At 63.7% G+C, this 113,101-nt stretch carries 107 protein-coding genes, 1 tRNA gene and 1 pseudogene (2 of these 109 running past the window's edge); 70 read left to right on the top strand and 39 right to left on the bottom strand.

Going from position 1 to position 113,101, the window contains the following annotated elements:
- From DFR52_RS05130 to DFR52_RS05025, 22 genes are all read left to right on the top strand, one after another.
- On the top strand, window positions 1–389 hold the 3' portion of the coding sequence (locus DFR52_RS05130; RefSeq protein WP_110030783.1) for an NADH-quinone oxidoreductase subunit C. 214 nt of this gene lie to the left of the window's left edge; 389 of the gene's 603 nt are visible here — the last part of the coding sequence; its start codon lies beyond the left edge, outside the window; it ends in the stop codon at window positions 387–389.
- Window positions 390–398: 9 nt separating this feature from the next.
- Window positions 399–1,589, top strand: a complete 1,191-nt coding sequence (locus tag DFR52_RS05125; RefSeq protein WP_110030782.1) for an NADH-quinone oxidoreductase subunit D — start codon at window positions 399–401, stop codon at window positions 1,587–1,589.
- Window positions 1,586–1,828 carry a hypothetical protein gene (locus DFR52_RS05120; RefSeq protein ID WP_110030781.1) on the top strand — a complete coding sequence of 81 codons (243 nt, stop codon included), beginning with the start codon at window positions 1,586–1,588 and terminating at the stop codon, window positions 1,826–1,828. The genes DFR52_RS05125 and DFR52_RS05120 overlap by 4 nt, the downstream gene beginning before the upstream one ends.
- 27 nt (window positions 1,829–1,855) lie before the next feature.
- Window positions 1,856–3,058 carry an NADH-quinone oxidoreductase subunit E gene (locus DFR52_RS05115; RefSeq protein ID WP_110030780.1) on the top strand — a complete coding sequence of 401 codons (1,203 nt, stop codon included), beginning with the start codon at window positions 1,856–1,858 and terminating at the stop codon, window positions 3,056–3,058.
- A gap of 9 nt (window positions 3,059–3,067) precedes the next feature.
- Window positions 3,068–3,322, top strand: coding sequence for a hypothetical protein (locus tag DFR52_RS05110; RefSeq protein WP_110030779.1), 255 nt, complete (start codon window positions 3,068–3,070; stop codon window positions 3,320–3,322).
- A 3-nt stretch (window positions 3,323–3,325) separates the two neighbouring features.
- Window positions 3,326–4,633, top strand: coding sequence for an NADH-quinone oxidoreductase subunit NuoF (gene nuoF / locus DFR52_RS05105; RefSeq protein WP_110030778.1), 1,308 nt, complete (start codon window positions 3,326–3,328; stop codon window positions 4,631–4,633).
- 76 nt (window positions 4,634–4,709) lie between these two features.
- A complete protein-coding gene (locus tag DFR52_RS05100) occupies window positions 4,710–5,555 on the top strand; it encodes an NADH-quinone oxidoreductase subunit E (protein WP_110030777.1) in 846 nt (281 codons plus the stop codon).
- An 82-nt stretch (window positions 5,556–5,637) separates the two neighbouring features.
- Complete coding sequence (gene nuoG, locus DFR52_RS05095; RefSeq protein WP_110030776.1) at window positions 5,638–7,722, top strand: NADH-quinone oxidoreductase subunit NuoG; 2,085 nt, start codon at window positions 5,638–5,640, stop codon at window positions 7,720–7,722.
- A gap of 17 nt (window positions 7,723–7,739) precedes the next feature.
- Complete coding sequence (nuoH, locus tag DFR52_RS05090; protein ID WP_110030775.1) at window positions 7,740–8,783, top strand: NADH-quinone oxidoreductase subunit NuoH; 1,044 nt, start codon at window positions 7,740–7,742, stop codon at window positions 8,781–8,783.
- Between the two features lie 61 nt (window positions 8,784–8,844).
- On the top strand, window positions 8,845–9,333 hold the full coding sequence (nuoI, locus tag DFR52_RS05085; protein ID WP_110030774.1) for an NADH-quinone oxidoreductase subunit NuoI: 489 nt from the start codon (window positions 8,845–8,847) through the stop codon (window positions 9,331–9,333).
- A gap of 147 nt (window positions 9,334–9,480) precedes the next feature.
- Window positions 9,481–10,095 (top strand): NADH-quinone oxidoreductase subunit J, encoded by a 615-nt coding sequence (locus DFR52_RS05080; RefSeq protein WP_110030773.1) that lies wholly within the window; start codon window positions 9,481–9,483, stop codon window positions 10,093–10,095.
- A 23-nt stretch (window positions 10,096–10,118) separates the two neighbouring features.
- Window positions 10,119–10,427, top strand: a complete 309-nt coding sequence (gene nuoK, locus DFR52_RS05075) for an NADH-quinone oxidoreductase subunit NuoK (protein WP_110030772.1) — start codon at window positions 10,119–10,121, stop codon at window positions 10,425–10,427.
- A gap of 7 nt (window positions 10,428–10,434) precedes the next feature.
- Window positions 10,435–12,423, top strand: coding sequence for an NADH-quinone oxidoreductase subunit L (gene nuoL, locus DFR52_RS05070; protein ID WP_110030771.1), 1,989 nt, complete (start codon window positions 10,435–10,437; stop codon window positions 12,421–12,423).
- Entirely contained in the window at window positions 12,423–13,931 is a 1,509-nt protein-coding gene (locus tag DFR52_RS05065) for an NADH-quinone oxidoreductase subunit M (protein ID WP_110030770.1), read from the top strand. The genes nuoL and DFR52_RS05065 overlap by 1 nt, the downstream gene beginning before the upstream one ends.
- Before the next feature lie 20 nt (window positions 13,932–13,951).
- The gene (nuoN, locus tag DFR52_RS05060) at window positions 13,952–15,394 is read left to right on the top strand and encodes an NADH-quinone oxidoreductase subunit NuoN (protein WP_110030769.1); all 1,443 of its coding nucleotides are present in this window, start codon (window positions 13,952–13,954) and stop codon (window positions 15,392–15,394) included.
- A gap of 14 nt (window positions 15,395–15,408) precedes the next feature.
- Window positions 15,409–16,161, top strand: coding sequence for a biotin--[acetyl-CoA-carboxylase] ligase (locus tag DFR52_RS05055; RefSeq protein ID WP_170132214.1), 753 nt, complete (start codon window positions 15,409–15,411; stop codon window positions 16,159–16,161).
- 19 nt (window positions 16,162–16,180) lie between these two features.
- Window positions 16,181–17,851, top strand: a complete 1,671-nt coding sequence (locus tag DFR52_RS05050) for a ribonuclease J (protein WP_110030768.1) — start codon at window positions 16,181–16,183, stop codon at window positions 17,849–17,851.
- Between the two features lie 9 nt (window positions 17,852–17,860).
- Window positions 17,861–18,268, top strand: a complete 408-nt coding sequence (mce, locus tag DFR52_RS05045) for a methylmalonyl-CoA epimerase (RefSeq protein WP_110030767.1) — start codon at window positions 17,861–17,863, stop codon at window positions 18,266–18,268.
- An 8-nt stretch (window positions 18,269–18,276) separates the two neighbouring features.
- On the top strand, window positions 18,277–18,549 hold the full coding sequence (locus tag DFR52_RS05040) for a DUF1467 family protein (protein ID WP_110030766.1): 273 nt from the start codon (window positions 18,277–18,279) through the stop codon (window positions 18,547–18,549).
- Window positions 18,550–19,335: 786 nt separating this feature from the next.
- A complete protein-coding gene (gene proS, locus DFR52_RS05035; protein ID WP_110030765.1) occupies window positions 19,336–20,679 on the top strand; it encodes a proline--tRNA ligase in 1,344 nt (447 codons plus the stop codon).
- Window positions 20,680–20,704: 25 nt separating this feature from the next.
- A complete protein-coding gene (locus DFR52_RS05030) occupies window positions 20,705–22,006 on the top strand; it encodes a lipoprotein-releasing ABC transporter permease subunit (RefSeq protein WP_110030764.1) in 1,302 nt (433 codons plus the stop codon).
- A gap of 34 nt (window positions 22,007–22,040) precedes the next feature.
- Window positions 22,041–22,700, top strand: coding sequence for an ABC transporter ATP-binding protein (locus tag DFR52_RS05025; RefSeq protein WP_245415224.1), 660 nt, complete (start codon window positions 22,041–22,043; stop codon window positions 22,698–22,700).
- 80 nt (window positions 22,701–22,780) lie between these two features.
- Here DFR52_RS05025 and DFR52_RS05020 read toward each other — a convergent pair whose 3' ends face one another.
- Window positions 22,781–23,458, bottom strand: coding sequence for an alpha/beta hydrolase (locus DFR52_RS05020; protein WP_110030762.1), 678 nt, complete (start codon window positions 23,456–23,458; stop codon window positions 22,781–22,783).
- Between the two features lie 228 nt (window positions 23,459–23,686).
- On the opposite strand from DFR52_RS05020, the gene DFR52_RS05015 reads away from it, so the two are divergent.
- The 10 genes from DFR52_RS05015 (at window position 23,687) to sufA (ending at window position 31,486) form a co-directional block, all read left to right on the top strand.
- Complete coding sequence (locus DFR52_RS05015) at window positions 23,687–24,859, top strand: cysteine desulfurase family protein (RefSeq protein WP_110030761.1); 1,173 nt, start codon at window positions 23,687–23,689, stop codon at window positions 24,857–24,859.
- Between the two features lie 144 nt (window positions 24,860–25,003).
- Window positions 25,004–26,473, top strand: a complete 1,470-nt coding sequence (gene sufB / locus DFR52_RS05010; protein ID WP_110030760.1) for a Fe-S cluster assembly protein SufB — start codon at window positions 25,004–25,006, stop codon at window positions 26,471–26,473.
- Window positions 26,473–26,679 carry a hypothetical protein gene (locus tag DFR52_RS05005; RefSeq protein WP_110030759.1) on the top strand — a complete coding sequence of 69 codons (207 nt, stop codon included), beginning with the start codon at window positions 26,473–26,475 and terminating at the stop codon, window positions 26,677–26,679. Before sufB ends, DFR52_RS05005 begins: the two co-directional genes overlap by 1 nt.
- A 39-nt stretch (window positions 26,680–26,718) precedes the next feature.
- Window positions 26,719–26,886 carry a hypothetical protein gene (locus DFR52_RS24570; protein ID WP_170132213.1) on the top strand — a complete coding sequence of 56 codons (168 nt, stop codon included), beginning with the start codon at window positions 26,719–26,721 and terminating at the stop codon, window positions 26,884–26,886.
- Between the two features lies 1 nt (window position 26,887).
- Window positions 26,888–27,322, top strand: a complete 435-nt coding sequence (locus DFR52_RS05000; protein WP_110030758.1) for a DoxX family protein — start codon at window positions 26,888–26,890, stop codon at window positions 27,320–27,322.
- On the top strand, window positions 27,315–28,070 hold the full coding sequence (gene sufC / locus DFR52_RS04995) for a Fe-S cluster assembly ATPase SufC (protein ID WP_110030757.1): 756 nt from the start codon (window positions 27,315–27,317) through the stop codon (window positions 28,068–28,070). The genes DFR52_RS05000 and sufC overlap by 8 nt, the downstream gene beginning before the upstream one ends.
- Before the next feature lie 40 nt (window positions 28,071–28,110).
- Entirely contained in the window at window positions 28,111–29,382 is a 1,272-nt protein-coding gene (sufD, locus tag DFR52_RS04990) for a Fe-S cluster assembly protein SufD (protein WP_110031141.1), read from the top strand.
- Window positions 29,375–30,619: a cysteine desulfurase gene (locus DFR52_RS04985; RefSeq protein ID WP_110030756.1), complete on the top strand. Its 1,245-nt coding sequence runs from the start codon at window positions 29,375–29,377 to the stop codon at window positions 30,617–30,619. Before sufD ends, DFR52_RS04985 begins: the two co-directional genes overlap by 8 nt.
- An 11-nt stretch (window positions 30,620–30,630) precedes the next feature.
- Window positions 30,631–31,011, top strand: coding sequence for an SUF system Fe-S cluster assembly protein (locus tag DFR52_RS04980; protein WP_110030755.1), 381 nt, complete (start codon window positions 30,631–30,633; stop codon window positions 31,009–31,011).
- 82 nt (window positions 31,012–31,093) lie between these two features.
- Window positions 31,094–31,486 carry a Fe-S cluster assembly scaffold SufA gene (gene sufA, locus DFR52_RS04975; RefSeq protein ID WP_110031140.1) on the top strand — a complete coding sequence of 131 codons (393 nt, stop codon included), beginning with the start codon at window positions 31,094–31,096 and terminating at the stop codon, window positions 31,484–31,486.
- Between the two features lie 55 nt (window positions 31,487–31,541).
- Here the strand turns inward: sufA and DFR52_RS04970 are convergent, their stop codons facing one another.
- The 4 genes and pseudogenes from DFR52_RS04970 to DFR52_RS04955 all read right to left on the bottom strand — a co-directional run bounded on the left by DFR52_RS04970 (window position 31,542) and on the right by DFR52_RS04955 (window position 36,117).
- Window positions 31,542–31,880 carry a hypothetical protein gene (locus DFR52_RS04970; RefSeq protein WP_110030754.1) on the bottom strand — a complete coding sequence of 113 codons (339 nt, stop codon included), beginning with the start codon at window positions 31,878–31,880 and terminating at the stop codon, window positions 31,542–31,544.
- Window positions 31,877–32,278 (bottom strand): annotated as a pseudogene (locus tag DFR52_RS04965) (glycosyltransferase family 25 protein); the annotation flags it as partial. The pseudogene DFR52_RS04965 and the gene DFR52_RS04970, both read right to left, overlap by 4 nt.
- A gap of 234 nt (window positions 32,279–32,512) precedes the next feature.
- Window positions 32,513–33,421 (bottom strand): glycosyltransferase family 25 protein, encoded by a 909-nt coding sequence (locus DFR52_RS04960; RefSeq protein ID WP_210205763.1) that lies wholly within the window; start codon window positions 33,419–33,421, stop codon window positions 32,513–32,515.
- Window positions 33,422–33,552: 131 nt separating this feature from the next.
- Window positions 33,553–36,117, bottom strand: coding sequence for a GcvT family protein (locus tag DFR52_RS04955; protein WP_110030751.1), 2,565 nt, complete (start codon window positions 36,115–36,117; stop codon window positions 33,553–33,555).
- A gap of 189 nt (window positions 36,118–36,306) precedes the next feature.
- Between DFR52_RS04955 and DFR52_RS04950 the strand changes: the two genes are divergently transcribed.
- The 3 genes from DFR52_RS04950 to DFR52_RS04940 all read left to right on the top strand — a co-directional run bounded on the left by DFR52_RS04950 (window position 36,307) and on the right by DFR52_RS04940 (window position 38,725).
- A complete protein-coding gene (locus DFR52_RS04950) occupies window positions 36,307–36,813 on the top strand; it encodes a DUF1993 domain-containing protein (RefSeq protein ID WP_110031139.1) in 507 nt (168 codons plus the stop codon).
- Window positions 36,814–37,285: 472 nt separating this feature from the next.
- Entirely contained in the window at window positions 37,286–38,293 is a 1,008-nt protein-coding gene (locus DFR52_RS04945; RefSeq protein WP_110030750.1) for a fatty acid desaturase, read from the top strand.
- 222 nt (window positions 38,294–38,515) lie between these two features.
- Window positions 38,516–38,725 (top strand): cold-shock protein, encoded by a 210-nt coding sequence (locus tag DFR52_RS04940; RefSeq protein WP_110030749.1) that lies wholly within the window; start codon window positions 38,516–38,518, stop codon window positions 38,723–38,725.
- A gap of 221 nt (window positions 38,726–38,946) precedes the next feature.
- Here DFR52_RS04940 and DFR52_RS04935 read toward each other — a convergent pair whose 3' ends face one another.
- Genes DFR52_RS04935 through DFR52_RS04925 form a run of 3 tightly spaced genes read right to left on the bottom strand, consistent with a single transcriptional unit; the run spans window position 38,947 to window position 41,306 of the window.
- Complete coding sequence (locus DFR52_RS04935) at window positions 38,947–40,329, bottom strand: sensor histidine kinase (RefSeq protein WP_110030748.1); 1,383 nt, start codon at window positions 40,327–40,329, stop codon at window positions 38,947–38,949.
- The gene (locus tag DFR52_RS04930; protein WP_110030747.1) at window positions 40,326–41,000 is read right to left on the bottom strand and encodes a response regulator transcription factor; all 675 of its coding nucleotides are present in this window, start codon (window positions 40,998–41,000) and stop codon (window positions 40,326–40,328) included. The genes DFR52_RS04935 and DFR52_RS04930 overlap by 4 nt, the downstream gene beginning before the upstream one ends.
- A gap of 3 nt (window positions 41,001–41,003) precedes the next feature.
- The gene (locus DFR52_RS04925) at window positions 41,004–41,306 is read right to left on the bottom strand and encodes a PepSY domain-containing protein (protein WP_110030746.1); all 303 of its coding nucleotides are present in this window, start codon (window positions 41,304–41,306) and stop codon (window positions 41,004–41,006) included.
- 130 nt (window positions 41,307–41,436) lie between these two features.
- Here DFR52_RS04925 and DFR52_RS04920 point away from each other — a divergent pair, with 130 nt between their 5' ends.
- From DFR52_RS04920 to DFR52_RS04910, 3 genes are all read left to right on the top strand, one after another.
- Window positions 41,437–41,709, top strand: a complete 273-nt coding sequence (locus DFR52_RS04920) for a PepSY domain-containing protein (RefSeq protein WP_110030745.1) — start codon at window positions 41,437–41,439, stop codon at window positions 41,707–41,709.
- Window positions 41,709–42,290 carry a cytochrome b/b6 domain-containing protein gene (locus DFR52_RS04915; RefSeq protein WP_110030744.1) on the top strand — a complete coding sequence of 194 codons (582 nt, stop codon included), beginning with the start codon at window positions 41,709–41,711 and terminating at the stop codon, window positions 42,288–42,290. Before DFR52_RS04920 ends, DFR52_RS04915 begins: the two co-directional genes overlap by 1 nt.
- 125 nt (window positions 42,291–42,415) lie before the next feature.
- Window positions 42,416–42,760 (top strand): cupin domain-containing protein, encoded by a 345-nt coding sequence (locus DFR52_RS04910; RefSeq protein ID WP_110030743.1) that lies wholly within the window; start codon window positions 42,416–42,418, stop codon window positions 42,758–42,760.
- Window positions 42,761–42,808: 48 nt separating this feature from the next.
- Here the strand turns inward: DFR52_RS04910 and DFR52_RS04905 are convergent, their stop codons facing one another.
- On the bottom strand, window positions 42,809–44,071 hold the full coding sequence (locus tag DFR52_RS04905) for a cytochrome P450 (protein ID WP_110030742.1): 1,263 nt from the start codon (window positions 44,069–44,071) through the stop codon (window positions 42,809–42,811).
- A 438-nt stretch (window positions 44,072–44,509) separates the two neighbouring features.
- Here DFR52_RS04905 and clpP point away from each other — a divergent pair, with 438 nt between their 5' ends.
- From clpP to hupB, 4 genes are all read left to right on the top strand, one after another.
- Window positions 44,510–45,145, top strand: coding sequence for an ATP-dependent Clp endopeptidase proteolytic subunit ClpP (gene clpP, locus DFR52_RS04895; RefSeq protein ID WP_110030740.1), 636 nt, complete (start codon window positions 44,510–44,512; stop codon window positions 45,143–45,145).
- 300 nt (window positions 45,146–45,445) lie between these two features.
- A complete protein-coding gene (gene clpX / locus DFR52_RS04890; RefSeq protein WP_110030739.1) occupies window positions 45,446–46,723 on the top strand; it encodes an ATP-dependent Clp protease ATP-binding subunit ClpX in 1,278 nt (425 codons plus the stop codon).
- A gap of 408 nt (window positions 46,724–47,131) precedes the next feature.
- Window positions 47,132–49,567, top strand: a complete 2,436-nt coding sequence (lon, locus tag DFR52_RS04885; RefSeq protein ID WP_110030738.1) for an endopeptidase La — start codon at window positions 47,132–47,134, stop codon at window positions 49,565–49,567.
- 184 nt (window positions 49,568–49,751) lie between these two features.
- On the top strand, window positions 49,752–50,027 hold the full coding sequence (gene hupB / locus DFR52_RS04880) for a DNA-binding protein HupB (RefSeq protein WP_110030737.1): 276 nt from the start codon (window positions 49,752–49,754) through the stop codon (window positions 50,025–50,027).
- Between the two features lie 199 nt (window positions 50,028–50,226).
- On the opposite strand, the gene DFR52_RS04875 is transcribed toward hupB, so the two are convergent.
- Both DFR52_RS04875 and DFR52_RS24160 read right to left on the bottom strand, forming a co-directional pair.
- Entirely contained in the window at window positions 50,227–51,555 is a 1,329-nt protein-coding gene (locus DFR52_RS04875; RefSeq protein WP_245415191.1) for a DUF7986 domain-containing protein, read from the bottom strand.
- Window positions 51,556–51,682: 127 nt separating this feature from the next.
- Window positions 51,683–52,228: a hypothetical protein gene (locus DFR52_RS24160; RefSeq protein WP_146215538.1), complete on the bottom strand. Its 546-nt coding sequence runs from the start codon at window positions 52,226–52,228 to the stop codon at window positions 51,683–51,685.
- A gap of 681 nt (window positions 52,229–52,909) precedes the next feature.
- Between DFR52_RS24160 and dnaE the strand changes: the two genes are divergently transcribed.
- The gene (gene dnaE, locus DFR52_RS04870) at window positions 52,910–56,482 is read left to right on the top strand and encodes a DNA polymerase III subunit alpha (protein ID WP_110030735.1); all 3,573 of its coding nucleotides are present in this window, start codon (window positions 52,910–52,912) and stop codon (window positions 56,480–56,482) included.
- Window positions 56,483–56,773: 291 nt separating this feature from the next.
- Here dnaE and DFR52_RS04865 read toward each other — a convergent pair whose 3' ends face one another.
- Window positions 56,774–58,078, bottom strand: coding sequence for a DNA polymerase IV (locus tag DFR52_RS04865; RefSeq protein WP_110030734.1), 1,305 nt, complete (start codon window positions 58,076–58,078; stop codon window positions 56,774–56,776).
- An 81-nt stretch (window positions 58,079–58,159) separates the two neighbouring features.
- Here DFR52_RS04865 and DFR52_RS04860 point away from each other — a divergent pair, with 81 nt between their 5' ends.
- Window positions 58,160–58,741, top strand: coding sequence for a GNAT family N-acetyltransferase (locus DFR52_RS04860; protein WP_245415190.1), 582 nt, complete (start codon window positions 58,160–58,162; stop codon window positions 58,739–58,741).
- Window positions 58,742–58,749: 8 nt separating this feature from the next.
- On the opposite strand, the gene DFR52_RS04855 is transcribed toward DFR52_RS04860, so the two are convergent.
- Entirely contained in the window at window positions 58,750–59,406 is a 657-nt protein-coding gene (locus tag DFR52_RS04855; RefSeq protein WP_110030732.1) for a hypothetical protein, read from the bottom strand.
- A complete protein-coding gene (locus DFR52_RS04850; protein WP_110030731.1) occupies window positions 59,403–59,672 on the bottom strand; it encodes a DUF3572 domain-containing protein in 270 nt (89 codons plus the stop codon). The genes DFR52_RS04855 and DFR52_RS04850 overlap by 4 nt, the downstream gene beginning before the upstream one ends.
- A gap of 236 nt (window positions 59,673–59,908) precedes the next feature.
- Between DFR52_RS04850 and DFR52_RS04845 the strand changes: the two genes are divergently transcribed.
- Together DFR52_RS04845 and DFR52_RS04840 are read left to right on the top strand one after the other, a co-directional pair.
- Window positions 59,909–60,280 carry a response regulator gene (locus tag DFR52_RS04845; RefSeq protein ID WP_110031138.1) on the top strand — a complete coding sequence of 124 codons (372 nt, stop codon included), beginning with the start codon at window positions 59,909–59,911 and terminating at the stop codon, window positions 60,278–60,280.
- 15 nt (window positions 60,281–60,295) lie between these two features.
- The gene (locus DFR52_RS04840) at window positions 60,296–61,669 is read left to right on the top strand and encodes a PleD family two-component system response regulator (protein WP_110030730.1); all 1,374 of its coding nucleotides are present in this window, start codon (window positions 60,296–60,298) and stop codon (window positions 61,667–61,669) included.
- Between the two features lie 401 nt (window positions 61,670–62,070).
- Here DFR52_RS04840 and rpmG read toward each other — a convergent pair whose 3' ends face one another.
- From rpmG to DFR52_RS04790, 10 genes are all read right to left on the bottom strand, one after another.
- Entirely contained in the window at window positions 62,071–62,238 is a 168-nt protein-coding gene (rpmG, locus tag DFR52_RS04835) for a 50S ribosomal protein L33 (RefSeq protein ID WP_110030729.1), read from the bottom strand.
- Between the two features lie 92 nt (window positions 62,239–62,330).
- Window positions 62,331–63,515: an MFS transporter gene (locus tag DFR52_RS04830; RefSeq protein ID WP_110030728.1), complete on the bottom strand. Its 1,185-nt coding sequence runs from the start codon at window positions 63,513–63,515 to the stop codon at window positions 62,331–62,333.
- A gap of 12 nt (window positions 63,516–63,527) precedes the next feature.
- Window positions 63,528–64,235 (bottom strand): NUDIX hydrolase, encoded by a 708-nt coding sequence (locus DFR52_RS04825; protein WP_245415189.1) that lies wholly within the window; start codon window positions 64,233–64,235, stop codon window positions 63,528–63,530.
- Window positions 64,232–64,684 carry a DUF983 domain-containing protein gene (locus tag DFR52_RS04820; RefSeq protein ID WP_425351148.1) on the bottom strand — a complete coding sequence of 151 codons (453 nt, stop codon included), beginning with the start codon at window positions 64,682–64,684 and terminating at the stop codon, window positions 64,232–64,234. The genes DFR52_RS04825 and DFR52_RS04820 overlap by 4 nt, the downstream gene beginning before the upstream one ends.
- Window positions 64,685–64,810: 126 nt before the next feature.
- The gene (gene rnr / locus DFR52_RS04815) at window positions 64,811–67,144 is read right to left on the bottom strand and encodes a ribonuclease R (protein WP_425351133.1); all 2,334 of its coding nucleotides are present in this window, start codon (window positions 67,142–67,144) and stop codon (window positions 64,811–64,813) included.
- A 3-nt stretch (window positions 67,145–67,147) separates the two neighbouring features.
- Window positions 67,148–69,853 (bottom strand): type I DNA topoisomerase, encoded by a 2,706-nt coding sequence (gene topA / locus DFR52_RS04810; protein ID WP_110030726.1) that lies wholly within the window; start codon window positions 69,851–69,853, stop codon window positions 67,148–67,150.
- Window positions 69,854–70,139: 286 nt separating this feature from the next.
- The gene (gene dprA, locus DFR52_RS04805) at window positions 70,140–71,288 is read right to left on the bottom strand and encodes a DNA-processing protein DprA (protein WP_110030725.1); all 1,149 of its coding nucleotides are present in this window, start codon (window positions 71,286–71,288) and stop codon (window positions 70,140–70,142) included.
- On the bottom strand, window positions 71,288–71,872 hold the full coding sequence (plsY, locus tag DFR52_RS04800) for a glycerol-3-phosphate 1-O-acyltransferase PlsY (RefSeq protein WP_110031135.1): 585 nt from the start codon (window positions 71,870–71,872) through the stop codon (window positions 71,288–71,290). Before plsY ends, dprA begins: the two co-directional genes overlap by 1 nt.
- Before the next feature lie 80 nt (window positions 71,873–71,952).
- On the bottom strand, window positions 71,953–73,239 hold the full coding sequence (locus tag DFR52_RS04795; protein WP_110030724.1) for a dihydroorotase: 1,287 nt from the start codon (window positions 73,237–73,239) through the stop codon (window positions 71,953–71,955).
- Window positions 73,236–74,168 (bottom strand): aspartate carbamoyltransferase catalytic subunit, encoded by a 933-nt coding sequence (locus tag DFR52_RS04790; protein ID WP_110030723.1) that lies wholly within the window; start codon window positions 74,166–74,168, stop codon window positions 73,236–73,238. Before DFR52_RS04790 ends, DFR52_RS04795 begins: the two co-directional genes overlap by 4 nt.
- A 129-nt stretch (window positions 74,169–74,297) precedes the next feature.
- On the opposite strand from DFR52_RS04790, the gene DFR52_RS04785 reads away from it, so the two are divergent.
- Window positions 74,298–75,950 (top strand): acyl-CoA dehydrogenase family protein, encoded by a 1,653-nt coding sequence (locus DFR52_RS04785; RefSeq protein ID WP_110030722.1) that lies wholly within the window; start codon window positions 74,298–74,300, stop codon window positions 75,948–75,950.
- Here the strand turns inward: DFR52_RS04785 and DFR52_RS04780 are convergent.
- Window positions 75,932–76,867, bottom strand: a complete 936-nt coding sequence (locus DFR52_RS04780) for an AEC family transporter (RefSeq protein WP_110030721.1) — start codon at window positions 76,865–76,867, stop codon at window positions 75,932–75,934. The genes DFR52_RS04785 and DFR52_RS04780 overlap by 19 nt on opposite strands.
- A gap of 158 nt (window positions 76,868–77,025) precedes the next feature.
- Here DFR52_RS04780 and DFR52_RS04775 point away from each other — a divergent pair, with 158 nt between their 5' ends.
- Window positions 77,026–77,613: a hypothetical protein gene (locus DFR52_RS04775; protein WP_110030720.1), complete on the top strand. Its 588-nt coding sequence runs from the start codon at window positions 77,026–77,028 to the stop codon at window positions 77,611–77,613.
- Window positions 77,610–77,960: a DUF6105 family protein gene (locus DFR52_RS04770; protein ID WP_110030719.1), complete on the top strand. Its 351-nt coding sequence runs from the start codon at window positions 77,610–77,612 to the stop codon at window positions 77,958–77,960. The genes DFR52_RS04775 and DFR52_RS04770 overlap by 4 nt, the downstream gene beginning before the upstream one ends.
- On the opposite strand, the gene ruvX is transcribed toward DFR52_RS04770, so the two are convergent.
- Both ruvX and DFR52_RS04760 read right to left on the bottom strand, forming a co-directional pair.
- Window positions 77,906–78,391: a Holliday junction resolvase RuvX gene (ruvX, locus tag DFR52_RS04765; RefSeq protein WP_110030718.1), complete on the bottom strand. Its 486-nt coding sequence runs from the start codon at window positions 78,389–78,391 to the stop codon at window positions 77,906–77,908. The genes DFR52_RS04770 and ruvX overlap by 55 nt on opposite strands.
- A gap of 10 nt (window positions 78,392–78,401) precedes the next feature.
- On the bottom strand, window positions 78,402–78,698 hold the full coding sequence (locus DFR52_RS04760) for an alkylphosphonate utilization protein (protein ID WP_110030717.1): 297 nt from the start codon (window positions 78,696–78,698) through the stop codon (window positions 78,402–78,404).
- A 208-nt stretch (window positions 78,699–78,906) separates the two neighbouring features.
- Between DFR52_RS04760 and DFR52_RS04755 the strand changes: the two genes are divergently transcribed.
- The 9 genes from DFR52_RS04755 to DFR52_RS04715 all read left to right on the top strand — a co-directional run bounded on the left by DFR52_RS04755 (window position 78,907) and on the right by DFR52_RS04715 (window position 87,255).
- Window positions 78,907–79,617 (top strand): metal-dependent hydrolase, encoded by a 711-nt coding sequence (locus DFR52_RS04755; RefSeq protein WP_110030716.1) that lies wholly within the window; start codon window positions 78,907–78,909, stop codon window positions 79,615–79,617.
- 115 nt (window positions 79,618–79,732) lie between these two features.
- Entirely contained in the window at window positions 79,733–80,020 is a 288-nt protein-coding gene (gene gatC / locus DFR52_RS04750; protein WP_110030715.1) for an Asp-tRNA(Asn)/Glu-tRNA(Gln) amidotransferase subunit GatC, read from the top strand.
- The gene (locus DFR52_RS24945) at window positions 80,021–80,584 is read left to right on the top strand and encodes an endonuclease domain-containing protein (RefSeq protein WP_342587883.1); all 564 of its coding nucleotides are present in this window, start codon (window positions 80,021–80,023) and stop codon (window positions 80,582–80,584) included.
- Between the two features lies 1 nt (window position 80,585).
- On the top strand, window positions 80,586–82,067 hold the full coding sequence (gene gatA, locus DFR52_RS04740) for an Asp-tRNA(Asn)/Glu-tRNA(Gln) amidotransferase subunit GatA (RefSeq protein ID WP_110030714.1): 1,482 nt from the start codon (window positions 80,586–80,588) through the stop codon (window positions 82,065–82,067).
- 184 nt (window positions 82,068–82,251) lie between these two features.
- On the top strand, window positions 82,252–83,229 hold the full coding sequence (locus DFR52_RS04735) for a YihY/virulence factor BrkB family protein (RefSeq protein ID WP_110030713.1): 978 nt from the start codon (window positions 82,252–82,254) through the stop codon (window positions 83,227–83,229).
- 140 nt (window positions 83,230–83,369) lie between these two features.
- On the top strand, window positions 83,370–84,371 hold the full coding sequence (locus DFR52_RS25030) for a TVP38/TMEM64 family protein (protein ID WP_110030712.1): 1,002 nt from the start codon (window positions 83,370–83,372) through the stop codon (window positions 84,369–84,371).
- A gap of 36 nt (window positions 84,372–84,407) precedes the next feature.
- Window positions 84,408–84,746: an MmcQ/YjbR family DNA-binding protein gene (locus DFR52_RS04725; RefSeq protein ID WP_110030711.1), complete on the top strand. Its 339-nt coding sequence runs from the start codon at window positions 84,408–84,410 to the stop codon at window positions 84,744–84,746.
- Between the two features lie 132 nt (window positions 84,747–84,878).
- Window positions 84,879–86,537 carry a vWA domain-containing protein gene (locus DFR52_RS04720; protein ID WP_158284856.1) on the top strand — a complete coding sequence of 553 codons (1,659 nt, stop codon included), beginning with the start codon at window positions 84,879–84,881 and terminating at the stop codon, window positions 86,535–86,537.
- Window positions 86,538–86,715: 178 nt separating this feature from the next.
- On the top strand, window positions 86,716–87,255 hold the full coding sequence (locus DFR52_RS04715) for a GNAT family N-acetyltransferase (protein ID WP_110030709.1): 540 nt from the start codon (window positions 86,716–86,718) through the stop codon (window positions 87,253–87,255).
- 9 nt (window positions 87,256–87,264) lie between these two features.
- On the opposite strand, the gene gpt is transcribed toward DFR52_RS04715, so the two are convergent.
- The 3 genes from gpt to DFR52_RS04700 all read right to left on the bottom strand — a co-directional run bounded on the left by gpt (window position 87,265) and on the right by DFR52_RS04700 (window position 89,663).
- Complete coding sequence (gene gpt / locus DFR52_RS04710) at window positions 87,265–87,762, bottom strand: xanthine phosphoribosyltransferase (RefSeq protein WP_110030708.1); 498 nt, start codon at window positions 87,760–87,762, stop codon at window positions 87,265–87,267.
- A gap of 210 nt (window positions 87,763–87,972) precedes the next feature.
- Window positions 87,973–88,815 carry a universal stress protein gene (locus tag DFR52_RS04705; protein WP_110030707.1) on the bottom strand — a complete coding sequence of 281 codons (843 nt, stop codon included), beginning with the start codon at window positions 88,813–88,815 and terminating at the stop codon, window positions 87,973–87,975.
- Between the two features lie 86 nt (window positions 88,816–88,901).
- Window positions 88,902–89,663 (bottom strand): competence/damage-inducible protein A, encoded by a 762-nt coding sequence (locus DFR52_RS04700; RefSeq protein ID WP_110030706.1) that lies wholly within the window; start codon window positions 89,661–89,663, stop codon window positions 88,902–88,904.
- 279 nt (window positions 89,664–89,942) lie between these two features.
- Between DFR52_RS04700 and wrbA the strand changes: the two genes are divergently transcribed.
- The 3 genes from wrbA to DFR52_RS04685 all read left to right on the top strand — a co-directional run bounded on the left by wrbA (window position 89,943) and on the right by DFR52_RS04685 (window position 92,190).
- Window positions 89,943–90,542 carry an NAD(P)H:quinone oxidoreductase type IV gene (gene wrbA, locus DFR52_RS04695; protein WP_110030705.1) on the top strand — a complete coding sequence of 200 codons (600 nt, stop codon included), beginning with the start codon at window positions 89,943–89,945 and terminating at the stop codon, window positions 90,540–90,542.
- Window positions 90,543–90,947: 405 nt separating this feature from the next.
- Window positions 90,948–91,033: transfer RNA gene (locus DFR52_RS04690), tRNA-Leu, on the top strand.
- Between the two features lie 92 nt (window positions 91,034–91,125).
- Window positions 91,126–92,190 carry a DNA cytosine methyltransferase gene (locus DFR52_RS04685; RefSeq protein ID WP_110030704.1) on the top strand — a complete coding sequence of 355 codons (1,065 nt, stop codon included), beginning with the start codon at window positions 91,126–91,128 and terminating at the stop codon, window positions 92,188–92,190.
- Between the two features lie 21 nt (window positions 92,191–92,211).
- Here the strand turns inward: DFR52_RS04685 and DFR52_RS04680 are convergent, their stop codons facing one another.
- Entirely contained in the window at window positions 92,212–94,341 is a 2,130-nt protein-coding gene (locus DFR52_RS04680) for a Z1 domain-containing protein (protein WP_110030703.1), read from the bottom strand.
- Window positions 94,342–94,948: 607 nt separating this feature from the next.
- Between DFR52_RS04680 and DFR52_RS04675 the strand changes: the two genes are divergently transcribed.
- From DFR52_RS04675 to DFR52_RS04660, 4 genes are all read left to right on the top strand, one after another.
- Window positions 94,949–95,461, top strand: coding sequence for a transposase (locus DFR52_RS04675; protein WP_245415187.1), 513 nt, complete (start codon window positions 94,949–94,951; stop codon window positions 95,459–95,461).
- A gap of 209 nt (window positions 95,462–95,670) precedes the next feature.
- On the top strand, window positions 95,671–95,892 hold the full coding sequence (locus tag DFR52_RS24670; protein WP_210205762.1) for a hypothetical protein: 222 nt from the start codon (window positions 95,671–95,673) through the stop codon (window positions 95,890–95,892).
- Between the two features lie 261 nt (window positions 95,893–96,153).
- Window positions 96,154–97,065, top strand: a complete 912-nt coding sequence (locus DFR52_RS04665) for a lysophospholipase (RefSeq protein ID WP_146215537.1) — start codon at window positions 96,154–96,156, stop codon at window positions 97,063–97,065.
- A complete protein-coding gene (locus DFR52_RS04660; protein ID WP_110030701.1) occupies window positions 97,062–98,141 on the top strand; it encodes a CHAT domain-containing protein in 1,080 nt (359 codons plus the stop codon). The genes DFR52_RS04665 and DFR52_RS04660 overlap by 4 nt, the downstream gene beginning before the upstream one ends.
- Before the next feature lie 639 nt (window positions 98,142–98,780).
- On the opposite strand, the gene DFR52_RS04655 is transcribed toward DFR52_RS04660, so the two are convergent.
- Together DFR52_RS04655 and DFR52_RS04650 are read right to left on the bottom strand one after the other, a co-directional pair.
- Complete coding sequence (locus tag DFR52_RS04655; protein ID WP_110030700.1) at window positions 98,781–100,277, bottom strand: methyl-accepting chemotaxis protein; 1,497 nt, start codon at window positions 100,275–100,277, stop codon at window positions 98,781–98,783.
- Between the two features lie 119 nt (window positions 100,278–100,396).
- Window positions 100,397–101,851, bottom strand: coding sequence for a TrkH family potassium uptake protein (locus DFR52_RS04650; RefSeq protein ID WP_110030699.1), 1,455 nt, complete (start codon window positions 101,849–101,851; stop codon window positions 100,397–100,399).
- Window positions 101,852–101,928: 77 nt separating this feature from the next.
- Between DFR52_RS04650 and ilvA the strand changes: the two genes are divergently transcribed.
- A complete protein-coding gene (gene ilvA, locus DFR52_RS04645; protein ID WP_110030698.1) occupies window positions 101,929–103,203 on the top strand; it encodes a threonine ammonia-lyase in 1,275 nt (424 codons plus the stop codon).
- Window positions 103,204–103,248: 45 nt separating this feature from the next.
- On the opposite strand, the gene DFR52_RS04640 is transcribed toward ilvA, so the two are convergent.
- From DFR52_RS04640 to DFR52_RS04630, 3 genes are all read right to left on the bottom strand, one after another.
- The gene (locus DFR52_RS04640) at window positions 103,249–104,235 is read right to left on the bottom strand and encodes an alpha/beta hydrolase (protein ID WP_110030697.1); all 987 of its coding nucleotides are present in this window, start codon (window positions 104,233–104,235) and stop codon (window positions 103,249–103,251) included.
- Between the two features lie 99 nt (window positions 104,236–104,334).
- Complete coding sequence (locus DFR52_RS04635; RefSeq protein ID WP_110030696.1) at window positions 104,335–104,649, bottom strand: PilZ domain-containing protein; 315 nt, start codon at window positions 104,647–104,649, stop codon at window positions 104,335–104,337.
- 143 nt (window positions 104,650–104,792) lie between these two features.
- The gene (locus DFR52_RS04630; protein ID WP_425351132.1) at window positions 104,793–106,790 is read right to left on the bottom strand and encodes a bifunctional 2',3'-cyclic-nucleotide 2'-phosphodiesterase/3'-nucleotidase; all 1,998 of its coding nucleotides are present in this window, start codon (window positions 106,788–106,790) and stop codon (window positions 104,793–104,795) included.
- A 227-nt stretch (window positions 106,791–107,017) separates the two neighbouring features.
- Between DFR52_RS04630 and DFR52_RS04625 the strand changes: the two genes are divergently transcribed.
- From DFR52_RS04625 to DFR52_RS04615, 3 genes are all read left to right on the top strand, one after another.
- A complete protein-coding gene (locus DFR52_RS04625) occupies window positions 107,018–107,326 on the top strand; it encodes an HlyU family transcriptional regulator (protein ID WP_110030695.1) in 309 nt (102 codons plus the stop codon).
- 144 nt (window positions 107,327–107,470) lie between these two features.
- A complete protein-coding gene (locus DFR52_RS04620) occupies window positions 107,471–108,238 on the top strand; it encodes a hypothetical protein (protein WP_146215536.1) in 768 nt (255 codons plus the stop codon).
- Between the two features lie 461 nt (window positions 108,239–108,699).
- A complete protein-coding gene (locus DFR52_RS04615; RefSeq protein ID WP_110030693.1) occupies window positions 108,700–109,962 on the top strand; it encodes an outer membrane beta-barrel protein in 1,263 nt (420 codons plus the stop codon).
- A gap of 184 nt (window positions 109,963–110,146) precedes the next feature.
- Here the strand turns inward: DFR52_RS04615 and DFR52_RS04610 are convergent, their stop codons facing one another.
- Complete coding sequence (locus DFR52_RS04610; RefSeq protein ID WP_110030692.1) at window positions 110,147–110,611, bottom strand: Lrp/AsnC family transcriptional regulator; 465 nt, start codon at window positions 110,609–110,611, stop codon at window positions 110,147–110,149.
- A 160-nt stretch (window positions 110,612–110,771) separates the two neighbouring features.
- Here DFR52_RS04610 and ald point away from each other — a divergent pair, with 160 nt between their 5' ends.
- On the top strand, window positions 110,772–111,890 hold the full coding sequence (gene ald / locus DFR52_RS04605; protein ID WP_110030691.1) for an alanine dehydrogenase: 1,119 nt from the start codon (window positions 110,772–110,774) through the stop codon (window positions 111,888–111,890).
- A 223-nt stretch (window positions 111,891–112,113) separates the two neighbouring features.
- Here the strand turns inward: ald and DFR52_RS04600 are convergent, their stop codons facing one another.
- Together DFR52_RS04600 and DFR52_RS04595 are read right to left on the bottom strand one after the other, a co-directional pair.
- Window positions 112,114–112,602 carry a DUF1203 domain-containing protein gene (locus DFR52_RS04600; protein ID WP_110030690.1) on the bottom strand — a complete coding sequence of 163 codons (489 nt, stop codon included), beginning with the start codon at window positions 112,600–112,602 and terminating at the stop codon, window positions 112,114–112,116.
- Between the two features lie 87 nt (window positions 112,603–112,689).
- Window positions 112,690–113,101, bottom strand: the 3' portion of a protein-coding gene (locus DFR52_RS04595) for a GNAT family N-acetyltransferase (RefSeq protein ID WP_110030689.1). 170 nt of this gene lie beyond the right edge of the window; the window shows 412 of its 582 coding nt (coding positions 171–582); its start codon lies off the right edge, out of view; its stop codon occupies window positions 112,690–112,692.

Genomic DNA, 113,101 nt, shown 5'->3' with positions numbered 1-113,101 from the left:
TCGACGTGGTCCATCACCTGCTGTCGCCGCGCCAGAACATGCGCATCCGCGTCAAGCTGTCGACCAGCGAGGACGAGCCGGTGCCGTCGCTGACTTCGGTCTATCCCGGCGCCGACTGGTTCGAACGCGAAGCCTACGACATGTACGGCATCCTGTTCACCGGCCATCCGGACCTGCGCCGCATCCTCACCGACTACGGTTTCGAGGGGCATCCTCTGCGCAAGGACTTTCCGCTCACCGGTTTCGTGGAGGTGCGCTATGACGACGAAGCCAAGCGGGTCATCTACGAGCCGGTCGAGCTGAAGCAGGAATTCCGCAACTTCGATTTCCTCAGTCCCTGGGAGGGCACGGATTATGTGCTGCCGGGCGACGAAAAAGCGAAGGGCTGAGGGCGCATCATGAACGAACACAATGTCCGCAACTTCAACATCAATTTCGGCCCGCAGCATCCGGCCGCACACGGCGTGTTGCGTCTTGTGCTCGAGCTTGACGGCGAACTGGTCGAGCGCGTCGATCCGCATATCGGCCTGCTGCACCGCGGCACCGAGAAGCTGATCGAGGCCAAGACCTATCTGCAGGCGATTCCCTATTTCGACCGGCTCGACTATGTCGCGCCGATGAACCAGGAGCACGCCTTCGCCATTGCGGTGGAGCGGCTGACCGGCACCGAAGTGCCCAAGCGCGGACAGCTGATCCGGGTTCTCTATTCGGAAATCGGCCGGATCCTGTCGCACCTGCTCAATGTCACCACCCAGGCCATGGACGTGGGCGCGCTGACGCCGCCGCTCTGGGGCTTCGAAGAGCGTGAAAAGCTGATGGTGTTCTACGAGCGGGCAAGCGGCGCGCGCATGCACTCGGCCTATGTGCGTCCGGGCGGAGTCCACCAGGACCTGCCGCACCAGCTGGTCGAGGACATCGGCAAGTGGTGCGACCCGTTCCTCAAGACCTGCGACGACATCGACGAGCTGCTGACCGGCAACCGCATCTTCAAGCAGCGCAATGTCGACATCGGCGTCGTCTCGCTCGAGGACGCCTTTGCCTGGGGCTTCTCCGGCGTGATGGTGCGCGGGTCGGGGGCTGCCTGGGACCTGCGCAAGTCGCAGCCCTACGAATGCTACGACGAGATGGATTTCGACATCCCGATCGGCAAGAACGGCGACTGCTACGACCGCTACCTGATCCGCATGCAGGAGATGCGCGAATCGGTGAAGATCATGCGCCAGTGCATCAACCAGCTGCTAGGCAAGGAAAAATCCGGCCCGGTGTCGTCGACCGACACCAAGATCGTGCCGCCTAAGCGCGGCGAGATGAAACGCTCAATGGAAGCGCTGATCCACCACTTCAAGCTCTACACCGAGGGTTTCCACGTGCCCGAGGGCGAGGTCTATGCCGCCGTCGAGGCGCCGAAGGGCGAGTTCGGCGTCTACCTCGTCTCCGACGGCTCCAACAAGCCCTACCGCTGCAAGATCCGGGCTCCGGGCTATGCGCATCTCCAGGCGATGGACTTCATGTGCCGCGGGCACATGCTGGCCGACGTCTCCGCGGTCCTCGGCTCGCTCGACATCGTGTTCGGGGAGGTCGACCGGTGAGACTGCCGCTACTGGCCGCCGGCCTGACGATGTCGATGGCCGGTGCCGCGCTGGCGCAGTCGGCGGTTGGCGGGACCACCAGTACGGCGAGCGTCGCCGATCTGGTGGCGGAGGGTTACGAGATCAAGGCCGCCGTGCCTAACGGCGCGAAGTATGTCGTGTTTTTGCAGAAGGATCGCAAGGCCTATGCCTGCGAGTTCGTGAACCTCACCGCGTCGCGGTGCGGTGAAATCAAGTAGACCGGTACAAAGACCAAAGAGAAGCCCATGTCCGTCCGTCGACTCGCAGATGATCAGGTCCAGCCAGCCAAATTCGCCTTCAACCGCGACTTTGCCGCCCAGGCGAAGGTATGGGTCAGCAAATATCCCAAGGGCCGCGAGCAATCGGCGGTCATTCCGCTGCTCATGCTGGCGCAGGAGCAGGATGGCTGGGTGACCAAGACGGCCATCGAGCATGTCGCCGACATGCTGCGCATGCCTTATATCCGGGCGCTGGAAGTGGCGACCTTCTACACCCAGTTCCAGCTCAAGCCCATCGGCACGCGCGCCCATATCCAGGTCTGCGGCACCACGCCCTGCATGCTGCGCGGCTCGGAGGCACTGATGGATGTGTGCCGGTCGAAGATCCATGCGGAACCGCAGCACCTCAACGAGGCGGGCACGCTGTCCTGGGAAGAGGTCGAATGCCAGGGCGCCTGCGTCAACGCGCCGATGGTGATGATCTTCAAGGATGCCTACGAGGACCTGACGCCGGAGCGGCTGGCCTACATCATCGACCGCTTCGAGGCCGGACGGCCGCAGGACATCGAGCCCGGGCCGCAGATCGACCGGGTGTTCTCGGCGCCGGCGGGCGGGCTGACATCGCTCAAGGAGGAGCCGAAGCCGGCGGCGAAGACAAAGGCCGCAGCCGGGGCGGCGGCCAAGTCGCCCGCGCCGACCCAGGCAGGCAAGCCCAAGCGGGAGGGTGAATCGGAAACACTCGGGACCTCGCGGCCGGTGACACCGACCGACCAGAAGGACGAGGCCAACGCCCAGTCCAAGACCGGAAAGGCAGCCGCTTCCCGATCGGCGGGCGCAAAGGCCCCCGCGGCGGTATCGGATCCGGCCAGGCCTGCCGCCCGCAAGCCGGCGGCTGCAGAGACGGTCGCCTCGGTGGCCGGCCCCGCAACGCCTGCAACGGCCGGGCTGTCCGACAGGAGCCGTCCCGCCGGCATCGACCGCCCTGCGGCACCCGACGACCTGAAGCTGATTTCCGGTGTCGGCCCGAAGCTCGAGGGCACGCTCAATTCGCTCGGCATCTACACCTTCAAGCAGGTGGCCGGCTGGAAGAAAGCCGAGCGCGACTGGGTCGACGGCTATCTCAATTTCAAGGGGCGCATCGACCGCGACGACTGGGTCAGGCAGGCCAAGGCGCTCGCCAAGGGCGGCCCGGAGGAATATTTCAAGGTTTTCGGCAAGAAACCTCGATAGGGAAAAGGAATGGCTGAGGTTACCAACGAACTGATCTTTGATGTCCTGAAGCAGATCCAGACGCGCATGACGCATCTGGACGACGGCCAGCAGGAAATCAAGGGCCGCATCGGCTCACTGTCCGAGCAGGTGCGGGGGCTTGCATCCTCATTGAACGCGGCCCACACGGACATTGGCAATATCTACCTCAGTCTCGACAAGCTCGACCAGCACGTGCACAGGATCGAGAAACGTCTAGAACTCGCAGACCATCCGGCGGAATAGAACATGCTAGCTGACAAAGACCGCATCTTCACCAATATCTACGGCCTTCACGACAAGTCGCTGAAGGGCGCGATGGCGCGTGGCCATTGGGATGGCACCAAGGGCATCCTGGAAAAGGGACGCGACTGGATCATCAACGAGATGAAGGCGTCCGGCCTGCGCGGCCGCGGCGGGGCAGGGTTCCCGACCGGGCTCAAATGGTCGTTCATGCCGAAGGAAAGCGACGGCCGGCCGCATTACCTCGTGATCAACGCCGATGAATCCGAGCCCGGCACCTGCAAGGACCGCGACATTCTGCGGCACGATCCGCACACGCTGATCGAGGGCTGCGTCATCGCCGGCTTCTCGATGGGCGCGCACGCGACCTACATCTATGTGCGCGGCGAATACATGCGCGAGCGCGAGGCGCTGCAGGCGGCGATCGACGAGTGCTACGACGCGGGCCTGCTCGGCAAGAACTCCAAGCTCGGCTACGACATGGACATCTATGTCCACCACGGCGCCGGCGCCTACATCTGCGGCGAGGAAACCGCGCTTCTGGAAAGCCTCGAAGGCAAGAAGGGCCAGCCGCGGCTGAAGCCGCCGTTCCCCGCCAATATGGGCCTCTACGGAGCCCCGACGACGGTCAACAACGTCGAATCGATCGCCGTGGCGCCGACCATCCTGCGCCGGGGCGGCGCGTGGTTCGCCGGCATCGGCCGACCCAACAACACGGGCACCAAGCTGTTCTGCGTCTCCGGACACGTGAAGACGCCGTGCACCGTGGAAGAGGCGATGTCGATTCCGTTCCGCGAACTCATCGAGCGTCATTGCGGCGGCATCCGCGGCGGCTGGGACAACCTGCTCGCCGTCATTCCCGGTGGCTCCTCGGTGCCGCTCGTGCCGGCAGCGCAGATCATCGACACGCCTATGGATTTCGACAGCCTGCGCGACCTCAAGTCCGGTCTCGGCACAGCGGCGGTCATCGTGATGGACAAGTCGACCGACGTGATCAAGGCGATCGCGCGGCTGTCGGCCTTCTACAAGCACGAGAGCTGCGGCCAGTGCACCCCGTGCCGCGAGGGCACGGGATGGATGTGGCGGGTGATGGAGCGCATGGTCAGGGGCAATGCCCAGAAGCGCGAAATCGACATGCTGTTCGATGTGACCAAGCAGATCGAGGGTCACACCATCTGCGCGCTGGGCGATGCAGCGGCCTGGCCGATCCAGGGCCTGATCCGGCATTTCCGTCCGGAGATGGAGGCGCGCATCGACCAGTACACACGCAATGCCGTGCAGAGCCGCAACACGGTGCTGGAAGCGGCCGAGTAAGCGGCCCGCAAAGTCGGGCCACCAGGCAGGAAACGTTGCAAGGGACCAAGAACCGCAGACGACAAAGGAGAAGCTGATGTCGATGTTTTCTTATCCCACGGAGTTGAGCGCAGAGGCAATGACGAAGCAGATGGACGCGATGAGCGGATGGATGAAGACGGCGGACACGGCAGTGCCGCCGGTTCTCGCGCATCCGGCCGCCGCGGTCGCCGCGGCCACGGCGCTGGGCTTCGGCGTTGCAGGCCACATGACCGGCATGATGCTGGGCGCCATGCGGGGCGCGATGAAGCTGCAGGCCGATGCGTTGGCCATGCAGGGCAGGCTGTTGGCGGCTTCGGAGGACCAGGCAGTGGTCAGGTCGCCGGCCGCGCCGCAAGAGACTGCCGGGCGCGACGATGTGGTGCCGATGGCGCGCGCCGCTTCGGTGATCGCCGGGACCGCAAAGCCCGTTGCAAGCGCGGCGAAGAAGATTGAGAAGGCGGCGGGCAAGGCAGCCAGGCAGGCCGCCGTCGCCGCGCCGAAGTCGGCCGCGGTGGACAAGTTGAAGTCGGACGCCGACATGGCGGCGGCGGCCTCGGTGGAGACCGCGGTCGCTGAGGTGCCGGTGGAGTTGAAGGCGCCGGCAACGGCAGGCCAGCGCGACGCCAGGCCGATGCTCGAGCCGGAAGATTTCCACCGACCGGCGGAAATGGAACGGCCGGAGACGCCCGACGACCTCAAGGCGATCTCGGGCATCGGGCCGAAGCTGGAACAGGTTCTCAATTCTCTGGGCATCTGGACCTATGCACAGGTCGCCGCCTGGAAAGAGGCGGAGATCGCCTGGCTTGACGATTACCTGCAGTTCAAGGGTCGCATCGACCGGGACGGCTGGGTGGAGCAGGCGGCGGAGTTCGCCCGCGGCTCCGGGGCCGCCAGGGACTGACTGACACACCGGCAACTGGCCGGAACTGGAAACGGCCGGGTGCAACGCCCGGCCAGGACGTACAAAGGGTAGGACTGCTCGCATGGCCAAGATCAAGGTTGACGGTAACGAGATCGAAGTGCCCGATCACTACACGCTGTTACAGGCGTGTGAGGAAGCGGGCGCGGAAGTGCCGCGCTTCTGCTTCCATGAGCGGCTGTCGGTTGCCGGCAATTGCCGGATGTGCCTGGTCGAGGTGAAGGGCGGACCGCCCAAGCCCGCCGCGTCCTGCGCCATGGGCGTGCGCGACCTGCGTCCCGGACCCAACGGCGAGACGCCGGAGGTGTTCACCAACACGCCGATGGTCAAGAAGGCGCGCGAAGGGGTGATGGAGTTCCTGCTGATCAATCATCCGCTCGACTGCCCGATCTGCGACCAGGGCGGCGAATGCGACCTGCAGGACCAGGCCATGGTCTTCGGCATGGAGAACTCGCGCTACCAGGAAAACAAGCGCGCCGTCGAGGACAAGTATATCGGTCCGCTGGTCAAGACGGTGATGAACCGCTGCATCCACTGCACGCGCTGCGTCCGCTTCACCACGGAAGTGGCAGGCATCTCCGAGCTCGGCCTGATCGGCCGCGGCGAGGATGCCGAGATCACCACCTATCTCGAACACGCCATGACGTCGGAACTGCAGGGCAATGTCATCGACCTGTGCCCGGTCGGCGCGCTGACTTCGCGGCCCTATGCCTTCCAGGCGCGGCCGTGGGAGCTCACCAAGACCGAATCCGTCGACGTCATGGACGCCTGCGGTTCCGCGATCCGCATCGACAGCCGCGGCCGAGAGGTCATGCGGATTCTGCCGCGCATCAATGAATCGATCAACGAGGAGTGGATCTCCGACAAGACCCGCTTCGTCTGGGACGGGTTGAAGACCCAGCGCCTCGACCGCCCCTATGTGCGCCGCAACGGCCGGCTTGAGGCCGCCAGTTGGCCGGAAGCCTTCACCGCAATCCGTGATGCGGTGTCCGCCGCGAGCCCGGAACGCATCGGCGCCATCGCCGGCGATCTGGCCACAGTCGAGGAAATGTTCGCGCTCAAGGCGCTGATCGCCTCGCTGGGGTCGCGGAACATCGACTGCCGCCAGGATGGCGCCGCGCTCGACCCGGCGCTCGGCCGGGCCAGCTATATCTTCAATCCGACCATCGAGGGCATCGAGGACGCCGACGCGATCCTGATCATCGGCTCCAATCCGCGCCGGGAGGCCGCGATTCTCAACGCCCGCATCCGCAAGCGCTGGCGGATGGACGATGCGCTGCCGATCGGCGTCATCGGCGAGGCCGCCGATCTGCGCTATCCCTACGAGCATCTTGGCGCTGGCCCGGACAGCCTCAAGGAAGTGGTCGAAGGCTCGAGCAAGTTCATGACCAGGTTCAAGCGTGCCAAGCGACCGCTGATCCTTGTCGGCCAGGGCGCGCTGACCCGCGCCGACGGCGCCGGCATACTGGCCATGGCCGCAAGGCTTGCCGAGCAGGTCAAGGCGGTGCGCTCCGACTGGAACGGCTTCGCCGTGCTGCACACGGCCGCGGCTCGCGTGGGCGGCCTTGACCTCGGGCTGGTTCCGGGTGAGGGCGGGATCGACGCGCGGGCCATGCTGACCGGCACCGACGTGCTGTTCCTCCTGGGCGCGGACGAGATGGACCTTTCGAGGAAGACCGCCGGCTTCACCGTCTACATCGGAACGCATGGCGACCAGGGCGCCCATCACGCCGACGTCATTCTGCCGGGCGCCACCTATGCCGAGAAGTCCGGCATCTACGTCAACACCGAGGGTCGGGTACAGATGGGCTACCGTGCCGGCTTCGCGCCGGGCGGGGCCCGCGAGGACTGGGCGATTCTGAGGGCGCTGTCGGATGTGCTTGGCAAGAAGCTGCCCTATGATTCGCTGGTGGCGCTGCGCGCGGCGCTGTTTGCAGAGTACCCGCATTTCGCCGCCATCGACGGGATTGCGGCCGGTGATCCCGCCTCAATCGGCGCTTTGGCCAAAAAACCGGGGAAGATGGGCAAATCGGCGTTTGCGTCATCGGTCAAAGACTTCTATTTGACCAACCCGATCACCCGCGCATCCGCGGTGATGGCGGAATGCTCTCAACTGGCAAAGAACGTCACGCCAGTGGCGGCTGAGTAAGGGCGGGGAACACAATCATGGACGGTTTCACAGCAACCTATCTCTGGCCTGGCCTGATCATGGCGGCGCAATCGCTGCTGCTGATGGTCTCCATCCTGGTGGCGCTTGCCTTCCTGCTTCTGGCGGACCGCAAGATCTGGGCGGCGGTGCAGCTGCGCCGCGGCCCCAATGTGGTCGGCCCCTGGGGGCTGCTGCAGTCCTTTGCCGACCTCTTGAAGTTCGTGCTCAAGGAGCCGGTGATTCCTGCCGGCGCCAACAAGGGCGTCTTCCTGCTGGCTCCGCTGGTGACCGTGACGCTGGCGCTCGCCAGCTGGGCGGTGATTCCACTCAACGCAGGATGGGTGATCGCCAACATCAATGTCGGCATCCTCTTCGTCTTTGCCATCTCCTCGCTCGAGGTCTACGGCATCATCATGGCCGGGTGGGCCTCGAACTCGAAATACGCTTTCCTCGGCGCGCTGCGCTCGGCGGCGCAGATGGTGTCCTACGAGGTCTCCATCGGCTTCGTCATCGTCTCTGTGCTGCTCTGCGTCGGATCGCTCAACCTCACCGATATCGTGCTGGCGCAAGGGGATGGCCTGGGGACGCGACTCGGCCTGCCCAGTTCCTTCCTCGACTGGCACTGGCTGTCGCTGTTCCCGCTGTTCGTGATCTTCTTCATCTCGGCGCTGGCGGAAACCAACCGGCCGCCCTTCGATCTGCCGGAGGCCGAATCGGAACTGGTCGCGGGCTTCGCGGTCGAATACGGCTCGACCCCCTACATGATGTTCATGCTCGGCGAATACACGGCCATCGTGCTGATGTGCGCGCTGACGACCATCCTGTTCCTGGGAGGCTGGCTGCCGCCGGTGGATGTCTGGTTCCTCAACTGGGTGCCGGGAATCTTCTGGTTCATCATCAAGGCGCTGTTCGTCTTCTTCATGATCTCGATGGTGAAGGCTTTCGTTCCGCGCTACCGCTACGACCAGCTGATGCGGCTTGGCTGGAAGGTGTTCCTGCCGATCTCGCTTGCCATGCTGGTGATCGTCGCGTTCACGCTCAAGCTTCTGGGCACAGCGTGATGGCGGCGACAAATCAAACCGGCCGGGCGTTTGCGCGCCCAGCCCCGACGGGAGTTTGAAGATGGGTCTGGCTCAAACCGCCAAATCGCTTTTCCTGGCAGAGTTCGTGGGCGCGTTCTTTCTGTCGATGCGCTATTTCTTCACGCCGAAGGCGACCGTCAACTATCCCTATGAAAAGGGGCCCGTGAGCCCGCGGTTCCGCGGCGAGCATGCGCTGCGGCGCTATCCGAACGGCGAAGAGCGATGCATCGCCTGCAAGCTGTGCGAGGCCATCTGCCCGGCACAGGCGATCACCATCGAGGCCGGCCCGCGCCGCAACGACGGCACAAGGCGCACGGTTCGCTACGACATCGACATGGTCAAGTGCATCTATTGCGGCTTCTGCCAGGAAGCCTGTCCGGTTGACGCGATCGTCGAGGGACCGAATTTCGAGTTCGCGACGGAAACGCGCGAGGAACTCTACTATGACAAGGACCGGCTGCTCGCCAACGGCGACCGCTGGGAACGGGAAATCGCGCGCAACATCGCGATGGATTCACCCTACCGCTGAGGCGCGGCGGGACACCGGCCTGGCCGCCCCCGAGGGACGACCGGCCACAATCGATACGCGGACAGGGCATGGCGCAAGCCGATCCGTCCGCTTTGGGGCAGGGGCCACGGCGCCTGTCGCTCAGGGAAAGACGAAAAGGCACCGATCATGGGTCTGCAGGCACTCTTTTTCTATCTGTTTGCCTTCCTGGCAATCGCATCCGCTTTCATGGTGATCGCGGCGCGCAACCCGGTGCATTCGGTGTTGTTCCTGATCCTGACCTTCTTCAACGCGGCCGGGCTGTTCCTGCTCACGGGGGCGGAGTTCCTGGCCATGATCCTGCTGGTCGTCTATGTCGGCGCGGTGATGGTGCTGTTCCTGTTCGTCGTGATGATGCTCGACATCGACTTCACGGAGCTCAAGGCGGGGGCGCTGGAATACGCGCCCATCGGCGCCCTGGTGGGTCTCATCCTGGCGGCCGAAATGGTGCTGGTGGTGGCGGGCAACTCGTTCCTGCCGAAGACAGCCGCCGGCGGATCGAGTCCGATCCCGGATCTTGCGACGCGCTCCAACACGGCGGCGCTCGGCGACGTGCTCTACACCGATTACGTCTATTACTTCCAGATTTCCGGGCTCGTACTGCTGGTGGCCATGATCGGCGCCATCGTGCTGACGCTGAGGCACCGGGACAACATCAAACGGCAGGATATTTCCCGGCAGGTCGCACGTTCGCCCGAGACAGCCATGTCGGTTGTCAAGGTCAAGTCCGGCCAGGGCATCTAGGGCGGGGAACAAGGAAAAAGCGCATGGAAATCGGACTCTCCCACTACCTGACGGTCAGCGCGATCCTGTTCACGCTCGGCGTGTTCGGCATCTTCCTCAACCGGAAGAACGTCATCGTCATCCTGATGTCGATCGAGCTGATCCTGCTGGCGGTCAATCTCAATTTCGTGGCTTTCTCGATGCAGCTCAACGACATGGTCGGCCAGGTGTTCGCGCTTTTCGTGCTCACGGTCGCGGCGGCGGAAGCCGCAATCGGTCTTGCCATTCTCGTCGTCTTCTATCGCAACCGCGGCTCCATCGCCGTGGAAGACGTCAACATGATGAAGGGCTGACGGCACCATGTATCACGCTATCGTCTTCCTGCCGCTGATCGGCGCCATCATCGCCGGCCTCTTCGGCCGATCGATCGGGGCCAAGGCTTCCGAATACGTCACCACCCTTTTCCTCATCGTCGCGGCAGTCCTGTCCTGGGTGGCCTTCTTCACCGTGGCCATGGGCGACGCCGAGACCATCAAGATCCCGGTCATGCGCTGGATCGACTCGGGCACGCTCAATGTCGAATGGGCCTTCCGCATCGACACGCTGACGGCAGTCATGCTCGTCGTGGTCAACACGGTGTCGTCCCTCGTGCATGTCTATTCCATCGGCTACATGCACCACGATCCGCATCGGCCGCGCTTCTTTGCCTATCTGTCGCTGTTCACCTTTGCCATGCTGATGCTGGTGACCTCTGACAATCTGGTGCAGATGTTCTTCGGCTGGGAAGGGGTGGGCCTCGCGTCCTATCTGCTGATCGGTTTCTGGTACAAGAAGCCGTCGGCGGCGGCTGCCGCCATGAAGGCCTTCATCGTCAACCGCGTCGGCGATTTCGGCTTCGCGCTCGGCATCTTCGGCGTCTTCGTGCTCTTCGGCTCGGTCGGTTTCGACACCATCTTCGCGGGCGCCGCCGATTTCATCCCGCAGGAGGGGGCGAAAGCCGGCGGCGAGATCATCATGACCCTGTTCGGCATGAGCCTCGACAAGGGGCACGCCATGACCGGCGTCTGCCTGCTGCTGTTCATGGGCGCGATGGGCAAGTCGGCGCAGTTCCTGCTGCACACCTGGCTGCCCGACGCCATGGAAGGCCCGACACCGGTGTCGGCGCTGATTCATGCCGCCACCATGGTGACGGCCGGCGTGTTCCTGGTGGCGCGGATGTCGCCGCTGTTCGAACTGTCGCAGAGCGCGCTGACCGTCGTGGTCATCATCGGCGCCATCACCGCCTTTTTCGCCGCCACCGTCGGCCTGGTGCAGAACGACATCAAGCGGGTGATCGCCTATTCGACCTGCTCGCAGCTCGGCTACATGTTCGTGGCGCTCGGCATCGGCGCCTATGGCGCGGCGATCTTCCACCTGTTCACCCACGCCTTCTTCAAGGCGCTCTTGTTCCTTGGCGCCGGTTCGGTGATCCACTCCGTCTCCGACGAGCAGGACATGCGGCGGATGGGCGGACTGCGCAAGCACATCCCGGCCACCTACTGGATGATGATCATCGGCACCGTCGCGCTGACGGGCCTGGGCATCCCCGGCACGATCATCGGCACCTCGGGCTTCTTCTCCAAGGATGCGATCATCGAATCGGCCTTCATGGCGCACAATCCGGCGGCGGGCTTCGCCTTCACGCTGCTGGTGGTCGCTGCGCTGTTCACCAGCTTCTATTCCTGGCGGCTGATCTTCATGACCTTCCACGGCAAGCCGCGGGCTTCCGCCGACGTCATGCACCATGTGCACGAATCGCCGCCGGTCATGCTGGTGCCGCTCTACATCCTGGCGGCCGGCGCGCTGCTGGCGGGCTTCATCTTCAAGGACTATTTCTTCGGCCACCATTACGCCGAATTCTGGAAGGGAGCGCTGTTCACCCTGCCTGAGAACGAGATCGTGGAAGAGTACCACCACGTGCCGCTCTGGGTCGCGCTGAGCCCGTTCCTGGCCATGCTGATCGGCTTTGCGACAGCCTGGTTCTTCTACATCCGCTCGCCGGAAACGCCCAGGCGCCTGGCCGGCGAGCACCAGGGGCTCTACCAATTCCTGCTCAACAAGTGGTACTTCGACGAATTGTACGACTTTCTCTTCGTTCGTCCTGCCAAGTGGCTCGGCACCTTCCTGTGGAAGCAGGGTGATGGCCGCGTCATCGACGGCTTCGGCCCCGACGGCATCGCCGCCCGGGTGCAGGACATCTCCGGCCGGGCTGTCCGGCTACAGACCGGCTACCTCTACCACTACGCATTCGTGATGCTCATCGGTATTGCAGCCCTTGTCACCTGGATGATGCTCGGGAGTGCATTCTGATGACCGATTGGCCAATTCTTTCAGTCGTCACCTTCATACCGCTGGTTTGCGTGCTGTTCCTGCTGCCGATCCGTGACGACACGGAGACCGGGCGCCGCAACATCCGCAATGTGGCGCTGCTCGGGACGGGCTTCACCTTCGTGCTGTCGCTGTTCATCTGGATCAATTTCCAAAACGCAGATCCCGGCTTCCAGTTCGTCGAGAACGTAGCGATGACGGGCTCCGGCTTCTCCTACGCCATGGGCGTCGACGGCATCTCGATGCTGTTCGTCATTCTCACCACCTTCCTGATGCCCTTCTGCATCCTGGCGAGCTGGAAGATCGAGAAGCGCGTGCGGGAGTACATGATCGCGTTCCTGATCCTGGAAACGATGATGCTCGGCGTCTTCTGCGCGCTCGACATCGTGCTCTTCTACGTCTTCTTCGAGGCGGGCCTGATCCCGATGTTCATCATCATCGGCGTCTGGGGCGGCAAGCGGCGGGTCTATGCGAGCTTCAAGTTCTTCCTCTACACGCTGCTCGGCTCGGTGCTGATGCTGCTGGCGATCATGGCGATGTACTGGGATGCGGGCACGACAGACATCCGCAGCCTGCTGGCGCATGATTTCCCGCCGGCGATGCAGACCTGGCTGTGGCTGGCCTTCTTCGCCTCCTTCGCGGTGAAGATGCCGATGTGGCCGGTGCACACCTGGCTGCCCGACGCGCATGTGGAAGCGCCGACGGCAGGCTCGGTGATCCTGGCCGGCGTGCTGCTTAAGCTGGGCGGATACGGCTTCCTTCGCTTCTCGCTGCCGATGTTCCCGCTGGCCTCGGACTATTTCGCGCCGATGGTGTTCACGCTGTCCATCGTCGCCATCATCTACACCTCGCTGGTTGCGATGATGCAGCAGGACATGAAGAAACTGATCGCCTATTCCTCGGTGGCGCATATGGGCTACGTGACGATGGGCATCTTCGCCGCCAACCAGCAGGGCGTGCAGGGGGCGATCTTCCAGATGCTCAGCCACGGCCTGGTGTCGAGTGCGCTCTTCCTCTGCGTGGGCGTGGTCTATGACCGGCTGCATACCCGCGAGATCGCCGCCTATGGCGGGCTTGCCAACAACATGCCGAAATATGCGCTCGCATTCATGGTCTTCACCATGGCCAATGTCGGCCTGCCGGGCACGTCCGGCTTCGTGGGCGAATTCCTGACCCTGCTCGGCGCCTTCCAGGCCAACAGCTGGGTGGCGTTCTTTGCGACCTTCGGCGTCATCCTGTCTGCCTGCTACGCCCTGTGGCTCTATCGCCGGGTGATGTTCGGCGCGCTGGAGAAGGAAAGCCTCAAGGCGATGCTCGACCTGTCGGGCCGCGAGAAGGTGATCCTGTATCCGCTGATTGCGCTTGTGATCTTCTACGGTGTCTATCCGGCGCCGATCTTCGATGCGACAGCTGCGTCGGTTGACGCGCTTGTCAACAACTACACAGCTTCGCTGCAGGCAGCGCGCGATCTCGCGCTGCCGGTCAACTGAGCGACGGGGACGACTTGACCATGACGGCAGACCTTCTCTTTTCGAGCCTTCAGCTCTCGGCCCCGGAACTGATGCTGGCGGGCGGGGCGATGTTCCTGCTCATGGTCGGGGTGTTCTCCGGCGAGAAGTCGTTGACGCTTGTCAACGGCCTGGCGGTGGCGCTGCTGATCGCCGCCGGTCTCTGGCTGGTGCTGGTGACGGACAATGGCGTGGCCTACAACGGCGCCTTCATCAACGACTCCTTCGCCCGCTTCATGAAGGTGCTGGCGCTGATCGGCTCGATCACCGCCATGGTGATGAGCGTCGGTCACGCCAAGACCGACCGCATCGACCGCTTCGAGTTTCCGGTGCTGCTGGTGCTGGCGACGCTCGGCATGATGCTGATGATTTCGGCCAACAGCCTGATCTCTCTCTATCTGAGCCTCGAGCTGCAGTCGCTGGCGCTCTATGTGGTGGCCGCGTTCAACCGCGACAACATCCGTTCGACCGAAGCCGGACTCAAGTACTTCGTGCTCGGCGCGCTGTCGTCGGGCATCCTGCTCTACGGCGCCTCGCTGGTCTACGGCTATACCGGCCATGTCGGCTTCGCCGAGATCTCGGCCGCGCTCACCGCCGAGACTCCGTCGCTCGGGCTCATCTTCGGCATGGTGTTCCTGATCGCGGGCATCGCCTTCAAGATTTCCGCCGTGCCGTTCCACATGTGGACGCCTGACGTCTATGAGGGTGCGCCTACGCCGGTGACCGCCTTCTTCTCGGCGGCGCCGAAGATTGCCGCCATGGCGATCTTCGTCCGGCTGGTCTCCCATGCCTTCGAGCCAGCCGCCGCGCAGTGGCAGCAGGTGGTGGTGTTCATGGCCATCGCCTCGATGGTGCTCGGCGCCTTTGCCGCCATCGGCCAGCGCAACATCAAGCGGCTGATGGCCTATTCGTCCATCGCGCACATGGGTTTTGCCCTCGTCGGGCTTGCAGCGGGCAGCCAGGCGGGCGTGCGCGGCGTGCTCATCTACATGCTTGTCTACATGGTCATGACGCTCGGCACCTTCGCCTGCATTCTCGCCATGCGGCGCAAGGAAGAAGGCAATGTCGAGCAGATCGAGGATCTGGCCGGACTTGCCAGGACCAATCCGTTCATGGCGGCAATGCTGACAATCCTGATGTTCTCGCTGGCCGGCATTCCGCCGCTGGCGGGCTTCTTCGCCAAGTATGTGGTCTTCTTGGCCGCGATGCAGGCGCATCTCTACGCACTCGCCATCATCGGCGTTCTCGCCTCTGTGGTCGGCGCCTATTACTATCTGCGGATCATCAAGATCATGTGGTTTGACGAGCCGGCGGGCGAGTTCGTGCCGGTGGCGGGCGAGTTGAAGCTGGTCTTCGGCGTGTCAGGTCTCTTCGTCCTGTTCTACGTGATGTTTTCCAACCCGCTGGGCCTCGCTGCCGACGTAGCCGCCAAGACGTTCTTTTGACGCGTCCGACGGATGTGACGCCGCCGGACTACCGTCACCTGGCGCTGGGCGATGTCGATTCGACCAATACCGAATGCATGCAGCGGGCACGGGCGGGCGATGCGGGCGATCTCTGGATCACCGCCGACCGGCAACTCGGCGGACGCGGGCGGCGCGGCCGCCAGTGGATCTCCGAGCCGGGCAATCTGTACTCATCGCTGCTGCTGGTCGATCCGGCTCCGGTGGCCGCACTCGCCTCGCTGCCGCTGGCGGTGGCGGTCGCGGTACATGAGGCGATCCGACGCTCGCTGCCCACGGACAGCGTGGAGCCGAGGCTTAAATGGCCCAACGACGTGCGCGTCGACGGGCGCAAGATCGCCGGCATACTGATCGAAAGCGAGCAGCTCGCCAACGGTCGCCGCGCCGTGGTGATCGGCTGCGGCATCAATGTCGCACATCGCCCGGAGGCGGGGCTCTATCCGGCGACCTGCCTGAAAGAACTGGGCGCGCGCTGCTCTCCGCAGGAGCTTTTCGCCCGGCTCTACGTGACCATGACCGAAGCCCTGGCCCTGTGGGACAGGGGGCGCGGCATTGCCGCCATACGCGCCGGTTGGCTTGAACGGGCAGAGGGCGTAGGATCAGCAATCACAGTGCGTCTGCCGGATCGAGACCTGCACGGTCTGTTCGACGGCATCGACGCCGAAGGCCGCCTCATACTCCTCGCGCCCGACGGGCAAAAACAATGTATCGCCGCTGGCGATGTCTTCTTTCCGGCAATTGACCGATAGCAAACAAACAGGACCACGTATGACCAAAGACCACGACCTGGTATTCCTGCCCCTCGGTGGGGTGGGTGAAATTGGAATGAATCTGGCGCTTTACGGCTACGGACCTCCCGCCAAGCGGGAATGGATCATGGTCGATTGCGGCGTGACCTTCCCCGGCCTGGATCTGCCCGGCGTCGATCTGGTGCTGCCCGACATCAAATATGTCAAGAAGCTGGGCAAGCAGCTCAAGGCGATCATCATCACCCACTCGCACGAGGACCATTACGGCGCGCTGGCGCAGCTGTGGCCGATGCTGGGCAATGTGCCTGTCTACGGATCGGCCTTCACCGCCGGCATGCTGGAAGCCAAGCGCGCCTATGAACGCACCCGCGCCGAGGTGCCGGTGAAGCTGTTCAAGGCAGGCGACCGTTTCCAGGTCGGTCCGTTCGAGATCGAGCCGGTGCAGGTCAACCATTCGATCCCCGAACCGTTCTCGCTGGTCATCCGCACTCCGCTGGGAAATCTCATCCACACCGGAGACTGGAAGATCGACCTGCATCCGTCCCTCGGACCTCTGACCGACGAGACCCGCTTCCGCCAGCTCGGCGAGGAGGGGATCCTTGCCATGATGTGCGATTCCACCAACGCGATGCGCGAGGGCGTGTCGCCGTCGGAGCAGGAGGTCGCCAAGGGGCTGCGCGGGGTCATCGAGGCCGCCACCGGCCGCGTGGCCGTCACTACCTTCTCGTCGAATGTCGGGCGCATCCGCTCGATCGCCGAGGCGGCGCGCGACTGCGGCCGCGAAGTGCTGCTGCTGGGCAGCTCGATCAAGCGCGTCGTCGCGGTCTCCCGCGAACTGGGCATGATGGACGACATTCCGGAATTCCTCGCCGAGGACGAATTCGGCTACATTCCGCGCGACAAGGTGGTCATCATCCTGACCGGCAGCCAGGGAGAAACCCGGGCGGCGCTTGCCAAGATCTCGCGCGACGAGATGCGCCATGTGGCGCTGACGTCCGGCGACACGGTGGTGTTCTCCTCGCGCACCATTCCCGGCAACGAGAAGGGCATCATCGAGATCAAGAACGGCCTCATCGAGCAGGGCATCAAGATCATCTCCGACACGGATGCTTTGGTGCATGTGTCGGGCCATCCGCGGCGCAGCGAACTTGTGCAGATGTATGAATGGGTCAAGCCGCAGATCCTGGTGCCGGTGCACGGCGAAGCCGCGCATCTGGTCGCGCAGGGGGAACTGGCCAAGGCCAGCGGCATCAAGACCGTGCCGAAGGTGCGAAACGGATCGATCCTGCGCCTGGCGCCCGGTCCGGCGACCGTTATCGGCCAAGCGCCGCACGGCCGGATCTTCAAGGATGGCCAGATGATCGGCGCCTATGACGAACTCGGCATCGGCGACCGCAGGAAGCTGTCGTTCACCGGCCATGTCGCCGTCAATGTCGTGCTCGACGCGCAGCTTGAAATCGAGCGGGACCCGGTGGTGGTGCCGATGGGGTTGCCGGAATTCGACCAGGACGGCGATGTCTTCGAAGATGTGCTCTACGACGCCGTGCTCGGCGCCGTCGAGAGCATTCCTCGGGCCCGCCGCAAGGATGTCGACTCTGTGCGCGAGGCAATTGGCCGCGCTGTTCGCAACACCGCAAACGAGGTATGGGGCAAGAAGCCGAACGTCACGGTGTTCGTCACCAAGATCTGAGGAGTACCCATGCTGGGCAGATTGAACCATGTCGCCATCGCGGTGCCGGATCTGGCGGCCGCGGCCAACCAGTACCGCGCCTCGCTGGGCGCGGAGGTGACCGCGCCGCAGGCGCTGCCTGAACACGGGGTGACCGTGGTGTTCATCAATCTGCCCAACACCAAGATCGAACTGCTCGAGCCCCTCGGGGCGGACTCGCCGATTGCAGCATTTCTCGTCAAGAACCCGTCCGGCGGCATGCACCATGTCTGCTACGAGGTCGACGACATCCTGGCTGCGCGCGACCGGCTTCAGGCGGACGGGGCGCGCGTGCTCGGTGACGGCAACCCCAGGATCGGCGCCCACGGAAAGCCGGTGCTGTTCTTGCACCCGAAGGACTTCTGCGGAACGCTGGTTGAACTCGAACAGGCAGGGTGAGAACGCTCATGGGCTTTGGAACCGCATTCGCGATCTATTTCATCATCTGGTGGGTGGCGCTGTTCGTCGTGCTGCCGTTCGGCCTGCGCACGCAATATGAGGCGGGCGAGGTGGTGCCGGGGACCGTGGCCAGCGCGCCGGCAAATTTCAGCCTCTGGCGGGTCGTCCTCCGCACCACGCTGGTCTCCGGCGTCGTGTTCGCCGCCTATCTCGGGCTGACCATGTATTTTGGCTATACGATGGAGGACCTCATGGCGCTGGCACCGGATTTCAGCTACTGAGCGTAAGTTGGCGCTAACGGGACGGCCGACCGGTCTCCGACGCCGCCACCCCGGCAGAGGGATCATGTCCCTCCTGCGAGGGATGCCGCATCCGGGTGCCAAACAGAGTCAGCGGCGCGCTGCAACCTCCTGATTTCTCAGCTCATCCATCGCGCTGGCGTTTGGTCTGGCGAGCGCAGGGTCTTGACCGGCGCAGGCGTGAGGACAGGGGAAGAGCAAAAAAAAACAAGGCCGTTAGGCCTTGTTGCACAGGTATCGCGTGATCCATTTCCCAGTTTCCCGGGGGCTGCGACAGAGCGCGCCTGAGATCCTATCCTCCCAAGACTTTGACCGCGAATTGGGCACATTGTTGTTCCAAGTGCCTCATTTGTAGACTTTGTTTAGCGCAGTCGCGTCACCTTGTCACGCACTTTATGGGTGAAAATCTCCATGCTGTTGCATCTTCTGGGCAAGGTGAACCGCTCTCCGGCGGAGGATTCGGCGGGTTTTCTTTGCCAGGCGAAGCGGATATGAACAGCAGCCAAGGGGCGATGCGGACTTCGATTCGCCGAAACCCTGCAAGATGTTGAAATGTCGAAGTATCCCGGGAGAACGCGAGGCCCGAAAACTGACCACACTCTGCTTTGCGGGGGCGCGCCGGCCGAAATCGCTTGACCGCACACCCTTTGTGCGGATTCAAAGGACGGGCGCGTCCTGCGGAACGGTCGGCGGCGGCAGCTTCGAAGACAACCACCCTTCTTTCGCCCGATTCAGCCGCCAAGGCTGGGCCTCAAAACGGATCACCCCATGCGCCTGTCGAAATACTTCCTTCCCATCCTCAAAGAGAACCCCAAGGATGCCGAGATCGTCTCGCACCGCCTGATGGCGCGCGCCGGCATGATCAAGCAGCAGTCGGCCGGTATCTACTCCTGGCTGCCGCTGGGCAAGCGCGTGCTCGACAAGGTCTGCACCATCGTTCGCGAGGAGCAGGACCGGGCAGGGGCGATCGAGATCCTGATGCCGACGGTGCAGCCGGCGGATCTGTGGAAGGAGAGCGGCCGCTACAACGATTACGGCCAGGAAATGCTGCGCATCAATGATCGCAACGAGCGCGAGATGCTCTACGGGCCGACCAACGAGGAAATGGTCACCGACATCTTCCGCTCCTATGTGAAGTCCTACAAGAACCTGCCGCTCAATCTCTATCACATCCAGTGGAAGTTCCGCGACGAGCGCCGTCCGCGCTTCGGCGTGATGCGCGGACGCGAATTCCTGATGAAGGATGCCTATTCCTTCGACCTCGACTACGAGGCGTCGCAGGCCGCCTACAACCGCATGTTCGTGTCCTATCTGCGTACGTTCGAACGCTGCGGCCTCAAGTCGATCCCGATGCGCGCCGACACGGGCCCGATCGGCGGGGCGCTGAGCCATGAATTCATCGTGCTGGCGGAAACCGGTGAATCCCAGGTCTTCTGTCACCGCGATTTCGACGGCTTCGCCGTGCCGTCCGCCGACACGGACTATGCCGACGATGCAGCCATCGCGGCCATCGTCAACAAATGGACGACGCCGTTCGCGGCCACCGACGAGATCATGGAGAAGGAAGACTGGGCGCGCCAGGCCTGGGACGGTCTGGCCGAGGACTCCCGCGTCTCCGCCCGCGGCATCGAGGTCGGCCACATCTTCCATTTCGGCACCAAGTATTCCGAGCCGATGAAGGCCTCCGTGCAGGGGCCCGACGGCAAGCAGCATTTCGTGTCGATGGGCTCCTACGGCATCGGCCCTTCGCGCCTGCTCGGCGCCATCATCGAGGCATCGCATGACGACGCCGGCATCATCTGGCCCGAGGGTGTTGCGCCGTTCGATGTCGGGCTGATCAACATGAAGCCGGGCGACGCAGGCTGCGACGCCGCCTGCGAGCGGCTCGAGACGGTGCTCGGCAATGCCGGCCTGGACGTGCTTTACGACGACACCGACGAGCGCGCCGGCGCCAAGTTCGCCACTGCCGACCTCATCGGCCTGCCGATCCAGATCATCGCCGGGCCGCGTTCGGTAGCCGAAGGCAATGTCGAGATCAAGATCCGCGCCACCGGCGCACGCGAGACGCTGAGCATCGATGAGGCCATCAACCGCCTCACGAACGGGCGCTGATGTCAGCGCGCCGACAGGAGAGACCATGACTGACACGACCGCCGAAATGGATACGCCGGTGCTGGCGGCTGCGGCCCGACCGTTCTCCGCCTTCGAGCGCATGGTTGCCTGGCGCTACCTCCGGGCGCCGCGCCGGGAGGCCTTCATCTCGGTGATCGCGGGGTTCTCGTTTCTCGGCATCACGCTCGGGGTGGCGACGCTGATCATCGTCATGGCGGTGATGAACGGTTTCCGCACCGAACTGATCTCCCGCATTCTCGGCATCAACGGTCACATGATCGTGCAGCCGATGGATCGGCCTCTCGACGATTATCTCGACCTGGCCAAGAAGTTCCGGGCCGTGCCCGGCGTGACGCTGGCGATTCCGCTGGTCGAGGGGCAGACGCTCGCCTCCGGCGTCGCCGGAGCCGGAACCGGCGCCCTGGTGCGCGGCATCAGCCCGGACGATTTCACCGACCTCAAGGTGGTTTCCTCCAATATCCGGTCCGGCGATATGGTGGCGTTCGCCGCCAATGACGGCGTGATGATCGGTTCGCGCATGGCCGAGTCACTGGGTCTCGCTGCCGGAGACCGCATCACCCTGATCGCGCCGGAGGGTGACGTGACGCCGATGGGGGTCACGCCGCGGGTCAAGTCCTACATCGTCTCGGGCATTTTCGAGATCGGCATGTCGGAGTATGACGCCTCGATCATCTACATGCCGATGGAAGAGGCGCAGCTCTATTTCAACGCAGAGGGACTGGTACAGTCGATCGAGATCTTCGTCGACAATCCCGATGCGATCGACGAGATGCGACCGCTGATCGAGGCGGCCGCGGGCCGGCAGATCTTCGTCACCGACTGGCGGCAGCGCAACCAGACCTTCTTTTCCGCCCTGCAGGTGGAACGCAACGTCATGTTCATGATCCTCACCCTGATCATCCTGGTGGCGGCGCTCAACATCGTCTCGGGGCTGATCATGCTGGTCAAGGACAAGGGCCACGACATCGCCATCCTGCGCACCATGGGCGCGACATCTGGCTCGGTGATGCGCATCTTCTTCATGACCGGGGCCGCCATCGGCGTCACCGGCACCCTTGCCGGCTTCGTGCTCGGCGTCGTCGTCTGCCTCAACATCGAATCGATCCGCCAGTTCTTCTCCTGGATATCGGGAACGGCGCTGTTCAACCCCGAACTCTATTTTCTCAGCCAGTTGCCCGCGGACATGCGCTCGGGCGAAACCACGGCCATCCTGCTCGTGTCGCTGGGGCTGTCGTTCATCGCCACGCTGATCCCCTCCTGGCGCGCCTCGAAGCTCGATCCGGTGCAGGCATTGCGTTATGAATAAAGGACCCAACGTGGCTCGACACAATGTGCTGGAAATGATCGACGTCGAACGGCATTTCGTTCAGGGCGAGCGCCAGCTTTCCATTCTCAACGGCGCCAATTTCACCCTCAGGGCGGGCGAGACGGTGGCGCTGGTGGCGCCATCGGGCACGGGCAAGTCGACGCTGCTGCAGCTGGCCGGTCTGCTCGAGCAGCCCGATGCGGGCGAGGTGATCATCGCCGGCGAATCCTGCGGCGGCCTGTCGGATGACCGGCGCACGGCGATCCGGCGCACCGAGATCGGTTTCGTCTACCAGTTCCATCATCTGCTGCCGGAATTCACGGCACTCGAAAACATCATGATGCCGCAGCTGATTTCCGGCCTCTCGAAGGCGGATGCGGCCGAGCGGGCATCACAGCTGCTCGACTACATGCGCATCGGCCATCGCGCCGACCACCGCCCTTCCGAGCTGTCGGGCGGCGAGCAGCAGCGGGTCGCCATTGCCCGCGCGGTCGCCAATGCGCCCATCGTGCTGCTGGCCGACGAGCCGACCGGCAATCTTGATCCGGAGACGGCGGGCTATGTGTTCGAGGCGCTCGACGCGCTGGTCCGGCAGTCGGGACTGTCGGCGGTGATCGCCACCCATAACCATGAACTCGCAAGCCTGCTCGACCGGCGCGTGACGCTGGCCGATGGTCTCGTCATCGAAATGTAGGCAGGGGCGTTCCGGACCCGCACATGCAAACGGCCCGGGCGCAAGCCGCGGGCCGTTTGCATTCGCCGACCTGAAGCGTCTCAGCGCAAGCGCTTGGCGTTGGCCTGGGGCACCAGTTCGCCGGCCAGGCGGCGGTCGAGATAGTCGGTGCATTCGGCCATCAGCTCGTCGACCTTGCCGGTGAAGAAGTGGTTGGCGCCGGCCATCGTCTTCTGGGTAATGAGAATGCCCTTCTGCAGCTTGAGCTTCTCGACGAGGATGTTGACGTCCTTCTCCGGCGCCACCTTGTCGGCATCGCCATGGATGATCAGGCCCGAGGACGGGCAGGGCGCCAGGAAGGCGAAGTCATAGGTGTTGGGCTGCGGCGCGATCGAGATGAAGCCCTCGATCTCGGGACGGCGCATCAGAAGCTGCATGCCGATCCAGGAACCGAAGGAATAGCCGGCGACCCAGCAGGCCTTCGAATCCGGATGCAGGCTCTGCACCCAATCGAGCGCGCCGGCGGCATCGGAGAGCTCGCCCGCGCCATGATCGAATTCGCCCTGGCTGCGGCCGATGGAGCGGAAGTTGAAGCGCAGGGTGGTAAAGCCGCGCTGCTGGAACATGTAGAACAGATTGTAGACAATCTGGTTGTTCATGGTTCCGCCGAACTGAGGGTGCGGGTGCAGGATGATGGCGATGGGCGCGTTTTTTTCCTTGCCCGGCTGGTAGCGCCCCTCGAGGCGTCCGGCAGGTCCGTTGAATATGACTTCAGGCATTCGCGCTCCAATGGCAGGGGTTCTGCGGCCAGGGCGAAATCGGCCTGACCCGGGGGCGGTGATGACCGCGCTCTTGACGGCGGCGGGACGGCTCCCTAGAACCTAGTTTAGAATCGTTCGAAACTGCAGCGTTGATCGCTGGAAGTGTGTGTCATACGGCAAGCCGGACGGAAAATTCAAGGAAAATGCGCATTCGGCGCTTCCGATGCGCAACAGCATGAGGATTTGATGGCCGACGCCCGCGTCTATCTGGATCACAACGCGACAGCCCCGCTCAGGCCGGCTGCGCGCGATGCCATGATCGCGGCGCTGTCGATGACGGGCAATCCGTCCTCGGTGCATGCCGAAGGCCGGGCCATGCGCGCCATGATCGGCCGGGCGCGGCAGGCTGTCGCCGATCTGTGCGGCACGACACCGGCACGCGTCACCTTCACATCCGGCGCGACGGAAGCGGCCAATCTGGCGCTCTCGCCCGACTACCGCATGGGCCGCGCCGCGCTGAAGATCGCCCATCTCTATGTCTCGGGCGTCGAGCATCCCTGCGTGCTCTCCGGTGGCCGCTTTCCCGCGGACGCCGTGACCGTGCTGCCGGTGGACGCCGCCGGCCGGCTCGATCTTGATGCGCTTGACGTGGCGCTGTCGACCCATGATGCGGCTCAGGGCCAGGCGATGCTGGCCCTTCAGCTTGCAAACAACGAGACAGGTGTCATTCAGCCGGTGGCCGAGGCGGCGCGCATCGTGCATGCCCGTCAGGGCCTGGTGGTCGTCGATGCGGTGCAGGGCGCCGGGCGCATGTCTCTGTCGCTGAGCGAGCTTGGGGCCGATTTCCTGTTTGTATCGGCGCACAAGATCGGCGGACCGGCGGGCTGTGGCGCGCTGGTCGCTTCCGGCGAGATCCTGATGCCCGCGCCGCTGATCCGTGGCGGCGGCCAGGAAAAGGGCCATCGCGGCGGCACCGAGAATTCGGCAGCCATCATCGGCTTTGGCGCCGCGGCCATCGAGGCCATGGCGGAGGCGGCGGCGTCCGCAACCCTGCGCGTCATCCGTGACAGGATCGAAGCCCGAATCCGGGCGCTGGCGCCGGATGTGATCATCCATGGCGCCGAGGCCGAGCGACTGGCCAACACCATCTTCTTTTCCTTGCCGGGGCTGAAGGCGGAAACCTCGCAGATCGGCTTCGACATGGAGGGAATCGCTGTATCGGCGGGCTCGGCGTGTTCGTCGGGCAAAGTCGGGACCAGCCATGTGCTGGCCGCCATGGGCGCCGACGACCGGCTTGGCGCCATCCGCGTGAGCATCGGCCATTCGACGACGGATGGCGATGTCGACAGGTTCCTGGCAGCATTCGAGACGATCAATTCGAGACGGCTCTCCAGGCAGCCAGGAGCGCATGCCGCCTGAAACCAATTGGCTGTCGTGAAAGGGACTTTTTTCACGACAGCGGTAGCGCACAACCAAGTTGCGCATTACATAGCGGTCAAGCCTTCGGGCCATCGCCAGACGTAACAAGCTGCCGGCCTTGACCCGGCGAGATTGGAGTACGCCATGCCTGCGGTGCAGGAAACCATCGACCAGGTCCGTCTCATCGACGTGGACCAGTACAAATACGGCTTTGAAACCATCATCGAATCCGACCTGGCGCCCAAGGGGCTGACCGAGGACACGATCCGCCTGATTTCGGCCAAGAAGAACGAGCCCGAGTGGATGCTGGAATGGCGTCTCGACGCGTTCAAGCGCTGGCTCACCCTGGAGGAGCCGACGTGGGCACGGGTGCATTACCCGAAGATCGACTTCCAGGACATTCATTACTATTCGGCCCCTAAGAGTTCGCCGGGCCCGAAATCGATCGACGATGTCGACCCCGAGATCCTCAAGGTCTATGAAAAGCTGGGCATTCCGTTGCGCGAGCAGGAAGTGCTTGCCGGCGTGCAGCAGTCGAAGATCGCCGTGGACGCGGTGTTCGATTCCGTCTCGGTGGTGACCACCTTCAAGGAAGAGCTGAAGAAGGCCGGCGTGATCTTCATGTCGATCTCGGAGGCGATGCGCGAGCATCCCGATCTGGTCAGGAAGTATCTCGGGACGGTCGTGCCCACCACCGACAACTACTATGCCACGCTCAACGCGGCGGTGTTCACCGACGGGTCCTTCGTCTACATTCCGAAGGGCGTGCGCTGCCCCATGGAACTGTCGACCTATTTCCGGATCAACGAGAAGAACACCGGCCAGTTCGAACGCACGCTGATCATCGCGGAGGAGGGCGCCTATGTCTCCTACCTCGAGGGCTGCACGGCGCCGCAGCGCGACGAGAACCAGCTGCATGCGGCCGTCGTCGAGCTGATCGCGATGGACGATGCCGAGATCAAGTATTCCACTGTGCAGAACTGGTATCCCGGCGACAAGGACGGCAAGGGCGGGATCTACAACTTCGTCACCAAGCGCGGCGATTGCCGCGGCAAGAACTCGAAGATCTCCTGGACCCAGGTCGAAACCGGCTCGGCGATCACGTGGAAGTATCCGTCCTGCATCCTGCGCGGCGACAATTCGCGCGGCGAGTTCTACTCCATCGCGGTGTCGAACGGCTATCAGCAGGTGGATTCCGGCACCAAGATGATCCATCTGGGCAAGAATACATCGAGCCGGATCATCTCGAAGGGGATTTCCGCCGGTCACTCCAACAACACCTATCGCGGCCAGGTCTCGGCCCACCGCAAGGCCGAGAACGCGCGCAACTTCACCCAGTGCGACTCGCTGCTGATCGGCAACGAATGCGGCGCCCACACGGTGCCCTACATCGAGGCCAAGAACGCCTCGGCGCAGTTCGAGCATGAAGCCACAACCTCCAAGATCTCCGAGGACCAGCTGTTCTACTGCCTGGCGCGCGGCATTCCCGAGGAAGAGGCCATCGCGCTGATTGTCAACGGCTTCGTCCGCGACGTGATCCAGCAATTGCCGATGGAGTTCGCAGTTGAAGCACAAAAGCTGATCGGGATCAGCCTCGAGGGGAGCGTGGGGTAATGGTTGCCAAGGAAACCAAGGCGGAGCTCGACAAGCTCAAGAAGCGCTACAAGGATCTCGGCGGGTCGATCGATGGCCTGCTGGAAGCCATCTCGCGCGGCTCGACGACCTCCGATGCGGTGCTGAGCACCGAACTGACAAAGGCTCGCATGGAGCTCGCATCCATCGCGCGGCGCTTGCAGGGATTGCAGAACGACGACGACTGACGGGGCCGGGCCGGTCCTGTTGCTTCAGGGAGCTGCAGCATGAGCATCGATGCGACCGCGATCGTCTGGTATGCCGCCATCTGCGGCTCGCTGTCGGCGCTTGCGCCGTCCTTTGGCGGACGAGCCTTGCGGCTCGCGATCGGAGCAGGTGTCGGGATCGTGGCGGCAACGCTGCTGCCGCTGCTCAAGTCGCTGATCGGGTCTTGAGATGACCCGGCCTCCAGCGACCGGTCCCGACGGCAACGGCGCCACCATGGTCGCGACGGCGCGGCTGGCCTTCGGCGGGTTCTTCGTGGGTTCGGCGGTGCTGAAGTTGATGGCCACTGCGACGATGGTGAAGATGCTTGGCTCTGCCGGCTTCGCCCATCCGCTGCCGTGGGTCTGGTTTGCCGCCGCCAGCCAGTTCGCCGGCGGCATGGCGCTGATCGCCAACCGTCTGGTGCGGTGGGCGGCCATTGGCCTGATCGTCTATGTGACGCTGGTCAATGTCATATTGCACGGGTTCTGGAACCTTAGCGGGGACGCCGCATCGATCCAGTTCCAGTTGTTTTCGAAGAATCTCGGCATCATCGCCGGCCTCATGGGCATCGGTGGCGCCGCCGGAACGTGGGGCATGACCCGCAAAGAGGTACATTATGCTTGAAATACGCAATCTTCACGCCAGGATCACCGGCACCGAAACGGAAATCATCCGCGGCCTCAACCTCACGGTCAAGGCGGGCGAAGTTGCCGCCATCATGGGGCCGAACGGCTCCGGCAAGTCGACCCTGAGCTACATTCTGGCCGGCCGCAGCGACTACGAAGTCACCGATGGCGACATTCTCTACAACGGCGAGTCGATCCTTGAGCTGGAGCCTTCCGAACGCGCCGCAAAGGGCATCTTCCTTGCCTTCCAGTACCCGGTGGAAATTCCCGGCGTCGCCACCATGCAGTTTCTCAAGGTGGCCATGAACGAGCAGCGCAAGGCCCGCGGCGAGGACGAACTCAAGACGCCCGAGTTCATCCGGCTGGTCAAGGAAGCCGCCGGCGACCTGAAGATCGACCCGGAGATGCTCAAGCGCCCTCTCAATGTCGGATTCTCCGGCGGCGAGAAGAAGCGCGCCGAGATCCTGCAGATGAAGCTGCTGGCCCCGAAGCTGTGCGTGCTCGACGAAACAGATTCCGGTCTGGACATCGACGCCCTGAAGATCGTCTCGGACGGCGTCAACGCGCTGCGCTCGCCCGATCGCGCCGTCATCGTCATCACCCACTACCAGCGCCTGCTGGAGTACATCGTGCCCGATTCCGTACATGTGCTCTACAAGGGCCAGGTGATCAAGAGCGGCGACAAGGATCTGGCGCTTGAACTCGAGGCCGACGGATACGCACAGATCATCGAGGCGGCTGCCTGAACCGGCACGTGCAGGACCAGGAAAGCCAGGAGAGATGAGCATGGACATGCAGACCAAACCAACCCACACGCTGGCCGAACAGGCCATCATCGACGGTTTCCTCGCCCGGGTGGGCGATTTCCCCGGCGACGCCTCCGTGACCTCGGCGCGTGACCGGCTGGTGTCGGAGTTTCGTGCCGGCGGTCTTCCGACCCGGCGGATGGAGGCCTGGCACTACACCGACCTCAAGGCGCAGATGAAGATCGTGCCGAACATGGACACCGGGCTGGTGGATGCGGCGCGGCCGCTTGTCGGCGCCAGCACGGTTTTGCCGGTGCTGCAAGGATCGGCCAATGCGCCACAGGCTGTGGAGGGCTGCGAGATCTGGCCGTTCATGGACATGCTGGCGTCGGGTGACGCGGCCAAGCTGCTCAGGACACGCGGCGATGATGATGTCATCGGCCGGCTCAATGGCGCCTTTGTCACCGATGGCTTCTGCCTTGAAGTCGCCGATGACACAGTCATCGCCGACATCATCGAACTGCAGGCGGTCCAGAACGGCGGGCAGGCGCACACGCGCTTTCCCGCCAGCTTCGGCCAGAATTCCACCGCGACGGTGATCGAGCGCCATCTCGGCTCCCACGAGCGCAGCGGCTTTTCAAGCTCGATCAGCAGCGTCGACCTGGGCGCGGGGGCCGAGGTCACCTGGATCATCGTGCAGCAGCGCGGCGACAAGGACCAGCATCTGGGCCAGCTCAATGCCAGGCTGGGCGCCAATTCGCGGCTCAACCTGTTCATCGTCAATGCCGGCGGCAAGCTCATCCGCCAGGAGATCCATATAGAGGTTGCCGGCGAGGGATCACATTTCAACCTTCGCACCATCAACCTGCTGGCAGGCGACAGCCACACCGACGTGACGCTGACGCTGGGCCATGACGTGCCCAACACCACCTCGTCGGAGATCGTCCGCAATGTGGTGCTCGACCGGGCCCGCGGCGTGTTCCAGGGGCAGATCAAGGTGGCGCAGGCGGCGCAGAAGACCGACGCGCAGATGGCCTGCAACACGCTGCTTCTGTCCGACGACGGCGAATTCGCCGCCAAGCCGGAACTGGAAATCTTTGCCGACGACGTGGTCTGCGCCCATGGCGCCACCGTCATCGACATCGACCGCACGCAGTTGTTCTACCTGATGGCGCGCGGCATTTCCGAGAGCACGGCGCGTGGCCTTCTCGTTAACGGCTTTGTCGACGAACTGGTCGGGGAACTGGAGAACGAGGAGCTGGTCGGCGTTCTGGAAACGATGATCGAACAATGGCTTGCGGCCCATGCTTGACAATCCGAATCCAATGTCGGGCTATGATGTCGAGGCGGTCCGCAGGGACTTCCCGATCCTGTCGCGGCAGGTGCACGGAAAGCCGCTGGTCTATCTTGACAACGGCGCCTCGGCGCAAAAGCCGCAGGTGGTGATCGACGCCATCACGCACGCCTATTCCAACGAATACGCCAATGTGCATCGTGGCCTGCATTTCCTGTCGAACGCGGCAACCGACGCCTACGAGGCGGCGCGCGAGACCGTGCGCGGCTTCCTCAACGCACCCTCGGTCGACAACATCATCTTCACCAAGTCGACCACCGAAGCCATCAACACCGTAGCCTATGGCCATGCCATGCCCACCATCGGCACGGACGACGAGATCGTCATCACGATCATGGAGCATCATTCCAATATCGTGCCGTGGCATTTCCTGCGCGAGCGCCAGGGCGCCAAGCTGGTCTGGGCGCCGGTGGACGATCAGGGCGTGTTCGATCTCGATGATTTCCGCGCCAAGCTCACCGACCGCACGAAACTGGTGGCGATCACGCACATGTCCAATGTGCTGGGCACGGTTGTCGACGTCAAGGAGGTCTGCCGCATCGCCCACGAGCGCGGCATTCCCGTGCTTGTCGATGGCAGCCAGGCGGCGGTGCACATGGCGGTCGACGTGCAGGACATCGATTGCGACTGGTATGTGATGACCGGCCACAAGCTCTACGGTCCCTCCGGCATCGGCGTTCTTTATGGCAAGACCGAGCGGCTGAAGGCGATGCGCCCGTTCATGGGCGGCGGCGAGATGATCGTCGAGGTGACCGAGGATGCCGTGACCTACAACGATCCGCCGCACCGGTTCGAGGCGGGCACGCCGCCGATCGTGCAGGCGATCGGACTGGGTGCCGCGCTCAGATACATGCAAGGGCTCGGCCGCGATGCCATCGCCGCCCACGAGGCGGACCTGCGCGACTATGCACAGGAGCGGCTGTCCGGGATCAATGCGCTGCGGCTGATCGGCACTGCGCCGGACAAGGGAGCGATTTTCTCCTTCGAGATCGAGGGAATCCATGCCCACGACATCTCGATGTTGATCGACCGCTCCGGGGTCGCTGTGCGCGCCGGAACCCATTGCGCCCAGCCGTTGCTGGCGCGCTTCGGCGCCACATCGACTTGCCGTGCCTCATTCGGCCTCTACAATACGCGGGGCGAGGTGGACGCACTGGCAGGCGCGCTTGACAGGGCGCGCGTATTTTTCAGCTGAAGGAGCATGAGATGAGCGACACGATCAGCACTGACGGCGCGGAAAGCACGGGCACCTTTTCGGCTTCGACGATACCCGCCGATGAACTGGCGCGGATGACCGATGACATCATCGCCGCGCTGAAAACCGTCTACGACCCGGAAATTCCCTCGGACATCTACGAGATCGGCCTGATCTACAAGATCGACATAGAGGATGACCGCATGGTCAGGATCGTGATGACTTTGACGGCGCCCGGTTGCCCCGTGGCCGGCGAGATGCCGGGTTGGGTCGAGAACGCGGTGGGGGCAGTCGAGGGTATTTCCGGCGTCACCGTCGAGATGACCTTCGATCCGCCGTGGAGCCCCGACCGCATGTCGGAAGAGGCCCAGGTTGCACTCGGCTGGTATTGAGCGGCCTTGTTCGCACAAGGCTCGCGCATTACATTGATCATGAAGCTGCGGGCCTTTAACCCGCATGCGGATGGAGAACGACATGGCTTTTGAGATCATGACGATGACGCAGGCTGCGGCCGATCGCGTCAAGGCGGTGCTGGCGTCATCCGACGGACCGGCTGCCGGCATCAGGGTCGGCATCAAGAAAGGCGGCTGCGCGGGGATGGAATACACCATCGACCTGGTGCGCGAGCCCGATGCCCGCGACGACAAGATCGAGCGAGACGGCGCCCGGGTCTATGTGGCGCCGGAAGCGGTGCTGTTCCTGCTTGGCACAGAGATGGGCTTTGAGTCCACGACGCTGCGCTCAGGGTTCACCTTCCACAATCCCAACCAGACCTCGGCCTGCGGCTGCGGGGAGTCGGTCGAGCTCAAGCCCGCCGATCTGGCCAAGCTGGCCGAGGCCGGCAACCCGGTGGTTCGCGCCGGCTGAAACCGGGCGCCGGGACAGGCCCGTCGCGGCCGGCTTTCGGGTCGATCCATTTCAGCTATCCGAATGCGACCGGTCGCCTGGCCATGCCTGCGCGTCGGTCGCCGATCGCTCGCGCCAGCCGACGAAAGGGCCTGGCACTCTCGCGGCAGAGCTTTTCCACCGGGGTGAGGCGGGCAGGCTGGGGAACAGGCGTGTCGAGGATTGAGCCCTGCAGGCAGGGCTCCGAAGGGATATCGCCCAGATTCCGGTCCTGTATGCAGGGCGAGGGCAGGCTGACGAGCCGCAGGATGGAGCGATGCACGTCCAGTGAATGGGCGTCGTTGACAAGGTTGTCGACCTGGCCGCAGAGGGTTTTTGTCTGATCCAGCAGCAACTTCGCCGCCGGCCGGTTCATGCACTAGGCGGCCGCGCCAAGCACCCACCTTGGTGCCGATGCAGGGCGCGTTTGCCGACACGTACATCCGGTCGCCGGCTGATCTCGGTGACGAGCGGGGAAGCCTCGAGGCGGTAGATGACGGGCAGGTCGGGCGCCGGAAGCTGCTGCAGAAATTCCTTGAGGTCCGGGGCGCAATGGATGTCGTCCTCGAAGACGGCACCGAGCGGATCATCGCCGTCCGCAATCATCGACCAGGTTCGGCGGTGGCTGAGAAAGCAGGCGACTTCCGTGGGCGTGAATTGTCCTTCGGGGTCGGCGGATCTCCGGTGGGAACCGGGCGAAGCCGCGTCAGTGGCGGGGACCACCTCCCATTCGATCCCAAGGTTCGAGCCGATGCGCCGCATGCGCGACAGCCGCTTGGAATGGCGCGCGAGATGATCAGGTGCATTTTCATGCCATCACCTTTCCGACCGGCCTGCCGCGGTCCCGGCGCGCTCCGCTCTGGCCAGCTTCGTCAAGTTTCCATGCGAACTGCGAAAAGGGCAAGCACGGCAAAGGTGACGGAGTAGCGGTGGGCAGATGATCCCGGACCGGTCTTGTCAGGCCCGAGGCGAAGGCAATCGGGTGGGTTGCGGGCGGACGTCGTCCGGTCAGCCGAATTTGATTTTTGTCCGAACCATTCCGGCCCGGCGGATCGTGCGCGACTCGCGCAGCCGCTGATAGGGCTTCGCGACCTCGCGGACGATTTTCTGCATCCGTGTCAGCGGCAGCCTGTCGCGGAAATGAGTGGGCACGATCGACGTGACGAGGTAATCCGCGGTCGGCGGCGGCGCAGGCGTGCTTTCGGGCCGCTGCGGTCTGGCGCCGAACTGCCGGCCAAGCATCGAGTAGAACTGGAGGAAGGGACGCCTGATCTCCCGAAGAGCCTTGCGCAGCCCGGTGGCGGGCCTTGCGGCCTCCTGCAGCCAGACAAGCATCTTGTCCTGGATGCAGGGCGAGGGGATTGCGACAAGGCGGTCGATGTCCGTGTCCTCCTCCGCAGCCAGCGAATTGTGCAGGAAGAGGTCGACCGGCAGGCGCACAAGATCGGCGCGGGCCAGCAGTAGCCTGGCCGCCGGGCGATTGAGCACGTAGGCGGCCGAGCCGAGCACCCAGCCCTGATAGTGATGCAGACCGCGTCCCCCGACCGTCATCTCAGGCTCCGGCCTGATCCGGACGACCAGCGGATCGCATTCGAGCCGGTAGATCGTCGGGCGCTCGCGAACGGGGAGGCAGGAGAGCAGGTCGCGCAGAGCCGGGGCGATGTGCAGATCGTCCTCGAAGATCGCCGCCATCGCGTCCTCGCCATCGGCAATGTCCTGCCAAAGCCGGCGGTGGCTGAGAAAGCACGCAACCTCCGACGGATTGAGAATGCCCTCCGGGTCCCATCGAGCCAGATCGGCTTGCGGATCAAGAGCGTCGACTGCGGGAAAAATGCGCCAGTCGATCCCCAGCTCCGCGCCGATCCGCTGCATTCTTGCCCGGCGCTCGTGATGACGCTGGAGGTTGATCAGGTGCATTTTCATCATCATCGCTCGTCCGGCTCGGCTGCAGCATCAGGCTCTTGCAGCTCGGGACGTTTTTGCTTTGAAAATGAACTAATTGCAAGTCTTGGCCAGGCGGCGGGACGGGTCGCCGCCTGGTCTCCAGATCAGCCGCGCATCTTGTCGCCGGAGGGATCGAAGGGTGGCTCAATGGCGATGCGGGCGGCGCGGCGGATGCCGAGGATCTCGATCTCGAAGAGACCGGTCTCGTCCCGCGTCGCCAACTGGCTCGGGATATAGCCCTGCGCCATGGAATGGCCGACGAAATGGGCAAAGCCGCCCGAGGTGATCCAGCCGACAACACGCCAGTCACCGTCGCGCATGGTGCCCTCTGCCGGCTTGGCAATCTCCCTGCCGTCGGCGTCGAAGCGCGGTGCGCCATAGCCGTGCGGCGGCTCGATTGTGCCGTGGTCGGTGTCGCCGACCTTCGCCCAGACAGGCTCGTCGCCCATGACGTCGGCGTCGACGGCATCGACGATGAAGGAGGTGCGCATCAGCTTCGGACCGTCGGCATGTTCCTTCGCCGCCGCCTCGCGGCCGATGAAGTCGTTCTTCGTGAGCTTGATGAAACGCTCCATGCCGCCCTCATAGGGTCCGTAGATCGGCCTAAGCTCGCGGAACCAGGTGGGGAAGTTCTTCTCCAGCCGCATTGACAGCAGCGCCCGCATGCCGAAGTCGACGATGTCGAACTCCGCGCCGGCGTCCTTGATGCCGGCATAGACGCGGCGCTGGTAGGAGGGTTCCATCCAGATTTCGTAGCCGAGGTCTCCGGCGTAGGTGATGCGGTTGACGATGCAGGGTGCGCCGTTGATGTCCATCTCGCGGATGTCCATGAAGCGGTAGGCGGCGTTCGACACATCGTCGTCGGTCAGCTTTTCCAGCACCTTGCGGGCGTTGGGGCCGGTGATCGAGAGGCCTACGAGGTTGAGGCCGATGCGGTGGATCGACACCGAGCCGTCCTTCGGCATGTGCTGCTCGAACCAGCGCATGTGGTAACGCTGGGCGGCGATCGAGCCCCAGATCATGTAGCGGTCGCGCGTGGCCGTCGACAGGTTGCCGATGGTGAAATCGCCGATGATCTTGCCGTTGTCGTTGAGCATCGGGGTGAGCACGATGCGGCCCGGCTTCGGCATCGTGTTCGTCATCAGATGGGTAAGCCAGGCCTGCACTCCGGGGCCGGTTACCTCATACTTGGCGAAGTTGGAGATCTCGGTGACGCCGACGCTTTCGCGCGTCCTGCGGACTTCGTTGCCGATGTGCTCGAAATCGTTGGAGCGATGGAAAGAAGGAATGTCGATCGCCTCGGTGCCCTTCGGTGCGAACCAGAGCGGGGTTTCCAGGCCCCAACTGTCGCCCATGACAGCATTGTTCTCGGTCTTCATGGTGTCATAGAGCGGCGAGGTCTGCTGCGGGCGCGCGTCGGGCAGTTCCTCGTTGGGAAAGCGGATCGAGAAGCGGCGCGAATAGTTCTCGCGAACCTTGGCGTTGGTGTAGCGCAATGTCGCCCATTCACCATAACGGGCCACGTCCATGCCCCAGATGTCGGCGCCGGGATCGCCATGCACCATCCAGTTCGACAGAGCCAGTCCGACGCCGCCGCCCTGGCTGAAGCCGGCCATCACCGCGCAGGCGGTCCAGTAGTTGGTCAGGCCCGGCACGGGACCGACCAGCGGGTTGCCGTCGGGGGCGAAGGTGAAGGGGCCGTTGATAACCTGCTTGATGCCGGCATTCTCCATCGCCGGGAAGTGCTTGAAGCCGATTTCCAGCGATGGAGCGATGCGTTCCAGGTCGGGCGCCAACAACTCGTGTCCGAAATCCCATGGTGTGTTGACCGGCGACCAGGGCTTGCAGGCTTTCTCGTAGGTGCCGAGCAGGATGCCCGAGCGCTCCTGGCGGGTGTAGATCTCGCCCTTGAAGTCGATGACGCCGACCAGCTCCCGGCCTGTCTTGGCGTTGAATTCCAGCACCTCGGGCATTTCTTCGGTGAGCAGATACATATGCTCCATGGCGAGCACCGGCAGTTCGAGTCCGACCATGCGGCCGACTTCCCGCGCCCACAGGCCGCCGGCATTGACGACGTGGTCGGCCTTGACCGTGCCCTGCTCGGTGACGACGTTCCAGGTGCCGTCAACTTCCTGGGTGAGTTCGATGACGCGGTTTCTGAGCACGATCTCGGCGCCGAGCTGGCGTGCCGCCTTGGCATAGGCGTGGGTGGTGCCGGAGGGATCGAGATGGCCTTCCACTGGGTCCCAGAGGGCGCCGACGAAATTGCTCTCGTCCATCAGCGGGAACATCGCCTTGGCCTCGGACGGTGTGATGAGCTCGGTTTCCATGCCGAGATAGCGGCCCTTGGCGTGCACAAGGCGCAGGAAATCCATCCTCTCGGGGGTATCCGCCATCATCACGCCGCCGGTGAGGTGCAACCCGCAGGACTGGCCGGAGATTTCCTCCAACTCCTTATAGAGGCTGACCGTGTAGGCCTGCAGCTTGGCGACGTTGGGATCGCCGTTGAGCGTGTGGAAGCCGCCGGCAGCATGCCAGGACGATCCCGATGTCAGCTCCGAGCGCTCGATCAGCATGACATCGCTCCAGCCGGCTTTGGCCAGATGGTAGAGTACCGAGCACCCGACCACGCCGCCACCGATAACCACTGCCCTGACATGGGATTTCATAGAGTGCTCCTTTGCGCAAATCGCGCGCACATTGCGAAATCGGGTTCAGCCGCACAAGAGGCAAAAACGACATTGCGAAACAAAGAAGTTCGGTTCCTGACACGAACGCCGCTTGCCCCGAAGGGAGAGGCATCCCACATGCAGCCGGCCGCGGGAAGATGGTTCCCGCCGCATCAATCGGGGGATCCCATGACGCTATCCATGTATTCGATGACCGTGCCGTTCTACAGCAGCATGCTGAGCAATCTCGAACACCTGCTGTCCAAGGCGGAAGCCTGGGCGGCGGAGCGAAAGATCGATCCGGCGGTGCTGCTCAACGACCGCCTGGCACCCGACATGCTGCCGCTCAAGCGTCAGGTGCAACTGGTCACCGACCATGCCAAGGGGGCAGTTGCCCGGCTTGGTGGCGTCGAGGTGCCGCCGTTCCCCGACGTTGAGGAAACGTTCGCCGAACTGCATGACAGGATCGCCAGGGTGCGCGACTTCCTGCACAGCGTGCCGGAGGCGAATTTCGCGGGAGCCGAGGACAAGATCATTTCCATGAAGGTCGGCCCGATGGACATGAGCTTTCCCGGCCTGCAATATCTTCAGGGCTTCTCGGTTCCCAACTTCTATTTCCACCTGACCGCCGCCTACGCGATCCTGCGCCACAACGGCGTTCCGGTCGGCAAGGGCGACTTCTTCGGCCGCGGCTGAACTTTTCACGGGGGAGGCCTGAGCGTCACTCAGGGCACGCCGGCCGACTGCACGGGTGCAGCCACCGGCGACATCGACAACCAACGGCGGCGGTGGGCTGTTCCTGCCGCCGCAGGTCGCCGGCCCGATCTCGGCGACAGCGATCTCCCGCTTCCTCCCAGCGGACCCCGAGTGCCATCGGGAAGGGCGCCACCGCGCGGTCGGGCAAGGTCCGAATCGATCTCTCTGCCGGCATGCGCGTCAAGCTTTGCATCGAAGCGATCAAGGAAGGCGATCGGAGCGGCGGCATTTTTTATGAGCAATATGGCTCATCCTTCAAATTTTCTGGAATGAATAGAATGGCTTGTGCGATAAGATGTCGTGAGTATCCGAATTGCCTAACCCATTCGCCTTGCCGCGTGCTATTGCCCAACAGCATTGGTGTGGAGTCAGAGCCTCCAGGCCGGCCAAGACTCTAAACAAGGGGAATACGATGAAGGATGCGACTGCGAAGCTATGGGTGCAACGGCTTGCACCCTATCGCACACCGGACGACAGGCGCGCCAGCTTCGAAGTCGTTCTCACGCTCGGACTGTTCGTGGGGCTGTGGGTGCTGATGTGGTCCCTGATCGGCATCAGTGAGCTTGCCATCCTGGCGCTGTCGATTCCAACCGCCGGGCTCATGGTGCGGTTGTTCATCATCCAGCATGACTGCGGCCACGCAGCGATGTTCTCGACCTCCAGGTGGAATGACAGGGTCGGCCGCGCCCTCGGCGTGCTGACGCTTACACCCTATGACTATTGGCGGCGTTCACATGCGCTGCATCATTCCGCCTCCGGCAATCTCGACCGCCGCGGCATAGGCGACATCGACACGCTTACCGTCGACGAATACCTGGCGCTGAGCCGGTTCGGACGGATGAAATACCGCCTCTATCGCCACCCGCTGGTGATGTTCGGCCTTGGGCCTGCCTATCTGTTCCTGCTGCAGCACAGGCTGCCGCTGAGCGCGCTCAAGGAAGACCGCGCGGCGCTGCGCAATGTGATTGCCACGAATCTCGGCATTCTGGTGGTCTGGGCCGGGCTGGCGCTGTTGATCGGGGTAGGGCCGTTCCTGCTCATTCAACTTCCAGTCACGCTGATCGGAGCTTCGATCGGTGTCTGGCTGTTCTATGTCCAGCATCAGTTCGATCCGACTCACTGGGACCGGACGCCGGACTGGAACCGCGAACATGCGGCCCTGCACGGCAGCTCGTTCTACGATCTGCCGCAGCCGCTGATGTGGCTGACGGGCAATATCGGCATCCACCACGTTCACCATCTATCCAGCCGGATCCCGTTCCATCGGCTGCCGCAGGTCATGCGCGATTTTCCCGAGCTCAAGCAGATCGGCCGTCTGACCCTATGGCAGAGCATCAAATGCGTGCCGCTGGCTCTCTGGGACGAGAAGGCGCGACGGCTGATTTCCTTCCGCCAGCTTCGCGCGCAGCCGGCGATCTGAGGGGATTCTGAATAGTTTTTGACGCTTTTGGTCATGGCCCTTGTGTTGCACCCGGTTCCGGTGTACATAGGGCCATCGATTTTGACCGGACGACTTGGTCGCGGTACCGCCTAAAGGTGTGACTCGCACAATAACTTCACTAGAATTCGATGAATACGGCTGTCGGAGCCAAATCTAGCACCGGCATCCACACACACCTGATGGAAGTAAAAAGGAATACACATGCAGACCGGTACCGTAAAATTCTACAATGACCAGAAGGGCTTCGGCTTCATCGCTCCGGACGACGGCGGCAAGGACGTTTTCGTTCACGCAACCGCTCTCGAGCGCGCTGGCATGCGCGGTCTCGCTGAAGGTCAGAAGGTTTCCTTCGACACAGCTGAAGACCGCCGCACAGGCAAGACTGCAGTCTCGACGATCCAGGCTGCCTGATAAGACCTAACGGTCTTGTTTTCGACGCCAGCCGCACCGGACCAAGGTCCCGTGCGGCTGGCGTTTTCGATTCTGGCACATCATTGCGGTCCGGCCAGGACATCCCATGCGCGCAGGGCCCGGCGTTGCAGAGCTGTGCAAGATCTTCCTCGCGCGGCGCGGTTGCGGCAGCCGCCGAGACGGTCGGGGCCGAGTCACGCCGCCCTGCAGCATATCCTCCATCAGGTATCGGCAGCGACGGCCCGGCTTCCCGCCGGAATTGTCATGCTCGCATTCAATCCGCCCAAGGGGGAGCGGCCGAAATCAAGCTCGCCGCCGCAAACCTCGAGAATGTCGGCGACAATTGCCAGGCCAAGTCCGGCGCCTGACCCGCCTGAATCGAGTCGGCCGCCGCGCTGCCGCGCTGTCGCGAGATGGGCATCGTCCATGCCGTCACCGTCGTCCTGTATGCTGACTGTGGTCCAGCCGCCGCTTTGGCTCGCGGTCACCAGCACCTGCCGGTTTGCATGGCGAAGTGCGTTTTCCACCAGGTTACCGATCAGGTCGTTCAGGTCGTCCGGATCGATCAGCACGGTCGGCTGCCCGTCGATCCGCTGTTCGAGGACGATCGCCGCGCCTTTCGGCGTGCGGCGCAGAGTGCGCAGTATCGCATCCACATGCCGTGACAGCGGCACGGGATCGGCCGCCCGACCGTGGCGGAGTCGGGCGCGTGCCAGTTCACGATCCATGTGCCGGCCCATGCGCAACGCCAGTTCGGCGATGTCATCGGCAATATCGGTCTGGCCGCGCATGCGCAGGCGATCGATATCGGCACCGAGTGCCGTCAGCGGCGTCTTCATGCCGTGAGCGAGATCCGCGGCACGATCCCTCGCGCGAACCATGTCGCGGTCCTGGGCGTCGAGCAGGGCATTGACCTCATCAACCAGCGGCGCGACTTCCTCGGGCACATTGGTCTGATCGATGCGGCGCATCTTTCCCGCGCGAACCGCCGCGACGCCGTCGAGCACGGCACGGACAGGGCGCAGGCCTCGGCTCACCTGGATGATCAGGCCTATGATCAGCAACAGACCCAGAAGCCCGAGCACCGCGCCGAGATCCCAGGCAAAGCCGGTCGACAGGGCGGTGATTTCAGCGCGGTCAATGGCCACCGAGACCCGCAGCCTGTGATCGCCATTGCCGGAAGCCAGCACCACCAGCACTTCATGGACCAGCAGTCGGCCATTGTCGGGGCCGTCAATCGTGTGGCTGTGCACATCACCCGGCGCCAGATGATCGTCCGGCAGGGCAAGCTCGGTGTCCCACAAAGAGCGGGACTTGAGTTGCGCACCGCTGGTCCTGTCGCTCACCTGCCAGTAGAGACCGCCGAAAATCCGCGTGAAGCGGGGGTCCACCGGCTCGCGCGTCAGCGAAAGGCGGCTTTCGGCGTCAAATCTGAGACCGCTCACGATCTGGGAAAGATGGGTTTCGAGTTCCTGGCCGATGCGGCGTTCGAGATGACGGGTGAAGATGGCTTCAAGACTGAACCCGGTGACAATGAGCGCCAGCACCACCACCGCAACGGCCCAGGCGAGCAGCCGGATGCGGATCGACGTGCGGCCGATCATTGCGCGTCGGACGCTGTGTCAGGCACGATGTAGCCGAAGCCGCGGCGGGTTTCGATCAGCGCCACCGGCAGCTTGCGCCTGACGCGGCCGACGAGCACTTCGACGGCGTTGGACTCGCGTTCGAAATGCACAGATTGCAGATGTTCGGAGAGTTCCTGCTGGGAGACCACGCGGCCCTTGTTGAGCATCAGGAAGGACACCAGCCGGTATTCCTGCGGCGACAAATTCACGGGGACACCATCGACAGTCAGGCGCATCTGCTTGGTGTCGAGTTCGGTGCCGTTGACCGTGATGACCGGGGCGGAGTGGCCGCCGCTGCGGCGGATGATGGCGCGGAGCCGGGCTAGCAGTTCCTCCATGCGGAAGGGCTTTGGCAGATAGTCGTCGGCGCCCGCGTCGATGCCCTCCACCCGTTCGCTCCAGGAGCCGCGGGCGGTGAGCACCAGAACCGGCATGTCGCGACCCGCCCCACGCCATCGCTTGAGCACGCTCAATCCGTCCATGTGCGGCAGACCAAGGTCGAGCACCACGGCGCCATAGGTCTCCGTGTCGCCGAGGAACCAGGCTTCCTCGCCATCGGTCTCGCTGTCGACGACATAGCCTGCCGCCTTAAGTGCGCCGGTTACGTCCTTGCGGATGCGGTCATCATCTTCGACAAGCAGGATGCGAATGGCTCAATCCTCCTTCTCGTTGCCGAGGATTTTGGCCGTGCGTGCATCGACATGCATTTCGCGCCGCCGACCATCCTTGTCGATCCAGTAGATCTCGTAGATGGCCGCGCCGTGTTCCATGCCGAATTCGATACCGGCAATGGGGCGGTCGATCGACGGCTTTAGCTTTTCGAGAATGTCGGCGAGCGGCATCACCTTGCCACTTTTTTGCGCCCGCTCGAGCGCATTGCGGTCGTCATCGTCAGCGCGAACGGCAGTTGTCGCGACAACGAGGAAGGCAAGAATGCATAGAACGATCTGTCGCATGCGCCAACCCTAGCGTGAAAGAAATGACAAAACGCTGACAATCGTACTCACCCAACTGTCATGCACAGTCCGCCATAACCGGTCCCGTCAACAGGGCAACCGCCCGTCAACATCTACCGGAGACTGACTCATGCGCAAACTTTTCACTTCGTCCATCCTGCTTGCCTCCATCGTCCTGCCGGCCGCAGCAATGGCCGCCGATTGCGGTACCGCTCCCCAGAGTGAATGGATGTCGGAAGCCGATATCTCCGCCAAGGGCGTCGAGCTCGGTTATGACGTCCGTTCGGTCAAGATCGAGGACGGCTGCTACGAAATCTACGGGATTGCCAAGGATGGCGCCAAGGTTGAAGTGCTGCTCAACCCGGTCAGCGCCGAAGTTGTCAGCGTCAAATCGGCCGGCTGATGCGCGCGACCTCGACCATGATGGAAGCCGATGGCGCGATGCCGTCGGCGACCGTCCGGGTGTGGGACCCGCTGGTGAGGATTTTCCACTGGTCGCTGGTCGGCCTCTTCGGCTTTGCCTTCGCCACCGGCGACGAGTGGAGCGGGCCGCATGAGCTGGCGGGCTATGCCATCGCCGCGCTGGTGGCGGTGCGGGTAATCTGGGGGCTGCTGGGATCACGGCACGCGCGGTTTTCGTCCTTCGTGGCGCGTCCGTCGAAAGTGGCGGGGTTTCTTTCCGATACCGCCCGGCTGCGCGCACAGCGTCATCTGGGTCACAATCCCGCCGGCGGCGCAATGGTGGTTGCGCTGCTAATCGCGATTTCCGTAATTGCCGCCAGCGGCTACATGATGACGACCGACCGGTTCTGGGGTGTCGACTGGGTGCAGAGCCTGCACGAGGCAGCAGTCTATGGCACACTCGGGCTGATCGCGCTGCATGTGGGCGGCGTGCTGCTGGCCTCTATCGAACACAGTGAAAACCTCGTTGCGGCGATGATCACAGGCCGCAAGCGTGCACCTGCGGAAGACGATATCGCCTGAGTGCGAAACGATCATGCGGTGGGCAGGGATGTCCGTCGCATGATCCCCGTCGGACCGTTTCCGCCCAACTTGACTTCCGATCCCCGGCCTTGTCCATTCGACCCGTCCACAACGGGAGACCAAGAATGTCCATCCATCTCATCCGGCTCGATCCCGAAAGTGTTGACGTGGAAACAGGGGCTCCGGCTTCCGACCGGCTGATTTCCGGCACACCGGAATTCCGCACCTGGAATGTCGAGGAGCGGGACGGGCTTTGGTGCGGCATCTGGGAGGCGACGCAAGGCAAGTGGCGGATCAGCTATGACGAATGGGAATATTGCCGCATTCTGACCGGGATCTCGGTGCTGACCGAGGACGGCGGCGAGCCAGTGACGGTGAGGGCGGGCGACAGCTTCATCCTGCGTCCGGGATTCAAGGGGACCTGGGAAGTGCTTGAAACCACGCGCAAAGATTACGTCATCAAGGTTTGAATCAAGCGCTTCATGTATCGAGTCAGGCAGGCTGCCTCAGGTCGATAGTCACCAGCTTGCGTTGAGCCGCTCAAGCCCGCGGAAGTGATAGGCGTCGCGCCACCGCGGCGGTTCGGCCAGCGCCAGGGCGGGCAAGCGTTCGAACAGGATCGGCAGCGCGACTTGCAGTTCCAGCCGCGCCAGTGGCGCGCCGATGCAGAAATGCAGCCCGCCGCCAAAGGCCAGTTGCATGCCATCGTCACGGTCGGGGCGAAAACTCCCGGGGTCGGGAAACCGCGCCGGATCGTGGTTGGCCGCACCCAGCATCAGGCCGATGCGGTCACCCTTTCTCAGCGTCACGCCCGGCGAGGGCTCGCAATCCTCCAGCACCCAACGGGTGAACATGTGTAGCGGCGGGTCGAAGCGCATGCATTCCTCCACCGCCAGCGCGGTCGAGCGGTCGTCGGCAAACATCGTCTTCGGATCGGCGCCGGTCGACAGGATCGTGGCCACCGCATTGCCGATCTGGTGCACGGTCGCCTCGTGGCCAGCATTGAGCAGCAGGATCGTGGTCGAGACCAGTTCGGTCGCCGTGAGCCCGTCGTCGCCGGAGCGCGCCGTCAGCATATGGCTTATGAGATCGTCACCGAGCGCCCTGCGGCGGCCGGCAATCAGATCCTCGAGGTAGAGCGTGAACTGGCGCGCCGCCGCGTTGGCGTCGCGCTCGATGTCCTCGTCGCGCAGGAACATGTACATCCGCACCATGCGGTGCGACCAGTCGAGCAGTTGCGGCGTCATCTCCATCGGCACGCCGAGCATGCGGGCGATGATCGTCACCGGAATGATCTCGCCGTAGCTGGCGAGCAGTTCGGCATGCCGGTCGCGCTCGAACCCGTCGATGAGGCTGTGCGCCAGCGCCTCGATGTCGGGCTTGAGCCGCTCGACCTGGCGCGAGACGAACGCGCGGTTCACCAGCGTGCGCAGTCGCGTATGCGCCGGCGGTTCGAGCTCCAGCAACGAGACATCCTCGAGGCGGTCGAAATCCGCCAGATGCGGCTTCGGTAGGGGCCAGCCCAGCTCCTGTCGGCTGGCCACGTGCAGGATCTGGCGGCCGAACCGGCGCTCTCGCAGCGACCTGTTGACCAGATCATGGCCGGCGAAGCACCAGTGGCCGTACTCTTCCCAGAAGATCGCTGGGCCGCGGGCATGGATGGCGGCATAGGCCGGATACGGATCGGTATAGAAACCCGGATCCTTGGGAGAAAGGCGCATGCTTGTACCGTCGAAGACGGGCAGGGTGGGTGCCGGGGCGGCGGATGATGCGGTTGCCATGGGCGAGATCTAACGCAGAATCGCGGACGGTGAAATCCGTGCCCTTGCGGCCGGCCGGATTATCCCTTGCTGTTTTCGGGTGACGGTCGCGGAACGGATGGGGGCCGTCCGCAGGGCTGCGTGCCTGGGGTGCGCCTCGATGGCCCCCGGTCTTCATGTGGAGACTTTCCCGTCGGTCATCGTCCGCCCCGAGGCGGCCGACTGCGACCGGAGGCCCGTGCAGCGGCAGGATCACTTTATTATCGTGGAAAACGGCCCGCTGAAATCGGTGAAATCGCAAGTCTTAACCCGCCCTTAACGGCTCTGGCCAACAAGGGCAGGTCAAAGGGCCGGGGCCTTGCGTCTTGAAGCGCGGGGTGGTCAACCTCTATGTAGAGCATTCTTCAATTGATTCCCCGGCGGGTATGCCGCAGTCGGGCTGTTTGACAAGGGTAGCAGATGACAAAACTTATGGACAACGCGATGATGCTCGTGCCGATGGTCGTCGAGCAGACAAATCGCGGCGAGCGCTCCTACGACATCTTTTCGCGGCTTCTCAAGGAACGCATCATTTTCATCACCGGTCCGATCGAGGACCACATGGCGACCCTGGTGTGCGCGCAGCTTCTGTTCCTGGAAGCCGAGAATCCGAAGAAGGAGATCGCGCTCTACATCAATTCACCCGGCGGCGTCGTGACCGCCGGCATGGCAATCTACGACACGATGCAGTTCATCAAGCCGGCAGTCTCTACACTGTGCGTGGGCCAGGCGGCATCGATGGGATCGCTGCTGCTGTGCGCCGGTCACAAGGACATGCGGTTCGCCACCCCGAATGCCCGCATCATGGTGCATCAGCCATCGGGCGGCTTCCAGGGGCAGGCATCCGATATCGAGCGCCACGCCCAGGACATCATCAAGATGAAGCGCCGCCTCAACGAGATTTACGTCACCCATACGGGGCAGGACCTAGAGACAGTCGAGAAAACGCTCGATCGCGATCATTTCATGACCGCCGAAGAGGCGCTGAGCTTCGGCCTGGTGGACAAGGTGATCGACAAGCGCATCAACATGGAAGCCGGATCCAGTCCTGCCTGAGGCAAAAGTGTCACAAAATAGCCGCCTGCGTCCGGCCCGCGCCATCAATTCGCATTGTGGGGCTGGTTCTGGGCGTTGGCGGCATCCATATTGTGCGTTAAGCCTATGTTGAAGTTCTAGAGCGTAGCATCATTCGAATGCCGGGGATTCGTTGCCAACGGTCATCATTCAGGTCTACCTGATGGTCGTGTTTGTACCCCGTACTTGCCGGACAAGCGTGGTTCGTCTCGGGGCGGATTCGTCAACCGGTGCTTCGTGTCCCGACCCTTAGAAGGTCAGGATAGCTGGAAGGAAATTGAAATGAGCAAAGTCAGCGGTAGCAACGGCGGTGACTCGAAGAATACCCTTTATTGTTCCTTCTGCGGCAAGAGCCAGCATGAAGTGCGCAAGCTGATCGCCGGCCCGACCGTGTTCATCTGCGATGAATGCGTTGAGTTGTGCATGGACATCATTCGCGAGGAAAACAAGTCGTCGATGGTCAAGTCCCGCGACGGGGTGCCCACCCCGCAGGACATCATCAAGACGCTCGACGAGTATGTGATCGGTCAGTTCCACGCCAAGAAGATCCTCTCTGTGGCCGTGCACAATCACTACAAGCGCCTCAACCACTCGTCCAAGAGCGGTGAAGTCGAACTGGCGAAGTCCAACATCCTCCTGGTCGGCCCGACCGGCTGCGGCAAGACCTATCTTGCGCAGACGCTGGCCCGCATCATCGATGTGCCCTTCACCATGGCTGACGCCACGACGCTGACCGAAGCAGGTTATGTCGGCGAGGATGTCGAGAACATCATCCTCAAGCTGCTGCAGTCGGCCGACTACAATGTCGAGCGCGCCCAGCGCGGCATCGTCTACATCGACGAAGTCGACAAGATCTCGCGCAAGTCGGACAATCCTTCGATCACCCGCGACGTGTCGGGCGAGGGAGTGCAGCAGGCGCTGCTCAAGATCATGGAGGGCACGGTTGCCTCGGTCCCGCCTCAGGGCGGCCGCAAGCATCCGCAGCAGGAGTTCCTGCAGGTCGACACCACCAACATCCTGTTCATCTGCGGCGGCGCGTTCTCCGGCCTCGACAAGATCATCTCCGCTCGCGGCGAGAAGACATCGATCGGCTTCGGGGCGACGGTCCGGCATCAGGACGAGCGTCGCATCGGCGACGTTCTGATGGAACTCGAGCCCGAGGATCTGGTGAAATTCGGCCTGATCCCGGAGTTCATCGGCCGTCTGCCTGTGCTGGCGACGCTCGAGGATCTCGATGAATCCGCGCTGATCCAGATTCTGACAGAGCCCAAGAACGCCCTGGTCAAGCAGTACCAGCGGTTGTTCGAGATGGAAGATGTCGAACTGACCTTCCATGAGGATGCCCTCAAGGAAATCGCCAAGCGCGGCATCATCCGCAAGACCGGTGCCCGCGGCCTGAGGTCGATCATGGAGAAGATCCTGCTCGACACCATGTTCGAACTGCCGGAGCTGGAGGGCGTGCGTGAAGTCGTCATCTCCGACGAGGTGGTCAACGGCAATGCGCGTCCGCTCTACATCTATTCGGAACGCGACAAGGAAAAGGGCAACGCCACCGCCTAACGCGGCGCGGGGCGGCCCGGTGGACTGACGGTTGCAAGAGGCGGGGTGGAAACCCCGCCTTTTGAGTCTGAAGCAATGGCCGCTGCAGCGGAGCAGGCGGTTGCCAGGAAGCAGATCGCCTCCGCAATCGGACGCATGCATCGCGCAAGGCAGCGATGTCACGATGCCAGGGTCGGACATCGGACTGGTCCACGGCGGCTGTTGCGTTTGCGGCGCCCGAGGTCTTTTATGCTGTGACGATTCGATGACGCGGTTACATTCGCAACCCTGCCGGCTTGAAACTGGAGTGACATGTCTCCAATTAATCATGCAAAGGGGCTCGCCCCGATGGACGCTGGAGCGACTGCTGGAATGCCGGGGTCGCCGGTGCGTTGCTGAACGGCCGCAGAGGCCAGAAAAGGAAATGACATGCCGGACAATACAGTGGGCGTTTCGAAGTCGCATGATGAGGCAGGCAGCTATCCTGTCCTGCCGCTGCGCGACATCGTTGTCTTCCCCCACATGATCGTGCCGCTCTTTGTCGGCCGTGAAAAATCCATCCGGGCGCTGGAAGAGGTGATGGGTTCGGACAAGCAGATCCTGCTTGCCACCCAGATCAACGCTTCCGATGACGATCCGGATCCGCAGGAAATCTACGACATCGGCACCATCGCCAATGTGCTGCAACTGCTCAAGCTGCCCGATGGCACCGTCAAGGTGCTGGTGGAAGGTCGTTCGCGCGCCGAGATCACCAGCTATCTCGATCGCTCCGAATATTACGAGGCGCGCGCCGTCGAACTCGACGAGCCCGACGAGGATCCGGTCGAGGTCGAAGCGCTGTCCCGCTCGGTGGTCAGCGAGTTCGAGAACTACGTCAAACTGAACAAGAAGATCTCGCCCGAAGTGGTGGGTGCCGCCAGCCAGATCGACGATCACTCCAAGCTCGCCGACACGGTGGCCTCGCACCTTTCGATCAAGATTCCGGAAAAGCAGGACATGCTTGCCACCATCAGCGTCAAGGCGCGGCTGGAGAAGGCGCTCGGCTTCATGGAAGGCGAGATTTCGGTTCTGCAGGTGGAAAAGCGCATCCGCAGCCGCGTCAAGCGGCAGATGGAGAAGACCCAGCGCGAGTACTATCTCAACGAACAGATGAAGGCGATCCAGAAGGAGCTTGGCGAAGGGGAGGACGGCCGCGACGAGATGGCCGAACTGGAACTGCGCATCTCCAAGACAAAACTGTCCAAGGAAGGCCGTGAAAAGGCCGATGCCGAGGTCAAGAAGCTCAAGCAGATGAGCCCGATGTCGGCGGAAGCAACCGTCGTGCGCAACTATCTCGACTGGCTGCTCGGTCTGCCGTGGGGCAAGAAGTCCCGCATCAAGATCGATCTCAATGCCGCCGAGAAGGTGCTGGAGATCGACCATTTCGGCCTCGAGAAGGTCAAGGAGCGTATCGTCGAGTATCTGGCGGTGCAGGCGCGGTCCACAAAGATCAAAGGCCCGATTCTCTGCCTCGTCGGACCTCCCGGCGTGGGCAAGACCTCGCTTGCCAAGTCGATCGCCAAGGCAACCGGGCGCGAATATGTGCGCATGGCGCTTGGCGGCGTTCGCGACGAGGCCGAGATCCGCGGCCACCGGCGCACCTATATCGGCTCGATGCCCGGCAAGGTGATCCAGTCGATGAAGAAGGCCAAGAAGGTCAATCCGCTGTTCCTGCTCGACGAGATCGACAAGATGGGCCAGGACTTCCGCGGCGATCCGTCTTCGGCGCTGCTGGAGGTGCTTGATCCGGAACAGAACTCGACGTTCATGGACCACTATCTCGAGGTGGAATATGATCTGTCGAACGTGATGTTCATCACCACTGCCAACACGCTCAACATTCCGGCGCCGCTGATGGACCGGATGGAGATCATCCGCATCGCCGGCTACACGGAAGACGAGAAGCTGCAGATCGCCCGCAGGCACCTCTTGCCCAAGGCGTTGCGTGATCATGCCTTGCAGGCCAAGGAGTTCTCGATCACCGACGAGGCCATCTACACGCTCATCCGCACCTATACGCGGGAAGCCGGCGTCCGCAACCTCGAGCGCGAGTTGATGAAGCTGGCCCGCAAGGTGGTGACCGAGATCCTCAAGACCGGCATCAAGTCGGTCGAGGTGACGGACGCCAATGTCGCCGATTATCTTGGCGTTCCGCGGTTCCGCCATGGTGAAACCGAGGGCGAGGACATGGTCGGTGTCGTCACCGGGCTTGCCTGGACCGAAGTGGGCGGCGAGTTGCTGACCATCGAGGCCGTCATGATGCCCGGCAAGGGCAAGATGACCGTGACCGGCAATCTGCGCGACGTGATGAAGGAATCGATCTCCGCGGCGGCCTCCTATGTCCGCTCGCGCGCGGTGGATTTCGGCATCGAGCCGCCGCAGTTCGACAAGCGCGACATCCACGTGCATGTGCCGGAAGGCGCCACGCCCAAGGACGGACCTTCGGCAGGTGTGGCGATGGTCACGTCGATCGTTTCGACTATGACCGGCATTCCGGTGCGCAAGGATGTCGCCATGACCGGCGAGATCACGCTTCGCGGCCGGGTGCTGCCCATCGGCGGTCTCAAGGAGAAGCTGCTGGCGGCGTTGCGCGGCGGCATCAAGACGGTGATGATCCCGGCCGAGAACGCCAAGGACCTTCCGGAGATCCCGGACAATGTGAAGAACGGCCTGGAGATCATTCCGGTCTCGCATCTGAGTGAAGTGCTCAAGCATGCGCTGGTCCGGGCCCCGGTGCCGATCGTCTGGGATCCTGATGCGAAGAAGCCGGATGCGCCCATTGCTGCGGATGCCTCGGACGATACCGGAGCGGCCATCGCCCATTGACGGCGGCGGACGGAAATGCCTAAGAGCAAAGCGGGCGGGTTATCCCCGCCCGTTTTCTATTTTAGCAAGGAAATCAGGGCAAAACCCCGGGAATCGCTCAAGATTTCTTGCTTGGTCCGCGTAGATGCGTAGGATCGCCGCGATGCCCGAATTGAGTCGTCAAAAGCTATGAAAGGGAAATACCATGAACAAGAATGAGCTCGTGTCCGCTGTGGCAGAGAAGGCCGGAATCAGCAAGGGTGACGCCACGGTTGCAGTCGAGTCGGTTTTCGACACGATCAGCGCGGAACTGAAGAGCGGCGGCGACGTCCGTCTCATCGGCTTTGGCAATTTCACTGTCTCGCATCGCGAAGCCTCCAAGGGCCGCAATCCGTCGACCGGCGCCGAAGTTGACATTCCTGCCCGCAACGTGCCGAAGTTCTCGGCCGGCAAGGGCCTGAAGGACGCCGTCAACTCCTAAACCAGTTCGGTTCAGCAAGCATGAAAGCCCGGGTGCGAGCCCGGGCTTTTGCGCGCGCGCCGCTGGTCGATACGGCACGTCCGCGCCCGTTTGGCCCGCGACCTGCCGCTAAGCGGGCACAGCCCGATTGCCGGCGCTGCCAAGAACGGACCGCGGCAGATGCTCGATGCTGCGCCGCGGCTTCATCAAGAGCTGGCGGTCACCGGCGCAGATCCGCGACACCCAGTTCATGCCACATCCAGTCGAAGCTGTAGGTGGCCACCGTGTCGGCGGAATTGGGCCGCTTCGCGGTCTGGTTCTCAAGATACTTGATCCAGTTGGCGACTTTCTCGCGGCCCTTTGCGGTCTTTGCCATCTGCCGCGGCGTCTTGTTGTCGAGCATGCCGACGGGTTGGTCGAGGGTGTCGCGATATTGCCGGTCCATGTGGCGGTGGACAACCTGCTCGTAGATCTCGGGCGGGATATCTGATCCGGTCTCGACCTGATCCTGGGCGGGAGCATCCGCCATCAACTGCTCTACGGTGCGGATCTCCGTGAGCGGAGGACCGACGAGATCGCCGAGCGCGTGTCGGATCAGGTCCGCCCCACTGCTTGCACGTCGTGCCGAATTGGCCGACAACTTCACGAAGCGTCCCTTGATCTCGACATTTCCAAGCACGCGCAGTCCACTCTCCAGGATGCTGTCGATACTGCTGCCGGTGCCGGGCGCTTGATTGTCTTCGGCTTGCTCCTCCCGCAGCCAGTTCCAGAAGGTGGGGCTTGCCTGCTCCAGGGTGGTAATGGTGTTGAGACGGGCCGCAATGCGTTTGTCGGTCGCACCGGAAGCGACTGGAAACCTCACATCGTGGAAGAGCAGATCGTCGCCGTCAGAGTTCCGCATTTCCGGAGCCGCCGCCGCGACCGACCGCGTAAGCGTGTCGAACAGCCAGGCAACGGTGAACATGGACGCTTCCGCTTTCAGATCCTCGCTCCTGACAAACCGCTTCCTGTCTGCCTGCCTTTTCTTGAGCACAAAACGCAGGTCCTCGATCAGTTCGTCGGCGGCCGGCTGGGTGAACGGCAGAACACTGCCGGACAGCACGTTCCTGCCCATCATCGGCACGATCCGGCCGGCGATCCGATCCCATTGCTTCAGGGTCTTGGTGGCCGTTCCCTCCGTGACGGTGATCGGCTCGCCGCCGCGAAGGAGGTCGCGGGCCATGAACGATTCGCCAGGCAAGATGTCACTGACCTCGTAGAGGCTCATCACTGAGATCCGCAATGCCCGCATGTAGGCTTTCGTCTGGGCACTTTCCTTCCAGCCGCGCCGCTTGAGATACTCATCGACGAAGTTGCCGCCTTCGACCGCGAAGTTCTGTGTCAGGAAATCCTCGAAAGCGCAGCCCCACAGCGTCAAGGCCCAGTGCTCGCCGAGGATATCGACAATGTCGTCGAAGACCATGTCTTCCGCATCGAGGGCAGGGCCAAAATGCGCATCGAACACCGACTGGAAACACGCGCTCCATTCCGGGCGGGTGAGGAATTTCATCAGTCCATTCAAGTCGTTATATGACGGCATGTCGGATCTCCCCGTCGGATCGAATGCGTAAGCGGTCTCGGTGACGAAACCAGGCGAGGCGCCGTTCGCAACCCTGTTCCGTCATGGCTTCGCAAAGTCAGGCGATCCCCCGAGGATATCGAATGCCGCACAGATTCTCCATAACCAGAAAGCAGAGGAAGCGCCGCTGATCCGGCTTCAAACAGTGGCCGAATCGCAAAAGCGCCTGCCTGGCGGGCGAACTCCGCCGTCCGATCACAGCGCTGGGGGGATGCCGCGCCGGGCATGCACCTGACCGCGAAGCCGGATCGGCCGGCTGCATCCCGCCATGCAGGACTTGATGCGAGATGTCGCCGTCGTCGGGAAGGCCCTCTTGATCCGCACTGTCATCGCCGGTCCATCGGGCCGTCGGGCCGGCACGCTTCGATCGGGCTGCGGCGAGGCCGATGCCTGATCGATCGGGACCAGAGTGCAGGAGCCGGAGAGGAGTACCGGAACTGCCGGAATGCCCCAATACACGAGTTGACAACAGAACAAAAAAGGAACATAGAAGATACATAACGGAAAAACAGGAGATACCCATGCCTGCATTCGCCCGCGACCTCGCCGCTTTTGTTTCCATGTCCTTGTTCGTAGCCAGCTTCGCCGTGGTCGTCATGGCCATCTGAGTTCGTACGGCGCTCCGGCAGGTTCCCGCCCCGGAAGCGCCGGCGGATGCCCGGCCGCGGCCAAAGCTGTGGTGCAGGGCGGCTCTGGCGCCGCCAATGCCAGAGCCAGCATTTTTGCCGGGCGCCGCCGAGGCGGCGCCGGCTTGCTGACGGAATGCGAACCGTCTTGCGCCGGCCCGGGCCGGATGTGTGGCATATGCCCGGAGCGCGTCGGCGTGAGGAACCCAGGCGGAATTCGTCCCGCCCGGATGCGGGCATTCCGATTTGCTGCTCGAAGCCCTCCTGCGCTCCGCCGTCCCCCGGACGGTCGGTGTGCCGGGGCGGCGCCTTGCCTGATCTCCCCGGCTTGGGCAAGGCTTCGGCCCGCCCGGGCGCGGCCCGACCGGCGCGACATCGTCTGCGTCTGGTGCCCTTCTTCGATGGCGTTGCCTTGGTGGGGGCGTTGTTCGCCTCGCTATGACGCCGCTGCCTGCCGCCGGCGGTAATGTGCGTGCGCTCCCAAAACGGGCTGAAGCGATTGCGCATTTTCGGCCGCGCCCGGGCGTGTGATCGGGGCCGATGGACGCCAGGTTCCGGAAACCCCTGCACAGTTCGGCGCGGGGCGGATTTGCTATGGACTTTGCCTTCCCCGCTCCCGACAATCGCTGCTTGGGACTCAAACGGGATATCGGGCAGGCATGGCACGGGACAAGAGGGCGGAACTGCTGGCAAATCTGGCCGCCGGACCGGCGCGGGGCGCCTCCTCAAGGCAGGGTGCCGGCGGAGCCGAACTGGGCGAGGGCGCCGACTGGCCCGGCTTTGTTCATCTTCGGGTGCATTCCGCCTACTCGCTGCTCGAAGGCGCGCTGCCGATCAAGAAGCTGCTCAAGCGCGCGGTCGCCGACCGGCAGCCCGCCATGGCGATCGCCGACACCAACAATCTCTTCGGCGCGCTGGAATTTTCGGTCAAGGCGATGGAGGATGGCGTACAGCCAATCATCGGCTGCCAACTCGACATCGACATGGAAGACGGCGAGGAGGGTGATCGCCGCTCGCATCGCGACGCGCTGCAACGGCGTCCCGCCGTGGTGCTTCTGGCCGCGACGCCTGACGGTTATGCCCGGCTCGTCGATCTCGTCAGCCGCACCTATCTGCTCGGCGACGGCGCGGAGCGGCCGCATATCAAGCTGTCCTGGCTGGCTGAGGGTGCCGGCGGCCTGATTGCGCTCTCGGGCGCGTCCGGGGGACCGATCGACCAGAGCCTGCGCGAGGGGCATGGCGAGCGCGCCGTGGCGCGGCTCAGGCGGTTCAAGTCCATCTTCGGCGACCGGTTCTATCTCGAGCTGCAACGCCAGGGCGCCTATGACCGTGTCCACGAGGGCCGGATGATCGCGCTGGCCTACGATGAGTCAGTGCCGCTGGTGGCCACCAGCGAGGCCTTTTTCCCGACCCCGGCCGACTACGAGGCACATGACGCCCTGATGGCTGTGGCGCACAACGCGGTGATGTCGGACGACCGCCGGCCCCGACTCACTCCGGATCACTGCCTGAAGAACCGCGCCGAGGTGATGGCTCTCTTCGCCGACATTCCCGAGGCCCTCTCCAATACGGTGGAGATCGCACGGCGCTGTTCGGCGGTGGTGGAGCGGCGGGCGCCGATCCTGCCGCGGTTCACCAGCGCGGGTGAGGATGGCGACGAGCAGGCTGCGCTGGCGGCGGAGGCGGCCGAACTCAGGCGGCAATCGATCGAGGGACTTGACGAGCGCCTCTCCCGCATCGGCATGGCGGCCGGCTTCGACGAGGCAACTTACCGGGCGCGGCTCGAGACCGAACTCGGCATCATCGAGCGGATGGGTTTTCCGGGCTACTTTCTCATCGTGGCCGACTTCATCAAATGGGCCAAGGACAACGACATTCCCGTGGGACCCGGGCGCGGTTCGGGCGCGGGCTCGCTGGTCGCCTATGCACTGACCATTACCGACGTCGATCCGCTGCGTTTTTCGCTGCTGTTCGAGCGCTTCCTCAACCCCGAGCGCGTGTCGATGCCCGACTTCGACATCGATTTCTGCCAGGACCGCCGAGAGGAGGTGATCCGCTACGTGCAGAAGAAGTACGGCCGCGAACAGGTGGGGCAGATCATCACCTTCGGAAGCCTGCAGGCGCGCGCCGCGCTGCGCGACGTCGGCCGGGTGCTGGAAATGCCCTACGGGCTGGTCGACCGCATCTGCAAGCTGGTTCCCAACAATCCGGCCAATCCCACTCCGCTCGGCAAGGCGATCGAGGAGGAGCCGAAATTCGCCGAGGAAGTGGAAAAGGAGCCCGCGGTCGGCAAGCTGCTCGACATCGCCCAGAAACTCGAGGGCCTCTACCGTCACGCCTCGACCCATGCCGCCGGCATCGTCATCGGCGACCGGCCGCTGTGGAACCTCGTGCCGATGTATCGCGACCCGCGCTCCGATATGCCGGTCACCCAGTTCAACATGAAATGGGTCGAGCAGGCGGGACTGGTCAAGTTCGACTTCCTTGGCCTCAAGACGCTCACCGTGCTGAAGATGGCCGTCGGCTTCATCGCCAAGCGGGGCATCACCGTCGACCTGCCGGCGCTGCCGCTCGACGACAAGCCCACCTACGAGATGCTGTCGCGCGGCGAGACGGTGGGCGTGTTCCAGGTGGAATCCGCCGGCATGCGCAAGGCGCTCATCGGCATGCGGCCCGACCGCATCGAGGACATCATTGCCCTGGTGGCGCTCTACCGCCCGGGGCCGATGGAGAACATCCCCGTCTACAACGCGCGCAAGCACGGCGAGGAGGAACTCGCATCGATTCATCCGAAGATCGACCGGCTGATCGCCGAAACCCAGGGCGTGATCGTCTACCAGGAACAGGTGATGGAAATCGCCCAGGTGCTCTCGGGCTATTCGCTCGGCGAAGCCGACATGCTGCGACGCGCCATGGGCAAGAAGATCCAGGCGGAGATGGACCAGCAGCGGGCCCGCTTCGTCGATGGCGCCGTTGAACGCGGCGTCTCCAAGCCGCAGGCCAACCTGATCTTCGACCTGCTTGCCAAGTTCGCCAATTACGGCTTCAACAAGTCGCATGCGGCCGCCTACGGCATCGTCTCCTACCAGACCGCCTATCTGAAGGCGCATTACCCCGTCGAGTTCCTCGCCGCGTCGATGACGCTCGACATGTCCAACACCGACAAGCTCAACGATTTCCGGCAGGATGCGCGCCGGCTGGGCATCGAGGTGGTGCCGCCGTCGGTGCAGACCTCGTTCCGCCATTTCGAGACCGGCGACAACAAGATCTTCTATGCGCTTGCCGCCATCAAGGGCGTGGGCGAGGGGGCCGTCGACCATCTGGTCGAGGCGCGGGGAGACACGCCGTTTGCATCGCTCGAGGATTTTTGCCTGCGGGTCGATCCGCGCCAGGTCAACCGACGCATGCTCGAGAGCCTGATCGCCGCCGGCGCGTTCGACTGCTTCGGCCATGACCGTGCCAGCCTGGTGGCGGGCATCGACAGGATGATGGGCTTTGCCAACCGCGCGGCGGAAAACCGCGCCAGCGGTCAGAGCGACATGTTCGGCTCGGGCGGCGGCAGCGCCGCGGTGGCCGAGACGATCCAGCTGCCGGTGACCGAAATCTGGGTCGCCTCGGAGAAGCTGCAGCGCGAGTACCAGGCGCTGGGCTTCTATCTCTCGGCCCATCCGCTCGATGCCTATGCCGATCTGTTGCGCAAGATGCGGGTGCAGAACTGGGCCGATTTCTCGCTGGCCGTGAAGGCGGGCGCCACCGCCGGCCGGCTTGCGGGAACAGTGACCGGCAAGCAGGAGCGAAAGACCAAGACCGGCAACAAGATGGGCATCGTCACCTTCTCGGACGGCACCGGCCAGTTCGAGGCGGTGCTGTTTTCCGAGGCGCTGGCGCTGTACCGGGACATTCTAGAGCCGGGTCAGTCGCTGGTCATCACCGTGCACGCCGACGAGCGGCCCGAGGGAATCGGGCTGAGGATCCAGACGGCGGAATCGCTCGAGGATCGGGCGGTGCGCGACCAGACGGCGTTGCGGATCTACATGCGCGATTCCACGCCGCTGAAGCTGGTCACGAGCCAGCTCAAGGGCCGCGGCGAGGGGCAGGTGTCCTTCATCATGATCAAGGACGGCGGCAAGCGCGAGATCGAGGTGGAACTGCCGGACCGCTACCGGATCTCGCCGCAGATCGCCTCGGCGCTCAAGGCCGCGCCTGGCGTGCTCGACGTCGAACTGGTGTAGCGGCAGCGATCGCTGCCGCCGCGGACCGGTCTTGAATTTTCCCGGTCACACCAGCGGCTTGGCGCCATATGCTCGCAGGCCCGACCTGATCGGGACGCAGATTGCCTGGATGCTCCGGCAGTGAGTCAGGCATTTCACGGAAGTGCCTGATCCTGGAATCTTATGAGGAAAGGCTGAAGTGAATTGGGGTGATGCGCCACCGCATCGGGAGGCCGAGCCTGCCGTCGTGGCCAGGGATCCGCTTTCGCGCGCCAGGCAGGCCTGCCGCTGGTTGCTGCCGCAGCGCGCCGGTCACTCCTCCACATCCGGTCGGCGGCGCAGACCCTTGCCGAAGGTGTAGCCTGTCTCGACGATGTCGCGGCCGAACCTGGCCCGCACCTTGTCCATCGCCGTCTCGACGCTGGCGCGGCGGGCGGCCGCGGGATCGACCAGATCGGGCGGGTCGGCCTGAGCCGGATCGGCGAGATCGGTGACGCCGATGCCGATGAGGCGAAAGCGCGCGCCGTCGAGCTCGCGCAGCAGCAGATGATGGCCGGTGCGGAAGATCCGGTCGGCGAGCATCGTCGGATCGTCGAGCTTGTGGTTGCGGGTGCGGCTCTTGAAGTCGGCGGTCTTGAGCTTGAGCACCACGGTCTGGCCGGCGTGGCCGCCTGACTTGAGCCGCGCCGAGACCTTCTCCGACAATTGCCTGAGGATCGGCACCAGATCTTCCGCGCGGGAGAGATCGGTGTTGAAGGTGGTTTCAGCCGACACGCTCTTGGCGGGATCGTTGGCATGCACCGTGCGGTCGTCCTCGCCCCGGGCGAGATGATAGAGCCGTTTGCCCATGACCCCGTAGGAGCGCATCAGCGCTGTCAGCTCCATGTGCTGCAACTGGCCGATGGTGCGGATGCCGTCGCGCTCGAGGGTCGCAGTGAAGGCCTTGCCGACGCCCCAGATCAACGAGACAGGTTTCGGAGCCAGAAAGGCCAGCGCCTCGGCCCTGCCGATGACCGAATAGCCGCGCGGCTTGTCGAGATCGGATGCCACCTTGGCGAGAAACTTGCAGTAGGAGAGCCCGACCGAAAGCGTGATGCCGATCTCGCTTTCCACCCGGGCCGCGAAGCGTGCCAGCGTTCGGGCTGCCGTCTCCTTGTGCAAGAGCGCCGTGCCGGTGAGGTCGAGGAAGGCCTCGTCGATGGAGATCGGCTGCACCAACGGCGTCAGGTCACCCATCATCTGGCGCACCTGGCGGCCGACACGGACGTATTTTTCCATGTCCGGGCGGATCACCACCGCCTCGGGACAGGCCTCCAGCGCCTTGAACATCGGCATCGCCGAGCGCACGCCATGGATGCGGGCGATGTAGCAACAGGTGGAGACGACGCCGCGCTTGCCGCCGCCGATGATCACCGGCTTGTCGATCAATGCCGGATTGTCCCGCTTCTCGACAGTGGCATAGAATGCGTCGCAGTCGACATGGGCAAGTGTCAGCGTGTCGATCTCCGCATGGCGCACCAGCCTCGGGCTGCCGCAGGCATGGCAGCGCCGCCCCTCCGCGCGCGCGGGGACCAGGCAATCGCGGCAAAAGCCGGGGGCGGGAGCAGCTGCGGACATGATGAGAACAAATATTGAACATCGAGGAGTTACGCAATAGTCTACGACTCGCGCGGCCATCGCGCCATGCCAGGAGGTCCTTTGACAACAATTGCGATCCATCCCCTGACGGAGGCCCTGTGGCCGCAGCTCGTGGCATTGTTCGGGCCGCAAGGAGCCTGCTACTGCTGCTGGTGCAGCTATTTCCGGCTGGCCCCGAAGGAGCGCGCGGCCATGGACGGGGCAGAGAAGCGCGAGGTGCTGCATGCAGCCACCCGCGCGCCGCTCGCGCCCGGCTTGATCGCGCTGGACGGCGAGACGCCGGTTGGCTGGGTGCAGATAACGCCGCGCGCCGCCGTGCCGCGCTGGAACACCGAACGCACCGCTTCGCGCCCGCTTGACGGCGACGATCCCGCCGATCCCGCGCTGTGGGCGATGTCCTGCTTCTTCATCCAGTCGAAACGGCGCGGGCAGGGGCTCAGCCACGCCCTGGTCGAGGCCGCCACCGTTCATGCCGCGCGACATGGCGCCCGCGTCGTCGAGGCCTGCCCGATGCGGAAGGCCAAACAGTCAAAATCGATCGGCCTGTTCGTCGGATCCGTGTCGGTTTTCGTCAAGGCAGGTTTCGAGATCGTCGCCGAACGCAAGGATGGCAGGCCACTGATGCGAAAGGTGATCGGCTGATGGAGCCGTCAGCCCCGGGCCGGCTTGCGGAAGTGGTCGCCGATCAGGGTTTCGGCATGCGCCCAGTCGCGGGCGATGGCCACGCCGTCGCCGGGATGGGGAGCGAGCGCGCGGAACGTGACGTTGGCCATCAGGTTGACGAGCAGAGCCGCGGGCGCATGCGCGCGCACCGAGTGCAGGTTGGCGGAGATGTCGTCGATAAAGGCCAGTGGCAGCGGCCGGCCAGCGTGCAGGGCGCTGACGGCGGGGCCCTTGGCGTCCTCCGTGGCGATCATCGGATAGGTCATGCCCGATGCGTCGAGGAGGCGCCGGCGGATGTGCTGGTGGCGCGGCGGCATGGCGGTCAGAAAGACGATGTCGGCCGCGGCCGAGAGCCGCGCGAGAGTGTCGGCGGCGGCGGCTACCGGCGTCTGCCAGTCGGGCTGGGCGTCATAGAAGTCCTCAAGGAACTCGGCGACCTGCGGCCTGCTCGCCTCGATGCCGTCTGGCCGGGAGACGATGTTGCCGTTGAGCCGGAACGAGCGCGGCAGGAGTTCGTGGTCGCGGCTGCCGAGATAGGCCGAGAAAGGCGTCAGGAATTCAAGCACCACCTCGTCGACGTCGCAGACGATCAGCGGGCGGTCGCCGAGCACGATGGCGGCGGGATCGGCGGAAGCAACGCTCACGAGGTATACTCGCCGTCGCCGCCGAGTTCGCGGAAGGCGCGGGCGATCGATTCGGGGCGGGTGCCGGTGGCCGAGCAGAAGGCGAGCAGAGTCGGTTCGTGGTTCATCAGGAACGCCAGCACGCCTGGGAAGAAGCCGGGATCCTGGGCGGCGGCGCGGAGGTCATGCGCCTCCAATCCCGACAGCGCCAGGAAGCGGCCCAGCAGTTCGGGTTCACCCGCCAGCCAGGAAAGTACCGCAATCGCCGTCTCCTGTGCATCCGCCATTGCTTTGCAAGCTCCTGATTTCGCAATCCGCCATATTCGAACGGCCGGATTACCACTTTTTCAACCTAATGGAACTAGGATGCATGCAGGTGGACCGGATTTGTCCGGGCCGGCTTGCATCGAAAGGTCTCAGGGAACCGGTCGCTCGCCTTGTGGCGGATACGACCGCGCGGTCGCAGACTGGTCGAGAGACGGAATGGGCAACTCTGCCCGCAGGCCGGGGAATGGGAACGGACATGACAAAGCAAGTGATGATTGTTGAGGACAATGAACTCAACATGAAACTCTTCCGGGACCTGATAGAGGCCTCCGGCTACAAGACCATCCAGACCCGCAACGGTATGGAAGCGATGGATCTGGCGCGCAAGCATCGCCCCGACCTGATCCTGATGGACATCCAGCTGCCGGAAGTCTCCGGCCTGGAAGTGACGAAATGGCTCAAGCAGGACGACGACCTGCATATGATCCCGGTGATCGCGGTGACCGCATTCGCCATGAAGGGCGACGAGGAGCGCATCCGCCAGGGCGGCTGCGAGGCCTACATCTCCAAACCCATATCGGTGCCGAAATTCATCGAGACCATCAAGGTCTTTCTTGGCGATGCCTGAGCAGAGGACGACGTCATGACTGCACGGATCCTGGTGGTGGACGACATTCCCGCCAATGTGAAGCTGCTCGAGGCACGGCTGCTGGCGGAGTATTTCGAAGTGCTGACCGCCGGCGACGGCATGACCGCACTCTCGATCTGCAACCAGACCCAGGTCGACCTCATCCTGCTCGACATCATGATGCCGGGTATCGACGGATTTGAGGTCTGCACGCGGCTCAAATCCAATCCGCGCACCGCGCATATTCCGGTCGTCATGGTCACCGCGCTCGACCAGCCTGCCGACCGCGTGCGCGGCCTGAAGGCCGGCGCTGACGATTTTCTCACCAAGCCCGTCAATGACCTGCAACTGATGACCCGGGTCAAGAGCCTGATCCGGCTCAAGGCGCTGACGGACGAGCTGCGGCTGCGCGCCGATTCGGCCAAATCGCTCGACACCGAAAACTATCTCGGGCCCCACCAGGGCCAGCTGGACGAGCCCGGGCTGGTGCTGCTGGTGGAACCCCGCGCAAACTCCCAGGACCGCATCATTCGAGCGCTTCGCGGGGTTGCGGACATCACGGCCATCGGCGATCCGCAGGCAGCCCTGTTCGAGGCCGCCGAGAAGCCCTATGAGCTGGTCATCGTGTCTTCTGTTCAGCAGGATTACGATCCGTTGCGGCTGTGCTCTCAGATGCGCTCGCTCGAGCGCACCCGCTTCATCCCCATGCTGGTGCTGGCCGAGCAGGGCGAGGACGACCTGGTGATCCGGGCGCTTGATCTCGGCATCAACGATTATCTGGTCCGTCCGCTCGACCCCAACGAACTGGTGGCGCGCTGCACGACGCAGATCCGGCGCAAGCGCTACACAGACAAGCTGCGCGACAGCCTGAGCCTGTCGGTCGAACTGGCGGTCACCGACGCATTGACCGGGCTCAACAACCGCCGCTATCTCGATACCCATCTCGCCACGCTGGTCGAGCGTTCGGCGCGGCGCGGCCGGGCGCTGTCGGTGCTGATGGCCGACATCGATCATTTCAAGGCGATCAACGACCTGCATGGCCACGAGGGTGGCGACGACGTCCTGCGCGAATTCTCCCGCCGAGTCCGGACAGCGGTGCGCGGCGCCGATCTCGCCTGCCGCTACGGTGGCGAGGAGTTCGTTGTCGTCATGCCCGATACCACCGCCGAAGTGGCGGCCCAGGTGGGCGAGCGGCTGCGGGCGGCGATTGCGGGCGACGGATTCAGAATAGCGTCGAGCGGCGTGATGGCGGCGCTGACGACGTCGGTGGGGATCAGCACCCTCGATGGGGAAGACGACAGCGCCGGCGCGATGCTGCGCCGCGCAGACCAGGCGCTCTACCAGGCCAAGCATGGCGGACGCAATCGGGTGGTTGCACGCGCCGCCTGAACGGCGTGCCGGGCCACCTGGTCAGATCCTTCCGCACCGGGCAGGGACGGTCTGCGGCCGCGGCTCGGTCGCACGCACAACCGATAGCGTGAGTGTGGAACATCTAAATTAACCAAATGGAGAAAATAGGCCCGGCTTGGCTGTGCCTACAGTTGATTATTGGGGGAAATCGGGCGATTGATTGGCGCGGTTAACAAACCGTAAAGCACAAGCCGTTTCCGATCCCCCATGATGTCAGGTCCGCCGCATCTCCTGGGTCGTGGGGTGGCTGGCCGGCCCGCCGGGCCGATGGATCCTCGTTCCATCCTCCGCGAGCCGGCCAGCCCTCGAATCAAAAAACCCGCCTCGCTGTGCGCGAAGGCGGGTTTTTTGATGCCGACTGATCGGCGGAAGCAGCCGGATTACTTGATCTTGGCTTCCTTGAATTCCACGTGCTTCTTGGCAACCGGATCATACTTGGTCTTGGTCATCTTGTCGGTGAAGGTGCGGCTGTTCTTCGTCGTGACGTAAAAGAAGCCAGTGTCGGCCGTCGACAGGAGCTTGATCTTGATGGTGGTAGCCTTGGCCATGGTTTCTTGCCTTTTTTAAGAAATCTGCCGCGGACAGCGCTGATGGCTCCACGGCGAAACGTGAGCGGAAATTACAAATCGCCCGGTGAAAGTCAAGCCCGTTTTGGCCCGAAGGCCATCCGGCCGACGGTCAGGGCCACATAAAGCCCGAAAAAGAACGCCAGCGCCCACGCAAAGCCGCTGTGGCCGGCCACATCCATCGCCACGCCGATGGTCTGAGGACCGACGAGCATGCCGAGCGCGTAGCAGAACACGAATGCTGCATTGGCCGAGGCCAGGTCGGCGCCGTGCAATTGATCACCCAGATGGGCAAGGCCGACGGTGTAGAGCCCAGCGACGCTGCCGCCCCACAAGAGCAGCACCACGGCCGCCAGCAGCCAGTCATGGATCAGGAACGGCAACGACAGCGAGCCGACGAGGCCGATGAGGGCGAACAGCGACAGCAGGATGCGGCGGTCGTGGATGCGGTCGGCAACGAGACCCACGGGAATCTGGAACAGCACGTTGCCGAGCCCGATCATGGTCAGCAGCAGGGCGCCCTGCGATTCGGTGAAGCCTGTGCGGGTGGCGTAGATCGGAAACAGCGACAGCCCGCCCGATTCGACGGCGCCGAAGATGAACACCGCCGCCGTCGCAGTCGGCACCAGGAAGACGTAGCGCATGAAGGGCAGCGCGGGTGCGGCGGAGATCTGGGGGTTTTCGTGCCGCGCCATCAGGATCGGGATGGCGGCCGCAAGGATGGCCGCCGAGCCGATGGCGAACGGCAGCACGCCCTCGGAGCCGACGATGGAGAAGATCAGCGGCCCGGCGGCGAAGCCGAGCGAGAGCACCGTGGCGTAGATACCGAGCACCAGACCGCGTCGCGAGGGCGGGGCAGCGGTGTTGATCCAGAACTCCGACAGCACGAAGAGGACCGTGATGGCGCCATGGAAGACGATACGCAGCGGGAACCACATCCACAGCGCCTCGGCGTAGTAGAAGCCGAGCGCGCTGATGGCGGCCGCCAGGATGGCGTAGATCATGGTGTTGACGACTGTAAGCCGTTGCGCCACCCAGGTGGTCAGGGGCGCTGCTGCCATCGCGGCGATGCCGGCCATCGCCGAGTTGAGCCCGATCATGGTGGAGGAGACACCGCGCTTTTCGAGAATCACGCTGAGCAGCGGCAATCCCAGCCCGATGGCGATGCCGACCGCCGTGATCGCGGAAATCGCCGCCAACAGGGCCGGCCAATGAATGGTTTCACGAACGGCCGGTTGCTCTGGGCGCGAGATATGCATGCGGGACCGGTCCTAGATCAAGATGCGGGTACGACGCCCGCGACTGAAGGAATAGAACGGCACCGGCCGTCCGAAAGGCAAGGAGCTGTCGTCGGCCAGGGCTTTGACCAGCTCGGACAGGATGACCGAGGTGATGCGCGGCATCGGCACCGTCTCGGGTTCGTCAAGGGGCACCCAGGTCAGGTCCTGCAGCTCCTCGCTGTCGCGTACCGTCGCCGGATCGGCGCCGACCTCGTCGACGAAGCAGGCGAAGAACCTCGTGTCGAAACGGCGACTCTCCCCCGGCGGCGTAATGGCGCGGGCAATGAAGCGGAAGCTCGAGACATCCGGACGGAAAGTGGAGGTGGAATCCGGCGGCGTCAGCGACACCGAGGCCTCCTCGAGCATCTCGCGGGCGGCGGCGACGGCCAGGCCGCGAGCCGTGGCGGTGGAAAACCGTGCCGGCGTTGCGCGCAGCAGTTGGGCCTCGACGCTGCGTTCGAGCGGCACCGCCAGGGCAATGCGCGAATCGCCCGCATCACGGCGACCGCCCGGGAAGACGTAGAGGTCGGGCATGAAGACATGCTTCTTGCCGCGCTTGCCCACCAGAACCTTCGGCTTGGCGCCGGAGCGGTCGATGAGCAACAGCGATGCCGCGTCGCGCGGCTTGCGCGGCGGGTGGCTACGGTCGGCCTCTGCGGCCGCCTGCTCGAGGAGCCGGATGGAGTCCGCTGCGCTCACGGCGATTTGGGCTCGAGTGCCGTCTCGAAGGCGGCCTCGTCGGGCGTGCCGCCGAAACCGTGCATCCTCAGCGCCCATTGCAGGCCGATGACGCCGCCCTTCATGGGCTGCAGCAGGACAAGGCAGAGCAGGGTGGTGATGGGGATCCATATCGCAAGATGCTGCCAGCTCTCAAGCACCAGCCAGCTGTCGGTCGCCATGTAGCCGGCGACCACGATGTGGCCGACGATGAAGATGGCGAGATAGGGCGGAAAATCGTCGGCCCGCTGATGGGTCATGTCCTCGCCGCAGACGCCGCAATTGTCGACGGGCTTGATGTAGGCGCGGAACAGCTTGCCTTCGCCGCAGTTCGGGCAGCGCGAAAACATGCCGCGGCGGACCGCCGGCCAGACGGCTCGCGGGGCGACCGGTTCGCCGGCGGGCGCATTGGGTGAAAAATGCTCCATCATCATTTCCTTTTCCTCAGGGAAGGCTGTGCACCAGGGAGGGGCCACAGGTCAATCCCGCCGGACCGGCATGATCGCCGTCCTGTTGGGCAGACACATAGGGATTGGAGCAGTCCGGCGCCATGCGCCCTATCGTCGCCCGCGCGGCGGCCTCGTTCCCGGCTTCTTCATGCCGCGGCGTCCGGCCTTGTGAAACGAGCGCGTGCCCGCCGGCATCTTGGAGCCCTCGCCAAGAATCTCGAAGCGCAGCGCGCCGGCAAGCGGCACGGCTTCCACCAGCCTTACATCGACCTGGTCGCCGAGCCGGAAGCCAAGCCCGCTCTTTTCGCCGACCAGCGCCATGTGGGCTTCGTCGAAGAGGAAATACTCGGTCCCGAGCGTCGAGATCGGCACGAAACCGTCGGCTCCGAACTGCGGCAGCGAGATGAAGAGGCCGGACTTGGTCACGCCGGAGACCTGGCCCTCGAAATGGTCGCCGACGCGCCCGGCCAGGTGATGGGCGATCAGCCGGTCGACGGTCTCCCGCTCGGCCGCCATGGCGCGGCGCTCGAAGGTGGAGATCTCGGCGGCGATGTCCTCGAGCTGGGCCTCGTCGGCGGGCGTGATGGCGCCTTCGCCGAGCCCCAGCGCACCAACCAGCGCGCGGTGCACGATCAGGTCGGCGTAGCGGCGGATGGGCGAGGTGAAATGGGCGTATTTCATCAGGTTGAGGCCGAAATGGCCGATGTTTTCCGGAGAATAGATCGCCTGGCTCTGCGAGCGCAGCACCATCTGGTTGACCATCGCCTGGAACGGCTTGTCGACGGCGCGGGCGAGAATGCCGTTGAAGGCGTTGGCGCGCATGGCGCCGCCACGCGCCAGCGTCAGGCCGAGCGTGGCGAGGAACTCGCGCAGCACTTCCTGCTTGGCCAGCGACGGCGTGTCGTGGATGCGGTAGATCAGCGGCTGCTTGCGCTTCTCCAGCGTCTCGGCGGCGGCCACATTGGCCTGAATCATGCATTCCTCGATCAACCTGTGGGCGTCGAGGCGTTCGGGAACGATAACGCGGTCGACCTTGCCGTCCTTGTCGAGCAGGATCTTGCGTTCGGGCATGTCGAGATCGAGCGGCTGGCGCCGCGAGCGCTCGCGCTTGAGCACGGCATAGGCCGCCCAAAGCGGCTTGAGCACAGGCTCGAGCAGAGGTCCTGTCGTGTCGTCCGGAGTGCCGTCGATGGCGGCCTGCGCCTGCTGGTAGCTGAGCTTGGCCGCGCTCTTCATCATGATGCGATGAAACTTGTGCCCCTGCTTGTGGCCGTCGGCGGTGAACGTCATGCGGACGGCGAGCGCCGGGCGGTCCTCGCCCTCGCGCAGCGAGCACAAGTCGTTGGAGATGCGCTCTGGCAGCATCGGCACGACCCGGTCCGGGAAGTAGCAGGAATTGCCGCGCCTGAGCGCCTCGCGGTCGAGGGCCGAGCCCGATCTGATGTACCAGGCGACATCGGCTATTGCGACGGTGACGATGTAGCCGCCTGGATTGTCGGGCGAGGGATCTTCCTCGGCATAGACGGCGTCGTCGTGGTCCTTGGCGTCATGCGGGTCGATGGTGACAAGCGGAATCTTGCGCCAGTCCTCACGGCCGGAAAGCGGCGCGGGCTTGGCGGCCTCCGCTGCAGCCATCACTTCGGCTGGAAAGATGTGCGGGATGCCGTGGGCGTGGATGGCGATCATCGAGATCGCCTTTTCGCCCGCGACATTGCCGATGACCTGGGTCACCCTGGCGCGCGGCAGGCCCATGCGGGCAGAACGGCTGACCTCCACTTCGACCAGGTCGCCATCCTTGGCCTCGCCCCGGGCTTCCGGGTCAATGGAATACTCGTCGCCGCGCTTCTCGATCGGCATCAGCCGGCCGGCATTGCCCGGCATGTCGCGGAAGACGCCGAGAATGGCGCCGCCGCGGCGGTCGAGGATCTTCATGATGCGGGCAGTGTAGGCGGGACCCTTGTCGCCCGGCGCGGGGAAGATTCGGGCGAGCACCCGGTCGCCGATGCTTGCGGCAACGGAGGGGCCGGCGGATTTCGACTTTCGGTCGCGCGACACGTTGGACTGGCGCACGAGCACAGCCGGAGCCACCCCGTGCTCTTCCAGCCATTCGGCGGGGCGGGCCATCAGGTCGCCATCCGCGCCGCGCATGGTGATCTCGAGCACGGTGACCGCGGGGAGGGCGCCGGGGCGGGTCAGCACCTTGCGGTGGCGCTCGATCAGGCCCTCCTGCTCGAGCTCCTGCAGGATCTGCTTGAGCTCGATGCGGGTGTCGCCCTTGAGCCCGAAGGCCTTGGCGATGTCGCGCTTGGTGGCGCGGTCCGGATTTTCTGTAACGAAAACCAGGATCGCGGCGCGGTCAGGCATGTCGCCGCGGCGGAAGCCCGGCTTGTCGCCAGCAGCTGTCTCGATCCGGGTCTTCGGCCCTTTGGGCGCGCGGGCCAATGGCTAGTCCTTTCCGGCGGAGGCCGCCTTGGCGGGCTTCCTGGCCGCGGTCTTGGGCTTGGCGGTCTTCGCCGCGGCCTTCGGCTTGGCGGACGCGGATGCAGTCTTCGGCTTGGCGGAAGCCTTGGGCTTGGCCGCCGGTTTCCTGGCTGCCGTCTTGGCCTTGGCAGGCTTGCCCTTCTTGGCCGCGCCACCCTTGGCGATGATCAGCTCCATGGCCTTTTCGACTGTGACGCTGGTGGGATCGAGATCCTTGGGCAGCGTGGCGTTGACCTTGCCCCAGTTGACATAGGGGCCGTATTTGCCGTCGCGCACGGTGATCGGGCCGCCATCGGGATGCTCGCCAAGATCCTTGAGCGCGGCCGGCGTGCCCCTGCCGCGGCCCGGGCCCTTGGCCACCTTCTCGGCAATCACGGTCACGGCGCGGTTGAGGCCGACAGTGAAGACTTCATCGACGCTTTCCAGGTTGGCGTAGCCGCCGTCATGCAGCAGGAACGGACCGTAGCGCCCGATCCCCGCGGAAATCATCTTGCCGGATTCGGGGTGCGTCCCCACTTCGCGCGGCAGCGCCAGCAGCGAGAGCGCCTTTTCGAAATCGATGGAGGCCACTTCCCACCCCTTGGGCAGGCTCGCACGCTTGGCTTCCTTGCCCTCGCCGCGCTGGACATAGGGTCCGAAGCGGCCGCTGCGCAGCGTGACGGGTTCGCCGCTGACCGGGTCCATGCCCAGTTCCTGCGGTTCGTTGGAAAGGGCGGCGTCACCCTCGGCGCCGTCGGAGGACAATTGCCGGGTGAAGCTGCAGTCGGGATAGTTGGAACAGCCGACGAAGGCGCCGTACTTGCCGAGCTTCAGCGACAGGTTGCCGGTGCCGCAGGTCGGGCAGATGCGCGGATTGGAGCCATCCTCGCGGGTCGGGAAGACCAGCGGCGCCAGCTGCTCGTTGAGCGCATCGAGCACCGCGGTGACGCGCAGTTCCTTGGTGTCGTCGATGTGGGCATGGAACTGGGTCCAGAATTCGCGCAACACATCCTTCCATGCCAGTTCGCCGGCCGAAATCTTGTCCAGCTTCTCCTCGAGATCGGCGGTGAAATCGAACTCGACATAGCGTTCGAAGAAGTTCTCGAGAAACGCAGTGACGAGCCGACCCTTGGCCTCCGGGATCAGCTTGCGCTTGTCGATGATGATGTATTCACGGTCGCGCAGCGTCGCCAGCGTCGAGGCATAGGTCGAGGGCCGGCCGATGCCGAGCTCTTCCATCTTCTTGATCAGCGTTGCTTCCGAGAAGCGCGGCGGCGGCTCGGTGAAGTGCTGCGTGGCGTTGATCTTCTCGCGGGCCAGGGCCTCGCGGGCGATGATCTCGGGCAGGCGGCCATCCTCGTCGTCGTCGCCGTCGGGCTGCTCGCCGTCTTCCTTGGCGTCGGTGTAGGCCGCGATGAAGCCGTCGAAGCGGATCACCGAGCCGGTGGCGCGCAGGCTGGCGGTCTTGTCGCCGTTGCGGGCGGTGATCTCGGCGGTGGTGCGCTCGATCTCGGCCGAGGCCATCTGGCTTGCGGTGGCCCGTTTCCAGATCAGGTCATAGAGCTTGAGCTGGTCGGCATCGAGATAGCGGCGAATATCTTCCGGCACCCGGTCGAAGCCTGTGGGGCGGATGGCCTCGTGCGCCTCCTGGGCGTTCTTGGCCTTGGTGACATAGATGCGCGGCTTCTCCGGCACGTAGCGGGCGCCGAAGCGGTCGGCAATGGCGGCACGGGCCGCGTCGATCGCCTCGGGGGCCATCTGCACGCCGTCGGTTCGCATATAGGTGATGAGACCGACGGTCTCGCCGCCGATGTCGATGCCTTCGTAAAGCTTCTGCGCCACCTGCATGGTGCGCGAGGCATTGAAGCCGAGCTTGGAGGAGGCCGCCTGCTGCAGGGTCGAGGTCGTGAACGGCGGCGACGGATTGCGCCGCATCGGCTTGGCCTCGACGCTGTCGGCGGCGAAGCTGGCGCCTTCGAGCATGGCGCGCAGGCCGGCGGCGGTGTCGCCGTCGGTGACCGACATCTTGGTCAGCTTCTTGCCGTCGTGGCCGGAAAGGCGGGCGGTGAAGACGTCGCCGCGCGGGGTCTTCAGGTCAGCCGAGATGTTCCAGTACTCTTCCTTGAGGAAGCGCTCGATCTCGCTTTCGCGATCGCAGACGAGCCTGAGCGCCACCGACTGGACGCGGCCGGCCGAGCGGGCGCCGGGCAGCTTGCGCCACAGCACCGGCGAGAGATTGAAGCCGACCAGATAGTCGAGGGCGCGGCGCGCCAGGTAGGCGTCGACCAGCGGCATGTCGATCTCGCGCGGATTGTCCATCGCATCGAGCACCGACTTCTTGGTAATGGCGTTGAAGACGACGCGCTTAACCGGCATGTCGCCCAGCAGGTTCTTCTTCTTGCGCAGCACTTCGAGCACGTGCCACGAAATGGCTTCTCCCTCGCGATCCGGGTCGGTTGCCAGGATCAGCGACTTGGCGCCCTTGAGCGCGTCGGAGATGTCCTTGAGCCGCTTGTTGGAGGCGGCGTCGACTTCCCAGAGCATGGCAAAGTCCTCGTCGGGAAGCACCGAGCCGTCCTTCGCCGGAAGGTCGCGCACATGGCCGAATGAGGCAAGAACCGTATAGCCGGACCCCAGATACTTGTTGATGGTCTTTGCTTTTGCGGGGGATTCGACGACGACTACATTCATTATTTTACTCGCGATCGGGGTATTTGCCGCGGTTTGACCCGGGAAGGGCGCGTGCACTTGGCTCCACGAAATGGATGGCGAAAACCGGTTGGTCAAGTGCCAGAGGCCAAAACGGGCCATTTCATGCCCGAATGCAATCAATGATTGATTCAATATTTGATGCAATTATAAGTATTCGGTTCATGACCGGCGCGTGCCCGGGGATGCCCCCGCCCTGCGGATGCGGGACCGTCTCGGGGGCGCCGCCGGCCCGTCCATCCCTGAGCAGCCTGGGAAGCGACAGAGTTCACGGACCGGGAAACGCCAGCGACACCATGCCGCCGGGATGGCGATGCAGACGACCGGCCAGATCCAGCTCCAGCAGCACGACATAGACCGTCGACGCCGCCTGCCCGGTGTGGCGGATGATGTCGTCGATGTCGACCGGCGACGGCCCGAGCGCCTCGATGATGGAAGCGCGGTCGTTGTCGTGCGGCGGAGCAGGGGGCAGAGGCGCGTCGCCGCCGGGTTCGTCGAACACCGGATGCGCTGCCGCGCCGATGCGCGACAGCGGCTCCAGCGCTTCGAGCACATCGCGGCTGTCCGTGGTGATGATGGCGCCCTGCTTGAGCAGGCTGTTGGCGCCGGCGGCGCGCGGATCGAGCGGCGAACCGGGCACGGCGAAGACAAGTCGGCCGAAATCTGCAGCGCGGCGCGCGGTGATCAGCGATCCGGAACGTTCCGCCGCCTCGATCACCACCAGGCCGAGACCGATGCCGGCGATCAGCCGATTGCGGCGCGGAAAATCCCGCGCGCGCGGCTCCCAGCCCATCGGCATTTCCGAGATGGCCAGCCCCATGCCCGAACAGATCTCATTATAGAGTGGAAGGTTTTCAGGCGGGTAGGGCTGGTCCAGCCCGCCTGCCAGCGCCGCCAGGGTTCCGGTCTCGAGGCTCGCCCGGTGGGCAGCTGCGTCGATGCCGCGGGCAAGGCCCGAAACGATCACATAGCCCGAGCTGCCGATGTCGCGGGCCAGCCGCGCGGCCATCTTGGCACCCGAAATCGAGGCGTTGCGCGAGCCGACGATGCCGACGGCGGGCAGGGTGGCAAGCGCCAGGTCGCCGCGGGCGGCAATCAGCGGCGGGGCTCCGTCGATGCGGCGCAGCGCCGGCGGATAATCGGGCTCGCCTATCCCGATGAAGACGGCGCCTAAGCTTTCGGCGGCCGCCAATTCGGCTTCCGCATCGGCCTGGCTCGTCACCCTTATGCCGCGCCCGCCGCCGCGCCGCGACAGCTCGGGCAGATGTTCGATGGCGGCTTCGGCGGAACCGAAGTGGTTGATCAGCTCGCGAAAGGTGGCGGGTCCGACATTGTCGCTGCGGATCAGCCTGAGCCAGGAGAGGCGCTGACGATCAGAGAGGGGAACGCCCCGCCTCGTCTCGTCGGCGCCGGACATCAGCCCTTGGCTCCGATGCGGCTCTCTGTTCCTGCCAGCAGCCGGCTGATGTTGTGGTGATGCTTGAGGATGGTGATCAGCGACATCACAGCGAAAAGCTGGGAGATCTGCGACCAGCCCAGATACCACAGCAACGCGGGCACCACCACGGCGGCCACCAGCGCGGCCAGCGAGGAGAAACGGAAGACAAGCGCGGTGACGATCCAGACGGCGACGAAGGCCAGCGCCACCCAGGGGGCAAGACCGATGAGCACGCCGAGATAGGTGGCCACGCCCTTGCCGCCCTTGAACTTGAGCCAGACGGGAAACAGGTGCCCGATGAAGGCGCCGAAGCCGGCCAGGATGGCCGTGTCGGGGCCGAAGCGGGCGGCGACCAGCACTGCGATCGTGCCCTTGAGCGCATCGGCAATCAGCGTGGCGGCGGCCAGCTTCTTGTTGCCCGTCCTCAGCACATTGGTGGCGCCGATATTGCCGGAGCCGATCGACCGCACGTCGCCAAGCCCCGCCCAGCGGGTGAGCAGGTAGCCGAAGGGAATCGATCCCAACAGATAGCCGAACCCCAGTGCGGCGATCATGTAGGGCATGGCAAGCGACCAGTTGATCGGATCAGGCACGGCAAAAAGTCCTTTGTTGGGGGGCTTCCAGGGTTGCGTGGGCAGACCTGTCAGGCGCGGTAAACTGTGACACCCGCAACCAGTGTTTGCAAGACCTTGCCGCTGAACCGCGCATCCTCGAACGGCGTGTTCTTTGATTTCGACACGATGTCGTCCTTCGACAGCACCCATGGATGGTCGAGATCGACAATGGCGATGTCGGCCTTGGCGCCGGGTTTCAGCGTGCCGGCGTCGAGGCCAAAGATCGCGGCCGGGCGGCTCGACATGGCGTCGACCAGCCGGCCGAGCGGCACGTCGCCGGAGTGGTGCAGCCTGAGCGCTGCGGCCAGCATGGTCTCAAGCCCGATGGCGCCGTTCTCGGCGTCGGCAAAGGGGAGGCGCTTGGTGTCGACGTCCTGCGGATCGTGCGAGGAGACGATGATGTCGATGGCGCCGTCGGCAAGGGCCGCCACCATGGCGCGGCGGTCGTCCTCGGTGCGAAGCGGCGGCGACAGCCGGAAGAAGGTGCGGTACTCGCCGATATCGGTCTCGTTGAGCGTGAGATGGTTGATCGAGATGCCGGCCGTGACCTGCAGTCCCTTTGCCTTGGCGGCGCGGATCGCGTCGGCCGATTGCGGCACCGACAGCTTCATGGCGTGGTAGCGCGCGCCGGTGAGGGCAGCCAGCCGCAGGTCGCGCTCGAGCGGGATGATCTCGGCCTCGCGGGGAATGCCGGGCAGGCCGAGCCAGGAGGCGAACAGCCCTTCGTTCATGACGCCGCCGGCGGCCAGATAGCGGTCGCGGGTTTCGCAGGCGACGACGGCGCCAAAATCGCGGGCATAGGTCATGGCACGACGCAGCACCTGGCTGTCGGCAACCGTGCGGCGGCCATTGCACAGCATCACGGCGCCGGCCTCGAGCAGCAGTCCGAATTCGGTCATCTGCTCGCCAAGGAGGCCCTTGGTCAGGGCTGCGGCGGGATGGATGTTGACGATGGCCTCGTCGCGGGCGGCGCGCTGGACGAAATCCACCAGCGCCACGTCGTCGATCACCGGGTCGGTGTCGGGCATCATGATGATGGAGGTGACGCCGCCCTTGGCGGCGGCGCGGCTGGCCGAGGCGATGGTCTCGCGGTGCTCGCCGCCTGGTTCGCCGATGTGGACACAGGCATCGACGAGGCCGGGGATGATTACCAGGCCGGAACAATCCTCTATCTCGGCATCTACCGGAATATCGGCCCTGGCGGCTGCGGCGCCGACCGCCGAGATGCGCCCATCGATGATGAGCACCGAGCCGGTTTCGTCCATTCCCTGCGAAGGGTCGATGATGCGGGCGTTGGTGAGAAGGCGGGTGCTCATCGTTTCAGCTCCCCGCTCAGCATCAGGGTTTCCATCACAGCCATGCGCACGGCGACACCCATCTCGACCTGCGCCTCGATGACGCTCTGCGGGCCGTCAGCGATTTCCGAGGCGATCTCGACTCCGCGATTCATCGGGCCCGGATGCATGACCAGAGCGTCGGGCTTGGCGGCGCGCAATTTTTCCGCATCGAGGCCGAAATAGCGGTAGTATTCGCGCACAGAAGGAACAAAGGCGCCCGACATGCGCTCCCGCTGCAGTCTGAGCATCATCACCACGTCGGCATCGCGGAGACCTTCCTCCATGGTGCGGAAGATCTCGACGCCCATGTCGGCCATGCCGGACGGCAGCAGCGTCGAGGGTGCGACGACGCGGACGCGCGCGCCCAGCGCGTTGAGCAGCAGGATGTTGGAGCGGGCCACGCGCGAATGCAGGATGTCGCCGCAGATGGTGACGATGAGGCGGCCGACCTTGCCCTTGGCGCGGCGGATGGTGAGGGCGTCCAGGAGGGCCTGGGTCGGGTGCTCGTGGGCGCCGTCGCCGGCATTGACCACGGGGCAGCCGACCTTCTGCGCCAGCAGCGCCACCGCGCCGGCCGAGGAATGGCGGACAATGAGAATGTCCGGGCGCATGGCGTTTAGCGTCATGGCCGTGTCGATGAGGGTTTCGCCCTTCTTCACCGACGAATTGGCCACCGCCATGTTCATCACGTCAGCGCCCAGCCGCTTGCCGGCCAGCTCGAAGGAGGCCTGGGTGCGGGTGGAGGATTCGAAGAACAGGTTGATCTGGGTCAGGCCGCGCAGCGTCGAGGTCTTCTTCTCGCGCTGGCGCGATATCTTAACGGCCTCGTCGGCACGGTCGAGGAGATAGTGGATGTCCGGCTCCGAAAGCCCCTTGATGCCCAGTAGATGGCGGTGCGGAAAGGACATGGAATGGTTCGCGGGACTCCCTGTTGGCCGGGTCTATAGAAAGGTTCTGGCCCGGCGGCAAGGACGGCCGGTGCCGAAATTGCAGCTGTCCCCATGCAATATGCCGCGAATCCGTTTAAGCGAGGTCAGATGAGCTCAACACACAGGAATAACGGCGCTTCGTCCGTCCCGAATCAAAGCCCGCCATTTGCCGGCCACAATGCCTTCAGCTCCGATCCGCTGCTGAAAGACATCGCGGCGCAACTGCCGAGGGCCCTGCGGCCGGAATTCGAGCTGACCGGCAAATTCGTCGCCTCCGCCGAAGCGCAGGACATGGCCAGGATCGCCAATCGCTCGACGCCGGAGCTGCGCACCCACAGCCCGTCAGGCGAGCGCATCGACCAGATCGATTTTCACCCCGCCTATCATGCGCTGATGCGCCGCTCGGTCTCGACGGGCCTGCACGGCTCGGTGTGGGAAGGTCTCGCCGACGAGGAGGGTCACGCGCACCAGGCGCGCGCGGTCCGCTTCTATATGACGGCCGGTCTCGAATGCGGGCATCTGTGCCCGATCACCATGACCAACGCCTCCGTGGCGGCGATCATGGCCTCGCCACGGGTGGAGAAGAGCTGGGCGCCGCAGATCGTGCAGCGCCGTTATGATTCCAGTCACCGGCCGGCGATGCAGAAATCGGGCATCACCATCGGCATGGGCATGACCGAGAAGCAGGGCGGCACCGACGTGCGCGCCAACGAGAGCACGGCCGGGAAGGTGGGGGAGGGCATCTACCGGCTCACCGGTCACAAGTGGTTCCTGTCGGCTCCGATGTCGGACGGCTTCGTAATGCTGGCCAAGACCGGCGAGGCGATCAGCTGCTTCCTGGTGCCGCGGATGCTCGAGGACGGCAGCCTCAACGGCCTGCGGCTGCAGCGGCTCAAGGACAAGCTCGGCAACCGCTCCAACGCCTCCTCGGAAGTGGAGTTCACCGATACATTCGGCTTTCTGCTCGGGGGAGAAGGCGAAGGCATCCGCACCATCCTCGACATGGTGACGCTGACCCGGCTTGATTGCGCGCTGGCCTCCGCCGGCATGATGCGCGCCAGCCTCGCAGAAGCCGTGCATCACTGCCGCCACCGCAAGGTGTTCGGCCAGTACCTCATCGACCAGCCGCTGATGACGCGCGTGCTCGCCGACCTGGCGCTGGACGTGGCGGCGGCCACGGCGCTGTCGATGCGGCTGGCGCGCTCGTTCGACAATGCGCGCGACAATCCCGCCGACGCCGCCTATGCCCGGCTGATGACGCCGGTGGTCAAATACTGGGCCTGCAAGATCGCGCCTGCGGTCATCTACGAGGTGATGGAGTGCCTGGGCGGCAACGGCTATGTCGAGGAGCGGGCGATCGCACGGCACTACCGCGAGGCGCCGGTCAACGCCATCTGGGAAGGCTCGGGCAACGTCATGGCGCTCGATGTGCTCAGGGTGCTGTCGCGGGGCCGCGACCTGTTCGAGGTGGTGCTGGAGGGACTCATGGGCGATCTCGGCCCCGGCGGCGCCCGCACGGTGGATGTGCTGCGCGCCTGCATGGCCGTGTGCGAGCGCGATGAGGGCTCCGGCCGGCTGCTGACCGAACAACTGGCGCTGGCGGCGGCGGCGGCCGAGCTGACCCGGCTCGGCGCCGGCCAGATCGCCGAGGCCTTTGTCGAGACCCGCCTGGGCGGCGCCTGGCGGCTGACCTACGGCATGCTCGATGCGCGCTTTGACGCGCGCCAGATCCTCGACATGCTCTATCCACCGGCCAACTGAGCGGTGACCGCCAGAACCGCGGGAATGGTGATGAAGGACGCTGCCGTCTGCAGGGTGGCAACCGCGGCATAGAGCGGTGCGTCACCGCCCATCTGCCGGGCCAGCAGGTAGCCGTTCATCGCCGTCGGCACCGCCGCGCAGAGACTGAGGACGATCAGCGTCTGGCCGCCGAGACCGGCCAAGAGGGCAATTGCCACCATCAGCACGGGGAACACCACGAGCTTGAGGCCGGTGGCCAGCAGCACCGCGGGTCCGGGACGCAGGGCGTCGCTGACCTTGAGCGCCGCGCCCACCATGAGGAGGCCGAGGCCCAGCGCCGAGCGGGACATGAGGTCGACCGTCTGCTCCAGCGGCGGATAGAGGTCGAAGGGCAGGGCGTTGACCACCAGGCCGGCCATGCAGCCGAGAATCAGCGGGTTTCCCGCCAGCCGGCGGATGAACGAGCCGAAGCTGCGCGTGCCGCTGCCGAACCAGACCATGATGGCGACATTGGTGAGGTTGAGCGGGATGATGATCACGGCCATGACCAGCGCCACCAGCGCCAGCCCCTGCGGTCCGGCGATGCGCTCGGCGATGGCGAGTGCGATGAAGGCGTTCCAGCGCGAGGCGGTCTGAAAGACCGATGTGTAGGAGGCGTCGCTGACGCCGCGCGCCCGCATCAAAGGATGGAGGGCAAGCAGCAGGGCCGCCATCACCCCGATCGCGATCAGTGATACCAGCCCGATGGTGCCCAGTTCGAGGCCGGCGAAATCAGCCTCGGCGAGCGTCAGGAACAACAGCGCCGGAAACAGCACGTAGTAGCCCAGCGTTTCCAGGCCGGGCCACAGTCCGGGGTCGAGCAGCGGCGAACGCCTGAGGACAACGCCCAGCAGCACGAGCAGGAAGATGGGCAGAATGCTTTCAAAGATCGGCAACATGGAAGGGTATCGCGTTGGAACGGCTTGTGTCTTAGGCCGCGGCGGCCGGACTGGCAACCGGCCGTTAACCTTAACAAATGGTTTACATTGCGGAGTGGCGTTAACCCGATCATGCTAACCGACATGGAAATGACCAAAACCGCGAGTCCCGGATCAAGATGACTTCCAGCCGTCTCTTCACGGCAGCCATGATGCTGTTCTGGATCGCCACCTCGGCGCTGATCGCGCTGATGTGCACCTGGGCGCCGCGGGGCGGGATGAGCCTGTTCGGCCTCTCGGCGTTCGCCGGCTCGCCGGTGATCGAGAGTTTCGACGCGGCACTGGTCGCCATCGGCCTGTCGGCGAGGGGAGCGCACTTCGTCTACACCCTGATCGCCGCGACCAATGTGATTGCGGCCGGATTGCTGATCTTCGCGATGATGTTCATGCTTCTGGGACTGGAACAGGAGCAGCGCGAGGCCCGGCCGATGGTCGAGGGCGCTGCCGCGGCATCGGCGCTGACGGCGCTTGTGGTGATGGCGATCAGCCTGGCCGGCGGCCATGCCGGCCCGCTGATGGCGCTGCAACTTGTGGTCCTGGCGGGCCATCTGGCAACCTTGCGGTCGCTGGCCGATGTGCCGCTCGTCACCGATGCGTCGCGCGCGGCGGACGCAGAGCTCGCCGACATCGTCGCCCGGCATGCCGAAAGCCATGCCGCCTTCAGCGCCCAGACGGCGTCCATCTCTCGCAGCGAGCCAAGGCCATGAAGTGGTTTCTCATTCTCTGGGCCGTGCCGATGCTGCTGCTCGGCTCCTGGTACAGCCTCTCCTTCTACGACATGAATTTCGGCTACCGGATCCTGAGCCGCGAACTGCATGACCTTGTCTTCGTGATCTACGGCAATCTGCTCGGCGTCCCGGCCGAGGACGTGCCCGGCCTGGTGCTGAAGGCGATCCTGGTCGACAGCGCGCTGGTGGCGGGCATCGTCGTCGTCCGCTATCAGCGCCGCCGCATCATGGCGTTCATCCGGTCGATGTTTGCAGCCGAGGCGCCGATGGATCAGCCGGCCGAGGACGCCCGCAGCACGGCGCCCAGCCTGTCGAGGGCTCCCTGAAGAATGAAGGAGGCGGCGGCGGAATCGATCCGCTGGGCCCGCTTCTTGCGCGACACATCCATCTCGATCAGCGCCCGCTCCGCTGCCACCGTCGACAGCCGCTCGTCCCAGAAGACGAACGGCAGCTCGGTCTTCGACGCCATGTTGCGCACGAAGGCGCGGGTCGCCTGTGCCCTCGGCCCTTCCGACCCGTCCATGTTGACCGGCAGGCCGATGATGGCGGCCCCCACCTTGTCTGCCTCGAAGGCGGCAAGCAGCTCGATGGCATCGAGCGTGAACTTCTTGCGCCTGATCACCGCCCTGGGCGTCGCCAGACGGTAGCCGAGGTCGGAGACGGCAAGGCCGATGGTCTCCGTGCCGAGATCAAGGCCGGCTATGGTCATGCCGGGCCTGAGCAGTCCCGCCAGATCTTCGATGCTGACAACGGCCATCGTCCAACTCCTAGCGTTTGCGCACGAACTCCGTGCGAAGGACGAGCCCCTTGATGGCGTCGTGCCGGCAGTCGATCTCTTCGGGATTGTCGGTGAGCCGGATCGACTTGATGATGGTTCCCTGCTTCAGCGTCTGGCCGGCGCCCTTGACCTTGAGATCCTTGATCAACGTCACCGAATCGCCGTCGGCGAGCACATTGCCGGCCGAATCGAGCACCTGAGAGGCCTGCGCCGCTTCCGCGGCCATTTCGGACGCCGGGCGCCATTCGCCGGTGACCTCGTCGTAGACATAATCGTCGTCGGCCATCCTTGCCTCGCTTTGGGTTGCTTGCGCTGTCACGGAGCCCGGGTGGCAGGATCGAGACTTGTCACCCATCCGCGCGCATGCTGTCGCTTAGCCCACCCGGCGGGCCGGTGCAACAGATTGGGCCGCGCCGCGCCTTCACCGCACCGGGCATTGCCGAATTCCGGATTGATCCCTTAGGATGGGCCAAACCATCATCGGGAGTTGCAAATTGAAGATCACCTGGCTCGGTCATTCGGCATTCCGCATTGAAAGCGGCAAATCCATCATCCTCATCGACCCTTTCCTGACCGGCAATCCGGGCTTCGGCAATCTCGACAAGAAGGACGCCACCCGGGGCGTCACCCACGTTCTGCTGACCCACGGCCATGGCGACCATGTCGGCGACGCCGGCCAGATCGCCAAGGAGAGCGGCGCGACGCTGCTTGCCAATGCCGATCTCGCCAGCTGGATGGGCAGGCATCACGGCCTCGACCGCATCGAGCAGGGCAACACCGGCGGCACGGTATCGCTGGGCGACTTCTCCGCCACATTCGTCAATGCGCTGCATTCCTCTGCGACGATCACGTCCGACGGCGTGTCGCATTCGCTGGGCAACGCCAACGGCCTGGTGCTGCATTTCGAGAACGACCCGACGCTTCTGCACATGGGCGACACCGACATCTTCTCCGACATGGCGCTGATCAACGAACTGCACCGGCCGGAGATCGGCATCGTGCCGATCGGCGACCGCTTCACCATGGGTGGCGCGGTGGCGGCGCTTGCCTGCCGGCGCTACTTTTCCTTCGGCAAGGTCCTTCCCTGCCACTATGGAACCTTCCCGATCATCGACCAGACGGCGGATGCCTTCCTGGAGGCGATGGAGGAGGATGCCGGCACGGTCATGGTGACAAAAGCGGGGACGGAAGCCAGCTACGGCTGAGCGAGGGCGGGGCGGCCCGCGAATTGGCCGCCGTTGCCGGCTGCAGCCTTGCCCTTGCGGGCTGCGCTCGCTATAGCGGGCGAAACCCTGCACACACGAATGACATGAGGACCGGATGTCCGTTGATCTAGCCACCGTCAAGCGCGTCGCGCGACTGGCCCGCATTGCGGTGACAGAGGAAGAAGCCGCCCGTATGGAAGACGAGCTCAACACCATCCTGGGCTTCGTCGAGCACCTCTCCGAGGTTGATGTCGACGGCGTCGAGCCGATGACGTCGGTCACGCCGATGGCGATGAAGAAGCGCCGCGACGTGGTCACCGACGGCTCCAAGGCCGACGACATCGTCGGCAACGCGCCGGAGACGGCGGACAATTTCTTCCTGGTGCCGAAAGTGATGGAATAGATGATGGCAGGCCGAGGAACTCCGGAAGGCGTTTCTGGCCGGGTTTTCCCTCCCCGGGACGGGGAGGGTGGCCGCGCAGTGGACGGGTGGGGTCGAGTGTCTCGCGGTGAGGATCACCCCCTCCGGTCCGGCGATGCCGGACCACCTCCCCCTCGAGGGGGAGGAAAACCAGGCGGCTCCTCTGAGCCCGGATCAAAACGCCGCCGCGAGCGTCTCGAGTTTGCCCGGCATCTGCGCAAGACGATGAGTGATGAAGAGGTTATCCTCTGGTCCGAATTGCGTCTTTTGCGGCATCAGGGCCTGCATTTTCGCCGGAAGGTTCCGCGCGACGGTTACGTTCTCGATTTTGCCTGCCTGAGGGCCAGGGCGATCATCGAGGTAGACGGAGAACAACATTTTCACGGTTCGCATCCCGCCCGGGACGCGGCACGTGACAGACATTTTATGGCGGCCGGGTTCGTGACACTGCGTTACACCACGACTGACGTGCGCAAGCATCTCAACGACGTCGTCAATGACATCTATCTGCGGGTTTCCGCCCGTATTGCACATCCGGGAAACTGACATGACCGACCTGACCAGCCTGACCCTTGCCGAAGCCCGCAGCGAGCTTGCCTCGGGAGCCATCACCAGCGTGGAGCTGACGGGCGCCTATGTGGCCGCCATCGAGGCCGCCAATGCATCGATCAATGCCTATGTGGCGGTCACCTCGGAACAGGCGCTGGAAATGGCCAAGGCATCCGACGCCCGCCGGGCAAGCGGCCAGACCGGGGCGCTCGAAGGCATTCCGCTCGGCATCAAGGACCTCTACGCCACAGAGGGTGTGCACACCCAGGCCTGCTCGCACATTCTCGACGGTTTTCAGCCGCGCTATGAATCGACGGTGACGGCCAACCTCTGGGCGGACGGCGCGGTGATGCTTGGCAAGCTCAACATGGACGAGTTCGCCATGGGCTCGTCGAACGAAAGTTCCTATTACGGCCCGGTCATCAATCCATGGCGGGCTGAAGGCTCGACCGCCGACCTGGTGCCCGGCGGTTCGTCGGGCGGCTCGGCGGCAGCGGTGGCCGCCAATCTCTGCGTGGCGGCGACGGCCACCGACACCGGCGGCTCGATCCGCCAGCCCGCCGCGTTTACCGGCACCGTCGGCATCAAGCCGACCTATGGCCGCTGCTCGCGCTGGGGCATCGTCGCTTTCGCCTCCTCGCTCGACCAGGCGGGCCCGATCACCCGCGACGTGCGCGACGCGGCGATCATGCTCAAGTCGATGGCCTCGGTCGACGACAAGGACACCACCTCGGTCGACCTGCCGGTGCCCGACTACGAGGCCTCGCTCGGCCAGTCGGTCAAGGGGCTCAAGATCGGCATTCCGCGCGAATACCGCGTCGAGGGCATGCCGGCGGAAATCGAGGCGCTGTGGCAGCAGGGCATCGCATGGTTGAAGGATGCGGGTGCCGAGATCGTCGACATCGAACTGCCGCACACCAAATACGCGCTGCCGGCCTATTACATCGTCGCGCCGGCGGAAGCTTCGTCCAATCTGGCGCGCTATGACGGTGTCCGCTACGGCCTGCGCGAGCAGGGCCGCGACATCACCGACATGTACGAGAAGACCCGTGCCGCCGGCTTCGGCACCGAGGTCAAGCGCCGCATCATGATCGGCACCTATGTGCTCTCGGCCGGCTATTACGACGCTTATTACCTGCGCGCCCAGAAGGTGCGGACGCTGATCAAGCGCGATTTCGAGACCGCCTTCCACGACGGCATCGACGCCATCCTGACGCCGGCCACGCCATCCTCGGCCTTCGGCATCGCCGACCAGGAGATGGCGGCCGATCCGGTGAAGATGTATTTGAACGACATCTTCACGGTCACGGTCAACATGGCCGGCCTGCCGGGCCTGTCGGTGCCGGCGGGACGCTGCGCCAAGGGCCTGCCGCTCGGCCTGCAGCTCATCGGCCGACCCTTCGAGGAGGAGACGCTGTTCCGCACCGCCCATGTCATCGAACAGGCGGCCGGCCGATTCTCTCCATCCAAATGGTGGTAGGAAGCGCCGCCGCCCGTCGTGCCGCCGGCGATTGACCCCGGGTCGTCGGGCGCTCCGCTCGGCCGCAGATCGTCGCGCTGACCGCGCCCGGGAAGGGACATCCGCAGCTGCGCTGCGCCGGGCGGAACGATTGTGCCTGACGATGGTTGATCCCTGACGAAGGCGACAATCGACAGGGCGGAAGGTGCCGGATTCCATCGAAAGACCAGAAGACAGTTCGCTCCGGCCGCGCATCGGCCGTCATGCCGACAGCGCCCGGAAGATTCCGCCGATGGGCTGGTGGCTGATCGGCCGGCGCACCGTCGAGAGCTTCTTTCGCGATCGCGTGATGCTGGTGTCGGCCGGCGTCACGCTGTATGTGCTTCTGGCCATGGTGCCGGCGCTCAGCATAGTGGTTTCCCTCTATGGCCTTGTGTCCGATCGGCATTCGATCGCCGAACAGCTGGCGCTTGTCGAGCGCTTCGTGCCTGAAGGCGGCATGGAAATCCTGCGCGACCAACTCGTCCGCTTGTCTTCCCAGGAAGCGAGCACATTGAGCTGGGCCGTCATCATCGCCGTTCTGATCTCTCTGTGGAGCGCCAGCCTGGGCGTGAAGGGCCTCTTCGAGGCGATGAACGTCGCGTACGGGGAACAGGAGCGGCGCAGTTTTCTCCACGTCACCGGGCTGGCGTTCCTGTTCACGCTTGGCGGCGCGGTTCTCGCCGCGCTGGCGCTTGCGAGTGTCGTGATCCTGCCGTGGGCGATCTCGTTCATGCCCGTCGATGCGCGGATGGAATGGGTGGTCAGGGCCCTGAGTTTCATGGGCCTTGCCCTGGGCACGGTTTTGGGACTCTCGGCCATCTACCGGTGGGGACCCGACCGCAGGAGTGCCAAATGGCGCTGGGTCACGCCGGGGGCGGTCTTCGCCACCGTATCGGTGATGACGGTCTCCGCGATCTTCTCCTGGTACGTATCCAATTTTGCCAATTACAGCGCCAGCTATGGCTCGCTGGGCGCCCCGATCGGTTTTCTGACATGGCTGTGGATTTCGGTCATCGTGGTGGTGACCGGAGGAGAACTTAATTCCGAGGTCGAGCGCCAGACGGCGATCGACACCACGCTATCGCCCGACAAGCCGATGGGCGAGCGCGGCGCTTATGTCGCCGACACGCTCGGTGACTGAACCGGTATGGGTTGCGCCTGTACGTGCCGTTTCCGGAACCAGTCCCGGACGGTGTATCCTTGCACCCGTCCGGGCACCGGTATAGGGATCTGCCGCGCCCGCCGGTTTTTGCTGGCCGCGCCGCCGCAGGAAGGCCGTCCATGACAGGCATGAGCCATCGCCGCACCCTTGCCGTCTACCTGCTCGTTGCCGTGCTCGCGTTTGGCCTGGTCGGGGGTTCGTGGCTTGTTCTGCCCGGTTTCGACACCGGTCCGCTGATGGACTGGGTCAAGGGCTTTGGCATGTGGGCGATCCCCCTGCTGATCCTGATGATGGTGGCGCACAATTTCGTGCCGATCCCCGCGGAGGTGATCGCGCTCTGCGCCGGCGCCATCCTAGGCACTGTTGCCGGCACGCTGGTGACCTGGACCGGCGCGATGTTCGGGGCGGTGCTGGCCTTCTGGCTGGCACGGCACTTCGGCCGCGGGCTCATCGAACGTCATGCCGATCTGAGCCATCTCGACCGCTTCGACCGGATCGTCGCGGACCAGGGCGCCGCGGGGCTGCTGTTTGCCAGGCTCACGCCGCTCGTGGCCTTCAATCTGGTCAATTACTGCGCCGGGCTGACTGCCGTCTCCTGGACGACCTTCCTGTGGACCACCGCCGTCGGCATTCTGCCGATCACGGCGCTGACGGCGTATGCCGGGGCCAACATGGCGGAATTGAGCCCGCGCGCGGTGCTGGTCCTGACGGCCATCGGCCTCGTCGGCTTTGCTCTCGCCGGCTGGTTCAGGCGCCGGCGCTCCACGCGGAGCGGGCTTGCGGTTCCCGGTTCGCGTGGCACCATTGGACGGGAGCAGAGTTGTCGGAATGAATCAGGATCGGAGGCCAACGCCATGACCAAAAACAACAAAATTCTTGTCGATGCGCTTGATCGGCTTGCCGCCGAAGACTTCGTCACGGGGCAGGCCTGGTCGGCCCTGCACGATCTCTGCCAGGCCCATGAGGGCGAGGCGGACTTCGACCGGGCGCACGCTCTCTGCCACCGGATCGAGGGGGACGAGGGCAACGCCGCCTACTGGTACCGGAGGGCAGGGCAGCCGCGGCCGTCCGCGTCGGTTGCCGAGGAATGCGCGGACCTGAAGCGGGTGCTGGAAGACTGAGCTTGCGTCGGCCGCACCATGTGGCAGACTGCTTGGATGTCGCGCGATGCCGTCAACAGGATCTGTGCAGCCTTGCCCGGCTCGGAGAAGTCCGATCCGTGGGGTGGCGGCCACGACTGCTGGAAGGTTGGCGGCAAGATGTTCGCGGTCATAGGCGCGAGCGACGACCACGGCGTCAGTCTCAAATGCGCGGACACCGAAACGGCGGATCTGCTGATTGAAATGGGCCGGGCCGAGAAGGCGCCCTACCTTCATGCGAGCTGGGTGCGGATCCGCTGGGGCGGGATGGAGGAGGATGAACTTGCCGAGCGGCTGCGCCGGTCCTACGAGCTGATCCGGTCGAAGCTGTCGGGAAAGATCCGCGCCGCACTGTGAAGAACCGCTCCGCTCCGCAGCCGCCGGCGGCAATCGACCGCGCGCGCTGTGCGATCCCGCACAGTCCTTTTTCCCCGAATGTCGTAGGCGGATGGGACTCCTGCATGGGGCAGGATGGAAAGGCAGGTTCTCATGTCCACCCGTATATTCCTGGCGACCCTTGGGCTCGCCCTCGCTGGTTTCACGCCCACTGCCGCCTCCGCCAACGACAAGGCCATCATCGTGCTCGATGCATCCGGCTCGATGTGGGGCCAGATCGACGGAAAGACCAAGATCGAGATCGCCCGTCAAACCCTGACCGAGGTGCTGGGCGGCATTCCCGACACGCTGGATCTCGGACTCATCGCCTACGGCCACCGCGAGAAGGGCTCGTGCAGCGACATCGAGGAAATCGTCAGGCCCGAACCGGGAACCCGCGATGCAATCTCCGCCGCTGTCCGGAAACTCAACCCGAAGGGCAAGACGCCGATCGCCGACGCGGTCGAGCAGGCGGCGATCAGCCTGGCCTATACCGAAGACAAGGCCACCGTCATCGTGATTACCGACGGCATCGAGACCTGCAACGCCGACCCCTGTGCGCTGGCGAGCGAACTGGAAGCCGCCGGCATAGACTTCACCGCCCATGTCATCGGCTTCGGGCTCACGGCGGAGGAGGGCAGGAAGGTCGCCTGCCTCGCCGAAAACACCGGCGGTCGCTATCTGCAGGCGTCGAACGCCGCCGAACTCGCCGGCGCCCTGACCGAGACCGTCGCGGCGCAGCCGGCTCCGGCTCCCGAACCCGCGCCGAAGCCGCAGCCGGAAATGCTCGAGAAGAACATCCTGTTCACCGCCTCGCTGACCGCCGAGAGCAGCGACAACGATCCCGAGGGCACCTGGGAGGCATTCTTGATGAACGGTGATACTCCGGGCAAGGACAACGTACTCTACAGCTACGCCATGCCGCTCAGCGAGCATCTCGATCCGGGACGCTATCTCGTCCGCTTCAGCAAGGATCTGGTGAAGGTCGAGCAGGTCGTCGAGACCAGCGCCACCGAGCTGCTGACACGCAATTTCGTTCTTGATGCCGGCATCATCCGTGTCTCGGTGGCGGCCGACGAGGCGGCCGAGGTGGATGACAGCGCCCGCTTCGACATCAAGGTCGCGGGCGGCGAGACCGGCGGCTACGGCCAGGGCACGTTCGTCGTCCCGGCGGGCGATGTGCAGCTGACGGCTTCGCTGGGCGAGGCGAGTACCGAGGAAAGCCTGGTGCTCAAGGCCGGAGAGGTGGTCGACAGGAAGCTCGTCGCCGCCGCCGGCGTGCTGGCCGCCGACGTCACCTACAGCGACGGCGGGCCGCTGGTCGAGGACGGCAGCCTCCGGGTCGATGTGCTTTCGGCGAAGATGTCGATCGACGGAAAACGCAAGGATATCACCGGCGGCTATGGCCCGGGCAACCGGTTCAAGCTCGCCCCCGGCGACTACCTGCTGCGCGCCGAACTGGGGGCGGCGAGCGTCGAGGAGCCGGTGACGGTGAAAAAGGGTGAAATGACACCGGTCAGCGTCAACCTCAACGCCGGCGTGCTCAATGTCAGGGCGCCGGGCGCCTACCGCATCGACATCCTGCCGGCGAAGGCAGACTTGCAGGGCCGGCGCGAGCCGATCGGCGGCAGCTATGGCGAGGAGTTCCAGATCACCGCGCCGCCGGGAGACTATAAGGCCGTGGCGACGATGAGCGGCGACGGACAGGCACCCGACAAGGAGCTGCCGGTCAGCGTCTCGGCGGCCGAACGCACCGAGGTGACCATCGAGTGACAGGCGCGGGCGGGATCGCCGCCCGGCCTTCGCCCGCCACACCGCACCGGAGCGGAACGCGCCGCCGATGCGGGCGGGTCCGCGGTCCGCCCGTCGCTTTGCAAATGGCAGCAACCTGCTAGTGTGGCTGTCGCCCCTTCGCAGGACCGAACGCCGGGTGCATCCGGAGTGCTGTTGAATGCTGACATTGCGACCCGCCAAGTCCTCCGATGCCCGAGATCTTGCGCTGATCGGCCTTGCCGCCTGGCAGGAGGCGATCAGCGCCTGGGGCGAGGATGTCGAGAAGATGCGCGAGAACGCCACGTCTGCCTATGTGAATTTCTGCGTCCGGAACTGGCCTGACATTCTCGTGGCCGAATGGGACGGCGACCTCGCCGGCTGGGGCGCGTCGGAGAATGCCGACGACCAGATCACCGATCTCTGGGTCGCGCCGGTTTTCCAGGGGAGGGGCATCGGATCGGAACTGCTCGCCGATCTGGAGCTGGAAATCCGCGGTCGCGGCTTCGACAGGGCCAGGCTCGATACCCATGCGCGCAATGTCCGCGCCATCCACCTGTTCAAGCGCCACGGCTACCGGGTCAGCGCCTACACGGTCGCTTATTCTGCGGCGCTGGATGTCGACATCGACACGGTGGCGATGGTCAAGGAGTTCGGGCTGGCAAGCAGCAACGAGGGATCGGCCAAGCCCGAGGACGACGGGCTCTACGGCGGCGTCTGACGCTCCGCGTCAGCCACGCGATTCCTTGTTGATAGGCTCCTGATAGGAAAGGCCCATGTCCCAGGGGAAATAGATCCAGGTGTCCTGGCTGACCTCGGTGACGAAGGTGTCGACCAGCGGACGCCCCTTCGGCTTGGCATAGACCGTGGCGAAATGCGCCTTGGGCAGCATGGCGCGGACGATCGCGGCCGTCTTGCCGGTGTCGGTCAGGTCGTCGACGACCAGCACGCCGACGCCGCCAGTGGCGAGAATCTCCGGATTGATGTCCTTGAGGACCTGCATTTCGCCCTGCGAGCTGTAGTCGTGGTAGGAGGCGATGCAAACCGTGTCGATGCGACGGATATCGAGCTCGCGGCAGATGATCGCCGCCGGCACCAGGCCACCGCGCGTGATGCAGACAATGGCGTTCCAGACCTGGCCGGTGCCGCTCAGTCGCCAGGCAAGCGCGCGGGCATCGCGATGGAACTGGTCCCAGGAGACGGGGAAGGCCTTGTCGGGCAGAGACATCGGGGGCTCCTCAGGATGGCGGCGCAAACGGGGCCGCGCGGAATTGGCTGATGGAGCCATTAGCCGATGAAGGCCGGCATTGGCAAGCCACGGCCGGGTTCACCTGACCGCCGACCCCAAGGCCGGTTCCCGGCTACCGGCCTTGGGGTCGGGTCAACGGGCGGATCTCCGGCATCAGGGCATCCGGGCGATCCGCTGCGGGTTGCGGGCTCAGCGCGACATCAGTGTCGCCACCGAGAGCTTGTCGAGAAAAGCGCGGGTGACGCCGCCGAACAGCCACTGGCTGATGCGCTGGTGGGTGTAGGCCCCCATGACCAGGAGATCGGCATTGGTGGCCACCACCTGTCCGGCGATGGCGTCGGACGTGGAGCGGCCCTCGCGGCCCACCGTGGAGATTTCGGCATGAATGTCGTGGCGCGCCAGGCTGGCGGCGATGTCGGACCCCGGCAGCGGCATGGTCAGGTTGGCCTGGCGATCCGCGTCGACGATGACGATGTCGACACTCTTGGCGGCCTTGAGAAGCGGCATGGCGTCATGCACGGCGCGCGCGGCCTCGCGCGATCCGTCCCAGGCGATCAGCACGCGCTCGACCGGGTCGGCAAGCGCGCCGTCGGCGGGCAGGAACAGCACGGGACGGCCCGATTCGAACATCAGCGCCTCGAAATCCGGCGTCGTGACCTCTTCCTTTGACCGGTCGGGCTGACGCACCAGCACGATGTCGGCGACCCGGGCGGAACTGACCGAGGACTGCGCGCTGTCGCCGCCCTGGGTGTGCACCGGACGCCATTCGTAGGAGAGCCCCTCGCGCGTGCACAGTTCTGAGAAGGCGTCGCCGAGCACGCGCATGCGTGCATCGGCCTCTTCGTAGAGGACTGCGATCGTGGTGGCGTCGGGAACGTCGATCGGACCGCCCATGACCACGAACTGCGAAGGTTCGCCGTGGCAGCCGATGAGATGGATGTCCCGGCCGCAGCCCAGGCGCTGGGCGGCGGCGACGACGGGGCCGACGTCGGTCCTGGTCGAAAGCACGGCGAGGATGGTTCTGTAGGACATGAAAAACTCCCTTCGATTCAGGCCGCAATCGGCCCTTCCTGAAAACTGTGCTCCGGCGTGGCCTCCTCCGCCTTGATCCGTGTCAATCAGCCGGCCGACGCCTGCCGGGCCAACGCGACCTCCGCCAGCATGGCCTCGACGGCTGCCGCCGCAGCGGCCACGGCCCCGGCGTCGCGGCCGCGCACGACGATCTCGGTGGAAAACGACTTGCCGTCGAAGCGCGGATAGGAGCCGATATTGGTGTCGGAATGGGCCCTGGCGACCGCAGTCAGCGGTCCGCCGATGTCGCCTTCGCCGAAGGGGCAGTTGACGCTTTGCGAGATGAGCCGGATGCCGGTGGGCAGCGTCGGCAGCACCTGATCGAGCATCGCCTGGAACACGGACGGCACGCCCGCCATCACGTGCACGTTGCCGATGCTGAAGCCCGGCGCGCGGCTGACCGGATTGTCGATGTGGGTGGCGCCCACCGGCATGCGCGCCATCCGCTTGCGGGCGTCGGTGAATTCCATGCCGCGCTCGGCATAGTGGGCGGAGAGCAGCGCCATGGCCGCGTCCTCGTGCACGCAGGCGACCCCGAAGGCGCGGGCGACGGCGTCGGCGGTGATGTCGTCGTGGGTGGGGCCGATCCCGCCGGAGGTGAAGACATGGTCGTAGCGGGAGCGCAGCGCGTCGAGCGCCTCGACGATCCGCTCCTCCACGTCGGGCACGATGCGCACCTCCAGGAGGTCGATGCCGGCGGCGGTCAGCAGTTCGGCGAGATGGCCGATGTTCTTGTCCTTGGTGCGGCCCGAAAGCAGCTCGTCGCCGATGGCGAGGGCTGCGGCCGTGACGATGGTGTCGTGGGTCATGGTGTCATCCTGTTGAACCGCATCGATAGCGCATCCGCGATCAAAGCGGAAACGCGCCGGGCGGCGAGGCGGCAAAATATCGCGCCGCCGCTGCCCCGAATCATGGCCGGACTCCGATTCGCGCGCCGGAGCCGGTCGGCGACTCGGCGGTTCCGGGCTTTTTTGTGAACGAACTGTGCAGCCTCGGGGGGCTACCAGTGAACAGTGAGAGGCCTATGTAACGCATCGAGACCATTGCGGACAAACCGCGGCGGAGAGAGTTACACACAGGAGACTGGCATGGCGAAAGTACTGGTGCTTTATTATTCGAGCTGGGGACACATGGAAGCGATGGCGAAGGCCGCCGCGGAGGGTGCGCGCGAAGGCGGCGCGGACGTCACCATCAAGCGCGTCGCCGAACTGGTGCCGCTCGAGGTGGCCAAGGCCGCCCACTACAAGCTCGACCAGGACGCCGCGATAGCCGACCCGCTCGAACTGGCCGACTACGACGCCATCATCGTCGGCGCCTCCACGCGCTATGGCGCGATGTCGTCGCAGCTCAAGAACTTCTTCGACCAGACCGGTCCGCTGTGGGCCGAAGGCAAGCTCGTCAACAAGGTCGGCTCGGTGATGGTCTCGACCGCCACCCAGCACGGCGGCGCCGAGTTCGCCATCATCTCGACCCAGGTGGCGCTGCAGCATCACGGCATGATCATCGTGCCGCTGAGCTATGCCTATCAGGGCCAGATGGGCAACGACGTCGTCCGCGGCGGCGCGCCTTACGGCATGACCACCACCTCGAACGGCGACGGCTCTCGGATGCCGTCAGACCAGGAACTCGAAGGCGCCCACTTCCAGGGCAAGCGCGTGGCCGAGATCACCGCCAAGCTGGTGGCCTGACACCAACCGCCCGGACCGCGGTGATCTCCACCGCCTGAGGGTGAGCATTCCTGCTGAAGCGTCCGGCGAGAGCCGGGCGCTTTTTGCTGCCCGGGGAAGGGCCGCGCGGGCGGCGGCGCCATGGCAGGCGGATGCCGCCCCGAACGGTTGCCCGGAGCCCGCGGAGCGGGTGTAAGGCGGCCAGGCAACCGGCCAGAGAAGCGGCCCCAGTGCCTGTGCAAAATCGGTAATTCTATGATATTGTGTGCCAATCGAGACATTTGATCCGGCCAGTCAACCGGCCAGGATGAAGGCACATTATGCGTGATGACCATGAATCCATCGGCCTTTTCGAACCGGTGAAGGCCTGATATAGGCCCAATGAACGTATGTCTACTCAGAGTCTAGACACGTGTTGGATTGGATGGCTGCTTGCCGAAATTGGTAGACGGAAGGCACTTAAAATGCCTCGGGCTACGCCCGTGTGGCTTCGATTCCCACAGCGGCCACCAGTTCCGGTGTACTCGCCCCATGAATCGCGATAAAACTGTTAAAGTTGCATTTTGACCGTCGACGTTCGGCCTCTGGGTTGCTATCTTAAATTATGAAAATCGAAGTAGTCGATCTATTTTGTGGTGTGGGCGGGCTTAGCGCTGGATTTCGTCACGCTGGCTTAAATGTGCTCGCGGGTTTCGATATCGATGTTAGTTGCAAGTATGCCTATGAGCGGAACATCAATGCCAAGTTCGTGCCAACGAATGTGGCAGAGTTGAGCGGCGAGGAAGTCGCCGCACTCTACTCGCCGGGGGCAACGAGGGTTCTTGTAGGATGCGCACCGTGCCAGCCGTTCTCCATGTACACGGGCCGATATCGCCAGAATGAAACGGCCGAGGATGCGGACAAGCGATGGAACTTGCTCCGTGCGTTCGCTCGTATAATTGAGGAAACGAAGCCCGAAATTGTATCCATGGAGAACGTTACTCGGGTCGCGGCCCACCCAGCATTCGAGAGTTTCGTGAACCGGCTAAAGACGGCTGGTTACAAAGTCACGTATCATAAGGTGCGGGCTCAACATTATGGCGTTCCGCAGAGGCGAACAAGGTTGGTACTATTCGCATCCCTATTTGGGGAGGTTGACCTCGTCGAACCCACGCATTTGGCGTCGCCTGTGACGGTTAGGGAGGCAATAGGCTCGCTGCCACAGATCAACGCAGGAGAGGCTCACCCCCAAGACCGGTTGCACCAATCGCGCAATCTCAAGGAGACAAACTTGAGGCGCATAAGAGCTACCCGCGAAGGAGGTAGCTGGAAGGACTGGGATCCTAGCCTTCACCTCGATTGCCACCGAAAGCCGGGCGGAAAGTCGTTCAGGGCCGTCTACGGCCGTATGAAGTGGGACGAACCTTCTCCGGTTATTACCACCCAGTGCCTCGGCATAGGCAATGGAAGATTTGGACACCCGGAACAGGATCGCGCAATATCCATCCGCGAGGCCGCGGTTCTGCAGTCATTTCCTGTTGATTTTGAATTTGTTGCCCCCGGCGAGCGTGTGAATCAGCTCCGATTGGCGCGCCAGATCGGCAACGCGGTGCCAGTAAAGCTCGGAGAGGCAGTTGCTCGCTCAATCAAGTTGCATATTGAGAATCGAGAAGGCGTAAGAGCGGTGTAAGCGCCCTTCTCCCTGGATCGATTATTCGCCGGCAAATACGTATGTCGGGCTGCCCTCTGGCATGACAATCGTAGGAAACCAAGCTTTTGGTGTCTCTGCATCACCTACATACAGCAGTGCAAGCGCCGGCGCTCGTGGCGATCGGCTACGAATGAGTGCAATCTCTGGACCGCTTAATCGCGCTCTACCTCGATCGCGCCCCGCTTCTGTTTCCTGCAGATCACGAACGTAGACAATGCCACCGTTCTGCATCTGGTCAGAAAATGCCTGAATGAGTGCTTGAATGGTTTCGAGCTCCCAAAGGCCAGGATCATCATCTGGGACAACGACGATTTCGATAAGACTGTTGATTGTTTCTAAAGACACTGTGGTCGCACGTTTTTCGCGATCTCCCTCAGTGGTCGGCACACCGTTTGCCCTGAGCATATCCAACACAGTAGCTGCAGCACCTCTATCCTCTTCGTAGCGTTGCGGATTTATCTGATCACGGCCTCCTTGCACTGTTCGCACCGCACCGACGTCCAGTGTGTTGGGTCGCGTGGGGCGGGAAGCAAATGGCACTCTGATGAGGACTGTGTCGCTACCGTCCTTGCTTCGGACCATCCGCCTCAGTGCCTCTTCAGCTCGATGGATGTCGCGGAACCTTACTGCTAGTCTGTGAGGCAAGTAAACACGAACGTAGTCTAGATATGACTGTCGATATCCATACATGCGTGCATGTTGCCAAACAGTGTCCATTTGAGACGTTTTCGCTTCACGTATATAGTAAGTGCTCAGCAAATCATCGATGGTCAGTCCTCGACCGAGGATGTTTCCGCCAATAAGGAAATTTAGTCGGGGGCCATAGACCGGCACGTCTGCCTTAGAGTTTATCGTTATGACCTCTGAATGCCGGATTGCTGACTTCGCTATTGATATTAGCTCATCGAGCTGCGGACAGTTGTAGACGGTCCGGGCAAGTTCCTTGTAAGCCTCATTGAAGAACGCGCGCGCTTCCACGAGGTCTCCTGCTAATTTCCTTCGTAGAAGATTTAGGTGAGCCTCGATGTAATTTGACACCGTCTCGTGCTCGTCCATTTTGTGGCTCGTATGCGAGAGATGTTTGAAACCCTGGGCCGGCCAATTCCTCTCGATTGAGAGAGCACTGGCGGCCAAGACAAAGAAATTGATTGATCTTGCCAAACCGGGTGGCGCCGACCGCCGCATAAGCACAGCTTCGTTTGCACCAACAAACACAAGATTTCTCGGCGCCACGCCTTCTGCCGCCTCGGGGTCGTAGTCGCCAAAGAAGATGTCCCCTCCGGTGTAGCCTGCGCCGGGTTCGAGAAGAAAGGTGGTGGTCGGCCGTAGATCCGCATTCTCGCTTTGCAGAAAAAGGTTGTATGGGGTTGCTGTGACTTGAACATAGAGGCTGTGGGGCAGCTCTTCTCCCAAGGAAAATCCTAATTCATCTGGCCGATCATTCGCCACAACAAGACGATGCATTTTGCTCCGAAACTGTGGAGCGTTTGGCTTTCCGGAAGATCGAGCTGCCAAAGTAGTATCGAGAGTGGCTGCATCGGCCTCATCATCTAGGACGAGCACCGGATAATTCGAAGCATCCAGTTGTTGAAGGAACCTGATCACTTCAGGAAGGTTTATGTGGTTCTTCGCACAGACTAGGACTATGCCGTCACTAGCCAGGGTCTCGCGGAGCTCCTGCTCTTGGCCCTCCCATTCATAGGAGGAGCCCTCTTTGACTGCGGCGAAAACCCGGGGTCCGTCTAGATCCTTGAAACGGCTCGCTGTTTGCTTTACCAACGCTACGTTGTCGGTCGTCAACACCACAACGACACGGAAGCCATTGTCTAAAGCCAGCGCCGAGGTCAATATCATCGAAACAGTCTTGCCGCTTTGTATGCGACCGTAAAACAAGGCTCGGGGCGCGCGCGCGCCAATGATCGGATCATCCGAAGCTGTTCCCGATCCTCCGAGGCCGACTTCGCCGGCCGCAACCTGAGCATTGTAAATCGAGACGAGTTGATCGGCGAAAACCTCCACTTGACTCATTACAGCGCTGACTGCAACTGTGCTCATCGGAGACGATCTTACCCCCTCAACAAGATTTTGCTGTGTTCCGGTGGTAACAGGTCCAGTACGGTCGATCGGCATTCTTTTTCCTCAACGATTCGTGCACAACTAATAGGCGATAAGTGGCTCGTGAAGTCAAATGGCTGAGTAACTGAATTCCAAGATCGATCAGCTTTCATGCGCACATTCGAGCAAAAGATGCAAAGCTCGAAACGTGGGTACGGAGCACGACGTGTGGACTGGCCTTAAGATGCCGGCTTCACGTAAAAAACCTTTCCGGCAGCACCGATTTGTGTTCACCTCAAGAAGTAAAGCGATGTTTTGCACGGTTGTCTCTGGCATCGTCACCAAGGATGCCGGAGAGAAACAACCCCGACACCAAGCTCGGAGTTCTGGGCGACGGAGTTTAAGAAGAGTGGGCACCCCGAAAACACCTCCCCCTTTTTCGGAAAATCATGATCCAACCCGGTCAGTGCGATTTGTGGCGACCGGATGATGCGTGGGCAGCCTGGCTTCTGGGATCTGGACGTTACGAGCCAATTGAGCGCGGTCGGCGATCCGCTTGAGAGCTCAATGCCATCATTCCGTGGTCTGTGTTAGAGAAGCCGTTGGCCAAGGCCCTGAAACGGAAGCCTGGCAGGACAAGCCCGCCAAGCTGGCGCGGAAGGATCGCGACGCCCGGTGGACGGTGAAGTATGCCAAAGCCAAGCAGCCCACGGTGACGCCGACCTCGGCCGCGACCAGGAGCCATGACATCGCCATTCCGATGTTCGGCTACAAGAACCACGCGGGCATCGACAGGCCGCACGGCTTCATCCGACGATGGACGGTGACGAGTGCAAGCTCCCATGACGGCGCCCAATTGAGGAATGTCGTTGCCAAAGACAACACGGCATCCACCGTCTGGGCCGACAGCGCCTACCGCTCGAAGAGGAACGAGGAATGGCTGGAAAGGAACGGCCTGACGCCTGACATTCATCAGAAGAAGCCGAAGGGCAAGCCGATGTCGGAGACGATGTCGAAAGCCAATGGGCGGCGATCAAAGGTCAAGTCTGCTGTCGAGCATGTCTTTGCCCGGCAGAAAGATGAAACTCTTCGTCAGAACCATCGGGGCAGGGCGAAGCTGAAGATCGGCATGGCCAATATCGCCTACAACATGCTGCCCTATGTGTGGCATCAGGGGCGAACGGCGTCCGCATGAGCGAAATCCGGGCAAAATCGCCCGGAAGTACGCCGAACAACCGGCAGAAATGGCCGAAACTCAACGTCTGAACGCAACGCTCGGCGCGCAGGGGTGCTCAATGCCACCATTCAGGCAGCAAAGGACGGGTAAATCGAGGTGTCCAGCCGAAATTTGACCGGGAGAACAGCCGGCGCACGGCGTACAGCCTGCGGCACACCTACATCAGCATGCGGCTGATGGGAGGGGCCGACATCTACCAGATTGCCAAGAACTGCCGCACCAGCGTCGAGATGATCGAGAAATATTACGCGTCACACATTGCGACCAGCATCAGTGCTGAGGCGGTGAATGTGAAGCGGAAGGCGAAATCGAAAAAGGCCATTTTGGAGCATGCGCGGCGGAATGCTCACCGGGTACCGGGTACGCAAGATGCCGACCGGCCAGATTAGCGGCCTGCAAGTTTGCTTTGGCATCTAAGCGTATGATTCTGCGCGTTAGATTCGGCAGACAATCCGGCCAGCGAACCGGCAAAACGGAAGCGCAACCGTCCTCTCGGCCTCCGGTCAAAGGATGCCAAGGGCTTCTGGAGTAGCGAAGTACTCGCAAGCTATGTTCAAAGCAATTACTGATTTTCCAATCTTTTTACTGGAATGCCGCGTAATTCTATGAATACTTAATACGCTCCAACTGGTAAAATCTAAGAGGCGCGCATGAAGCTTTTATACATTCACGGGCGCGCCCAGCAAGGGCGTTCGGCAGAAGAGATTTCTCGCGAGTGGACCTCGGCTCTAAATCAAGGACTGAGGCTTCAGACTTACAACGAAGTTTGGGTTAAGCCTGATGTTCCATATTATGGAGATCACCTCTTCGCGCTGACCAACAACCCTGAAGAACTAATGCGCAGCGAGGACACGATTCTTCGAGGTCCAATGGCGGATGACTATGCGAGCTTCATAACCGAGGCCGTAATGGAAATTGTGCAAACAAGAACGGGTTTGGATGTCTCGGCCGATCCGGATTTGGCGCTGAGAGGGAACCTTGGGGACAACCGGGAAAGCGATACGCTCGAGGAGATGTTGAAACGGGGCGCTCAGAACTGGCCTTGGGTGGTTGCCACTACGCGTCTCATTGATCAACGCCTCCCCATCGTATCCGAGGCATCGATCAGATTGTTTTTGCGGGACGTCTATATCTACATCGCCGATCCTGATGTTCAGTCGCAAGTCGACCAGCGTGTGGAAGCAGAGATCACGAAGGAACCGACCGTGGTGATCGCACACTCACTGGGGACCGTGATTGCGTACAATATTCTCCGCAGACGAAAACGAAATATCACAGCACTCTTTACGCTCGGCTCGCCCCTTGGAATCAGAGCAATCGCAAATCGCCTGAAGCGCCCCTTCAACCGGCCCCGCGTATTGGGAGCCTGGAGCAATTTCTACGATCCAAATGACATCGTGTCGCTCAATCCCCTTCAGTCCACCGCATTCGCCAAATTTCGCACTCCGATCGTGGACAGCCCGATCATCAATTCGTCAAGCAATCGCCATCACATTAGCCAGTATCTTTCTCATCCGGCGGTCAGTGCAGGAGTTCGATCCGCATTGGGAGTAAATGCATGAAAATCCTCTACGTCGCCTCCAATCCTCAGGCAAACGCTACCTTACTGGCGGAGAACGAGATCACCGAACTGCAGAGCGCCGCCATTTACGGTCGTGGCCGTCGCATGGATTTCTTGTTTTTGCCGGCATTGCCGTATGAGGAACTGGAAACGCACATATGGAACTATCGGCCGGATATTGTCCACATCTCGGCTCACGGAGACAAAGAGCAGCTCACGATTACGAGTTCTAGCAGGCAGAACATCGGTTTGCCCGCCTCTGCGCTGAACACTCTGCTTGCACCTGCGCCGCCGAAACTTGTCTACCTCAATGCTTGTGACTCGGCGGATATCGCGAAAGGAATTTGCGATACGGTTCGGTACGCCATCGGCACAACAGCGCCCATCACAAATTTCGCAGCGCGAAAGGGCGCGATCGCGTTCTATCGGGCAATCGGTCAAGGAAGAACTCTCCGTTCGGCCTTTGAATCATCGCGGTCTACTGTCGAAGTCCTGAGCTCTGCCGGAGGCTCGAAGGTGGAGACAATTTTGTTCCCTGAGAACGGCATCGAAGATGACGCAGTGCTACACGAGCCTACCAGGATTGTTGCCCATTTCGAGAGCCACGATTTCAAGCTGAACAAGCATGGGGTCGCAAAGCTGGAAATTGGCGTTGCTGGCTGTCCCGATCAAGTCAGGCAAGTTGTCTTCTGCACCGACGACGAAACCTTCATCGAAGACGATAGCGAGTTGGAAACATCGCTGTGTTCGGTAAACCTGGGTTACGCTTGGAAAGGTGAATTCTGGCTCGATGAGGTCTGGCAAACCTTTGGCGACATGCGGATTTTTGCATTGCTGATATCTGCAAATGGAGAGCATGTTTCTGTATCATCGACGGTATGTGATGCACTTGAGGAGTTTTATCAGGTGTATTTTGGAAGCAAGGCGGCTCTGTCGCCCGAGCTCATTGAAGTGATTGCAACACTGAGAAGCGAAGATGGTGCGCGACTAAGCGCGAACCGTCGAAGGGGGCTGACTACCCCTCAGAACTCTCCAACGCGCATTAAGAAGCGTCGGGCAGCCACCTCGAAAACATGAACTTATTTCGACATTGCGATGTTTCTCAAGGCGGAGTTATATGAGTTTTAAGTACCCAAAGGTATCCGGGTGTTGCAAACTGCCGTCTAAGTGGCACCGCGGTAACGGTACGGAAACGCCGTGTGGTGTGGCAACCGGCGTTCAGGGCGAACAGTTGGCAAAACAGGCCGACCTGAAATGGATATTCGAGGACCTAGCACCGGTCTCGCGGATCTTTGAATAAACCGGCAGATGGCTTGGCAGACCCCGAAGTCTCTTGGTGCGGACGGCGGGACTCGAACCCGCATAGCGTAAGCCGAGGGATTTTCTTACCAGCTACGGCTTTCGCCGCCGCCCTCATTGCGGGAGGGTGTTTGTGGTCTGGACTATCTCTTCACCATTGCAACTGCCTTAGGTGCTGCCCGTTTAGTCTCTACACCTTCCGGAATGTTTGATCATTCCGGCTTGGCTCGGGATTGCCATCTGACAGGTTTCCCCGAATTTGAGCAGTTCTACAGCCGGGGTTTCCCCCGGTGCACTCAATTTGCGTCTAAGTCCCTTGTGTCTACCGATTCCACCACGTCCGCGTGAACTCCCTGCTAGCAGAACAATCCTTGCTGCTCAATGATCAGACTGCGATTGAGAAGACAGCAGATTCCCCTACGCCGAGATCCTGAACCCGATCCGCAGCCCGCCCCAATGGCGGCCCTGAACGTGGATGGGGGCGGAGAGGTCCTTCATCAGCGCGAAATTGCCGCCGCCCATGTCGCGGCGGTAGGTCTGCAGCAGGAACGGCTTGGTCGAGCGGCCGGCGGACAGGCCGGTGCGGTCTTTGAAGATGCGGCGGTTGCGGCAGTTGCCGGCGTTCCAGACCGGATCGGGTCCCTGCGGCTGCGAATAGATGTGGTTGTGGGTGGGCAGGAAGCCGTTGCGGTCGACGGCGGCGCAGAAGGTGACGCGGCGGTCGAAATCCAGCATCGCCTCCTGGATCGGCGGCAGCAGCCGGTCGGTGTGGGCGACGAAGCGGGTCATGTGCTGGAGCGGATCGGTGCCGGGGACGGGAACATAGCGCTCGTCGAACAGGTCGGCCATCGACAAGCGGCCCGACGTCAGTTCGGCCTCGAACAGCGCGCCCACCTCGGCCGCGGCCTCGATGCAGCGGCGGATCAGCGGCGTGTCCTCGGTCTCGATGCCGGATGCGGCGACATGGCCGATGACATCCTCGGAGAAGGAGACCAGACGGTCAATCTTGACGCTCGCCTGCGACAGCATCGCGGAGGAGGCATGCATCTGCCCGTCGAGGCTTGAGACCTTGTCGAGCACCACGGCGCAGACCCGGGTGGTCCGGTCGACCGGGTCGGAGATGCGCTCGATCTCGGTGATCATGCCGGCGACGGTCTGGCCGAAGACCGTGAATTTCTGCAGTTCCCCGTCGATTTCGGTCGAGCGCCGCCAGGCGGCGGTGGCGACTTCCTCGTTGTCGGCATTCCGCGCCTGCAGCTTGTCGACAATGCCGCGCAACGCTTCGAGCCGGGCGACCATGTCGCGCGAGACGGTCCCGGTCCTGTCGGCCAGCTGCTTGACCGCGTCGGCGACCACGGCAAATCCCCGGCCGGCCTCGCCCGCATGCGCGGCCATGATGCCGGCATTGACGGCGAGCATCTGGGTCTGGGTGGAAATCCCGCGGATCGCCTCGGAGAAGGAGTGGATCTCGCGGATCTGGCCGGACACCTCGTCGAGCACGCGGGTGACCTCGGTGGCGTTGGCGGCCATCGACTTGATGTCTGCCACCGCGCCGACGAGAATGCCGTTGACGCTCTCGGTGGTCTGCCTGAGCCCGCTGTGGGTGGAGCGGGCCGACTCCACCGCGCTGCGCGAGGCCTCGGCGACCGTGCGGTTGGAGTCCGATATCTTGCCGATCTCGCCGGTCAGCTGATGGAATTCGTCGGCCTGGCGGCTGAGCGTGCCGGAGACGTCGCCGATCATGCCCGAGGTGTCGGCGATGTTGACCGAGAGTTCGCCGACGCGGGCGCCGATCAGGTTCATCGCCTCGGCAAGGCGGGCGCCGTCCTCCTGACCGGCGGACGCGATGGCATCGTCCGGCGCGAGGCCGCCGCTCGGGTCATCGGCGCGGGTGTCAAGTCTGTGGGCATGCATCGGCGGACATCTCCCTCGACGCATGATCTCCGAACATGGTTAAACCTTGCCTAACGCCACGGCTTGCGGCGCGGTGCCCGGCGCCGTCCCTCAAGACCGATCATGGACGTCAATGAGGCTCAGTCGCGCCAGAACAGTGGCGTGAACAGCACCAGCACCACCATGATCTCGAGACGTCCGAGCAGCATCAGCAAGGCGAGAATGAGCTTGGCGGGATCTCCGAGGCTGGAGAAATTGCCGGCCGGTCCGATGATGGGTCCGATGCCGGGGCCGACATTGGCCAGCGCCGTGATCGAGCCGGAGAGCGCCGTCTCGATGTCCAGCCCGGTGGCAGCCAGCGCCATCGCGCCCGCCGCCCAGATGAACAGATAGGCGAGCACGAACAGGAACACCGAGCGCTGCATGTCGGCGTCGACCGTCATGGTGCCGTAGCGGACGTTGTGGATGCCGTTGGGATAGATCAGCCGCCGGATGCCCGCGCGCACCGTGTTGGCGATGATCACAAGCCGGTAGGCCTTCATGCCGCCGGCCGTCGATCCCGAGCAGCCGCCGATGAAGGTGAGGAAGAAGGCGATCATGATGACCAGCGGGCCCCAGAGCGTGTAGTCGGAGCTGGCATATCCGGTGGTGGTGACCAGCGAGGAGACATTGAAGGCGGCGTGGGTCAGCGCCATGCCGAAGCTCTCGCCGGTGCCGAGCCGCAGGCTGACGGCGACCGCCAGGGCCGCGACAAGAATGATCAGTCCGTAGGCGATGATCTGCGGGTCCTTGAGCGCGTCGTAGCGGCCGCGGGCGACAAACAGGATCAGCACCGAGAAGGGCAGGCCGGCAATCGTCATGAAAATGGTGCCCGTCCACAGGAGCGGCACCGAATTGAAGGCGCCGAAGGAGGCGTCGCGGGTCGAGAAGCCGCCGGTGGCGAGCGTCGTCATGGCGTGGTTGACCGCATCGAAGATGCCCATGCCGAAGGCGCCGTAGCACACCGCGCACAGCGCGGTCAGGCCGATATAGATGGCGACGAAGGCGCGCACGAACACGGCGAAGCGGGCGAACGGCTTTTCGGCGGTGTCGGAGGATTCCATCTTGAAATAGGAGAACCCGCCGACCCTGAGAAAGGGCAGCACCAGAAGGCCGAGCGCGACGATGCCGATGCCGCCCATCCACTGCAGCAGCGAGCGCCACATCAGGATGCCGGGCGGCGCGCTGTCGAGGCCGGCAATCACCGTCGAGCCGGTGGTGGTGACGGCGGAGACCGATTCGAACAGCGCGTCGGCCATGTTGAGGTCGAGCGAGGACAGGTAGAGCGGCACGGCGCCGGCGACCGACAGGGTCAGCCAGAGCAGATTGACGACCAGAAAGCCGAGCCGCTTGGAGAACTGCGCCGGATGGCCGCGGGTGGCCATGGCGGCGGCGAGACTGACGCCGCCGATGAAGAAGGCCGACAGCGCGAAGACCTGCCAGTCGGCGCTGCCGTAATACAGGTCGACCATGGCCGGAATCAGCATCGCCGTCGCAAGGTAGAGTCCGCAAATGGCTGCGATGAAGATCGCTGACCGTAATGTCTGGCCGTTCACGCCATTCCCCTTGAAACGCCGAACCGGGTCAGCAATTGCAGTTGGCAACCGGTAGAGGGCCATGCAATAGACCGTCGATGACCAAAACTCAATCGCCATCCACGTTTCGCACAGCCGTCGACGAGGCGCTCAAATCCATGCGCGGCTTGTTTGCCGAAACCCCGCTGCAGCTCAACGACCACCTCTCCGAGCGCTACCATGCACGGGTCTGGCTCAAGCGCGAGGACCTGTCGCCGGTGCGCTCCTACAAGATCCGCGGCGCCTTCAATCTCATCCGCAAGGCGATTCTGCGCGACGGCGGGCCGGCGCTGTTCGTCTGCGCGTCGGCCGGCAACCACGCGCAGGGTTTCGCCTATGTCTGCCGCCATTTCGGCCGCAGGGGCGTCGTCTTCATGCCGGTCACGACGCCGCAGCAGAAGATCGACAAGACGCGGGTCTTCGGCGGCGATTTCATCGAGATCAGGCTCATCGGCGACATCTTCGACACCTGCTATTCGGCCGCGCGCGACTACGCCGCCGCCCACGGCGCGCTGATGGCGCCACCGTTCGACCATGAGGACATCATCGAGGGTCAGGCGACCGTCGGCGCGGAGCTGCTGGCGCAGCTGCCGGAGGGCGAGGCGCCGGACCTCATGCTGCTGCCGGTGGGCGGCGGCGGCCTGTCGGCCGGGCTGGCGCTCTACCTGGAGGAAATCGTGGCTCCGGAGCGGTTCCGGCTGATCGAGCCTGCGGGCGCGCCCAGCCTGAAGCAGAGCCTCGAGGCCGGCCGCCGCATCAGGCTCGCCCAGGTCGACAATTTCGTCGACGGCGCCGCTGTCGCCGAGGTGGGCGCGCTCAATTTCGAGGTGCTCAGCCGCTTTTCTCCCTCGCAGGTGATGCTGCTCAACGAGAACGCGCTCTGTGTGACGATGACGGAAATGCTCAACACCGAGGGGATCGTGCTCGAGCCGGCGGGTGCGCTGTCGCTGGCCGCGCTCGCCGCGATCGACCCGGCCGACATCGCCGGCAAGACCATCGTCGCAGTGGTGTCGGGCGGAAACTTCGATTTCGAGAGGCTGCCCGACGTCAAGGAACGCGCCATGCGCCACGCCGGGCTGAAGAAGTACTTCGTGCTGCGGCTGGCGCAGCGGCCCGGCGCGCTCAAGGATTTCCTCGACCTTCTCGGCCCCGAGGACGACATCGCCCGCTTCGAGTATCTCAAGAAGTCGGCGCGGAATTTCGGCTCCATCCTCATCGGCATCGAAAGCCGGAAGCCGGAGAATTTCGCCACGCTGATGGCGCGCTTCGACGCCGCGGGGATGCGCTACCAGGACATCACCGACAACGAGATCATCGCCAATCTGCTGATCTAGCCGCGCGCACCGCGTCCGGCTGCGGCCTGCGCATGTCCGCGCGGCTCAGAGCCTGCGGATCCAGGCGATGATCTGGTTGGAGAGTGAATGGGTGGTCTCTGGCGACAGCGCGTCGCCTGCGATGACGTGATTGTTGCGGTCGCCGGATGTCTCCACCTCGATGATCTGGTGTGGTGCGCCCCAACGGGCGGCGATCCTGCGGGTGAGATCCGGCTGGACGATCTGATCGTGGGGCGAGAACACGAACAGCGACGGCACGGTGATTTCGCCGGGATCGACTGCTTCGGTGAGCTTGAGCAAGGCGCCCATCGGCAACAACGCCAGCGTCGGATAGGTGCTGGTCCAGTGCTGCGCGTGCAGGGCGGTTTCGGTCGGAAAAGACCGGGTCGGGCCTGCAAGCAATGGGACCAGCCAATTGGCCCAGGGCAGGGTCAGGAGTTGCGATCCGGCTGCCCTGACTCCGTAATTGGGGGATATCTGCACCAGCCCGGCGACATCGTGCATCAGTTCTGGCTGTGTTGCCGCCCAGGTGGCGAGAGTGGCGCCGGTGGAGGTGGCGATGATGACGACGCGATCGCCGAGGCGGCGGCCGATCGCGAGCGCCTCGGCCATGTCGTCGGCCCAGGCCCTGACCGAGCCCTCGAGCATCGCTGGGCCGGTGCGGCCGTGGCCGGTCAGCCGGGTCAGGAACAGGTTGGCGCCGAGAGCGTCGGCAACCAGGTCTGGCAATGGCCGGATTTCGCCGGGACCGGCGGAGAAGCCGTGCACATAGACGATCGCCAACGGCGTCCTTGCGCGGGTGGCCGGGTCGGCCCAGACGATCTGCTTGGCGTTGCCGGGGCGGATGTCGGGATAGCCGGATTCCTGCTGGGCGACCCAGGCGTTCATGTCGGCGGGCAGGGTATCGTCCCGGAACGTCACCACCGGGTCCATCGGGACGCGTGGCCCCACCGCGAACAGCACGGCAAGGCCCGCAACTGAAAGCGCCACGACGGCCAGCACGGTTCGCACCCTCCTGCGTGTTCGACCCATGGTGCTCCCCCGCCGCCCGATCGTCCGTCGGAGCGACAATAGCGGGCGGCAGTGCCGGGGGTTAGTGCTAATTCTCGGGTATGGCCGGTCCGGTGCGGCTCAGCCGCGGATATGGGTGGCGGCGCAGTTCTTGTAGAAGGATTCGATCTTGGCGCGGGAGTTCGACGACAGATTGAGCCTGACGCCGATGCGCGGGAAGATCGTCCACTGGGCGATGCCGCTGAGCATGCCCATTTCCTCGGTCAGCACATTGATCTCGTGGCCCACATGGGCGCGAACGCTGTCGGATATGTAGACGCACATGCCGTCCTCGGAGAGGTCGAGCACGGATCCGCGCGTCTTGACGCCGTTGCATTCGATGGTCGCGCGGATGCGCGTTCTGACCCGGTTCGACCTGCGAGAGATAAATCCCATGTCGCAACCTCCTGGTAGCGGAACACCCAAATGCCAGAGTTGCACGGAAAGATTAGCAGTTCGTTGACGGGCGGCCGTGGCTGTCCGAGATGCGCGGATCTCCCGGAACCGGCCGCAGGCGGCCGATCCTGGGGGGCGCCTTCTCAGAGCTTGACGCGGTAGAGCGCGAAGCCGTCAGCGCCGTCGCCTGCGGGCTCGATCGCCACGCCCTTGATGTCGCCGACATACTGTCTCCCCTTCGGTCCGCTGGAAAACACCACACTGGTATCCTTGAGCGGGGCGAACGACCAGTTGCCGTCGGCAGAGGGGTTGATCGTGCCCTGATCGATGATGTAGCGAACGATGACGTCGCGGTTAGTGTCGGGCGCGGCGAAAATCACCTTGTCGCCGGCAATCCCGGGGAACTTGCCGCCCCCGCCGGCGCGGTAGTTGTTGGTGGCGACGACGAATCTCTGCTCCGGGTCGATCGGCTTGCCGTCGAACATCAGGTCGATGATGCGGCCTTCGCCGTCGGACACCCGCTGTCCCTCCTTGTCGAACATCGCCGGCTGCGACAGGTCGATCCGGTAGGTGACGCCGTCGATGACATCGTAATTGTAGGACGGGAAATCGGCGTTGAGCAATGCGGCGTCACTCGCGCCCGGTTCGACCTGGTTGAACATGCCGGCCGACATCTCCAGCCAGTCCTTGACCTCGGCGCCGGTGACCAGCACGGCCTGAACGGTGTTGGGGTAGAGATAGAGATCGGCGACGTTCTTGATGGCGATGGCGCCGGCGGCAACGTCGGTGTAGTAGTCCGCGCCGCCGCGGCCGCCTGCCTTGAACGGCGCCGCGGCCGACAGGATGGGATAATCCCTGTATTCGGTCTCCCTGAGCATCTCCCGGATGTACCAGGTCTGGGCATTGGAGACGATCTGCACCGAGGGGTCGTCGGCGACCAGCGCGAAATAGGAATAGAGCGGCGCCGAGGTCTTGCCCACGGGGGTGCGGACATAGGCCAGCGTCGCCTCGTGCTCCGCCTTGACCGAGTCCTCGACCCGTGTGTCGCTGGCCACATCGGCCACGATCTTCCGATCCTCGTTGCGGTGGTAGATCGGCCGCGCCTCGGTGGTGAAATCGGCGATCTTCCAAGACTTGCCGTCCTTTTCCAGCAGCAGGTCGATGAGGCCCATATGCGAGCCCCAGAAGCCGCCCATCACCGCCGGCTTGCCCATCAGCGTGCCCCTGACCGGGTCGACGCCGGCCATGCCGTCCCAGGTCTTCGGACCCGGAAAGACGAGGTGCTGGTGGCCGGTGAAGATCGCGTCGATGCCGTCGACGCCGGCGAGATGCAGCGAGGCGTTCTCCATGCGGTCGGTATGCGCGGCCGCGTCGATGCCGGAATGGGAGAGGGCGATGACGATGTCGGCACCGGCTTCCTTCATCGCCGGGATCCAGGCGCGCGCCGCCTCGACGATGTCCCGCGTCATCGCCTTGCCCTCGAGGTTCTTCGCGTCCCAGACCATGATGGGCGGCGGCACGAAACCGATGAAGCCCACTTTCACCGGGCTTTCGGCGCCGGTCCCGTCCCGGATCGTCTTCTCGATGATGATGAAGGGTTTGAAGAACAGGTCGTCGTTCTTCGGGTCTGAGGCCAACTGGCCCCTGGTAAGGTTGGCGCAGACAACCGGATAATTGGCGCCCTGCATGACATTGAACATGAAGTCGAGGCCGTAGTTGAATTCGTGGTTGCCGAGCGTGCCGGCGTCGTAGCCGAGCAGGTTCATCGCCTTCATCACCGGATGCAGGTCACCTTCCTTCATCCCCTTCTCATAGGCCATGTAGTCGCCCATCGGGTTGCCCTGGAGCAGGTCGCCGTTGTCGATGAGCATCGAATTGCCGGCCTCGGCCCGGATCGCGCCGATGATCGAAGCGGTGCGGGCGAGCCCCATCGTGTCGTTGGGCTTGTCGGCATAATAGTCGTAGGGCATCACATTGACGTGGATGTCGGTGGTTTCCATGATCCTGAGATGCGCCTGGTTGGCCTGGGCACGGGCGGCGAATGGATGCAGCACGATCAGCGCGCCGGCGGCGGCGGCACTGCCGAGTAGCGCGCGGCGGGACAGGGGCTGCAGCAGGCGGAATGAAGCAATGTCCGTCATGGACTCTCTCCTGAGGTTTGGCATAATCGGCCGGAAACGACGGGGCGGATGATCTGTGGTGGACGACCCTGATGCAGGGCTCTAGATGCAGACTATGATGCCAGCATGACGCTCGTGTCCAGTGACAGATTGTTGCGGCTGGCGTGACCCCGCCAAGGGCGGAAATGCCTCGTCGCGGCGCCTGCGCCGGGCAGGGCGGTGCCTACCAAACCATACGGGAGAACAGCATGGCCGGAATTTTCGACAGCATTCGCGGATTGTTCGGCGGCTCGGGCCGGGCGGCCGGCGGGCCGTCCGCGCCGCCACCGGCGTCGGAACCGGACTTGTACAAGGACTGCGCCATCCATGCCGAGCCGATCGCCGAGGGCGGCCAGTGGCGGCTGGCGGGCCGCATCGTCACGGGCGAGGGCGAGGACCGCAAGGAGTACAGGTTCGTCAGGGCCGATGTGTTCACGAGCAAGCCCGACGTCGAGGCCGCAGCCATCCGCAAGGCCAGGCAGATCATCGATGAACAGGGCAAGACGATCTTCGGCTGACCTGAACAGTCGAGCAAGTGTTCATCGCGGCATATGGGCAATAGACGGTCCCTTGCTTCCGGTCACATGACAATTGCGGAGAGAGTGAAGATTTAGTATTGTGTCACCCGGGCTGTGGGCGCCCGGATCTTCCCGGTTCCGCCCTTGCTGTCCGCTCTGTCCGTTGGCAAAGGGGAAGCGATCATGGACAAGGTCTTTGTGGCTATGGCGGGAGGGTTCGGCGGCATCGCGCCGAGTCTGGTCGACAAGGCCCGGAGCCTGCAAAGCGGAGAAGCCGCCAAATGGTTGCGCGATGGCGATGACGTCCTGTTTGCGCTGTTGTGCGGTCTGGGAGCCATGGCCGTGTTCTTCTTGATCGGCTCGGCGGTGGCGCTCATCTACAAGGAAAGCGTGTTGTCAAAGGCCATGCTGCTGGGCATCGGCGCGCCGGCTCTGATCATGGCCGCGGCGGCGGCGGGCGGGTCCGGTCAGACCGTCGTGGACCTCACTCCCGCCGGCGGGGTATCGGGCGGGCTCAATCTCCCCGCCTTGGTCTCGCGCGCGTATGCGCAGCAGCCCGACGCAGCAACGGCGAAGGATTTCGAGCTCATCGTCAATCCACCTGCCGGCGGCGGCTGCAAGGCCTGCTCCATCCAGGTGCTGGGCAAGGACCAGCAGCTGCTTGCCGTGCAGCAACTGGACAATGCCTCGGCGGCGACGACGCTGAGCCTGCCCGAAGACGCGGCCACGATTGTCTTCTCCGGAGCCGATACCAACTCGGCCACAATCGATGTCGAGAGCCTGCCGCCGCAAGTGGGCGGCGCCGTGGCGCTCGACATTGGCCGCGACCGCAACTACTGGAACGACCTGCAACGGTCGTTCGGCAATCGCTCCGTCCAACCCTACGATTTCAAAGTTCAGCTTCAGAAATAGTGCAGACAGGAACCGCCTCGGCCTGCCCGTGGGGGCAGGCTGGTCCGGTGACTGTTTCCCGGTTCTTCCCGTCGCCGGTCGTGACGTCAAGTGCCCTCGCGGGCCCGGGAAGGCGCTGGCTCTGATGGCGATGAACCGCAAGCGCTCCGCCGATCATCGGTCCCACTGGTACAAATCTCAAAATTTCCAGTTATTTTTTAGGATATAGTTGATGAGTGACCATGTCTTTCCTCGATGGGACTGCTGAATTCCGAAGCAATCCCAATGTCGAAGTGTGGGTCATCCCTGGTGAAGGATCGTGTGGCGTTGGAAGGCCCTCGTTTGTTAATATAGTTCGATTCAGATGTATATATGCAACAATATGCAGGGAATCTGCCGATTCCTGCGCTGTACTTATTTGAATATGCAGCTGAGTGTATTGCAGATGCAAAGTCGCGAATATAGCTTCGCCGGGCAATTCAATGCATCAGAGGGTGGTGGGTAACATGCGCAGATTTGCAGTCGCGATTGTTGCGGTGTCGGTGTCTTACGGCTCGGCAGGCGCCGCGGATATGATTCAGGAGACGGGATCTCGTGGTTTTGAATGGAGCGGATTCTATATCGGGGCGGGTGTCGGAGCGGGCGCTGCGGTCCACGAGGTCGATCTCAATTTCATCCCAGCCTCGCTCAACGGCATCGGCGGCGAGGGGGTGTATGGCGAAGTGGCGGTGGGTTACGACCACATGGTCACCGACCGCTTCCTCATCGGCGTGTTCGCAAACGCGCGCTACGGCGACATCAAGTCGACCGTGTCCGGGTTTGGTTTCAGCGCCGATGCCACCCTCGACACGGGCTATGATTTGGGTGCGCGTGCGGGCATGCTGCTGACGCCGACGACGCTCGGATATGTCCTGGGCGGATATTCGCACCAGAGCTACGATGTGGCTGCGCCCGGCTTTTCCTACGACTGGGAGACTGCCGGCTTCGTGGTCGGCGCCGGCCTCGAGACGGTTATCAACAACCGCCTAACTGCGAAGATCGAGTATGCCTATCGCCAGTATGAAGGCCATGATTTCGGCACCGGCGGGGCGATCGAACTGCCGACCTCCACCCATACGGTGCTGCTCGGTCTCAACTACCGGTTTGGCGCAGACGCGGCCGCGCCGGGGCCAGGCTTCGTCGCCGCGACCCCGTCCTGGACAGGCTTCTTCGTGTCGGGCAGCGTCGGTGCGGCGGGTCTCGTCCACGAGCTTTCGTCGCCGCTCATTGCCGGCAGCCTCAATGGCCTGGGTGCCGAAGGCGTGTTCGGGACGATCGGCGCCGGCTATGACCATGAGTTCGGCAATGGGATGGTCGCCGGCATCGAGGCACGCGGCCGGCTCTCCGGAGTGTCCACATCCCTTACCTTTCCCGGTTTCGACGCCTCGGTGGACGAAGAGTACGGCTTCGATGTCGTCGGCAGGCTGGGCTACAAACTCACGCCGTCGGCCCTGATCTACGGTCTTGCCGGCTACAGCTTCGCCCATTTCAATGTGGACGCCACGAGCTTCGGCTCGGTCTACGACTGGGATGCCAACGGCTATGTGGTGGGTGCCGGCATGGAGATTGCCCTCAGCGACCATCTGTTCGCCGGCCTGGAATATCGCTACGCCGGATATGAGGACGAGGACATCTTCGATGCCGGCCTGCTCTCGGTCGGGCCGTCCTCGCATTCGGGCCAGCTGACGCTCAAGTACAAGTTCTGAGCGGCCGCCGCCGGCGGTGTCCCGCCATGCCGCATGGACGCTGCCGGGGCCGCACCTTGGGCCTGCCGGTCCGGGGTGACACCTGAAGCACATCGCGTGAATTCGAATTCACGCGATGTGCTTCAGCTCTTTGATTTTGCATGTCGTGGTCCCCAAACCGCCGCACACTTTCGGGCGAGATGCATCAGTCCAGTCCGACATTCGGCCGGTCGATGATCTCGCGCAGCGCGAAGCTGGAGTTGATCTTGACCACATGCGGCAGGGCGGACAGCCAGTCGCGGTGGATGCGTTCGTAGTCTTCGAGGTCGCGGGCGGCGACCCGGAGAATATAGTCGTACTCGCCGCTCATCAGGTAGCAGACCAGCACATTGGGGCAGAGCCTGACGGCGGCCTCGAACTCGGTGAGCGTTCTGGCGAACTGGCCCGACAGCGATATATGGACGATGGCGATCATCCGGTAGTCGAGCGCCTTGTGGGACAGTCGTGCGTGGTAGCCGCGGATGACGCCGCTTTTCTCCAGGATGTCGAGCCGGCGGGAGGAGGCCGATTGCGAGAGCCCGATGCGTTCGGCAAGCGCCGCGTTGGAGATACGGCCATCCGCCTGAACCGCCTTCAAGATAGCGATATCCAGCCCGTCAAGTTCACTCATGCGCAACATTCCCCGAAAAAATGATATTTTGCGCAATAATATTCGATCCAGCTCGACTGATCAATTCAACTTCGCAAGGACATTTCATTCCCGCCATGGTCTCATCGGCTGCATTGAAACACCGGGATCCCGGAATCGGGCCCAAGCGGAGGAGAATACGATGCGTGTCGGCTGCCCCAGGGAAATCAAGAACCACGAATACCGCGTCGGTCTGACGCCGGGCGCCGTGCGCGAATATGTGGCTCATGGCCACGAAGTCATCGTCGAGACGATGGCCGGCATGGGCATCGGTGCCGATGATGCCGCCTACCAGGCCGCGGGCGCGAAGATTGCCGCCAGCGCCAGGGACGTGTTCGCCCGCGCCGACATGATCGTCAAGGTCAAGGAGCCGCAGCCGTCCGAATGGGCACAGCTGCGCGAGGGCCAGCTGCTCTACACCTATCTGCATCTGGCCCCGGATCCCGAGCAGACCCACGGACTGCTGGCCTCTGGTTGCACGGCAATCGCCTACGAGACCGTCACCGACGATCGCGGCGGCCTGCCGCTGCTGGCGCCGATGTCCGAAGTTGCGGGGCGTCTGGCCATCCAGGCCGGCGCCACCTCGCTGCAGAAAGCCAATGGCGGTCGAGGCATCCTGCTCGGCGGCGTGCCGGGCGTGCTGCCGGCCAAGGTCACCGTCATCGGCGGCGGCGTCGTTGGCCTGCATGCGGCGAAGATGGCCGTCGGTCTTGGCGCCGACGTCACCATTCTCGACCGCTCTCTGCCGCGACTGCGCCAGCTCGACGACATCTTCAACGGCCGCATCCATACCCGCTACTCGACCATCGAGGCGCTCGAGGACGAAGTCTTCTCCGCTGACCTGGTGATCGGCGCCGTGCTGATCCCGGGTGCTGCGGCGCCGAAGCTGGTCACCCGCGAGATGCTGTCGGGCATGAAGAAGGGGTCTGTCATCGTCGACGTCGCCATCGACCAAGGCGGCTGCTTCGAGACCTCGCATGCCACCACCCACGCCGATCCGACGTTCGAGGTCGACGGCGTCATCCACTACTGCGTCGCCAACATGCCCGGTGCCGTGCCGATCACCTCGGCGCACGCGCTCAACAACGCCACCCTGGTCTATGGGCTGATGCTGGCCGACAAGGGCCTAAAGGCGATCGCCGAGAACAGCCACCTGCGCGCCGGCCTCAATGTGCACCGCGGCCGGATCACCAGTCGTCCGGTCGCCGAAGCGCTCGGACTCGAATTGGCAGAACCGGATCTGGCGCTCAAGGTGGCGTAAAGCGCTTCGGTCTTCAGCGCATCGCGGAAGTGCTTTAGCTCTTTGATTTTGCATGTCGTGGTCCCGAAATTGCCGCACACTTTCGGGCGACATGCATTAAGCTCTCGATCTGGAACATTTTTCCCGCGACGAAGTGACGTTCACTTCGTAGGGGCACGGTCCAGGCCAAGCAATTCATCAGGCTCCGTGGGCTGTCCACACGCCCCGACCCGTCCGCATCATGTCATGCGGGCGGGTTTTCTGTCTCCGGCACGATCCTCCAATGATAGCAGTTGTTGCGCGACGAGCGGACATGGACGCTGGCGATGCGGGGATCGGCCAGCAGTCTGGCGGCGCGGTCGAGGATATGGTCCCGGGCAATGATCCCGCCGCTGCCGTAGACGATGCGTTCATCGGTGTCGTAGCCACGCAGGATGTAGTCAGCTCTCTCGAGAAAGGCGGGCAGGGTGCCTTCTGCAGGCGTCCCGGACTCACAGGGCTCGGCGTGAACGAAGACCGGTCCCGTCTCGGAAAAGGCGTGGCGGGTCGAAAACGGTCGCCAGGCGAGTAACAGATAGGCTTCACCGCTGCCGATCATGCGCATGCAGCACCGGCAAGGGACACCATCGCCATCGGAGACAAAGCGTTCCGGCGCATTGCCGTAGGCGTCGGCCCCGCCCGATCGGAAATGCGCGGCGGCGCTCTGGTCCATGGGGATGAAGGTGAGACGCATAGGGATGCTCCAGCTGAATGGTGCGGCCGTGATGCACCGAAGCGCACGTCGCCGCCACCCGATTCCCGCCGCACCCGCCCGCGATCCTCACTCCGCCTTCATCAGGGCAACGATTTCCGGATCGGAGAGAGGCCGGATGATCGCCTTGGTCTGGCTCACCGGCGAGAAGCCCATGCGCTGGTAGAGCTGCAGCGCACTTGAATGGTCGAGCGTGTTGGTCGACACCGTGACGCGGGTGGTCGCGCCCTGCCAGGCGGCTTCCATGGCCTGGCCCAGCATCCATGGACCCAGGCCACGACCGCGCACATGCGGCATGAGCCCGAAATACGCGAGATTGACCTGGGCTTCGCCCAGCCCCTCCAGCTCGAAGAACCCCGCCGGTGCGCCGTCGATGCCGAGAACCCAGATGCCCGTGCCGGGCGCATGAATGATGCCGGCCAGATCGGCATCGGCCATCCGGAGGCGGTAGACCCAATGGAATTCGCGGCCGACGCGCCAT

This window comes from Hoeflea marina (genome assembly GCF_003182275.1).
Classification (GTDB): Bacteria; Pseudomonadota; Alphaproteobacteria; order Rhizobiales; family Rhizobiaceae; genus Hoeflea; species Hoeflea marina.
The sequence above is the reverse complement of the archived record's forward strand: the minus strand, read 5'-3'. Positions and strand labels throughout refer to the sequence as shown.

What these genes read in the sequence shown, in the direction of transcription:
- DFR52_RS04625 (WP_110030695.1), top strand. Translation starts at nt 107,018, where the DNA reads ATGGCCGGAATTTTCGACAGCATTCGCGGATTGTTCGGCGGCTCGGGC.
- clpP (WP_110030740.1), top strand. Translation starts at nt 44,510, where the DNA reads ATGACAAAACTTATGGACAACGCGATGATGCTCGTGCCGATGGTCGTC.
- ald (WP_110030691.1), top strand. Translation starts at nt 110,772, where the DNA reads ATGCGTGTCGGCTGCCCCAGGGAAATCAAGAACCACGAATACCGCGTC.
- DFR52_RS04715 (WP_110030709.1), top strand. Translation starts at nt 86,716, where the DNA reads ATGCTGACATTGCGACCCGCCAAGTCCTCCGATGCCCGAGATCTTGCG.
- nuoL (WP_110030771.1), top strand. Translation starts at nt 10,435, where the DNA reads ATGTATCACGCTATCGTCTTCCTGCCGCTGATCGGCGCCATCATCGCC.
- nuoH (WP_110030775.1), top strand. Translation starts at nt 7,740, where the DNA reads ATGGACGGTTTCACAGCAACCTATCTCTGGCCTGGCCTGATCATGGCG.
- DFR52_RS04770 (WP_110030719.1), top strand. Translation starts at nt 77,610, where the DNA reads ATGAAGTGGTTTCTCATTCTCTGGGCCGTGCCGATGCTGCTGCTCGGC.
- plsY (WP_110031135.1), bottom strand. Translation starts at nt 71,872, where the DNA reads ATGCCCTACATGATCGCCGCACTGGGGTTCGGCTATCTGTTGGGATCG.
- DFR52_RS04630 (WP_425351132.1), bottom strand. Translation starts at nt 106,790, where the DNA reads ATGACGGACATTGCTTCATTCCGCCTGCTGCAGCCCCTGTCCCGCCGC.
- DFR52_RS04760 (WP_110030717.1), bottom strand. Translation starts at nt 78,698, where the DNA reads ATGGCCGACGACGATTATGTCTACGACGAGGTCACCGGCGAATGGCGC.
- DFR52_RS04865 (WP_110030734.1), bottom strand. Translation starts at nt 58,078, where the DNA reads ATGTCCGCAGCTGCTCCCGCCCCCGGCTTTTGCCGCGATTGCCTGGTC.
- DFR52_RS05125 (WP_110030782.1), top strand. Translation starts at nt 399, where the DNA reads ATGAACGAACACAATGTCCGCAACTTCAACATCAATTTCGGCCCGCAG.
- DFR52_RS05115 (WP_110030780.1), top strand. Translation starts at nt 1,856, where the DNA reads ATGTCCGTCCGTCGACTCGCAGATGATCAGGTCCAGCCAGCCAAATTC.
- DFR52_RS04955 (WP_110030751.1), bottom strand. Translation starts at nt 36,117, where the DNA reads ATGAAATCCCATGTCAGGGCAGTGGTTATCGGTGGCGGCGTGGTCGGG.
- DFR52_RS04845 (WP_110031138.1), top strand. Translation starts at nt 59,909, where the DNA reads ATGACAAAGCAAGTGATGATTGTTGAGGACAATGAACTCAACATGAAA.
- DFR52_RS05100 (WP_110030777.1), top strand. Translation starts at nt 4,710, where the DNA reads ATGTCGATGTTTTCTTATCCCACGGAGTTGAGCGCAGAGGCAATGACG.
- DFR52_RS04640 (WP_110030697.1), bottom strand. Translation starts at nt 104,235, where the DNA reads ATGGGTCGAACACGCAGGAGGGTGCGAACCGTGCTGGCCGTCGTGGCG.
- DFR52_RS04790 (WP_110030723.1), bottom strand. Translation starts at nt 74,168, where the DNA reads ATGTCCTTTCCGCACCGCCATCTACTGGGCATCAAGGGGCTTTCGGAG.
- mce (WP_110030767.1), top strand. Translation starts at nt 17,861, where the DNA reads ATGCTGGGCAGATTGAACCATGTCGCCATCGCGGTGCCGGATCTGGCG.
- DFR52_RS05020 (WP_110030762.1), bottom strand. Translation starts at nt 23,458, where the DNA reads ATGCCTGAAGTCATATTCAACGGACCTGCCGGACGCCTCGAGGGGCGC.
- sufD (WP_110031141.1), top strand. Translation starts at nt 28,111, where the DNA reads ATGGACATGCAGACCAAACCAACCCACACGCTGGCCGAACAGGCCATC.
- DFR52_RS05050 (WP_110030768.1), top strand. Translation starts at nt 16,181, where the DNA reads ATGACCAAAGACCACGACCTGGTATTCCTGCCCCTCGGTGGGGTGGGT.
- rpmG (WP_110030729.1), bottom strand. Translation starts at nt 62,238, where the DNA reads ATGGCCAAGGCTACCACCATCAAGATCAAGCTCCTGTCGACGGCCGAC.
- DFR52_RS04725 (WP_110030711.1), top strand. Translation starts at nt 84,408, where the DNA reads ATGTCGCGCGATGCCGTCAACAGGATCTGTGCAGCCTTGCCCGGCTCG.
- proS (WP_110030765.1), top strand. Translation starts at nt 19,336, where the DNA reads ATGCGCCTGTCGAAATACTTCCTTCCCATCCTCAAAGAGAACCCCAAG.
- DFR52_RS04615 (WP_110030693.1), top strand. Translation starts at nt 108,700, where the DNA reads ATGCATCAGAGGGTGGTGGGTAACATGCGCAGATTTGCAGTCGCGATT.
- hupB (WP_110030737.1), top strand. Translation starts at nt 49,752, where the DNA reads ATGAACAAGAATGAGCTCGTGTCCGCTGTGGCAGAGAAGGCCGGAATC.
- DFR52_RS05000 (WP_110030758.1), top strand. Translation starts at nt 26,888, where the DNA reads ATGACCCGGCCTCCAGCGACCGGTCCCGACGGCAACGGCGCCACCATG.
- DFR52_RS04840 (WP_110030730.1), top strand. Translation starts at nt 60,296, where the DNA reads ATGACTGCACGGATCCTGGTGGTGGACGACATTCCCGCCAATGTGAAG.
- DFR52_RS04875 (WP_245415191.1), bottom strand. Translation starts at nt 51,555, where the DNA reads ATGAAATTCCTCACCCGCCCGGAATGGAGCGCGTGTTTCCAGTCGGTG.
- DFR52_RS05030 (WP_110030764.1), top strand. Translation starts at nt 20,705, where the DNA reads ATGACTGACACGACCGCCGAAATGGATACGCCGGTGCTGGCGGCTGCG.
- DFR52_RS04950 (WP_110031139.1), top strand. Translation starts at nt 36,307, where the DNA reads ATGACGCTATCCATGTATTCGATGACCGTGCCGTTCTACAGCAGCATG.
- DFR52_RS05015 (WP_110030761.1), top strand. Translation starts at nt 23,687, where the DNA reads ATGGCCGACGCCCGCGTCTATCTGGATCACAACGCGACAGCCCCGCTC.
- DFR52_RS05065 (WP_110030770.1), top strand. Translation starts at nt 12,423, where the DNA reads ATGACCGATTGGCCAATTCTTTCAGTCGTCACCTTCATACCGCTGGTT.
- DFR52_RS04795 (WP_110030724.1), bottom strand. Translation starts at nt 73,239, where the DNA reads ATGAGCACCCGCCTTCTCACCAACGCCCGCATCATCGACCCTTCGCAG.
- DFR52_RS04780 (WP_110030721.1), bottom strand. Translation starts at nt 76,867, where the DNA reads ATGTTGCCGATCTTTGAAAGCATTCTGCCCATCTTCCTGCTCGTGCTG.
- DFR52_RS04905 (WP_110030742.1), bottom strand. Translation starts at nt 44,071, where the DNA reads ATGGCAACCGCATCATCCGCCGCCCCGGCACCCACCCTGCCCGTCTTC.
- DFR52_RS04910 (WP_110030743.1), top strand. Translation starts at nt 42,416, where the DNA reads ATGTCCATCCATCTCATCCGGCTCGATCCCGAAAGTGTTGACGTGGAA.
- DFR52_RS04920 (WP_110030745.1), top strand. Translation starts at nt 41,437, where the DNA reads ATGCGCAAACTTTTCACTTCGTCCATCCTGCTTGCCTCCATCGTCCTG.
- nuoF (WP_110030778.1), top strand. Translation starts at nt 3,326, where the DNA reads ATGCTAGCTGACAAAGACCGCATCTTCACCAATATCTACGGCCTTCAC.
- sufA (WP_110031140.1), top strand. Translation starts at nt 31,094, where the DNA reads ATGGCTTTTGAGATCATGACGATGACGCAGGCTGCGGCCGATCGCGTC.
- dnaE (WP_110030735.1), top strand. Translation starts at nt 52,910, where the DNA reads ATGGCACGGGACAAGAGGGCGGAACTGCTGGCAAATCTGGCCGCCGGA.
- DFR52_RS24945 (WP_342587883.1), top strand. Translation starts at nt 80,021, where the DNA reads ATGATGGCAGGCCGAGGAACTCCGGAAGGCGTTTCTGGCCGGGTTTTC.
- DFR52_RS04915 (WP_110030744.1), top strand. Translation starts at nt 41,709, where the DNA reads ATGCGCGCGACCTCGACCATGATGGAAGCCGATGGCGCGATGCCGTCG.
- clpX (WP_110030739.1), top strand. Translation starts at nt 45,446, where the DNA reads ATGAGCAAAGTCAGCGGTAGCAACGGCGGTGACTCGAAGAATACCCTT.
- DFR52_RS04665 (WP_146215537.1), top strand. Translation starts at nt 96,154, where the DNA reads ATGAAGCTTTTATACATTCACGGGCGCGCCCAGCAAGGGCGTTCGGCA.
- DFR52_RS04820 (WP_425351148.1), bottom strand. Translation starts at nt 64,684, where the DNA reads ATGATGGAGCATTTTTCACCCAATGCGCCCGCCGGCGAACCGGTCGCC.
- lon (WP_110030738.1), top strand. Translation starts at nt 47,132, where the DNA reads ATGCCGGACAATACAGTGGGCGTTTCGAAGTCGCATGATGAGGCAGGC.
- wrbA (WP_110030705.1), top strand. Translation starts at nt 89,943, where the DNA reads ATGGCGAAAGTACTGGTGCTTTATTATTCGAGCTGGGGACACATGGAA.
- DFR52_RS04610 (WP_110030692.1), bottom strand. Translation starts at nt 110,611, where the DNA reads ATGAGTGAACTTGACGGGCTGGATATCGCTATCTTGAAGGCGGTTCAG.
- DFR52_RS04830 (WP_110030728.1), bottom strand. Translation starts at nt 63,515, where the DNA reads ATGCATATCTCGCGCCCAGAGCAACCGGCCGTTCGTGAAACCATTCAT.
- ilvA (WP_110030698.1), top strand. Translation starts at nt 101,929, where the DNA reads ATGACCAAAACTCAATCGCCATCCACGTTTCGCACAGCCGTCGACGAG.
- sufC (WP_110030757.1), top strand. Translation starts at nt 27,315, where the DNA reads ATGCTTGAAATACGCAATCTTCACGCCAGGATCACCGGCACCGAAACG.
- DFR52_RS05005 (WP_110030759.1), top strand. Translation starts at nt 26,473, where the DNA reads ATGGTTGCCAAGGAAACCAAGGCGGAGCTCGACAAGCTCAAGAAGCGC.
- DFR52_RS04960 (WP_210205763.1), bottom strand. Translation starts at nt 33,421, where the DNA reads ATGCACCTGATCAACCTCCAGCGTCATCACGAGCGCCGGGCAAGAATG.
- DFR52_RS25030 (WP_110030712.1), top strand. Translation starts at nt 83,370, where the DNA reads ATGACAGGCATGAGCCATCGCCGCACCCTTGCCGTCTACCTGCTCGTT.
- gpt (WP_110030708.1), bottom strand. Translation starts at nt 87,762, where the DNA reads ATGTCTCTGCCCGACAAGGCCTTCCCCGTCTCCTGGGACCAGTTCCAT.
- DFR52_RS04680 (WP_110030703.1), bottom strand. Translation starts at nt 94,341, where the DNA reads ATGCCGATCGACCGTACTGGACCTGTTACCACCGGAACACAGCAAAAT.
- gatC (WP_110030715.1), top strand. Translation starts at nt 79,733, where the DNA reads ATGTCCGTTGATCTAGCCACCGTCAAGCGCGTCGCGCGACTGGCCCGC.
- DFR52_RS05110 (WP_110030779.1), top strand. Translation starts at nt 3,068, where the DNA reads ATGGCTGAGGTTACCAACGAACTGATCTTTGATGTCCTGAAGCAGATC.
- DFR52_RS24570 (WP_170132213.1), top strand. Translation starts at nt 26,719, where the DNA reads ATGAGCATCGATGCGACCGCGATCGTCTGGTATGCCGCCATCTGCGGC.
- DFR52_RS04660 (WP_110030701.1), top strand. Translation starts at nt 97,062, where the DNA reads ATGAAAATCCTCTACGTCGCCTCCAATCCTCAGGCAAACGCTACCTTA.
- DFR52_RS24160 (WP_146215538.1), bottom strand. Translation starts at nt 52,228, where the DNA reads ATGGCCATGACGACCACGGCGAAGCTGGCTACGAACAAGGACATGGAA.
- DFR52_RS04785 (WP_110030722.1), top strand. Translation starts at nt 74,298, where the DNA reads ATGAGCTCAACACACAGGAATAACGGCGCTTCGTCCGTCCCGAATCAA.
- topA (WP_110030726.1), bottom strand. Translation starts at nt 69,853, where the DNA reads ATGAATGTAGTCGTCGTCGAATCCCCCGCAAAAGCAAAGACCATCAAC.
- DFR52_RS04705 (WP_110030707.1), bottom strand. Translation starts at nt 88,815, where the DNA reads ATGTCCTACAGAACCATCCTCGCCGTGCTTTCGACCAGGACCGACGTC.
- DFR52_RS04940 (WP_110030749.1), top strand. Translation starts at nt 38,516, where the DNA reads ATGCAGACCGGTACCGTAAAATTCTACAATGACCAGAAGGGCTTCGGC.
- DFR52_RS04700 (WP_110030706.1), bottom strand. Translation starts at nt 89,663, where the DNA reads ATGACCCACGACACCATCGTCACGGCCGCAGCCCTCGCCATCGGCGAC.
- DFR52_RS04850 (WP_110030731.1), bottom strand. Translation starts at nt 59,672, where the DNA reads ATGGCGGATGCACAGGAGACGGCGATTGCGGTACTTTCCTGGCTGGCG.
- DFR52_RS05080 (WP_110030773.1), top strand. Translation starts at nt 9,481, where the DNA reads ATGGGTCTGCAGGCACTCTTTTTCTATCTGTTTGCCTTCCTGGCAATC.
- DFR52_RS04685 (WP_110030704.1), top strand. Translation starts at nt 91,126, where the DNA reads ATGAAAATCGAAGTAGTCGATCTATTTTGTGGTGTGGGCGGGCTTAGC.
- DFR52_RS05040 (WP_110030766.1), top strand. Translation starts at nt 18,277, where the DNA reads ATGGGCTTTGGAACCGCATTCGCGATCTATTTCATCATCTGGTGGGTG.
- nuoK (WP_110030772.1), top strand. Translation starts at nt 10,119, where the DNA reads ATGGAAATCGGACTCTCCCACTACCTGACGGTCAGCGCGATCCTGTTC.
- gatA (WP_110030714.1), top strand. Translation starts at nt 80,586, where the DNA reads ATGACCGACCTGACCAGCCTGACCCTTGCCGAAGCCCGCAGCGAGCTT.
- DFR52_RS05025 (WP_245415224.1), top strand. Translation starts at nt 22,041, where the DNA reads ATGATCGACGTCGAACGGCATTTCGTTCAGGGCGAGCGCCAGCTTTCC.
- DFR52_RS04775 (WP_110030720.1), top strand. Translation starts at nt 77,026, where the DNA reads ATGACTTCCAGCCGTCTCTTCACGGCAGCCATGATGCTGTTCTGGATC.
- nuoG (WP_110030776.1), top strand. Translation starts at nt 5,638, where the DNA reads ATGGCCAAGATCAAGGTTGACGGTAACGAGATCGAAGTGCCCGATCAC.
- DFR52_RS04980 (WP_110030755.1), top strand. Translation starts at nt 30,631, where the DNA reads ATGAGCGACACGATCAGCACTGACGGCGCGGAAAGCACGGGCACCTTT.
- DFR52_RS24670 (WP_210205762.1), top strand. Translation starts at nt 95,671, where the DNA reads ATGCGGCTGATGGGAGGGGCCGACATCTACCAGATTGCCAAGAACTGC.
- sufB (WP_110030760.1), top strand. Translation starts at nt 25,004, where the DNA reads ATGCCTGCGGTGCAGGAAACCATCGACCAGGTCCGTCTCATCGACGTG.
- DFR52_RS04925 (WP_110030746.1), bottom strand. Translation starts at nt 41,306, where the DNA reads ATGCGACAGATCGTTCTATGCATTCTTGCCTTCCTCGTTGTCGCGACA.
- DFR52_RS04635 (WP_110030696.1), bottom strand. Translation starts at nt 104,649, where the DNA reads ATGGGATTTATCTCTCGCAGGTCGAACCGGGTCAGAACGCGCATCCGC.
- nuoI (WP_110030774.1), top strand. Translation starts at nt 8,845, where the DNA reads ATGGGTCTGGCTCAAACCGCCAAATCGCTTTTCCTGGCAGAGTTCGTG.
- ruvX (WP_110030718.1), bottom strand. Translation starts at nt 78,391, where the DNA reads ATGGCCGTTGTCAGCATCGAAGATCTGGCGGGACTGCTCAGGCCCGGC.
- DFR52_RS04720 (WP_158284856.1), top strand. Translation starts at nt 84,879, where the DNA reads ATGTCCACCCGTATATTCCTGGCGACCCTTGGGCTCGCCCTCGCTGGT.
- nuoN (WP_110030769.1), top strand. Translation starts at nt 13,952, where the DNA reads ATGACGGCAGACCTTCTCTTTTCGAGCCTTCAGCTCTCGGCCCCGGAA.
- dprA (WP_110030725.1), bottom strand. Translation starts at nt 71,288, where the DNA reads ATGTCCGGCGCCGACGAGACGAGGCGGGGCGTTCCCCTCTCTGATCGT.
- DFR52_RS04945 (WP_110030750.1), top strand. Translation starts at nt 37,286, where the DNA reads ATGAAGGATGCGACTGCGAAGCTATGGGTGCAACGGCTTGCACCCTAT.
- DFR52_RS04970 (WP_110030754.1), bottom strand. Translation starts at nt 31,880, where the DNA reads ATGAACCGGCCGGCGGCGAAGTTGCTGCTGGATCAGACAAAAACCCTC.
- DFR52_RS04985 (WP_110030756.1), top strand. Translation starts at nt 29,375, where the DNA reads ATGCTTGACAATCCGAATCCAATGTCGGGCTATGATGTCGAGGCGGTC.
- DFR52_RS04935 (WP_110030748.1), bottom strand. Translation starts at nt 40,329, where the DNA reads ATGATCGGCCGCACGTCGATCCGCATCCGGCTGCTCGCCTGGGCCGTT.
- DFR52_RS04600 (WP_110030690.1), bottom strand. Translation starts at nt 112,602, where the DNA reads ATGCGTCTCACCTTCATCCCCATGGACCAGAGCGCCGCCGCGCATTTC.
- DFR52_RS04655 (WP_110030700.1), bottom strand. Translation starts at nt 100,277, where the DNA reads ATGCATGCCCACAGACTTGACACCCGCGCCGATGACCCGAGCGGCGGC.